Here is a 90,966-nt window from a genome sequence, read left to right on the forward strand (position 1 = left end):
TGATTCGTTGATCCATGGGGGACTCTTGGTTCCAGGGCATGATCAGATACCTCCTGATCATGCGTATTAGCCTGTAAACCATGTCCCCGGTTTGGAATGTAAACGATGTCTCCGGTTTGTACCCGGGCAAGCCCGCTCCCACAGGGATATCACAAGGCCCGAAGGCAATGATTTCCGTTGTAGGAGCGGGCTTGCCCCGCGAAGAGGCCAGCACAGGACTCAGCCGGCGGCCAACGCCGGCCGCAGCCGCCCCTGCTGGCGCACCTCCATCTGCATGCAGCGCTCCAGGAACAGGAACATGCAGTCGTAGCTCTTGCAAATGGCCTTGCGCAGCTCGTTGCGCAGCCCCTGGGTAGGGTTCTCGCCCGCCAGCGTGCAGATGATCTCCAGCGCCTCCCACGGGTGCGCATCGTCATACTGGGCATGCATCTTCAGCCACTTCATCGCCCGCTTGCGCTGCTCTTCGGGGAAGCCCATGGCATAGGTGTCCTCGGCGCACACCACCGCCGACCACTCCCCGGTCGCCCCCTCGATGGCATAGTTGGTGGCCGCCATGGCAATGGCCAGCGACTCGGTGGCGCACACCCGCCAGCACCAGTCGTTGAGCCCATTGAGCTCCGGTGGCACTTCCTGGGCCTGCAGCTCGTGCAAGTGCACGCCATGGGCCTGGCACCAGTGCACCCAGTAGTCGGCATGGTTGAGCTCGACGCGGATGTTGCGCATCAGCCAGCGCCGCGCCATGTCTTCACCGGGGTGGCGGCCATAGCGGGTCTTGGTCAGGTTATGGGCCATGTACAGGGAAAACTGCTCCACCACCGGCCAGCCGCCCACCAGGTACTGGCGGATGGTCGCCGGGCGCAGCTGCCCCTCGCGCAGGCGCTGGTAGAACGTATGCTCCACCACCCGGCGCTTGCTCTCGCGGCAATCCTCGATCAATTGCTGGGCCCAGGCGGGGTAACTGGCGGGGTCCATCAAAGGCCCGATACGAACGAATGCGTCAATCACTTTCTACTCCTTGATCCCTGTGATTTCACGAACGTATTTCAGCGAAAGGTGCCCGGCGCCCGGTGCAGCAAGGGCCGCGCAGCGATTCGCTGGCGCTGCAGGCTATCGCAGGTGAACACCTGCGGCCGCTCGATGAGGTAGCCCTGGGCGTAGTCCACGCCAATTTCCTGCAGGGCCTGCTCGATCAACGGTGTTTCGACGAACTCGGCAATGGTGCGCTTACCCATGACGTGGCCGATGTGGTTGATTACCTCGACCATGGCACGGTTGATGGGGTCGTCGAGCATATCTTTGACAAAACTTCCGTCGATCTTCAAGAAGTCTACGGGTAAATGTTTCAAATAGGCGAATGACGACATTCCGGCACAGAAGTCGTCCAGCGAGAACTTGCAACCCAGCCCTTTCAATTCATTGATGAAACGAATGGCACTCCCGAGGTTGGCGATGGCACTGGTTTCGGTAATTTCAAAACAAATCATCCGCGGCGGGATGGAAAATTCGACGAACAGCCGTTGCAGGTACTCCAGGAACTTGTCGTCACCGATGCTGGAACCGGACAGGTTGATCGCGCACATTGCCAGCGGCCCCTCCCTGCCCTCGTCCAGGCACTGGCGCACCACCTGGAACACATTGCGCACCACCCAGCGGTCCAGCGCGGTCATCAGGCCGTAGCGCTCGGCGGCGGGTATGAAACTGTCGGGCAGAATGGTGCGGCCACTTTCGTCATGCAGGCGCAGCAGAATTTCGATGTGGCCAGGGCCTTCGATGGCCTTGAGCGGGGCGATTTCCTGGCAATACAGGCAGAAACGGTTTTCTTCCAGGGCCACATGCAGGCGCTGGATCCAGGCCATTTCGCCAAAGCGCATGGACAGCTCGCTGTCGTCGGCGTGGTACACCTGAACCCGGTTGCGGCCCTTTTCCTTGGCCATGTAGCAGGCCATGTCGGCGGCCCGCAACGAGGCCTCCAGCGTGCCCGGGGCCTGGGCGATATGCACCAGGCCAATGCTCACGGTGGTGACGAACGGCCGCCCCTTCCACACGAAGTGCAGGCTTTGCACCGCCTGGCGCAGGGTTTCGGCGATGCGTTCGGCCTGGTCGCCCGGGCAGTTTTCCAGCAGCACGCCGAACTCGTCGCCGCCCAGCCGGGCCAGGGTGTCGCCTTCGCGCAGGCCCGACTGCAGCACCGCACAAATGTGCCGCAGCAGTTCATCACCGGCGGCATGCCCGCAGGTGTCGTTCACCAGCTTGAACTGGTCAAGGTCAAGGAACATCAGCGAATGGCGCCCCGGCTGGCGCACCAGGCCATTGAGCGCCTGCTCCAGGCGGTACTCGAACTCGCGGCGGTTGGCCAGGCCCGTCAAGGCGTCGTGGGTCGCCTGCCAGGACAGGTTGGCGATGTACTGGCGCTCCTGGGTCATGTCGTGCAGCACCAGCACGATGCCGGCCACCTGGCCATCGTTGATGATGGTCGAGCCGACCAGGTTGATCGACACGGTACTGCCGTCCAGGCGCTGGATCAGCCGGGCATGCTCGGCACCGCCCTTGAGGCTGCCGCTTTGCACTTGCTCCACCAGCGAGCGGCTGTCGTGCTCGGCCTGCTCGTCCACCAGGCTGAACAGCGCCCCCACCGGCAAGCCCTGGGCTTCACAGGCCTGCCAATGGGTAAGCTGTTCGGCGGCAGGGTTCATATAGCCGATGTTGCCCTCCACATCGGCGGTGATCACCGCATCACCAATGGACTCCAGGGTGATTTGCGCGCGCTCTTTCTCTTCCTGCAGGGCGCTGGCGAAGGCTTGGCGCTGGGCCAGCAGCTTGCTCGACCGGCGCCAGGCAATGGTGATGAGGATGAACGCGGTGAGCAGGTTGGTAATCAGCAGCACCCGCAGCAGCATGCGCGAGCCTTCGCCCAGGGCATCGCTGAAGGCCTTGGCCGCAGGCGTCACCCCTTCATTGATGGCAACGATGCGGGCCTTCCAGTCAGCCAGTTGCACCTCGTCGAACTGGCCGGAGGCGAAGCCGTCGCGCATTTCGCCGGCCAGCACATCGAGCTTGGCCAGGTAGGCATCGCCGACGTTCCAGTAGTCGATGGCGGCCTGCATGTAGCTGACCTGGTGGAAGTTGCGGTAGAACCAGATGATCCGGTCGACATCGTCCGGGTGGTTGCCGCCCTGCAGCACGGCCAGGCGTGCGCCGTCCAGGTCGGGGCTTGGCTGGTCGAGCAGCTCGCGCAGTTTTTGGTCGCCCTGGGGAATGGCCATGACCTGGTGGTAACGGCGCAGCGTGCGCTCGTCGTGGTCGTCGGCGTAGAGGTTGAGGTAGTAGATGGCGTCTTTCTGGGCCTTGGACCACAGGCTTTCGCCGGCCACGTAGGCACGCACGGCCGACAGCGCATACAGGCTGAGGCTACCCAGCAAGACCTGGAAGACTACGACGGCGACGAAAGGCCAGATAATCCCCAGCAGCCTTGGCGCCTCTAGCGTGCGATGTCCCTTCATGTAGTCCCTGTCACAGAGCAGATAAGGCTCGGATCAACCCAGACAAGCACAGCGTAGGCCATTTGCCATCTATGTGGAGGGGAATTTTATGGGCGCGATTGGGCGTCGCGTTTGCGACGCCATCGCGAGCTGCGCTCCTACATTGTGTTGCGCAGGTAGGCCGCGATGAGGCCTTCAGGTCTGTTGCAGATGCCCGTAGAGCTTGGCATACAACCCACCTTCGGCAATCAGCTGCTGGTGGTCGCCATCCTCGGCGACGTGCCCGCCGTCGAACACCAGCACCCGGTCGGCCTGCTTCACCGCCGACAGGCGGTGGGCGATGATCAGGGTGGTGCGGCCGCTGAGAAAGCGCGCCAGGGCCTGGTGCAGGTTGTACTCGGTGGCGGCGTCCAGCGCCGAGGTGGCCTCGTCGAGAATCACCACCTTGGGCTCGGCCAGCACCATACGGGCAATGGCCAGGCGCTGGCGCTGGCCGCCAGACAAGCGCACGCCGGAACGCCCGACCACGCTGTCCAGCCCCTGGGGCAAGGCGGCGATGGTGGCATCGAGCTGGGCGATGCGCAGCGCCTGCCAGCAGGCGTCGTCGCTGCACTCACGGCCCATGGTCAGGTTGGCGCGCACGCTGTCGTTGAACAGCGAGGGGTGCTGCAGCACCACCGCAACGTTTTCGCGCAGGGTTTCCAGGCCGATTTCCTGCAGGCTCGCGCCACCAAAGCGGATAGTCCCGGCCTGGGCGCTGTACAACCCCAGCAGCAACTGCACCAAGGTGCTCTTGCCACCGCCACTGGCGCCGACGATGGCCACCTTCTCGCCCGGGGCGATGGCCAGGTTCAGCTGGTCGAGCACCGGCTCGTCGGCGTAGGCAAAGCGCAGGTCGCGCACCTCGATGCCCACCGTCTGGCGGCCGGCGAACGGGTCGCTGGCAGCCGGGTACTGGGGCTCGTCAGCCCTTGAGAGCAGTTCGTTGAGCCGGCTCAGGGCGCCGCCGGCGGCATAGTAGGCGTACTGCAGGTTAAGCAGCTGTTCCACCGGGCCGATCATGAACCACAGGTAGCTGAACACCGCCAGCATCTGGCCGATCGACAGGTCGGAGAACAGCACGGTCAGCATGGCCGCAGCGCGGAAGATATCGATGCCGAACTGGAACAACAGGCCACTGGCGCGGCCACTGGCATCGCTTTTCCACTGCGAATCCACGGCGTAGTCGCGCACTTCCCGCGCGCGCAGGCCAAGGCGGCCGAGGAAATAGCCCTGGCGGTTTCCGGCGCGGATTTCCTGGATGGCGTCGAGGGTTTCCGACAGCGCCTGGGTGAACCGCGCGGTGCTGTCGTTCTCCAGCTTCTTCAGGTGCTTGACGCGCTTGCCCAGTTGCACGGTGAAGTAGATCACCAGCGGATTGAACAGCAGGATCAGCAGCGCCAGCTTCCAGTGCATGAAGATCAGGATTGCCGCGGTGCCGGTCAGGGTAAGCATGGCCACCAGGAAGCGGCTGAGGGTTTCGCCGACGAATTTGTCCAGGGTGTCCAGGTCAGTGACCAGGTGGGTGGTCACCGTGCCACTGCCCAGGCTTTCGTATTCCTTGAGCGAAATGCGCTTGAGGCGTTCGATCAGGCGAATGCGCAAGCGGTAGACGATGTCCTTGGCCAGCCCGGCGAACAGCTTGGCCTGCACCACGTTGCAGGCCAGCGCGGCCAGGCGCAGGCACAGCGTGGCCGCCAGCATCAGGCCGATGTAACCGGCGGCCACCTGCCAGCCACTGGGCAGCAGGTGGTTCATCCATTTGAGCGCGGCATCGCCATGGCCGAGCAGCACTTCGTCCACCAGCAACGGCAGCAGCAATGGAATCGGCACGCTGCAACAGGCCGCCAGCACGGCGACCAGGTTGGCGGTCCAGAGGCTTTTCTTGTGGTGCAAGGCCAGGCGGCGGATTTCCGCCCAGCTCAGGCGATCGGGCGCAGCGGCAGGCTTCCCTGGCACAGGGTCTGGCGACCCTGGCAGGTCAAGCACAGACGGCCTGCTGCAGCCAGCGGCCCAGCAGCGGTTGCAGGCTGTCCAGCGGCTGGTAGCCGTTGGTCAGCAGCGCCAGTTGGCCATTGCGTTCGGCCAGCAGCGTCGGGAACCCGGCGATGCCCAGGTCTTGCACCCAGCTGAAGTCGGCCGCCGTGGCGGCGCGCATGTCGTGCTGGCCGAAGTGCTGGGCGAACGGCTCACGGGCATAACCGGCCTGCACGGCCAGTTCGACCAGCTGCGGTGCGCGGGTAACGTCCACGCCCTGCTCGTAGAATGCTTGCTGGATCAGCGCCAGCAAGGCCCACACGCGCTCGCCGTCCAGGGCCCGGGCGGTAACCAGGGCGCGGCAGGCAGGCTCGGTGTCGTAGACGAAGCCATCGGGCATCGCGCCTTCGAAGCGAAACGCCTGCCCGGTGGCGTCGTGCACGGCCTGCCAGTGCTCAAGGATGTACTTGCGGGTGGAGGCGTCCAGCGCACTGCCGCCGCTGCGCAAGCCGCCCGGCACCAGGCGCGTCGGCACGCCGGCTTCAGCGGCCTGGGCGATCAGGGCTTGGGCCACGGGCGCGAACCCCCAGCACCAGGAGCACATCGGGTCCATCACGTAGAGCAGGCGGGCAGTCATGGATCAAGCCTCGGCTTTGTAGTTGTAACCGATCGGGTGTGGCTGGTTGCGCGCCTTGGCCAGTTCGATCTGCTTCTGCCGGTCGATGGCGCTGCGCCGGGTTTTCTCGCTCAGGGTGTCCCAGCAATGCGGGCAGCTCACGCCTGGCGAATAGTGCTCGGACTCGCGGTCCTTCGCATCGACGGGGTGGCGGCAGGCATGGCACTGGTCGTATTCGCCTTCGCTCAGGTCGTGACGCACCGTCACGCGGTTGTCGAAGACGAAGCAGTCACCGTCCCACAGGCTTTGCTCCTGAGGCACTTCCTCGAAGTACTTCAGGATGCCCCCCTTAAGATGATAGACCGCCTCGAAGCCTTCACCGAGCATGTAGCTGGAGGCTTTTTCGCAACGGATGCCGCCGGTGCAGAACATGGCGACCTTCTTGTGCTTGCTGGGGTCGAAGTTGGCCTTGATGTACTCGGGGAACTCGCGGAAGGTTTCGGTCTTCGGGTCGATGGCGCCCTTGAAGGTGCCGATGGCCACTTCGTAGTCGTTGCGAGTGTCGATCAGCAGCACTTCCGGGTCGCTGATCAGGGCGTTCCAGTCCTTGGGGTCGACATAGGTGCCCACCGCCTGGTTCGGGTCTACCCCTGGCACGCCGAGGGTGACGATCTCTTTCTTGAGCTTGACCTTGGTGCGGTAGAACGGCTGTTCGTCGCAGTACGATTCCTTGTGGTCGACATCCACCAGGCGCGGGTCGTTGCGCAGCCAGGCCAGCAGGCCGTCGATGCCTTCGCGGGTGGCCGAGACGGTGCCGTTGATGCCTTCCTGGGCCAGCAGCAGGGTACCTTTGACGCCGTTGTCGAGCATGGCCTTGAGCAGCGGCTCACGCAGTTCGACGTAGTCTTGCAGGGTGACGAACTTGTACAGCGCCGCCACGACGATCGGTTGGGACATTTGCGGTGAATCTCCAGGTGGGTGCCCTCGTAAGGGGCGAACCGGGGTTTGACATGAAACAGGGGGCTGCTGCGCAGCCCATCGCAGGCAAGCCAGCTCCTACAGGTGCCGCGCAACCGCTGATGGATGCGTTGTACCTGTAGGAGCTGGCTTGCCTGCGATGGGCCGCGTAGCGGCCCCCTTGGGATACTGCAGATTGTACCAGAAGGACGGAAAGGATTCAGTGCCCGCCGCCAGCACACACCGGCGAAGCCGGCGCCACGCCTACCTTGGCCCATTCCTCGGCGGTGTAGGTGTGGATCGCCAGGGCGTGGATTTCGCCCATCAGTTCGCCCATGGTGGCGTACACCTTCTGGTGACGCTTGACGCTGTTCAGCCCGGCGAACTGCTCGCTGACGATCACCGCCTTGTAGTGGGTTTCCTGGCCACGGCTGTGCATGTGGCTTTCGTTATGCACTTCAAGGTGCTGCGGCGCCAGCGCGGCCAGCTGCTGCTCGATGCGTTGCTGCATGCTCATCGGGCGTTACTCACTTCTTAGCCGGTGCGGCGGCCTTGCCGGCGTTCGGGTCCAGTTCCTTGGTCATGTCGTCGAGCAGCTTGTTGACCACCGGCACGGCCGGTTCCAGGCTGTTCTGGGTCAGCTGGGCCGATTGCTGGGTGACCTTGGGCATTTCACGCAGCACTTTCATGCCCAGCGGCGACTCGTAGAACTTGACCAGGTCCTTGAGTTCCTGCTCGGTGAAGGTGGCGGTGTACAGGTCGACCATCTTCGGCTTGAGTTTCTTCCAGCCGATGGCGTTGTCCAGGGCGGCGTTGGCCTTGGCCTGGTAGCTGTCGAGTACCCCTTTCTTGGCGTCCGGCGCCTTGGTTTGGGCGAAACGCTGGGCGAACATCTGCTGGACCTGCATGTACACCGGGGTGCCCAGCTTGTCGGCGTGGGCCAACTCCAGGAATTTCTCGGCTGCAGCGTTGTGGCTGGCCGTGGCGGCGAGTACCTGGCCGCTGGCACACACCAGGGCGACGGCGGCAAAGAGGACACGAAGACGGGTCATTGCAATTCCTTCAGGAAGGGGGAGGCGGTACCTCAGGGTAGAGCATTCTGCGCCCGCAATGGGGCAGCACTCAAGTGGCACGACGAGCGAATGAACCGCCGCATCGCATGAGGGCCTAAACTGCTGATTCTGACTGACAAAGGAGTGAACGCAGCATGAGCCGTATCGAGACAGACAGCCTGGGCCCGGTCGAAGTTCCTGAGGACGCCTATTGGGGCGCCCAGACCCAGCGCTCGCTGATCAACTTTGCCATTGGCAAGGAACGCATGCCGCTCGCGGTGCTGCACGCCCTGGCACTGATTAAGAAGGCCGCGGCGCGGGTCAACGACCGCAACGGCGACCTGCCCGCCGACATCGCCCGGCTGATCGAACAGGCCGCCGACGAAGTGCTGGGTGGCGAGCACGATGGCCAGTTCCCGCTGGTGGTGTGGCAAACCGGCAGCGGCACCCAGAGCAACATGAACGTCAACGAGGTGATTGCCGGGCGCGCCAACGAGCTGGCCGGCAAGGGCCGCGGCGGCAAGGTGCCGGTGCACCCCAACGACCACGTGAACCGCTCGCAGAGCTCCAACGACTGCTTCCCCACCGCCATGCACATCGCCGCCGCCCAGGCCGTGCACAGCCAGTTGCTGCCGGCCATCGCCGAGCTGTCGGCGGGGCTGGCCGAGCTGTCGGCACGCCACCAGCACCTGGTGAAAACCGGCCGCACGCACATGATGGACGCCACGCCGATCACCTTCGGCCAGGAGGTTTCGGCGTTCGTTGCCCAGCTCGACTATGCCCAGCGCGCCATTCGCGCAACCTTGCCTGCGGTATGCGAGCTGGCCCAGGGCGGCACCGCCGTGGGCACGGGGTTGAACGCCCCGCACGGCTTTGCCGAAGCCATTGCCGCCGAGCTTGCGGCGCTGTCCGGCCTGCCCTTCGTCACCGCACCGAACAAGTTCGCCGCCCTCGCCGGCCATGAGCCGCTGACCAGCCTGGCCGGGGCCTTGAAGACCCTGGCGGTGGCCTTGATGAAAATCGCCAACGACCTGCGCCTGCTGGGCTCCGGCCCGCGTGCGGGGCTGGCCGAGGTGCGTTTGCCGGCCAACGAGCCGGGCAGTTCGATCATGCCCGGCAAGGTCAACCCCACCCAGTGCGAGGCGCTGTCGATGCTGGCCTGCCAGGTGCTGGGCAACGACGCGGCGATTGGTTTTGCCGCCAGCCAAGGGCACTTGCAGCTGAACGTGTTCAAGCCGGTGATCATCCATAATCTGTTGCAGTCGATTACCTTGCTGGCCGACGGCTGCCGCAACTTCCAGCAGCACTGCGTGGCCGGTATCGAGCCGGATGCCGCGCAGATGGCGGCGCACCTGGAGCGCGGGCTGATGCTGGTAACGGCGCTGAACCCGCACATTGGCTATGACAAGGCGGCAGAAATTGCCAAGAAGGCCTATGGCGAGGGCAAGACCCTGCGCGAGGCAGCGTTGGAATTGAAGTACCTGACCAACGAGCAGTTCGACCAGTGGGTAAGGCCGGAAAACATGCTCGCGCCCGGTGGCAAGGGTTGATGGCTAGTTCCTGGTAGGAGCGAGCGCAGCTCGCGATGCGGCGCGCAGCGGCGCTCGATTTTGAGGCCCCATCGCGAGCTATGCTCGCTCCTACCAGGCGGGCCAGGCGGGCGCAGGCGGGCCCGCGTTGGCTGCTATTTCTTGTCCTTGGCGAACGCCGCTTCCAGGGCCTCGTTGATGGTGCGCAGTACCTTCACCCGCGCCCAGCGCTTGTCATTGGCCTCCACCAGGGTCCAGGGCGCGATCTCGCTGCTGGTGCGGTCGACCATGTCGCCCACCGCCTCGGCATACAGGTCCCACTTGTCGCGGTTGCGCCAGTCGTCCTCGGTGATCTTGTAGCGCTTGAACGGAATCTGCTCGCGTTCCTCGAAGCGTTCCAGCTGGGTTTGCTGGTCGATCGCCAGCCAGAACTTGACCACCACCACCCCGGCGTTGACCAGTTGCTCCTCGAAGTCGTTGATCTCGCCATAGGCGCGCATCCAGTCGCTCGGCGTGCAGAAGCCCTCCACCCGCTCCACCAGCACCCGGCCATACCAGGAGCGGTCGAAGATGGTGAACTTGCCACGCGCCGGAATGTGCCGCCAGAAGCGCCACAGGTACGGTTGCGCGCGCTCCTCCTCGGTGGGTGCGGCAATCGGCACGATGCGGTACTGGCGCGGGTCCAGCGCCGCCGCCACACGGCGGATCGCACCGCCCTTGCCCGCCGCGTCATTGCCCTCGAACACCGCCACCAGCGAATGCCGGCGCATGTGCTTGTGGCGCAGCAGGCCGGCCAGGCGCGCCTGTTCGGTCACCAGCTGCTCCTGATAATCCTGTTTGTCCAGGCGCAGGCTCAGGTCCAGGGCGCCCAGCAGGCTGCGCTGGTCGATGCTACGGCCCAGCGGCGCGATGTTGCCCTGGTGCTTGCCCTTGGGGTTGTTGGCCAGGGCCGCCTGCAGGCTTTCCAGCAGAATGCGCCCAACCGCCAGGCTGCGGTAATGCGGGTCGACGCCTTCCACCACATGCCAGGGCGCGTAGTCGCGGCTGGTGCGGCGCAGCACGCGCTCGCCGAAGCGCACGAAACGGTCGTAGGTTTGCGACTGCTGCCAGTCCAGCGGGCTGATCTTCCAGCTGTGCAGCGGGTCGTCCTTGAGCGCTTTGAGGCGGGTTTTCATCTGCTTCTTCGACAGGTGGAACCAGAACTTGATCACCAGCGCGCCTTCGTCGCACAGCATCTGTTCCAGGCGCTCGGCGCCGGTGATGGCCTGGTCGAGCACGGCGTCCTTGATAACCCCATGCACCCGGGCCTGCAGCATCTGGCTGTACCAGTTGCCGAAGAACACCCCCATGCGCCCCTTCGGCGGCAGGGCCCGCCAGTAGCGCCAGGCGGGTGGCCGGGCCAGTTCCTCGTCGGTTTGCTGGTCGAAGGTGAGCACGTCGATCATGCGCGGGTCCATCCACTCGTTCAGCAGCTTGACCGTCTCGCCCTTGCCCGCGCCTTCCACGCCGTTGATCAGCACGATCACCGGGAAACGCCCCTGCTGCTTGAGGTCGAACTGGGCGTCGAGCAACGCCTCGCGCAGGGCAGGCACTTCGGCCTCGTAGGTGTCCTTGTCGATGCTGTGACCGATTTCCGCAGATTCGAACATGCACTGGCTCCTTGGTCTGGATTAGCAAGACTAGCGGAATTGTGCGGGGTCTGTGTGGGGCTCTTCGCGGGGCAAGCCCGCTCCTACAGGCGCATTACCCAGTACGGCCTGCGCAAATGCGCCCGGATAACATAAAATCCGCTATCCGCTGCAACCGAGCCAACCATGTCCACCCTCCTCCAGCACGCCCAGATCGACTGGGACGACCAGGGCCGCCCCCACTCGCGGCAATACGACGACGTGTACTTCTCGAAAAACGAAGGCACCGACGAAACCCGCTACGTCTTCCTGGAACAAACCCGCCTGCGCGAGCGCTTCGCCGCGCTGGCGCCCGATGCCTGCCTGGTGATCGGCGAAACCGGCTTTGGCACCGGCATGAATTTCTTCTGCGCCTGGCAGCTGTTCGCCGAACTGGCCCACGCCCAGGCGCGCCTGCACTTCGTCAGCGTCGAGAAGTTCCCCCTCAGTTACGACGACATGGCCCGCGCCATGCGCCTGTGGCCGGAACTGGCGGCCTTCACCGAGCCGTTCCTGCAGCAGTACGTGGCCGTGCACCCGGGCTTCCAGCAGTTCAGCTTCGACAACGGCCGGGTCACCCTGACCTTGCTGGTGGGCGATGTGCTGGAACAGCTGCCACAGCTCGACGCCCGCATCGACGTGTGGTTCCTCGACGGTTTCGCCCCGGCGAAGAACCCCGACATGTGGACGCCCGAGCTGTTCGCGCAACTGGCGCGGCTGGCCCACGCCGACACCACCCTGGGCACCTTCACCACCACCGGCTGGGTACGCCGTGGCTTGATCGACGCGGGTTTTCGCATGAAGAAAATCCCAGGCATCGGCAAGAAATGGGAGGTGATGAGCGGCCACTACATCGGCGCGGTGAATGCCAGCGGGCCAGCGCCCTGGTATGCCCGCCCGGCCCTGGGCGACGGCCCACGCCAGGCGCTGGTGGTGGGCGCGGGGCTGGCCGGCAGCGCCACGGCGGCCAGCCTTGCCCGGCGTGGTTGGCAGGTGACGGTGCTGGAGCGCCACGAGGCCCCTGCCCAGGAAGCCTCGGGCAACCCGCAAGGGGTGCTGTACCTGAAGCTTTCCGCCCACGGCACGGCGCTGTCGCAGATGATTCTTTGCGGGTTCGGCTACACCCGGCGCCAGCTTGAACGCCTGCAGAAAGGCCAGGACTGGGATGCCTGCGGCGTGCTGCAACTGGCCTTCGACAGCAAGGAAGGCGAACGCCAGGCCAAGCTCGCCCAGGCCTTCGACAGTGGCCTGCTGCGCACGCTGGCGCAAACCGAGGCCCAGGCGCTTGCCGGGGTGGCGCTGCCGTCCGGTGGCCTGTTCTACCCTGAAGGCGGCTGGGTTCACCCGCCGGCCCTGTGCCGCCTGCAACTGCAGCACCCCAATATCCGCGTGCTGGTGCATCAGGACGTGGTGGAACTGCGCCAGGCCGATGGCCTCTGGCAAGCCTGGAGCGGCGAACAGCTGTTGGCCAGCGCGCCCGTGGCGGTGCTGGCCGGGGCCGCCGACGTGCGCCGTTTCGCGCCGTGCGCGGCATTGCCGCTCAAGCGCATTCGCGGGCAGATCACCCGCCTACCGGCCACCGAGGCCAGCCGTGCACTGCGCACGGTGGTGTGCGCCGAGGGTTACGTGGCGCCACCGCGCGACGGTGAACACACCCTGGGCGCCAGCTTCGACTTCCACAGCGACGACCTTGCCCCGACGGTGGCCGAGCATCAGGGCAACCTGGCGCTGCTCGATGAAATATCCCCCGACCTGGCCCAGCGCCTAGGCGCAGCGGCGCTGGATGCTGGGCAATTGCAGGGGCGCGCGGCGTTTCGCTGCACCAGCCCGGACTACTTGCCGATTGTTGGGCCGCTGGCCGAGCCGGCGGCGTTCGCCGAGGCCTTTGCGGTGCTGGGCAAGGATGCACGGCAAGTGCCGGAGGTGGCGTGCCCGTGGCTGGATGGGCTGTATGTGAACAGCGGGCATGGGTCGCGGGGGTTGATCACCGCGCCGCTCAGTGGCGAGTTGATTGCGGCTTGGGTATGCGGGGAGCCGCTGCCATTGCCCAGGGCAGTGGCCGAGGCCTGCCACCCGAACCGGTTTGCGTTGCGCAAATTGATTCGCGGCAAATAACAGCTCACTGCTTCCGCGTTCGGTAGGAGCGAGCGTAGCTCGCGATGCGCCGCCTGCGGCGCGCGGTTCCCCAGCTAATGGCTATTACAGTGTTGCCTGTGCCATGGAGCGCCGCAGGCGGCGCATCGCGAGCTGCGCTCGCTCCTACGCCATGGGCAGGAGATGCCTTCAGGCTTATAACAGATCAATCTAAAACTCCCACAAACCACACAGGTCAGTTCCTTACAGGGTGCCCTAATCCGGGGCACTCATTCCCCAACGGAAAAACCGGTAAGGACTTATGTGCGGATTAGCAGGAGAGTTGCGTTTCACCCCCATCGACCAAGCCCCTCGCCCAGCCGACCTGGCTGCGGTAGAGCGCATCACCCATCACCTGGCGCCTCGCGGCCCGGATGCCTGGGGCTTCCATAGCCAGGGCCCGATTGCCCTCGGCCACCGCCGGCTGAAGATCATGGACTTGTCCGACGGCTCGGCGCAGCCAATGGTCGACAACACCCTGGGCCTGTCGCTGGCGTTCAACGGCGCCATCTACAACTTCCCCGAACTGCGCCAGGAACTGCAAGACCTAGGCTATACCTTCTGGTCCGACGGCGACACCGAGGTGTTGCTCAAGGGCTACCACGCCTGGGGCGCGGCGTTGCTGCCCAAGCTCAACGGCATGTTCGCCCTGGCCATCTGGGAGCGCGACAACCAGCGCCTGTTCCTGGCCCGCGACCGCCTCGGGGTCAAGCCGCTGTACCTGTCGCGCAACGGCGAGCGCCTGCGTTTCGCCTCCACCCTGCCAGCGTTGCTCAAGGGCGGTGACATCGACCCGATGATCGACCCGGTGGCGCTCAACCACTACCTCAACTTCCACGCCGTGGTGCCGGCCCCGCGTACCCTGCTGGCCAATGTGCAGAAGCTTGAGCCCGGCACCTGGATGCGCATCGACCGCCACGGCGAGGTGGAACGCCAGACCTGGTGGCAGTTGCACTACGGCCCCAACCCCGACGAACGTGACCTGGACCTGGAAGGCTGGACCACCCGCGTGCTCGACGCCACCCGCGACGCCGTGGCCATCCGCCAACGGGCGGCGGTGGACGTTGGCGTGCTGTTGTCCGGCGGCGTCGACTCAAGCCTGTTGGTCGGCCTGCTGCGTGAAGTGGGCGTGGACGACCTGTCGACCTTCTCCATCGGTTTCGAAGATGCCGGCGGCGAACGCGGCGACGAATTCCAGTACTCCGACCTGATCGCCAGGCACTACGGCACCCGTCACCATCAACTGCGCATCGCCGAGCACGAGATCATCGAGCAACTGCCGGCCGCCTTCCGCGCCATGAGCGAGCCGATGGTCAGCCACGACTGCATCGCCTTCTACCTGCTGTCGCGGGAAGTGGCCAAGCACTGCAAGGGCGTGCAAAGCGGCCAGGGCGCCGATGAGCTGTTCGCCGGCTACCACTGGTACCCGAAAGTGGACGGCGCCGCCGATGCCTTCGGCGCCTACCGCGAGGCCTTCTTCGACCGCAGCCACGAGGAGTACCGCGACACGGTGCAAGCGCCCTGGCTGCTGGAAACCGACGCCGCCGGCGATTTCGTGCGCGAGCACTTCGCCCGCCCCGGCGCGGCCGATGCGGTAGACAAGGCCCTGCGCCTGGACAGCACGGTGATGCTGGTCGACGACCCGGTCAAACGGGTGGACAACATGACCATGGCCTGGGGCCTGGAGGCGCGCACGCCATTCCTGGACTACCGCCTGGTCGAGCTGTCGGCGCGCATTCCGGCGCGCTTCAAGCTGCCGGACGGCGGCAAGCAGGTGCTCAAGCAAGCAGCGCGGCGGGTGATCCCCCATGAGGTGATCGACCGCAAGAAGGGCTACTTCCCGGTCCCGGGCCTCAAGCACCTGGAAGGCGCCACCCTGGGCTGGGTGCGCGACCTGCTGACCGACCCGAGCCAGGACCGCGGCCTGTTCAACCCGGCCATGCTCGACCGCCTGCTGAGCAACCCACACGGCCAGCTCACCCCACTGCGCGGCTCCAAGCTGTGGCAGCTGGCGGCCCTGAACCTGTGGCTCAGCGAACAAGGAATCTGACCGATGAAAGCCCACGAGATCGCCTACGGTCAGCGCCTGCTGCGCGGCCAGGCGCCGTCCTACGAGCGCCTGCAGGCGCGCCTGGCCGGCGATGGCAGCGACCCCCACGACCAGCCCCGCGCCCTGCACTGCGGCTGGGGCCGGCTGCTGATCGGCCACACCTACCCCGACCCAGCCAGCCTGGCCCAGGCGCTGCAGGACGAGCGCCCAGGCGAGCGCGACATCGCCCTGTACGTGGCCGCGCCCCAGCAGTTGCTGGCCCAGGCCCCGCAACAGCTGTTCCTCGACCCCTCCGACACCCTGCGCCTGTGGTTCACCGACTACCGCCCGGCGCAGCGGGTGTTCCGCGGCTTTCGCGTGCGCCGGGCGCAGAACGAGGCGGACTGGCACGCCATCAATACCCTCTACCAGGCGCGTGGCATGCTGCCGGTGGACCCCGACCGAGTCACCCCGCGCCACCTCGGCGGCCCGGTGTACTGGCTGGCCGAGGACGAAGACAGCGGCGCGGTGATCGGCAGCGTGATGGGCCTGAACCACAGCAAGGCCTTCGACGACCCCGAGCACGGCAGCAGCCTGTGGTGCCTGGCGGTGGACCCGCAGTGCACCCGCCCGGGCGTGGGCGAGGTGCTGGTGCGCCACCTGATCGAGCACTTCATGAGCCGTGGCCTGGCCTACCTCGACCTGTCGGTGCTGCACGACAACCGCCAGGCCAAGCGGCTGTATGAAAAGCTCGGTTTTCGTAACCTGCCGACCTTTGCGGTGAAGCGCCGTAATGGCATCAACCAGCAGCTGTTCCTGGGCCCCGGCCCGGCCGCCGGCCTGAACCCCTATGCCCGCATCATCGTCGACGAGGCCCTGCGCCGGGGCATCGAGGTGCAGGTGGACGACGCCGCCGCTGGCCTGTTCACGCTCAGCCTGGGCGGGCGCCGCGTTCGCTGCCGCGAGTCGCTGAGCGACCTTACCAGCGCCGTGACCATGACCCTGTGCCAGGACAAGCGCCTGACCCGCCAGGCCCTGCACAACGCAGGGCTACAGGTGCCGGCGCAGCAGCTGGCGGGCAATGCCGACGATAACCTGGCGTTTCTCGACGAGCACGGCGCGGTGGTGGTCAAGCCGGTGGATGGCGAGCAAGGCCAGGGCGTGGCGGTGAACCTGAACACTGTTGACGACGTGACCCGGGCCGTGGAGAACGCCCGCCAGTTCGACAGCCGGGTGCTGCTGGAAAGCTTCCACCCTGGCAGCGACCTGCGCATCCTGGTGATCGGCTTCGAGGTGGTGGCCGCGGCCATTCGCCACCCGGCCCAGGTGATTGGCGATGGCAAGCACAGCATTCGCCAATTGATTGAGGCGCAGAGCCGTCGGCGCCAGGCAGCCACCGGCGGCGAAAGCCGTATTCCGCTGGATGACGAAACCGAGCGCACCCTGCACGGCGCGGGGCTGGGCTACGACGACGTGCTGCCGGCCGGCCAGCGCCTGGCCGTGCGCCGCACAGCCAACCTGCACACCGGCGGCACCCTGGAGGACGTGACCCAGCGCCTGCACCCGGTGCTGGCCGATGCCGCCGTGCGCGCGGCGCGGGCGCTGGAAATTCCGGTGGTGGGCCTGGACTTCATGGTGCGCGATGCCGAATGCCCGGAGTACGTGATCATCGAAGCCAACGAGCGTGCCGGGCTGGCCAACCATGAGCCACAGCCCACGGCCGAGCGCTTTGTCGACCTGCTGTTTCCGCATAGCCGAGCGTTGGCGTAACACAGTGATGGCCTTTTCGCGGGGCAAGCCCGCTCCTACAGGGGATGCGCGGTACCTGTAGGAGCGGGCTTGCCCCGCGAAGAGGCCGGCACAAAAAAAGAGGAACCCCCATGACCGAACGACACCCCGAACCCGACCTCGACTACCTCAAGCGCGTGCTGCTGGAAATGCTCGCCATCCCCAGCCCCACCGGTTTCACCGACACCATCGTGCGCTATGTGGCCGAACGCCTGGACGAGCTGGGCATCCCCTTCGAACTGACCCGCCGCGGCACCATCCGTGCCACCCTCAAGGGCCGGCAAAGCTCCCCCGACCGCGCCGTCTCGGCCCACCTGGACACCATCGGCGCCAGCGTGCGCCAATTGCAGGACAACGGCCGCCTGGCGCTGGCGCCGGTGGGCTGCTGGTCGAGCCGCTTCGCCGAAGGCAGCCGGGTCAGCGTGTTCACCGACACCGGCGTGTTCCGTGGCAGCGTGCTGCCGCTGATGGCCAGCGGGCACGCCTTCAATACCGCCATCGACCAGATGCCGATCAGCTGGGAGCACGTGGAAGTGCGCCTGGACGCCTACTGCACCACCCGCGCCGATTGCGAGGCGCTGGGCATCGCCATCGGTGACTTCGTGGCCTTCGACCCGTTGCCAGAGTTCACCGAAAGCGGCCATATCAGCGCCCGCCACCTGGACGACAAGGCCGGGGTGGCGGCATTGCTGGCGGCGCTCAAGGCCGTGGTGGAAAGCGGCCGGCAACCGTTGATCGACTGCCACCCGCTGTTCACCATCACCGAGGAAACCGGCTCCGGCGCCGCTGCCGCCCTGCCCTGGGACGTCAGCGAGTTCGTCGGCATCGACATCGCCCCGGTGGCGCCCGGCCAGGCCTCCAGCGAACACGCGGTAAGCGTGGCCATGCAGGATTCCTCCGGGCCCTATGACTACCACCTGTCGCGCCACTTGCTGAAGCTTGCCGGCGACCACGACCTGCCGGTGCGCCGCGACCTGTTCCGCTACTACTTCAGCGACGCCCATTCGGCGGTAACGGCAGGCCACGACATCCGCACCGCGTTGGTGGCCTTCGGCTGCGACGCCACCCATGGCTACGAGCGCACCCATATCGACAGCCTGGCCGCGCTCAGCCGCCTGCTGTCGGCCTACCTGTTGAGCCCGCCGGTGTTCGCCAGCGACTCGCAACCGGCCAACGCTTCACTGGAGCGCTTCAGCCACCAGCTGGAGCACGATGCGCAAATGGAGAGCGATACCCGGGTGCCGGCGGTGGACAGCCTGGTAGGAAACAAAAGCTGATGCAGGCGGATTCGCGTAGCATGCAGGTATTCGCCAACAGAACCGTGCCCTGCCCATGCTGATCCCATACGACCAACTGCAAGCTGAAACCCTGACCCGCCTGATCGAGGACTTCGTGACCCGTGACGGCACCGACAACGGCGATGACACGCCGCTGGAAACCCGCGTGCTGCGGGTGCGTCAGGCATTGGCCAAGGGGCAGGCGTTCATCCTGTTCGACCTGGAAAGCCAACAGTGCCAGTTGCTGGCGCGGCATGATGTGCCGCGCGAGTTGCTGGAGTGACCAGCAAGGCCATTCAACACCGTTTGGCCTTGCGCACCTCCCCTTCCTTGATCCGCCGATACACTTCGGCCCGGTGCACCGCCACCTCGCGCGGCGCGGTGACGCCGAAGCGCACCTGATTGTCGCGGGTTTCCACGACCTTGATGTGAATGTTGTCGCCAATGATGATGACTTCACCGACTTCACGTCCGATTACCAACATGCTGGGGTTCTCCTACCTATGGGAAAACCCCAGCCTGCATGCGGATATTCAGCTACACAACGGTTCTCCGGAAATTCAGAATCACCCTACAAGGGGCGGTAAAACTTCCTACAGACAGATCCCACATTCAGCGTGAATTGGCCTTTGCCCGCATCTTCACCGCCATCTCCGCCATTTCGTCATACAGCTTTTCCGGCGCCTGGCGCTTGAGTGCCCAGGCCTGCTGCCCGGCCTCGTGAGGCAGGATCAGGAACTGGCCAGCCGCAACCTGCTGGTGAATGTGCTCGGCAATGTCGGCGGCACTGATCGGCGAGCCCTCCAGCAGCTTGCCAACCTGGGCCTTCATGGCCGGGTTGGGCCCGCGGAACGAGTCCAGCAGGTTGGTCTGGAAGAACGAGGGGCACACACAGTGCACCGCCACCTCAAGCTGGCGCAGCTCCACCAGCAGGCTTTCCGACAACGCCAGCACGCCGGCCTTGGCCACGTTGTAGTTGCTCATGCCCGGGCCCTGCATCAGGGCGGCCATGGAGGCGACGTTGATGATCCGCCCCTTGCTGCGTTCGAGCAGCGGCAGGAAGGCCTTGCAGCCCTTGACCACGCCCATCAGGTTGATTGCGATCTGCCAGTCCCAGTCTTCCAGCGACAGCTCGGCGAAAAAGCCGCCCGAGGCGACGCCGGCGTTGTTGACGACCACGTCGATACCGCCGAACTTGTCTTCGCAGGCCTGGGCCAGGGCGGTCAGCTGGCTGTAGTCGCGCACGTCGCAGCGCTGGATGAAGCCCTCGCCGCCTGCGGCGCGCACCTGCTCCAGGGTGTCGCGCAGGCCTGCCTCGTTGACATCGGCAAGCGACAGGCGCCAGCCGTCGCGCGCCCAGCGCAGGGCGATCTCGCGGCCGAGGCCGGAACCGGCGCCGGTGATCATGATGCGGTTTTGCATGGTGGCTCGCCTTGTTCTGACAGGTTGTGCGAGGAGTCTAATCAAGGCCTTGGGCAGAGGCAGGATTCATCAGGATAGTGAATGGCCGGGCATGACTGCATAGTCTGTCCCGGCAGCACACAAATGGAATCTTTCCCAAGCGGCAAGAGTCGGAATTATCAAGAGGCCAGCATTACGAGGCCCTTGACCTTCAACCACGCAAGGATTCCCTCATGACCACGATTCTCATCATCATCCTGATCCTTCTGCTGATTGGTGGCTTACCGGTCTTCCCGCATTCACGCAGTTGGGGCTATGGCCCATCCGGCATCGTCGGCGTGGTGCTGGTCATTCTGCTGGTGCTGTTGTTACTGGGCATGATCTAGCGCCCTTGAACGAAAAAACCGCGCCGAGGCGCGGTTTTTTCTTGGCTGCAGGGATCAGTGCGATACCGCGCCGGAAGCCCCCAGGCCGGTTTGCGAACGCACGAACTGCGGGAAGAACTTGGCACGCTCGTCGTCGGCCGCCTTGGACTTGTCGGTGACCGAGAAGAACCAGATACCCACGAAGGCAATGATCATCGAGAACAGCGCCGGGTACTCGTACGGGTAGATCGGTTTCTCGTGGCCAAGGATCTGCACCCAGATGGTCGGGCCGAGGATCATCAGCGTCACCGCACTGATCAGGCCCAGCCAACCGCCGATCATCGCGCCGCGGGTGGTCAGCTTCTTCCAGTACATCGAAAGCAGCAGCACCGGGAAGTTGCAGCTGGCAGCAATGGAGAACGCCAGGCCCACCATGAAGGCGATGTTCTGCTTCTCGAACAGGATACCCAGGCCGATCGCCAGTACGCCCAGGGCGACAGTGGTGATCTTCGACACGCGGATTTCATCCTTGTCGTTGGCCTTGCCCTTGCGCCATACGCTGGCGTACAGGTCGTGGGACACCGCCGAGGCACCGGCCAGGGTCAGGCCCGCCACCACCGCCAGGATGGTGGCGAAGGCCACCGCCGAGATGAAGCCGAGGAACACGCTACCGCCCACGGCATTGGCCAGGTGCACCGCCGCCATGTTGTTGCCGCCGAGCAGGGCGCCGGTGGCGTCCTTGAATTCGGGGTTGGTGCTGACCAGCAGAATGGCGCCGAAGCCGATGATGAAGGTCAGGATGTAGAAGTAGCCGATGAAGCCGGTGGCATACAGCACGCTCTTGCGCGCTTCCTTGGCGTCGCTGACGGTGAAGAAGCGCATCAGGATGTGCGGCAGGCCGGCGGTGCCGAACATCAGCGCCAGGCCCAGGGAGAACGCCGAGATCGGGTCCTTGACCAGGCCGCCGGGGCTCATGATCGCCTCGCCCTTGGCGTGCACCTTGATCGCCTCGGAGAACAGGGTGTTGAAATCGAAGCCCACGTGTTTCATCACCATCAGCGCCATGAAGCTGGCACCGGACAGCAGCAGCACGGCCTTGATGATCTGCACCCAGGTGGTGGCCAGCATGCCGCCGAACAGCACGTACAGGCACATCAGGATGCCCACCAGGATGACCGCCACGTGGTAGTCCAGGCCGAACAGCAGCTCGATCAGCTTGCCGGCGCCGACCATCTGCGCAATCAGGTAGAACGCCACCACCACCAGCGAACCGGAGGCCGACAGGGTGCGGATTTCCTTCTGCCCCAGGCGGTACGAGGCAACGTCGGCAAAGGTGTACTTGCCCAGGTTGCGCAGGCGCTCGGCGATCAGGAAGAGGATGATCGGCCAGCCGACCAGGAAGCCGATGGAGTAGATCAGGCCATCGTAGCCGGAGGTGAACACCAGCGCGGAAATGCCCAGGAACGAGGCGGCCGACATGTAGTCACCGGCAATCGCCAGGCCGTTCTGAAAGCCGGTGATCTTGCCGCCGGCGGCGTAGTAGTCGGAGGCCGACTTGTTGCGCTTTGACGCCCAATAGGTGATGCCCAGGGTAAAGGCGACGAAGGCCACGAACATGGCGATGGCGGAAACGTTGAGCGGTTGTTTCTGCACCTCGCCGGTCAGGGCATCGGCGGCCCATACGGCGGGTGCGAAGGCTCCGCAGGCCAGTACGGCCAAGGTTTTGGCGTGGCGGATCATTGTTGCGCCTCCTTCAGGATGGCCTTGTTCAGCTCATCGAATTCGCCGTTGGCGCGGCGAACGTAGATGGCGGTGAGCACAAAGGCCGAGACGATCAGGCCGACGCCCAGGGGAATGCCCCAGGTAATCGACGACCCAGGGCTGAGCTTGGCGCCGAGCACTTGGGGACCGTAGGCAATGAGGAGGATGAAGGCGCAGTAGAGGCCGAGCATGATCGCCGAGAGGATCCAGGCGAAACGTTCACGTTTGCTGACCAGCTCCTTGAAGCGCGGGCTGTTTTGTATCGAGAGGTAAATGCTGTCGTTCATTGTTTTTGTCCTAGCAGCACAGGTAGGGGATGTACCCACACCCTTACTTTATGCTGCCGCCGGACGCCAACCAGACGACCTTAGTCTTAGATGCAACGGTGTTTTACCGATTGTGTAACAAAGGGGGGCCCTTTCGCGGGGCAAGCCCGCTCCTACAAGGAGCCGCGTGTAGGAGCGGGCTTGCCCCGCGAAGCCGCAAAACTGGCCCTAACGACCGATCACTTGCCCGTCCACTCGCTGACACGGTCCGGGTGCTTGCTCACCCAATCCTTGGCCGCCACTTCAGGCTTGGTCCCATTTTGGATCGCCAGCATCACCTCGCCAATCTCGTCCTTGGACTGCCACTGGAACTTCTTGAGGAATTCCACGACTTCCGGCGCTTTGGCCGCCAGTTCCTTGCTGCCGATGTTGTTGACGGTTTCCGCCGCGCCATACACCCCTTTCGGGTCATCGAGGAATTTCAGTTTCCACTTGGCGAACATCCAGTGCGGCACCCAGCCAGTCACTACAATCGGCTCCTGCTTGGCGTAGGCCTTGCCCAGCTCGGTGGTCATCCCGGCGCCGGAGCTGGCGCGCAGTTTGTAGCCGGTCAGGTCGTAGTCCTTGATCGCCTGGTCGGTCTTTATCATTACCCCGGAGCCTGCGTCGATGCCAACGATCTGCTGCTTGTAGCCATTGTCGGTCTTGAGGTCGGCGATGCTTTGGGTCTTCACGTAGTCTGGCACGATCAGGCCGATTTTCGCGTCCTTGAAGTTCGGCCCGTAGTCGACCACTTTGTCCTTGTTCTTGGCCCAGTATTCGCCATGGGTGACGGGCAGCCACGCCGAGAGAATCGCATCGAGCTTGCCGGTCGCCACGCCCTGCCACATGATGCCTGCGGCAACGGCCTGCAGCTTCACGTCATAGCCGAGTTTCTGCTTGATAACCTCGGCGGCGACGTTGGAGGTGGCCACGCTGTCGGCCCAACCGTCCACGTAACCGATGCTGACTTCCTTGGCCATGGCCTGTGCAGCGCCCATGGCCAGTACCAGGGCGGTGCCCACCCCCAGGAAACGGCGCATTCTTGTAAAAGTAGCCATCAAAGCATCCCCTCGTCAGGTCTAGGAGATTGCATCATCTTCCTGCAACAAACCCCGACCTGCTCCAGCTGCGACCTATACCCGCGCCATATGCGACAGCACTGTGCCATTAGCGGCATCGGCCCACACGGGCCTGCGCGATCCTTGCATGCCAAAGGTTTGGCGCCGGGCTACTATCTAACGCTTTGTGCCTGACGATGGACCGCCCGATGCCCGAAACCACCCGCTTGCTGCTGCCGCTGTACCTGCTCGCCTGCCTGCTGGCCCTGCTGGGGCTGGGGGCGCTCTGGTACGGGCTTGGCAAGCCGGTGACCTTGCCGGATGCGGCCAGCCCCACGCACAAGTTGCAGTGCGCGTCCTACACGCCCTTCGACAAGGACCAGTCGCCCTACGACCAGCCGTTTCGCCTGCGCCCGGCGCGCATGGACGCCGACCTTGCCCTGCTGGCTGAGCGATTTCAGTGCATCCGCACCTATTCCATGACCGGGCTTGAGGCCATTCCGGCCCTGGCACGCAAGCGTGGGCTGAAGGTGATGCTCGGTGCCTGGGTCAATGCCAACCCCGCCGACACCGACAAGGAAGTGAAGGCGCTGATTGCCTCTGCCAATGCCAACCCCGACGTGGTCAGCGCGGTGATCGTGGGCAACGAGACGCTGCTGCGCAAGGAAGTCACCGGCGAGCGCCTGGCCGGGTTGATCGAACAGGTGAAAGGCCAGGTCAAGGTGCCGGTGACCTACGCCGATGTCTGGGAGTTCTGGCTGCAGCACCCACAAATTGCACCGGCGGTGGACTTTCTGACCATCCACCTGCTGCCCTATTGGGAAGACGACCCGCGCGGCATCGACGATGCCCTGGCCCATGTAGCCGAGGTGCGCCGGGTGTTCGGCACGCGCTTCGCACCCAAGGACATCTTCATTGGCGAAACCGGCTGGCCCAGTGAAGGCCGCCAGCGCGAAACCGCCATTCCCAGCCGGGCCAACGAGGCGCGTTTCATTCGCGGGTTCGTGGCCCTGGCGGAGGCCAACGGCTGGCACTACAACCTGATCGAGGCATTCGACCAACCCTGGAAGCGGGCCAACGAGGGCGCGGTGGGCGGCTACTGGGGGCTGTACGATGCCAACCGGCAGGACAAGGGCGTGCTCGAAGGCCCGGTCAGCAACTTGCCATTGTGGCCACAGTGGCTGCTGGCTTGCGTGGCACTGCTGGCGGCCCTGCTGCTGGCCGTCGGGCGCCCCGCCACGCCGCTGGCGGCGCTGCTGTTGCCGTTGCTGGTGGCGTTCGGCGCGGGGTGCCTGGGGTTGTGGGGCGAGCTGATGCGTACTCACGCACGGTTTGCCGGGGAGTGGCTGTGGGCGCTGGTGCTGGCTGGGTTGAACGTGTTGGTGTTGATGCACGTCGCCTTGGGGCTGGTGCACCGCGAGGGCTGGCGCAAGCGGCTGTTCGCCTGGTTGCAGGCACGGGCGGGGTGGTGGCTGCTGGCCGCTGGGTTCGCGGCGGCGGTGAGCATGCTGGCGATGGTGTTCGACCCGCGTTATCGCAGTTTCCCAACCGCAGCGCTGGCCCTGCCGGCCGTGGTTTACCTGTTGTGGCCGGTCGCGGCGCGGCGGGCGGAGGTGGCGTTGCTGGCATTTATCGTCGGCGCCGGGGTGTTGCCGCAGTTGTATCGGGAAGGGCTGGAAAACCAGCAGGCCTGGGGGTGGGCGTTGGTCAGTGTGCTGATGACCGCGGCTTTGTGGCGCAGCCTGAGGTCGCGTAAGGCTTGAGGGCCTATCGCGAGCTGCGCTCGCTCCTACCAGGGATGTGCAGGCGCCGGTTGGGGCTGCGCGGGTCACCGGACCAAACGCAAGCCCGCCAATACCACCGCAAACACCGCGATGCTGGCGGTATACAGCACCAGGGCGGGAATGCCGAACAGCAGCCCCAGAACCGCCAACCACCACCCTGCCCGGCCAGCCACGAGTTGCGCCAGCAGCGAAAGCCCAAGCCCGGCCCAGGGCAGCACCTGCCAATGAATCCCCAGCCCCAGCCACGCCCGCGCCTGGCACTGCCAGTGGTCGGCTGGCACCATGCACAGGCCAACCCACTGGCCATCCTCCATCAGCCCATAGCGCACGCCATAACTGGCCGCGAGCCACAACGCCAGAAACATCAGCAACAGAGCGGCTGGCAGCGATCGAGACATCCCGTTCTCCAATAGCGGTAATCGAAATCATCCATGATCGCCCAAGCCCTGTTCTAAGGCAAAATCACAACCCTGCAGCTATGTTGCAGATAACAAGCACACCAAAGGCCACTGCACCGGGCAACTTTGCCGGTAGAACGATGGTCCTAGCCTGCGTACCGCACGACCTTGATCCTTCTGGGGGAATACATGCTTCGATCCTGGCGCCTAGTCGCCCTTCTTGGCGGCCTGCTCATGGCTGCCGCCGCTTCGGCGCGGGATATCGACGCCGCAAGCTATGGCTACCCCTTGACCAACCCGTTCGAGGCCACCATTGCCACCACGCCGCCGGACCAGCGCCCGACCCTGCCCAGCGACGATGACATCAACCAGTCCGACTACAGCCTGAACCTGCGCCCGGAGCGGGCCTTCACCCTGCCCGACAATTTCTGGGCGGTGAAGAAGCTCAAGTACCGCCTGGCCCGCCAGGACCACGCGGCGCCGCTGATCTTCATCATTGCCGGCACCGGTGCGCCCTATTCCAGCAGCATCAACGAATACCTGAAGAAGCTGTTCTACCAGGCCGGCTTCCATGTGGTGCAGTTGTCCTCGCCCACCAGCTACGACTTCATGAGCGCCGCTTCGCGCTTCGCTACCCCCGGCATCAGCCAGGACGACGCCGAGGACATGTACCGGGTGATGCAGGCCGTGCGAGCCCAGCACCCGCGCCTGCCGGTCAGTGAGTATTACCTCACCGGCTACAGCCTTGGCGCGCTGGATGCAGCCTTCGTCAGCCACCTGGACGAAACCCGCCGCAGCTTCAACTTCAAGCGCGTGCTGCTGCTGAACCCGCCGGTGAACCTGTACACCTCGATCAACAACCTCGACAAGTTGGTGCAAACCCAGGTCAAGGGCATCGACCGCAGCACCACCTTCTACGAACTGATGCTGCAGAAGCTCACCCGCTACTTCCAGGACAAGGGCTACATCGACCTCAACGACGCCCTGCTGTATGACTTCCAGCAGTCCAAGCAGCACCTGTCCAACGAACAGATGGCCATGCTGATCGGCACCTCGTTCCGTTTCTCGGCGGCCGACATCGCCTTTACCTCCGACCTGATCAACCGCCGCGGCCTGATCATTCCGCCGAAGTTCCCGATCACCGAGGGCAGCAGCCTCACGCCGTTCTTCAAGCGCGCCCTGCAGTGCGACTTCGACTGCTACATGACCGAGCAGGTGATTCCGATGTGGCGGGCCCGCACCGACGGCAACAGCATCCTGCAACTGGTCAACCAGGTAAGCCTGTACGCCCTGGCCGACTACCTGCACGGCAGCGACAAGATCGCCGTGATGCACAACGCCGACGACGTGATCCTCGGCCCCGGCGACATCGGGTTCCTGCGCAAGGTGTTTGGCGATCGCCTGACCCTCTACCCCCATGGCGGCCATTGCGGCAACCTCAATTACCGCGTCAACAGCGACGCCATGCTGGAGTTCTTCCGTGGTTAACAAATGCCTCTTCGCCGCGGCCCTGCTGCTGGCCGGCCATGCCATGGCCGCTGAAACCGCGCCACGGGCCAGCGTGGTCGAAGCCGACCCACAGGTGGCCGGCTCTGCAACCCTGGCCCCGGAAAGCGACGGTTTCCTCGACCCACTGCGTGAACTGAAATTCAACCCGGGGCTGGACCAGCGCGAGTTCGAACGCTCGACCCTGGAAGCGCTGAACGTGTACGACCCGCTGGAGTCGATGAACCGGCGTATCTACCACTTCAACTACCGGCTCGACCAATGGGTGCTGCTGCCGCTGGTGAGCGGCTACCAGTACGTGACGCCACGCTTCGTGCGCACCGGAGTAAGCAACTTCTTCAACAACCTGGGCGATGTGCCGAACCTGTTCAACAGTGTGCTGCAGCTCAAGGCCAAGCGTTCGGCGGAAATCACCGCACGCCTGATGTTCAACACCATCATCGGCGTGGGCGGGCTGTGGGACCCCGCGACCAAGATGGGCCTGCCACGCCAGAGCGAGGACTTCGGCCAGACCCTGGGCTTCTACGGGGTGCCCGAGGGGCCTTACCTGATGCTGCCGGTGCTGGGCCCTTCGAACCTGCGCGACACCACCGGGTTGGTGGTGGACTATGCCGGGGAACAGGCGATCAACTACCTGGACGTGGCACAAACCAGCACCGACCACCCGGAAATCTTCGCCCTGCGCGTGGTGGACAAACGCTATACCACCAAATTCCGCTATGGCGAGCTGAACTCACCGTTCGAGTACGAGAAGGTGCGGTACGTGTATACCCAGGCGCGCAAGTTGCAGATAGCAGAGTAAGCAGGGCCGGCCCTTTCGCGTTGTAGGAGCGGGCTTGCCCCGCGAAGAGGCCGGCACAGGAAACCTCAAATCCCCAGGAACTGGCACAACTCGCGCTTCTTGGCCAAGGCATCACGCCGCCCCAGCTCGATCAGCTCGCTGCAATAGCTGGCCTCGAACAACAGGTAGCTCAACACCCCCGCGCCACTGGTGCGGGTCGCCCCCGGCCCGCGCAGGAACAAGCGCAACGCCGCCGGCAACTCACGCCGGTGCCGCGCCGCAATTTCATCCAGCGGCTGGCTCGGCGCCACCACCAGCACATCCACCGGCGCCAGCCCCAGGCGCCGCGCGTCCAGGTGCCCCGGCAGCAAACGGCTGAGGTGGTTGAGCCGCTGCAACAGTTCGATATCGTCTTCCAGGCTGTCGATGAAGGTGCTGTTGAGCATGTGCGCGCCAATCTGCGCCAGGCTCGGCTGCTGGCCGCTGAACACCCGCTGGGTGGGCAGCGGCGGTGCCGGGCGCTGCGGGTTGCCGCTCACCCCCACCACCAGCACGCGACTGGCGCCCAGGTGCAGCGCCGGGCTGATCGGCGCCGACTGGCGCACCGCGCCGTCACCATAGAATTCATCGCCCAGGCGCACCGGTGCGAACAGCAGCGGGATCGCCGCGCTGGCCAGCAGGTGGTCGATGGTCAACGGCGTGGGCACGCCGATGCGCCGGTGGCGCAGCCAGGCGTCGATGGTGCCGCGGCCCTGGTAGAAGGTCACCGCCTGGCCGGTTTCGTAGCCAAAGGCGGTGACCGCCACCGCGCGCAGCTGTTCGGCGGCGATGGCCTGGCCGATGCCGTCGAGGTTCAGGTGCGCTTCCAACAGGCCGCGCAGCGGGCTGCTGTCGAGCAGGGCCACCGGCACCTGGCCGCCCAGGCCCAGCAGGCTGTGGCTGACGAATCGGCTGGCCTGGCGCATCACCCCGGGCCAGTCGCTGCGAATCACCAGGTGGCTGCGAAAGTTCTGCCAGAAGGTGGTGAGGCGCTGCACGGCGTCGTTGAAGCGGGTGGCACCGCTGGCCAGGGTGACGGCGTTGATGGCGCCGGCCGAGGTGCCGACGATGACCGGGAAGGGGTTGGCGGAAGCGGCCGGGAGCAGTTCGGCGATGCCGGCCAGAACGCCCACCTGATAGGCGGCGCGGGCGCCGCCGCCAGAAAGGATAAGACCGGTTACCGGGGGTGGGGCCATGGCGTCCTTCCTGGGGTTGTGGTGTTTTCAGGCCGGGCCCTTTCGCGGGGCAAGCCCGCTCCATGCGAAGGGGCCGGTACAGGCACTACAACAATCAGCGTTTTTTCTTGTCATACAACCGCGGCGCACCCTCCGGCCGCGACTTGAAGCGCCGGTGCGCCCACAGGTACTGCTCCGGGCACTCGCGCAACACCCCTTCGACCCACTGGTTGATGCGCAGGCAATCGGCCTCTTCGCTCTCACCCGGGAAGCCCTGGAGCGGCGGGTGAATCACCAGACGATAGCCGCTGCCATCTTCAAGGCGCTTCTGGGTGAACGGAATCACCTGCGCCTTGCCCAGGCGGGCAAACTTGGTGGTGGCCGTGACCGTTGCCGCCGGAATGCCGAACAGCGGCACGAAGATACTCTGCTTGGCGCCGTAATCCTGGTCGGGTGCGTACCAGATCGCCCGGCCCGAACGCAGCAGCTTGAGCATGCCGCGCACATCATCACGCTCCACCGCCAGCGAATCGAGGTTGTGCCGCTCGCGGCCACTGCGCTGGATGAAGTCGAACAGCGGGTTGCCGTGCTCGCGGTACATGCCATCGATGGTGTGCGCCTGGCCCAGCAAGGCGGCGCCAATTTCCAGGGTGGTGAAGTGCACCGCCATCAAGATGGCGCCCTGCCCGGCCTGCTGCGCCGCCTGCAGGTGCTCCAGGCCTTCGATGTGCGCCAGGCGCGCCAGGCGGGCCTTTGGCCACCACCAGCTCATGGCCATTTCGAAGAAGGCGATGCCGGTGGAGGCGAAGTTGGCCTTGAGCAAACGGCGCCGTTCGTCGTCGGACAGCTCCGGGAAACACAGCTCCAGGTTGCGCGCGGCAATGCGCCGACGCTCGCCAGCCACCCGGTACATCAGCGCGCCCAGGGCGCTGCCGAGCCACAGCAAGGCGCGGTAGGGCAGCTGTACCACCAGCCACAGCAGGCCCAGGCCCAGCCACAGGCCCCAGAATCGCGGGTGAAGGAAATAGGGTCGAAAACGCGGGCGTTCCATTGAAGCTTCCGGCAAGACAAAGACCGCGCATTCTACATCGGTTCGTCGCCGGTTGCGGCCAACCGGTCTTATCGTTATAAGTCAGGGCACTTTTTTCGCAACAAGCCGTCTATGCAGACCATGAGCCCAAACCACACTCCCGACACCGCCTCCGTGTTCCAGCTCAAGGGCAGCATGCTCGCCATCACCGTGCTGGAACTGGGGCGTAACGACCTGGAAGCCCTCGACCGCCAGCTGGCGGCGAAAGTGGCCCAGGCCCCCAATTTCTTCAGCAATACGCCGCTGGTGCTGGCGCTGGACAAGCTGCCGGCCGACGAAGGGGCGATCGACCTGCCCGGGCTGATGCGTATCTGCCGCCACCATGGCCTGCGTACCCTGGCGATTCGTGCCAGCCGCATCGAGGACATCGCCGCGGCGATCGCCATCGACCTGCCGGTGCTGCCGCCGTCCGGCGCCCGCGAGCGGCCGCTGGAGCCAGAGCCTGAAGCGAAAAAACCCGAGCCCACCCCTGCCCCAGCGCCTGCCGCCGAGCCAGAGGTGCGGCCAACGCGCATCATTACCTCGCCCGTGCGTGGCGGCCAGCAGATCTACGCCCAAGGGGGCGACCTGGTGGTCACCGGCTCCGTCAGCCCGGGTGCGGAACTTCTCGCCGATGGCAACATCCATGTGTACGGCGCCATGCGCGGCCGCGCGCTGGCGGGCATCAAGGGCAATACCCGGGCGCGTATCTTCTGCCAGCAGATGACCGCCGAAATGGTCTCCATCGCCGGCCAGTACAAGGTATGCGAAGACCTGCGCCGCGACCCGCTGTGGGGCGCGGGCGTGCAAGTCAGCCTGTCCGGTGACGTGTTGAACATCACCCGTCTTTAACGGATACTTGCCGTCATTTTTAGAGCAACTTTTTTACCTGTTGCCGTTTTTTTTGCTTATTGCAGGGACACCTGTCCCATCTTATTTAGGGGTGAAACACCTTGGCCAAGATTCTCGTCGTTACTTCCGGCAAGGGGGGTGTGGGCAAGACCACCACCAGCGCCGCCATCGGCACCGGCCTCGCGCTGCGCGGCCACAAGACTGTCATCGTCGACTTCGACGTGGGCCTGCGTAACCTCGACCTGATCATGGGCTGCGAGCGCCGCGTGGTGTACGACTTCGTCAACGTGGTCAACGGCGAAGCCAACCTGCAGCAAGCCCTGATCAAGGACAAGCGCCTGGAAAACCTGTTCGTGCTGGCCGCCAGCCAGACCCGCGACAAGGACGCGCTGACCCAGGAAGGCGTGGAAAAGGTGCTGATGGAGCTCAAGGAGCAGTTCGACTACGTGATCTGCGACTCCCCGGCCGGTATCGAGAAGGGCGCGCACCTGGCGATGTACTTCGCCGACGAAGCCATCGTGGTGACCAACCCGGAAGTGTCGTCGGTACGTGACTCGGACCGCATGCTGGGCATCCTGTCGAGCAAGTCGCGCCGCTCGGAAAACGGCGAGGAGCCGATCAAGGAACACCTGCTGATCACCCGCTACCACCCCGAGCGCGTGGAAAAGGGCGAAATGCTGAGCATTGCCGACGTCGAAGAAATCCTGGCAATCAAGCTCAAGGGCGTGATCCCCGAGTCCCAGGCCGTGCTCAAGGCGTCCAACCAGGGTATCCCGGTGATCCTCGACGACCAGAGCGATGCCGGCCAGGCGTACAGCGACACGGTCGACCGCCTCCTGGGCAAAGAGAAACCCCTGCGTTTCATCGAAGTGCCGAAGCAAGGATTCTTCGCGCGCCTGTTTGGAGGCAAGTAAACCATGAACCTTTTTGACTTCTTTCGTGGCAGGCAGAAACAGACCAGTGCGTCGGTAGCGAAAGAGCGTCTACAGATCATCGTGGCGCACGAGCGCGGCCAGCGCAGCGAACCGGACTACTTGCCGGAACTGCAGAAAGAACTGCTGGAAGTGATCCGCAAGTATGTGAACATCGGCAACGATGACGTGCATATCGAGCTGGAAAACCAAGGCAGCTGCTCGATTCTGGAATTGAACATCACCTTGCCTGATCGCTGATCCAGCGACCTGGCTCGATCATTGGGGCTGCCTTGCAGCCCTTCGCGGGTCAAGCCCGCTCCTACAGGCCCGGTGAGGATCCTGTAGGAGCGGGCTTGACCCGCGAAGGGCCGCAAGGCGGCCCCAATGGTTTTCCCCGATTTGACCGAGACCAAGCAATGCCGCTGTCGAACATCCAGATCCTCCACGAAGACGCCGCCATCCTGGTGATCAACAAGCCGACCCTGCTGTTGTCGGTGCCCGGCCGCGCCGAGGACAACAAGGACTGCCTGATCACCCGCCTGCAGGAAAACGGCTACCCGGACGCGCTGACCGTGCACCGCCTGGATTGGGAAACCTCCGGCATCATCCTGCTGGCCCGCGATGCCGACAGCCACCGCGAGCTGTCGCGCCAGTTCCACGACCGTGAAACCGAAAAGGCCTACACCGCGCTGTGCTGGGGCCAACCGGCACTGGACAGCGGCAGCATCGACCTGCCCCTGCGCTACGACCCGCCGACCAAGCCGCGCCACGTGGTGGACCACGAGCAAGGCAAGCATGCCCTGACCTTCTGGCGCATCGTCGAGCGTTGCGGGGACTACTGCCGGGTGGAGCTGACGCCGATTACCGGGCGCTCGCACCAGCTGCGCGTGCATATGCTGTCGATTGGCCACCCGTTGCTGGGTGATCGGTTGTATGCCAACCCCGAGGCATTGGCGGCCCATGAACGGCTGTGCCTGCATGCCTCGATGCTGAGCTTTACCCACCCGGTTTCCGGGGAGCGGTTGAAGTTCGAGTGCCCTGCACCGTTCTGATTGGAGCGAGCATGGCCCGCGCCTGCGGGGGCGGTGAGCTGCGACACAAATGTTCGACTTTATACGCTAAACTCGCGCCACTGCTGTCTGGAGCGAGTTATGCGCGAAGTACTGAATACCGGCCTGATCGAATTCCTCAAGGCCTCCCCGACGCCCTTCCACGCCACCGCTAGCCTTGCCCAACGCCTGGAGGCCGCCGGCTACCAGCGCCTGGACGAGCGCGACAGCTGGGCCACGGTGCCCGGCGGGCGCTACTACGTCACCCGCAACGACTCCTCGATCATCGCCATCAAGCTGGGCAAGCAGCCACCGCTGCAGAACGGCATCCGCATGGTCGGCGCCCACACCGACAGCCCGTGCCTGCGGGTCAAGCCGCAGCCCGAGCTGCAGCGCCAGGGCTTCCTGCAACTGGGCGTGGAAGTGTACGGCGGTGCCCTGCTGGCGCCGTGGTTCGACCGCGACCTGTCGCTGGCGGGCCGGGTCACCTTCCGCCGTGATGGCAAGGTGGAAAGCCAGCTGATCGACTTCAAGCTGCCGATCGCGATCATTCCCAACCTGGCGATTCACCTCAACCGCACCGCCAACGAAGGCTGGCAGATCAACCCGCAGAACGAGCTGCCGCCGATTCTGGCCCAGGTGGCCGGCGACGAGCGCATCGATTTTCGCGCCGTGCTCACCGAGCAACTGGCCCGCGAGCACCAGCTCAATGCCGACGTGGTCCTGGATTACGAACTGAGCTTCTACGACACCCAGGACGCCGCATTGATCGGCCTGCACAGCGACTTCATCGCCGGCGCCCGCCTGGACAACCTGCTGTCGTGCTACGCCGGCCTGCAGGCGCTGCTGGCAGCCGACAGCGACGAAACCTGTGTGCTGGTGTGCAACGACCACGAAGAGGTCGGCAGCTGCTCGGCCTGTGGCGCCGACGGCCCGATGCTCGAACAGACCCTGCAGCGCCTGCTGCCGGACGGCGATGCCTATGTGCGCACCATCCAGCGCTCGCTGATGGTGTCGGCCGACAACGCCCACGGCGTACACCCCAACTACGCCGACAAGCACGACGGCAACCACGGGCCCAAGCTCAATGCCGGGCCCGTGATCAAGGTCAACAACAACCAGCGCTACGCCACCAACAGCGAAACCGCCGGGTTCTTCCGCCACCTGTGCATGGCCGAGGAAGTGCCGGTGCAGAGCTTCGTGGTGCGCAGCGACATGGGCTGCGGCTCGACCATCGGCCCGATCACCGCCAGCCACCTGGGGGTGCGCACCGTGGACATCGGCTTGCCAACCTTTGCCATGCACTCGATTCGCGAGCTGTGTGGCAGCCATGACCTGGCGCACCTGGTGAAGGTTTTGACCGCGTTCTACCGCAGCCGCGAGTTGCCTTGAGGTCGGTGTAGGCAGGCCTGGCCCTTTCGCGGGTGTAGGAGCGGGCTTGCCCCGCGAAAGGGCCGGCCCTGCCAACCCCATGCCCAGGATCAATACCCCCTTCTGCCCAACCCGCTATGCTTGTTACATGGCCCCCAAAAAGCAGAAGGACCGCTGCCCATGTCCCCGTTCCTGTCACTCTTCATTCCGGTGTTCGGCTTCCTGATGCTGCTGACCATCGGCTTCAGCCTGCGCGAGCGCAACATCGGCGTGCTGATGATGTGGGTCGGCACCCTGGGCATCTTTGGCCTTACCTGCTGGAAGATCCTGGAGAAACTGCCGACATAAACCTCTACACTCGGTCAATCGTTTGACCTGAGGTAGATTTTCCGGTGCCTGCCCTTCTGCGTTGCCTTGCCCTGCTGCTGTTGCTGTTCATCGCCCCCGTCCAGGCCGCGGGCCTGCCTGGCCTGCTGGGTTCGACCACGCCCGCCCAACCCGAAGCCAGCGAGCCCCTGGGCAAATCGCTGGACGAGGTGATCAAGAACCTTGAGAACGACCAGCAACGCGCCAGGCTGCTGGCCGACCTGAAGAAACTGCGCGACGCCACCAAGCAATCGCAACCCAGCGTCGAGCAAGGCGTGCTCGGCCTGATCGGCGGCGCCCTGCATGACTTCGAAAAGCAGTTCAGCGGCGATGCCAGCCCGTTCTACCGCTGGTCACAGGAAATTGACCAGGCCCAGGCGGAGCTGGCCGAGTTGATCGTGCCGGTGCACCAATGGCCGGCCATTCTGTTCGGTTTCGCGGCAGTGATCGCGGTGTGGAGCCTGCTGGCCTATGCCTTCAACTGGGTGGGCCACCGCGTGCGGGTGCGCTTCGGCCTCACCGAGGAACTGCCCCAGCACCCACGCACCTGGGACCTGTTGCGCTTCGCCCTGCGCAAGCTGGGCCCGTGGCTGGTGGCGCTGATCTTCACCGTGTACCTGAGCTTCGCCCTGCCGCCCTCGCTGGGCAAGTCGCTGGCCATGGTGCTGGCCTATGCCCTGGTGGTGGGCACCTGCTTCTCGGCCATCTGCGTGATCGCCTTCTCGCTGCTCGACGGCCCGCACCGCCACCGCGCCCTGCACATCCTGCGCCACCAGGCGTTTCGCCCGCTGTGGTTGATCGGCAGTTTCGCCGCCTTCGGCGAGGCGATGAGCGACCCGCGCATGCTGGTGGCCCTGGGCACGCACCTGGCCCATGCCCTGGCGACCCTGGCCAACGTGATCGCGGCGCTGTCCTCGGGCTTGTTCATCCTGCGCTTCCGCCGGCCCATCGCCCACCTGATCCGCAACCAGCCGCTGTCGCGGCGCCTGACCCGGCGCACGCTGAGCGACACCATCGAGATTCTTGGCAGCTTCTGGTTCATCCCGGCGCTGATCCTGGTGGCGGTGTCGCTGTTCGCCACCTTCGTCTCCGCCGGCGACACCAGCACCGCCCTGCGCCAATCGCTGATGTGCACCGTGCTGGTGGTGGTGTGCATGGTGCTCAACGGCCTGGTACGTCGCCACGCCGCCAACCCCAAGCGCGCCGGCAAGCGCCAGGCGGTGTATGCCGAGCGCCTGCGCAATTTCGGCTACCTGCTGGTGCACCTGTTCATCTGGCTGGTGTTCATCGAGCTGGGCCTGCGCGTGTGGGGGCTGTCGATGATCGGCTTTGCCGAGGGCGATGGCCATGAAGTGAGCCTGCGCCTGCTGGGCCTGGCCGGCACGCTGATCGTCGCCTGGCTGGTGTGGATCCTGGCCGACACCGCCGTGCACCATGCCTTGGTGCGTTCGCGCCGGGGCCTGGCCAACGCCCGTGCGCAAACCATGATGCCGCTGATCCGCAACGTGATGTTCGTGGTGATCTTCATCATTGCGGTGATCGTCGCCCTGGCCAACATGGGCATGAACGTCACCCCACTGCTGGCCGGTGCCGGTGTGATCGGCCTGGCCATCGGCTTTGGCGCGCAGTCGCTGGTAGCCGACCTGATCACCGGGCTGTTCATCATCATCGAGGACTCGCTGGCCATCGACGACTATGTCGACGTAGGCGGCCACCTGGGCACGGTCGAGGGCCTGACCATTCGCACCGTGCGCCTGCGCGACATCGACGGCATCGTGCACACCATTCCGTTCAGCGAAATCAAGAGCATCAAGAACTACTCGCGCGAGTTCGGCTATGCGATCTTCCGCGTGGCCATCCCCCACAGCATGAACATCGACCAGGCCATCACGCTGGTGCGCGAGGTGGGGCAGAAGCTGCGCAACGACCCGTTGATGCGGCGCAACATCTGGTCGCCGCTGGAGCTGCAGGGGGTGGAGAGCTTCGAGTCGGGGTCGGCGATTCTGCGTGCGCGGTTCAAGACGGCGCCGATCAAGCAGTGGGAAGTGTCGCGGGCATTCAACCTGGCGCTGAAGCGGCAGCTGGACGAGGCCGGGCTGGATTTGGCCACGCCGCGGTTGTCGGTGCAGGTGGTGACCGCCGGTGGTGGTGGCATGGCGGATACGGGGTCTTCCAGCTAGGGCCCTCTCGCATTTTCCCCCACTGACGGTAGGCCTGGTAGGAGCGAGCGCAGCTCGCGATGGGCTGCAAAGCAGCCCCAGCATCCTGTGCCGCGAAGCTGAAAACCAGGGGCCGCTGCGCGCCCCATCGCGAGCTGCGCTCGCTCCTACCAAGCCAATCGCTCAGCCGGCCTGGGCACGGATACGAATGGCATCGTGCCGCCAATACTCAAGATCACAGTCGATCAAGTGCCCATGCTGGTCGCAATTGACCCGGGTGATATGCAGCCCCGCGCTGCCCACCGATACCTTGAGCGCCGCTGCCGCCTCCACCGGCAAGGCGGTCGGCAGGATCTCGAAGCACACCTGCCCATAGGCGATGCCATACACCCGCCCATAGATCTCGGTCAGCGATCGCGCCAAGTCCTGCTCCAGGATATCGGGAAAGAACGCAGGGTTCAGGTAATGCTCGGCGTACAGCACCGCCCGCCCATCGATGCGCCGCAGCCGGCAGATCCGCACCACGCTGGACAACCCCGGCAGCTGCAGGCGCGCGCAGATCGCCGCCGGGGCCGGTTGCAGGCGGGCCGACAGCAATTCGGTGCTCGCCTCCCGCCCCTGGTCGCGCACCATGGCATGGAAATGGCTGCGCTCGATCAGGTCGTAGGTCAGGCGCTGGGGCGCGACGAACCAGCCGCGCCGCTCCTCGCGGTAGATCAACCCCTGGGCCTCCAGCTGCACCAGCGCCTCGCGCAGGGTGATGCGCGTGGTATCGAATACCTCGCTAAGCTTGCGTTCGGCGGGCAACTTGCCACCCGGCGCCAGCAGGCCGTGCTCGATCTGCTCCTGCAGGGCATGGCAGATGGCTGTTACCGCACGCGGGGGCGTCGACTGCATCAAAAGGTTACCTATCTGGACTAGTCCAGCCCCAAAACGGGGCCTGTGGAGAATAGTGCAAGCCTAGGCAGGGCTGATGAACATCCTGTGACAAAGGCCTGGGCAGGCCTTGCCAGAAACGCGCCAAGCCAGCAAAGCCGGGGCAAGCAGGTGGTCTACGCTGTAGTTTCAGGGCCAGCCGTGGCCTTGCCCAACATCAAACTGTCACGCAAGCGGCCTACCTTGGCTCAAGCTTTGCTGACCTAGACCACGGTCACCCCTCACCGGCTTCACCTATAACAACGATCGCTAAAGGCATCCCATTCAAGGAGCTTCGGATGAAAAAGTTGTTCATGGCGTCACTGCTCGGCTCGGCCATCACCCTGTGCACCTCGGCCATGGCCGCCGGCCCCGACCTCAAGGCCCTGGAAGACGCCGCCCGCAAGGAAGGCAACGTCAACAGCGTGGGCATGCCCGATGCCTGGGCCAACTGGAAAGGCACCTGGGACGACCTGGCCAGCAAATACGGCCTCAAGCACAGCGACACCGACATGAGCTCGGCCCAGGAAATCGCCAAGTTCGAAGCCGAGAAGGACAACGCCAGCGCCGACATCGGCGACGTGGGCGCAGCCTTTGGCCCGATTGCCGCGAGCAAGGGCGTGACCCAGCCGTACAAGCCCAGCACCTGGGACCAAGTGCCTGAATGGGCCAAGGACAAGGACGGCCATTGGGCACTGGCCTATACCGGCACCATCGCCTTCATCATCAACAAGGACCTGGTCAAGGAAGGCGACCGCCCGAGCAGCTGGCACGACCTGGAAAAAGGCAAGTACAAGGTCGCCATCGGCGACGTCGGTACTGCCGCCCAGGCGGCCAACGGGGTACTGGCCGCGGCCATCGCCTACAAGGGCAGCGAGAGCAACATAGAGCCTGGCCTGCAGCTGTTCACCAAGCTGGCCCAGCAGAAGCGCCTGTCGCTGGCCAACCCAACCATCCAGACCCTGGAAAAGGGTGAAGTGGAAGTGGGCGTGGTGTGGGACTTCAACGGCCTGAGCTACCGCGAGCAGATCGACCCGAAACGCTTCGAAGTGCTGATTCCGTCCGACGGTTCGGTGATTTCCGGCTATACCACGGTGATCAACAAGTACGCCAAGCACCCGAACGCGGCCAAGCTGACCCGTGAATATATCTTCAGCGATGCCGGGCAGATCAACCTGGCCAAGGGGCATGCGCGGCCGATTCGTGCCGAGCACCTGAAGCTGCCGGAGGACGTGCAGGCCAAGCTGCTGCCCAACGCGCAGTACAAGGCGGCGCAGCCGATCAAGGATGCTGCCGCCTGGGAGGCCACTTCCAAGGCCCTGCCGCAGAAGTGGCAGGAGCAGGTAATCATCGAGATGGAATGATAGCGAGGGCTACGCCCTCGTTCGCGGGGCAAGCCCGCTCCTACAGGTTGCGCGCTGTAGGAGCGGGCTTGCCCCGCGAAAGAGCCAACGCGGTTCAAGACTGGAGCCACCATGCATCACAACGTCATCCTGGTCCTGCTCGACGGCCTCAACTACCAGGTCGCCCACCACGCCATGGGCCACCTGCACGCCTACGTCGAGGCCGACCGCGCCGCACTGTACCGCGTGGAGTGCGAATTGCCGTCGCTGTCGCGCCCACTGTACGAGTGCATCCTCACCGGGGTGCCGCCCATCGACAGCGGCATCGTGCACAACAACGTCAACCGCCTGTCCAACCAGCGCAGCGTGTTCCACTACGCCCGCGAGGCCAACCTGGGCACTGCGGCGGCGGCCTACCACTGGATGAGCGAGCTGTACAACCGCTCGCCCTTCGACCCCCAGCGCGACCGCCATACCCACGCGCCGAAGCTGCCGATTCAGCACGGCCTGTTCTACTGGGACGACCGCTACCCCGACTCGCACCTGCTGGCCGACGGCGAATACCTGCGCCGCCGCCACGCACCGAACTTCCTGCTGGTACACCCGATGAGCATCGACGACATCGGCCACCGCCACGGCCTGGACAGCAGCCAGTACCGCAACGCCGCGCGCAGTGTCGATATCTTGCTGGCCGACTACCTGCCGCGCTGGCTCGAAGAGGGTTACCAGGTGCTGGTAACCGCCGACCACGGCATGAACAACGACCGTTCGCACAATGGCCTGCTGGCCGAGGAACGCGAGGTGCCGTTGTTCGTGTTCGGCGACGCATTCAGCCTGGACCCGGCCGCCAAGCCGCTGCAAACCGAGCTGTGCGGCACCATCTGCGAGCTGCTGGGCGCGGCCCACGACAAGTCGTTCTGCCGGGAGCTGCTCAAGTGACGCCTCCCAACAGCAACCGCCCGCGCGGCCGCTACCTGGCCCTGCTGTGCCTGCTGCCGTTCGCCGTGTTCTTCGTGATCTTCCAGATCGCCCCGCTGGCCTGGGTGGCGGTCAACAGCCTGCAGTCAGGCGGTGCCTGGGGCCTGGACAACTTCAGCAAGGTGTTCGCCTCGAAGTTCTACTTGCAGGCGCTGCAACGCAGCTTGGAAATCAGCTTCTGGTCGAGCCTGTTCGGCATCGTCATCGCCACCCTGGGCGCCTATTCGCTGCGCCAGGTGGACTCGAAACTGCGCGACTTCGTCAGCGCCTTCGCCAACATGACCAGTAACTTTGCCGGGGTGCCGCTGGCCTTCGCCTTCATCATCCTGCTCGGCTTCAACGGCGCCTTGACCCTGCTGCTCAAGGAGGTGGGCCTGCTCGAAGACTTCAGCATCTATTCCAAGAGCGGCCTGATCCTGGTGTACACCTACTTCCAGATCCCCCTTGGCGTGCTGTTGCTGTACCCAGCCTTCGACGCCCTGCGCGAAGACTGGCGCGAGTCGGCCGCACTGCTGGGCGCCAGCCACTGGCAGTTCTGGCGGCACATCGGCCTGCCGGTGCTGGCCCCGGCGCTGCTCGGCACCTTCGTCATCCTGCTGGCCAATGCCCTGGGCGCCTACGCCACCGTGTACGCCCTGACCACCGGCAACTTCAACGTGCTGCCGATCCGCATCGCGGGCCTGGTGGCAGGTGACATCAGCCTCGACCCAAACCTGGCCAGCGCTCTGGCGATGGTGCTGGTGGGCCTGATGACGCTGGTGACGGTGATTCATCAATGGCTGCTCAAGAGGAGCTACCATGCGCGTTGAAACGTCCTCTGCCGGGCTCTACCACCGGCTGGTGGTGTACCTGCTGTTCCTGATCCTGCTGCTGCCGCTGGCCGGCACCCTGCTCTACTCGCTGGCCACCAGCTGGTCGGCCAGCCTGCTGCCCAGCGGCCTGACCTTCAAGTGGTACATCGCGCTGTGGAGCGAGCCGCGCTTCCTGGCGGCGTTCGGCCAGTCGCTGTTGGTGTGCGTGGGTGCGCTGGTGCTGTCGGTGGTGCTGATCCTGCCACTCTTGTTCGTGGTGCACTACCACTTCCCCAAGCTCGATGCGCTTATGAACATCCTGATCCTGCTGCCGTTCGCGGTGCCGCCGGTGGTGTCGTCGGTGGGCCTGCTGCAGCTCTACGGCAGCGGCCCGATGGCCATGGTCGGCACGCCGTGGATCCTGATCGGCTGCTACTTCACCATCGCCCTGCCGTTCATGTACCGGGCGATCACCAACAACCTGCAGGCGATCAACCTGCGCGACCTGATGGACGCCGCCCAGCTGCTGGGCGCCAGTACCTGGCAGGCAGCGCTGCTGGTGGTGTTGCCGAACCTGCGCAAGGGGCTGATGGTGGCGTTGCTGCTGTCGTTCTCGTTCCTGTTCGGCGAGTTCGTGTTCGCCAACCTGCTGGTGGGCACCCGCTACGAAACCCTGCAGGTGTACCTGAACAACATGCGCAACAGCAGCGGCCACTTCAACAGCGCCCTGGTGATCTCCTATTTCGCCTTCGTGCTGGTGCTGACCTGGGTCGCCAACCGCCTGAACAAGGACACCCCCTGAGATGAGCTTCGTCAGCGTCCAGAACCTGCAGAAAAGCTACGCCGGCAGCCCGGTGTTCGAAAACATCGACTGCCACATCGAACGCGGCGAGTTCGTTACCCTGCTCGGCCCTTCCGGCTGCGGCAAGTCCACCCTGCTGCGCTGCATTGCCGGGCTGACCCCGGTCGATGGCGGCAAGATTTTGCTCGATGGCCAGGACATCGTGCCGCTCAGCCCGCAAAAGCGCGGCATTGGCATGGTGTTCCAGAGCTACGCCCTGTTCCCCAACATGACCGTGGAGCAGAACGTTGCCTTTGGCCTGCGCATGCAGAAGGTCAAGGCCCAGGAGAGCCAGGCGCGCGTGCGCGAGGCGTTGGAGCTGGTGGAACTGGGCAGTTTCGCCGGGCGCTACCCGCACCAGTTGTCCGGTGGCCAGTGCCAGCGCGTGGCCTTGGCCCGCTCGCTGGTGACCCGCCCGCGCCTGCTGTTGCTCGACGAGCCGCTGTCGGCACTGGATGCGCGCATTCGCAAGCACCTGCGCGAGCAGATTCGCGCCATCCAGCGTGAGCTGGGGCTGACCACCATTTTCGTCACCCACGACCAGGAAGAGGCGCTGACCATGTCTGACCGTATCTTCTTGATGAACCAGGGGCGCATCGTTCAGAGTGGCGATGCCGAAACCCTCTACACGGCGCCCGTCGACCTGTTCGCGGCGGGCTTTATCGGTAACTACAACCTGCTCGACGCCGACGCGGCCAGCCGCCTGCTGCAGCGCCCGGTCAGCAGCCGCCTGGCGATCCGCCCGGAATCGATCACCCTGGGCATCAACGGCGACCTGGATGCCGAGGTGCGCAGCCACAGCCTGCTCGGCAACGTGATCCGTTACCGGGTGCACGTGCGTGAAGTGGAACTGGTGGTCGACGTGCTCAACCGCTCGGCACAAGACCTGCACGCCGATGGCCAGCGGGTATCCTTGTCGATCGACCCCACGGCGCTGCGGGAAGTAGCCTAAGGAGCTTACACACGATGGCACTGGCAATTTTCGATCTGGACGAAACCTTGATCCACGGCGACTGCGCGTCGCTGTGGAGCGAGCAGATGGCCCGCCTGGGCTGGGTCGACGGCAAGGACTTCCTGCGCCGCGACCATGAGCTGATGGAGGCCTACGGCAGGGGCCACCTGCAGATGGAGGAGTACATGGCCTTCAGCCTGGAACCGATTGCCGGGCGCACCCTGGAAGAAGTCGAGCACCTGGTGGAGCCGTGGGTGGAAGATGTGATCGAGCCGATCATCTACGGCGACGCCTGCCGCTGCATCGCCGAGCATCGCCAGCGGGGTGACCGGGTCTTGGTCATTTCGGCCAGCGGCACCCACCTGGTAGGGCCGATTGCGGCGCGCCTGGGGGTGGATGAATACCTGGCGATCGAGCTGGAGGCGGTGAACGGGGTGTACACCGGCAGGACCCATGGGGTGCTGACCTACCGCGAAGGCAAGATCACCCGCTTGCTGGAATGGCTGGACCAGGAGCAGGAGAACCTGGAGGGTGCGAGTTTCTATTCCGATTCGCGCAATGATTTGCCGCTGTTGCTGAAGGTGGATCACCCTTATGCGGTGAACCCTGATGCGGTGCTGCGCGAGCATGCCCAGACCAATGGCTGGCCGATTCTGAGCTGGGCTTAAAGCTTTGCGTGGGCTGTACCGGCCTCTTCGCGGGCAAGCCCGCTCCTACAGGATAGCGGCAAGCCCGAGCAATCCCTTTACCTGTAGGAGCGGCGGTGCGGCGACCCGACTTGCCCCGCGAAGAGGCCAGCCCTGCTTACACCAGGCTAGGGTCGATCACCATCACCAACTTACCCGACACCTGGTTGCTCTCAAGCTCGGCATACGCCGCCTGGGCGAACTCCACCGGGTAGGTGTCGACCAGCTGCGGCGACAGCCGCCCTTCGCCGAACAGCGGCCACACCTGCTGTAGCAGCTCACGCAGCAGCTCGGCCTTGAAGCCATCGTCACGGTTACGCAGGGTGGAACCTGTGATCTCCAGGCGCTTGCCCAGCACCTGCGCCAGGTCCAGCTCGAACTTGCGCCCACCCATCAAGCCGATGATCACCCAACGCCCGTCACGGGCCAGCAGCTTCAGGTTCAGCTCGCCGTAGCTGGCACCGACCGGATCGAGGATCACGTCGAACGGCCCGAAGCCTTCCAGCGCTTCGAGGTTGTGGTTACGCACCACGCCACCGGCAGCACCCAGTGCCTCGCAGTAGTCCAGGCGGTCCTGGGAACCGACACTGACCCATACCGGGCTGCCAAATGCCTTGCACAGCTGGATCGCTGCCGAGCCCACGCCACTGGCGCCGGCATGCACCAGCACCTTCTCACCGGCCTTCAGGCCACCGAGCTGGAAGATGTTCAGCCAGGCCGTGGCATACACCTCGGGCAGGCCCGCCGCTTCATGCAGGCTCAGGCCTTCGGGCACCGGCAGCACATGGCGGGCATCGACCACCACTTCTTCGGCCATGGCGCCGCTGGCCAGCAGCGCACACACCCGGTCGCCCACACGCCAGTCGGCGCCGGCACCCACTTCCTCGACCACGCCGGCGCACTCCAGGCCCATGTACGGGCTGGCCCCTGGCGGCGGAGGATACAGCCCCTTCATTTGCAACAAATCGGCCCGGTTCAAGCCAGCGGCAGCCACCCGAATGCGTACTTGGCCCGCGTCACAGGCCGGGCGTTCGGCCTCGACCCAGGCCACATGTCCGTCAACGCCTTGCAATGCCTTCACAGTGCCTCCATAGTTGAATCACATGACTGAGCCTGGGGAGCCCGCTCCCCAGGCTTTTTGCAGTATTTGCCCGGCTCCTGTGGAACCGGCGAACGGAAAAGACGGCCTACTATGCGTGATCAATTGCCTCCACGTCGAATCAGCATGAAGCATTTCCTTCCAAGCACCGCCCTGGCCCTGATGGTTGGCCTGGGTAGCCTTACGCTCGGCGGCAATGCGGCGGCCGCCAACAAGTGGGACAGCCTGCAGCCGGACCGCGACGAAATCGTCGCCAGCCTCAACGTGGTGGAACTGCTCAAGCGCCATCACTACAGCAAGCCTCCGCTCGATGACGCCCGCTCGGTGATCATCTACGACAGCTACATCAAGCTGCTGGACCCTGCGCGCAGCTACTTCACCGCGGCCGACATCGCCGAGTTCGACAAGTGGAAGACGCAGTTCGACGACTTCCTCAAAAGCGGCAACCTCGACCCTGGCTTCACCATCTACAAGCGCTACCTGGACCGGGTGAAACAGCGCCTGGACTTCGCCCTGGCCGAGCTTGCCAAGGGTGTCGACAAGATGGACTTCACCACCCACGAAACCTTGCTGATCGACCGCAAGGACGCCCCGTGGATGAAAGACCAGGCCGAGCTCGACGACCTGTGGCGCAAGCGCGTGATGGACGAAGTGCTGCGCCAGAAAATCGCCGGCAAAGAGCCCAAGCAGATCCAGGATACCCTGACCAAGCGCTACAAGAACCAACTGGCGCGCCTGGACCAGACCCGTGCCGAGGACATCTTCCAGGCCTACATCAACACCTTCGCCCAGTCCTACGACCCGCACACCAACTACCTGTCGCCTGACAGCGCGGAAAACTTCGACATCAACATGAGCCTGTCGCTCGAAGGCATCGGTGCGGTGCTGCAAAGCGACAATGACCAGGTCAAGATCGTGCGCCTGGTGCCGGCAGGCCCGGCGGCCAAGACCAAGCAAGTGGCCACCGCCGACAAGATCATCGGCGTTGCCCAGGGCAACAAGGAAATGGTCGACGTGGTCGGCTGGCGCCTGGACGAAGTGGTCAAGCTGATCCGTGGCCCGAAAGGCTCGGTGGTGCGCCTGGAGATCATCCCGGCGAGCAACGCGCCAAGCGACCAGACCACCAAGATCGTCTCGATCACCCGGGAAGCGGTGAAGCTCGAAGAGCAAGCGGCGAAGAAATCGATCCTCAACCTCAAGCAGGACGGGCGTGACTACAAGCTCGGCGTGATCGAGATCCCGGCCTTCTACCTGGACTTCAAGGCCTACCGCGCAGGCGACCCGGACTACAAGAGCACCACGCGCGACGTGAAGAAACTGCTCACCGAGCTGCAGAAGGAAAAAGTCGACGGCGTGGTCATCGACCTGCGCAACAACGGCGGCGGCTCCCTGCAGGAAGCCACCGAGCTGACCAGCCTGTTCATCGAGAAAGGCCCGACCGTGCTGGTACGCAACAGCGACGGCCGCGTCGACGTGCTCGAAGACGAAAACCCCGGCGCCTTCTACAAAGGCCCGCTGGCGCTGCTGGTCAACCGCCTGTCCGCCTCGGCTTCGGAGATTTTCGCCGGCGCCATGCAGGACTACCACCGCGCGCTGATCATCGGCGGCCAGACCTTCGGCAAAGGCACCGTGCAGACCATCCAGCCGCTCAACCATGGCGAGCTGAAGCTGACCCTGGCCAAGTTCTACCGGGTATCCGGGCAGAGCACCCAGCACCAGGGCGTGTTGCCGGACATCGACTACCCGTCGATCATCGACACCAAGGAAATCGGCGAGAGCGCCCTGCCTGAAGCCATGCCATGGGACACCATCCGCCCTGTGGTGAAGGCCGCGGCCGACCCGTTCAAGCCATTCCTGGCCGACCTCAAGGCCAAGCACGATGCGCGCAGTGGCAAGGATGCAGAGTTCATCTACATCCGTGACCGCCTGGCCCTGACCAAGAAGCTGATGGACGAGAAGACCGTGAGCCTCAACGAGCAGGAACGCCGTGCCCGCCACGACGACATCGAGGCCAAGCAGCTGGCGCTGGAAAACACCCGCCGCAAGGCCAAGGGTGAAGAGCCGCTGAAGGAGCTGAAGAAGGTCGACGAGGACGCCTTGCCGGAAGATGACGACAAGACCAAACCTGAGGACGACGCCTACCTCGCCGAAACCGGTCGCATCCTGATCGACTACCTGCGCGAAAGCAGCACGGTGGCGAAAAAGTAATCCCGGCAGTGATGGCAGATTAATGTGACCTGTCATCAAACAGTCATCGCACTGTCGTGAAATAGCGGGGCCGGACATGCAAATGCCCGGCCCTTTCATTTTCAGGAATCCGTCATGACCGTTGCCGAACAGCTCAGTGCCTTGGGCGCCATCCTGGCTCAAAGCAGCATCCATAGCCTGTTCCAGCCGATCATTTGCCTCAGCGAGCAGCGCATCCACGGCCATGAAGCGCTGAGCCGCGGGCCGTCCAACAGCCCGCTGCATTCGCCCCTGAACCTGTTCGCCATCGCCCGCCAGGCTGGCCGCCTGACCGACCTGGAAGCCGCTTGCCGGGAAAGCGCATGCCGGCGTTTCAGCGAGCAGCAGTTGGGCGGCAAGCTGTTCCTGAACATTTCACCGGAATCGTTGCTGGAGCCGAACTACCCTTCCGGGCGCACCCTCAAGCTGCTCGAACAGGTCGGGCTTGAGCCCAGCCGCGTGGTGATCGAGCTGACCGAGCAAACGCCGACCGACGATTTCCAGTTGCTGTCCAATGCCTTGCACCACTACCGCGACATGGGCTTTTCCATCGCCCTGGACGACCTCGGCGCGGGCTATTCGAGCCTGCGCCTGTGGTCGGAGCTGCGCCCGGAGTACGTGAAGATCGACCGGCATTTCATCGACGGCATCCACTGCGACCCGCTCAAGCGCGAGTTCGTGGGTTCGATTCTGCAGATTGCCCGGGCGTCGAGGGCCCAGGTGATTGCCGAAGGCATCGAGCTTGCCGAAGAGCTGGCGGTGTTGACCGAGATGGGGGTGGACCTGGTGCAGGGGTACTTGCTGGGGCGGCCACAGGAATTGGGGGTGCGGGAGGTGGTGGCGCCGGTGATGCCGGTGGCTTCTGGCGGGCAGCCCACCGTGGGCTTGAATGCCACCCTTGGCCAAGTCATCGAGTTGTTCGGGCGCCATCAGCACCTGGAGTCCCTGGAAGTGCTGGGCGTGGATGGCAGGCCTTGTGGCCTGGTTCATCGAAGTGCATTGCCGGTCATGGCCTCTTCGCGGGGCAGGCCCGCGCCTACAGAGGCATGGCAAGCCCGGTAGGAGCGAGCGTAGCTCGCGATGGGGCGCTCAGCGCCCCCAGGGTTTCAGCTTCGCGGCTCATAACGCCAGGGCTGCTTTGCAGCCCATCGCGAGCTGCGCTCGCTCCTACCGGGGCGGCCGCTCAGGCAGGCTCGGGGTAGCTGTACTCGAACACCCTGACCACCTCGGAAGCATGCCAGGACGCCGCCTCCATGCCATCCACAGGCCCGGTAAAGCGCCCCAGGCGCTCCACACACTCGAAAAAGCCAGTCCGTGGCAAGCGGCTTGCCCCCTGGCTGATCACCAGCGAGCTGCGCAGCGGCTGCTCGGCGCGGGCGTCCAGAACAGCCAGGTATTCCAGCGCGGCAGTCAGCGTCTGCATGGCCGGGCTGGGCAGTTGCAAGCGCTCGATCAGCGCACGGTAGGTGAGCAGGTGGCGTTGTCGTCGGGCCAGGTCAAGCTCGTCCAGCAGGTTTTGCCAATGCTGACGGCTGATCCTGACCTGGCTCATGACGGCTCGCTCCAGCCGGCCACCCCCAAGTGCCAGGCCAGGGCTCGGCGAATTGCCGCATCCGGCTGGCGCTCGCCCGACTCGATCATGGCCAGGTAGGCCGGGCTGACCCCCACATTGCGCGCCAGCTGCTCTGGCGCGATGCCTTTGGCCTGGCGCAGCTGCGCCACTTCACTGAATGCCGGCAGGCTGGCAGGCGCTGGGCCCTGCTCCTCTGCCCCGGCAGCCACCTCGGCAGGTGCCTGCCCAGCTGCCTTGAGCAGCGCCTGGTATTGCTCCCAGGGCACGACGGCGTACTCGGGCTGACCGTCCCGGCTAATAACCTGAATACCCATTACAACCCCCTTACGTAGGATTACGGCATGTAATCCGTAGGCATAACCCTTATGCCAATTATATTACCAAGCGCGGGAGTGTGTGGGCGACTGGCTCTTTTTCAGTGCGGGTTGCGCTCCAGGCGCAGGGCTTCAGGGGAATCGGGCAGGCGTTCGACCACGCGCAGGCGCTCTGGCGCCTGGCTGTCGCGCCAGGCCTTGAAACGCGCCAGCTCATCGGCCACGGTCTTGAGCACCCAGCCAAGCACGGCGATGTCGTCAAGAAAGCCCACGCCGACGATCCAGTCGGGTATGGCATCCAGGGGGCTGACGAAATACAGCAGGCCGGCAACGATGGTCACCAGTGCCTTGGGGCTGATGGCGCGGTACTCGCCACGCCACCAGGCCAGGCACAGCGACTGCAGCAACTTGACGTCTTCACGCAATTGGCCGAGCCGCGGGCCTTTGCGGGCCACGGCGAACAACAGCGCCGGCAACCGGCCACGGCTGAGCAGGCGCTCGGCCAGGGGCAGGAAGCGGGCGAAATTCCAGGGTGCGCTCATGGGGCCTCCAGCAGGCTCAGGTTATCCACATTTATTGTGGATAACCTTGTGAACAGGGCGACGTTTCTGACGGCAGGTGCCCACTCGGCAAGGGCCCCGGTCAGATCGGGCGTTTTTTACACAGTCGTTTCAACTGCGCAAACGATTTGCGTCAGCAGCGTGGCGTTGCTTCACAGTGCCCTAGGTGGGACAAGCTGTGCAACAGCAGGTTCGGTGAAGGATGGTTCATAAACGACAACGCCCCGTCGAAACGGGGCGTTGGGGGCAACTGCACGCATCAGCTAGAAGCGCGCGCAGCGGCGTTAGGCTCAAGCACTTACTTGGCCGGTGCCTCAGCCGGTGCATCGGCCTCTGGCGCCTCGCCACCCTGCAGCTGGGCCGGGTCCTTGATGGCGATCAGTTCCAAGTCGAACACCAGTACCGAGTTGGCCGGAATCAGCGGGCTCGGGCTCTGGGCGCCGTAGGCCAGTTCAGCCGGGATGAACAGCTTGTACTTCTCGCCGACGTGCATCAGTTGCAGGCCTTCGACCCAACCTGGGATCACACCGCTGACTGGCAGGTCGATCGGGCTGCCGCGCTCGACCGAGCTGTCGAACACCTTGCCATCGATCAGCTTGCCTTCGTAGTGGACGGTTACCACGTCGGTAGGCTTGGGCTGCGGGCCGTCGGCCTTCTTGACCACTTCATACTGCAGGCCCGAGGCGGTGGTGACCACGCCTGGCTTCTTGGCGTTCTCTTCAAGGAATTTCTTGCCGGCGCTGGCAGCTTCTTCGCTGGCCTTGGCCAGGCGCTCTTCGGCGCGCTTCTGCAGCGCGGTGAAGGCTTCTACCAGCTCTTCGTCCTTGAGGCGTTGCTCCTTCTTGCCAACGGCGTCTTCGATGCCGAGGGCGACCGCTTTCGAATCAAGGTCTTCCATGCCTTCCTGAGCCAGGCTCTTGCCCATGTTCAGGCCGATACCGTAGGAGGCTTTCTGTGCCGGAGTCTTCAGCTCGGGGCTGCTGGTCTGTTGATCACAGCCAGCCAGTACCAGGCCTACCAGGGCAACCGCAGCCGCCAAACGATGCTGTTTCATGCTATTTCCTTGTTCATGCGCCATAAGGGCAATCAGGGTAAAGCCGCGAGCTTAGCAGGCGGCCATGACCAATGGCTACCGGCATAGGAGCGGGTTTTCGTAAGGAAGTTCAGTAGGTAAACGCTTCTTCATGCAAGGTTTACAGCCATTGGCCAGTATTGACCCTTTGTGCCGGGTTTGCCTGGAAATTGTGAGGTTTTATTGCTGGGGGTTCTGAAGGCTTGCGCAGGCCTGGTTCATCGTATCGCGAGTTCTGCTCGCGCCTACCGGATTGGTATGCGCCTTCGGCTACGGGTAGCGCCCTTCCCGGTATTGCTCGGCCACTTCGCGCAGCACCTCGCACACCCACTGCCCTGGCAGGCTCAGCGGCAAGGCGGCGTTGCGGCTGATGCCCACCGAGCCGCCCGGCTCACGCACGCCAAGGTCCAGCTCGGCCAGCTCGCCGCGGCGCAAATCCAGCAGCACCGCATCGCGCGGCGCCACCCACAGCGCATCGCTGCCCAGCAGGTAGCGCCGGCTCAGCGCCAGTGACAAGGTTTCCAGCCGCTGCGCGGGCATCTGGATGCCACACTGCACGAACAGGCTGTCGGCGTGCTGGCGGATGGTGGTGCCCGGCGGCGGCAACACCAACGGATAGCGCCCGACCCGCTGGCGCTCCACCGGCGCGCTCGCCAGCAACGGGTGGCCAGGGCGCACCACCAGGGCCATCGATTCACTGTATAGGTGCTCGAACGACAGGCCCTGGATCTGCGGGCTGTCGGTCATGCGCCCGACCACCAGCTCCAGCTCGCCCAGGCGCAACTGGCCAAGCAACTGCGCACTGACCCCGGTCACCACGCTGATCACCAGCGCTTCGTGACGCTGGTGCAGGCGGCACAGCACCTCGGGCATCAACAACCCTTCGACCGTCGACAGCACGCCGATACGCACCTGCGACGGCGCCCGCGCCTCACCCCGCAGGCTGCTCACGCCATCGCGCAGGGCCTGCACGCTGGGCCCGGCGTAGCGCATGAAGCGGGTGCCGGCCGGGGTCAGCTCGACACCCTGGCGGCTGCGCTCGAACAGGCGCGCCTCCAGCAGGTCTTCGAGTTCCTTGAGGGTCTTGGAAATGGCCGGCTGGCTGATCGCCAGGATGTCGGCCGCCCTGGCCAGGCTGCCCTGCCGGGCAATCTCCAGGAAGCACAGCAGGTGGCGGTACTTGATGCGGGTGTCGAGGTTCATGCCGGCAAGCTTACCGCATCGCCACCTGCGGCGTATCCGGGTCGCGCTGCTGGCGGCGGAACTGCCCCGGCGGCAGGCCATGGATCTGCCGGAAGCGCCGGGAGAAATAGGCTTCATCGGCAAAGCCGCAGAGCCGTGCCACCTCCCCTACCGGGCGGCTGCCATTGAGCAGGTAGTTGCGCGCGGCATGCATGCGCCGCTCCAGCACCAGCTCGCTGAAGGTCTTGCCGATTTCCTTGCGCAGCCAGTGGGTCAGGTAGGTGGGCGACAGGTAGGTGGCCGCGGCGACCTTGTGCAGGTTGAGGTCGGGGTCGTCGATGTGCCGGCGCAGGTACTCGCTCATGCGGTTCAACGCGGCGCGCCGGCTGAGCTGCGCGGCGTTGTTCTCGGCGAGCTCGCGCAGGGGCTCGGCGTAGAGGCCACAGACCTGGCCGATCAGTTGCAGCAACAGCCCCTTGAGCACCTCGCGGGTGCCGAAGCGGCGGTTGGCGTCGAGGGCGCGCATGCGATCGAGCAGTTGCTGCACGCCGGCGAACTCGGCGTCGTCGAGGCAGAAGTCCAGGTGTTCCTGAAAGCGAAACGGCGACAGTTCCGGCGCCTGCAGAATCGACACTTCCTCCAGGTCCATCGGGTCGCAGGCCAGGTGCGGCAGCAGGAAAGTCTGGGAGAAGTTGATCACCACGAAATCGCTGTCGGCCGGGTGCGGGATCACGTGCACCCGGTGCGGCAGGATGAAGGCCAGGGTGTTGCGCCGAAAGGGGCGCTGCACGTTGCCGATGTGCTGCACCGTGTCGCCACCGAGGTTGACCTGGATCTGGAAGTATTCGTGACGGTGCGGCGCGGTCTCGGCCGGGCGGCCGCGCTGGTCGCGGATGTAGAAATCCATCAGCTCGCTGCGCTGCTGCATGACGTAGGTCGGGACCTCGCGCTTGGGGGGCATCAGGTGGCTCCTGTGAGAGGGGTGCTGGGTGTTCCGGCCCTTTCGCGGGGCAAGCCCGCTCCTACAGGGGCAGCGCATTGGCCGATTTTGTTGTGTAGGAGCGGGCTTGCCCCGCGAAAGGGCCGGCACAGGTAACACAAGTCATACGATGTCTAAACTCATCAAATTAAACCCCTCTGCAAAAAAACACGCAACCCCACCGCCCCGCAGCAGCCTTAAATCAAGACTTCCAGCAAAAAAACCGCGCAAAACCCCGCCCCCGAATTTTCTTGGACAGCACAGCCCTCCCCCGCCCGTCGTGCAAAAAACGGTCTAAAACCCCCGTTGCGTTCACGCCGTTGTACGACCACCTTAGAAAAAGGCCTGCAGCCCAACCTCTACCAACAACAACAAACGAGGTCGACTCATGTCGAGCACCCCTACCCCCCGCGCCGCGTCGTCGTACGCGCTGGACGCGGCCCCTGCCCAGCGCCTGCCCACCCGCCGCCGCTGGTTCATGCTGTCGCTGCTGCTGGTGGCGACCATCATCAACTACGTCGACCGGGTGAACATCTCCATCGCCGCGCCGTTCATGGCCAAGGACCTGGGCCTGGACAAGGTCGAGATGGGCTTGATCTTCTCTGCCTTCGCCTGGACCTACGCCCTGGCACTGGTGCCCGCCGGCTTCATTGCCGACCGCTTCGGCTCGCGCCTGACCTATGGCGTGTCGCTGATCAGCTGGTCGGCGGTCACCGTCGCCCAGGGCCTGGCCAGCGGCTTCGCCTCGCTGTTCGGCCTGCGCCTGGCGGTGGGCGCCATGGAAGCCCCGGCGTTCCCGGCCAACAGCCGTGCAGTGACGGTGTGGTTCCCGGCCCGCGAGCGCGGCATGGCCAGCAGCATCTACGTGTGTGGCCAGTACCTGGGCACCGCCTTGTTCACCGGCGCGCTGCTGTGGCTGGCAACCACCTACGACTGGCGCCATGTGTTCTACAGCACCGGCCTGGTCGGCATTCTGTTCGGCGTGGTGTGGCTGTTCCTGTACCGCGACCCGCTGAGCTGCAAGAAGGTCAGCAAGGAGGAACTGGCCTACATCGAAAACGGCGGCGGGCTGGTGAAAAGCAGCCAGGAACGTACCCGCTTCGACTGGCGCCAAGTCGCCGAGTTGTTCCGCTACCGCCAGGTCTGGGCCATCTGCCTGGGCAAGTTCGCCAGCACCTCGGCGCTGTATTTCTTCCTGACCTGGTTCCCCACCTACCTGATCGAAGAACGCCAGCTGACGCTGATCAAGGTCGGCATCTTCGCGGTGATGCCGTTCATTGGCGCCACGGTGGGCATTCTGTTGGCCGGCATCGTTTCCGACCTGCTGATCCGCAAGGGCTACTCGCTGTCGTTCGCACGCAAGCTGCCGCTGGTGGTGGGCTCGATGCTCGGCATGTCGATCGTGCTGGTGAACTTCACCGACTCCAATGTGCTGTGCATCGCCATCCTGACCCTGGCGTTCTTTGCCCAGGGCATTGCCTCGGCGTCGTGGGCAGCGGTGTCGGAAGTGGCGCCCAAGGAGCTGATCGGCCTCACCGGCGGCATCACCAGCCTGGCGGCCAACATTGGCGGCATCGTCACGCCGATCGTGATTGGCGCAATCGTGCATGCCAGCGGGTCGTTCGCGATGGCGTTCTGGTTTATCGGTGGGGTGGCGCTGATGGGCACCCTGTCGTACTCGCTGCTGCTTGGGAAGTTGTATCGCATCGAGTTGAAAGGTAGCGCCTGATTTGAGGGCCTCTTCGCGGGGCAAGCCCGCTCCTACAAAGGTTTCGTGCGGTGCTGAAATCGGTGTAGGAGCGGGCTTGCCCCGCGAAGAGGCCGGCACAGATTACCGGGATAGTCCAACCCAACCCCGCTTTCGTCCAACTTTCAACGCCAGCCGCTGGCTACGCTGGCCACTCCAGCACGGAGGATTCACCCCATGACCTACCTGTTCAACCCACCGGCCATCGTCAGCCTGCCGATCCGCGGCAGCACGGCGCGCTTTCCGGTCGGCCGGGTGTTCTGCCTGGGCCGCAACTACCCCTGGCCGGCCACCTACGGCCCGGCGCCGCAGGAGCCGGTGTTCTTCATGAAACCGGCCAGCAACGTGGTCGAGGCGCACGGCGAGCTGCCGTTCCCGCCGCAAACCGATGAGTTCTGCCATGAGATCGAGCTGGTGGCGGCCATCGCCAAGGGCGGTGCCGACATTGCCCCGGAGCAGGCCCTGGCGCACGTGTTCGGCTTCGCCGCAGGCCTGGACATGACCCGCCGCGACCACCAGCGCAAGGCCAAGGCCGAAGGCCTGCCGTGGGAAACGGCCAAGGTGTTCGAAGCCTCGGCGCCGATGACCGCCATTGTTCCGGCCACTGAATGCAGCTGGCCACTGGCAGGCGCACTGTGGCTGCAGGTCAATGGCCAGGAGCGCCAGCACGCCCACCTGAACCAGCAGACCTGGGCCCTGGCCGAGGTGATCAGCCGCCTGTCCCGGCAACTGCCGCTGCGCCCCGGTGACCTCATCATGACCGGCAGCCCGCCCGGCGTTGCGCCCCTGCAACCGGGCGATGCGATTCACGCCGGCATCGACGGCATCGGCGAACTGCACCTGCGCGTCGGCCCCCGCCCTGCCGGGCAAGCGGCCAACGCGGCCTGAACCTACTGGAGCTAACCCATGACCCAAACCAAGAAAATCGCCCTGGTCACCGGTGCTGGCAGCGGCATTGGCCGCGCCGTGGCCCTCGCCCTGCTGGAAGATGGTTTCAGCCTGGTGCTCGCCGGGCGCCGCCCCGAGCCCTTGCAGGCCCTGGCCGAACAGGCCCGCGCCGCAGGCGGCGAAGCCCTGGCCGTGCCTACCGATGTGCGCGACGAACACAGCGTGGCGCAGCTGTTCGCCACCATCGAGGAGGTGCACGGCCGCCTCGATGTGATCTTCAACAACGCCGGCATCAACGCCCCTGCCGTGCCCATCGACGAGCTGGCGCTTGAACACTGGCGCAACGTCATCGCCACCAATGTCGATGGCGTGTTCCTGTGTGCCCGCGCCGCGTTCGGCCTGATGCGCCGCCAGCAACCCCAAGGCGGGCGAATCATCAACAACGGCTCGATCTCGGCCCACACCCCGCGCCCGTTCACCGGCCCCTACACCGCCAGCAAACACGCGGTGCTGGGGCTGACCAAGGCGCTGGCGCTCGATGGCCGCCCCTACGGCATCGTCTGCAGCCAGGTGGACATCGGCAATGCCCTGACCGAGTTGTCCGAACGCATGACCCGTGGCGTGCGCCAGGCCAATGGCGAAATCGCTGCCGAACCGATGCTCGACGTGCGCCACGTGGCCGATGCGGTGCGCTACATCGCCGCCCTGCCGCTGAGTGCCAACGTGCTGAACATGACCGTGATGGCCAGCAACATGCCCTTCGTCGGCCGTGGCTAACCGGTTTTTCAAGGAGTGAGTGATGAAACCTGAAGTTCTGCAACTGAGCCCGATCCTGATTCCGCAGATTCGCGAGCGCCTGGAGGCGCTGTTCACCGTACACCGCTATTACGAGCAGGCCGACAAGGACGCCTATGTCAGCCAGCATGGCGACAACATTCGTGGCGTGATCACCGGGGGCCATACGGGCATCAGCCAAGCGCTGATGGCGCGCTTGCCAAAGCTTGAAGTGGTGGCGGTCAATGGCGTGGGCACCGATGCGGTGGACCTGGCCTATGCCCGTGACCGCGGCATCCAGGTCACTGCCACCCTCGGCGCGCTCACCGACGATGTGGCGGACCTGGCCATCGGCCTGTTGATCGGCCTGTGCCGTGGTATCTGCACCGGGGATCGCTTCGTGCGCGCCGGGCACTGGGCCACCAGCGCCACGCCCCTGGCGCCCCTGCCGCTGGCCCGGCAGGTGTCGGGCATGCGCGTGGGTATCGTTGGCATGGGCCGGGTTGGCCGCGCCGTGGCGCAGCGGGCGGCGGCGTTTGGCTGCCCGATTCGCTATACCGACCTGCAGGCGCAGGAGGTGCCCTATGGGTTCGAGGCGAACTTGCTGCAGTTGGCCAGGGACAGTGATGCGCTGATCCTGGCGGCGGCCGCCGACAAGGGTGAGGCACTGGTGAACCGCGAGGTGCTGCAGGCGCTGGGGGCCGAGGGGTACCTGGTCAATATTGCCCGCGGCAAGCTGGTGGATGAGCCGGCGTTGATTGCAGCGCTGGAGGCTGGCGAAATCGCTGGGGCGGCGCTGGATGTGTTTGCCGATGAACCTCGTGCGCCTGAAGCGCTGTTCGGGCGTGAGGATGTGGTGCTGCAGCCGCACCGGGCCAGCGCCACGGTGCAAACCCGCACGCGCATGGGTGAGATGGTGGTGGCCAGCCTGGTGGACGTGTTTGCTGGGCGCAGGCCGCAGGGGTTGGTGATCTAGGTAGCCTGTGCCGGCCTCTTCGCGGGGCAAGCCCGCTCCTACAAGGACCGCGTTGTGGGAGTGGGCGTGCCCGCGAAGGGGCAGGCATGGGAGGATCAGGTTATTGCCAGTTCCACCGTTTCTCCGTTCAACCGCACCGGCCACACCCGCAACTGCTGCCCGGCGTCTTCAAGGCATTGGCCGCTGTGCAAACTGAAATGCTGTTTATACAACGGCGCCGCCACCACCAATTCGCCCTGCAGGCTGCCCAGCAACCCGCGCCCGATGATATTGGCCCCCGAGCGCGGGTCGCGATTGTCCAGTGCATACACCCCCTGCCCCGGCAGGTAGAACAACGCCACCTGCACCCCGTCCAGCCACACCACCACACCGGAATCGGCCACCAGGTCATCGGTGCGGCACACCGCTTGCCAGATCGCCTGGGGGTTCACAACCGCATTGCTCAGGTTCATCACACAGCCTCCTCGATGGCGGGAATCAGGTGCAGCGGCGCTGCTGGCCGGCGTTGTTCACGCTCGCGCACGAAGTGCACGTCTGGGTCGGCGCGGCGGTCGTTGACGAAGGTGCGGAAGCGCTTGAGCTTCTCGGGGTCCTTCAGGGCGTTGGCCCATTCGCATTCATACTGGTCGACCACATGCTGCATCTGCGCTTCGAGTTCGCTGGCCAGGCCCAGGCTGTCGTCGAGGATCACCTGCTTGAGGTAACCCAGGCCACCCTCAAGGCCCTCGCGCCACACCGAGGTGCGCTGCAGCTTGTCGGCGGTGCGGATGTAGAACATCAGCACGCGGTCGATCAGGCGCACCAGGGTTTCGTCGTCCAGGTCGGTGGCGAACAACTCGGCGTGGCGCGGGCGCATGCCGCCGTTGCCGCAGATGTACAGGTTCCAGCCTTTGTCGGTGGCGATCACGCCGATGTCCTTGCTCTGCGCCTCGGCGCACTCGCGGGTGCAGCCCGACACCGCGAACTTGAGCTTGTGCGGGCTGCGCAGGCCCTTGTAGCGGTCTTCCAGGCGCAGGGCCATGGCCACGCTGTCCTGCACCCCGTAACGGCACCAGGTGCTGCCCACGCACGACTTCACCGTGCGCGTCGACTTGCCATAGGCATGCCCGGTTTCGAACCCGGCCTCGATCAGTTCCCCCCAGATCAGCGGCAACTCATGCAACTGGGCGCCGAACAGGTCGATGCGCTGGCCGCCGGTGATCTTGGTGTAGAGGTCGTATTTTTTCGCCACCTGGCCAATCACGATCAGCTTGTCGGGGGTGATCTCGCCACCGGGAATGCGCGGCACCACCGAGTAGGTGCCGTTCTTCTGCATGTTGGCCATGAAGGTGTCGTTGGTGTCCTGCAGCGGCACCAGTGCGGGGTCCATGATCGGCTGGTTCCAGCACGAGGCCAGGATGTTGCCCACCGCTGGCTTGCAGATGTCGCAGCCAACGTGGCCTGTGCCATGGCGGGCGAGCAGGTCGTGGAAGGTGCGGATGCCCTCGACGCGCACCAGGCCATAAAGCTCCTGGCGGGTGTAGGCGAAGTGTTCGCACAAGCGCTTGTCCACCGCCACCCCGCGGGCAGTGAGTTCGTGTTCGAACACCTGCTTGAGCAGCGCCGCGCAGCCGCCGCAACCGGTGGCGGCCTTGGTGCAGCTTTTCACGGCCGCGAGGTCGCCACAGCCGCTGTCGATGGCCGCACACACCGCCCCCTTGCTGACGTTGTGGCACGAGCACACGGTTGCGCTGTCGGGCAAGGCGTCGGCGCCCAGGGCCGGCGCGCCACCGCCTTGCGGCAGGATCAGCGACGCCGGGTCGGCCGGCAGGGCGATGCCGTTCTGGGCGTATTGCAGCAGGGTGTCGTAGTAGCTGTTGTCGCCAACCAGCACGGCGCCGAGCACCTGCTTGCCGCTGGCATCCACCACCAGCCGGCGGTAGGCGTTGTTGGCCTCGTCGATGAAGCGGTAGCTGCGTGCTCCAGGGGTGGCGCCGTGGGCATCGCCGATGGAGCCCACGTCCACGCCCAGCAGCTTGAGCTTGGTCGACATGTCGGCACCGGTGAAGCTGCCGGCCGCCTCGCCCATCAGCAACGCCGCCAGGTTGCGCGCCATGCTGTAGCCCGGGGCCACCAGGCCGAACACGCTGCCATTCCAGGATGCGCACTCACCGATGGCGAACACGCGCGGGTCGCTGCTGCGGCAGTGGTTGTCGATCACCACGCCGCCGCGTGCGGCGATGGCAAGGCCGCAGGCGCGGCCCAGGGCGTCCTGGGGGCGGATGCCGGCGGAAAACACGATCAGGTCGGTTTCCAGGTGCTCGCCGCCGTCGAAGTTCATGCGGTAGCGGTACACCTCGCCGTCACTGATCGACTGGGTAGCCCGCGACAGGTGCACGCCCACGCCCAGGGCTTCGATCTGCGCCTTGAGCGCGGCGCCGCCCTCGCCGTCCAGTTGCACCGGCATCAGCCGTGGGGCGAACTCCACCACATGCGCCTCAAGGCCCAGGGACTTGAGTGCATTGGCCGCCTCCAGGCCGAGCAGGCCACCCCCCACCACCACGCCACGCCGGGCGTTGGCTGCAGCGTCGCGGATGGCATCGAGGTCGTCGAGGGTGCGGTACACCAGGCGGGCGTTGCCGCTGGAGCCTTCGATCGGCGGCACGAAGGGGTAGGAACCGGTGGCGAGGATCAACTGGTCATAGCCGTAGCGGCCCTTGGCAGTCACCACTTCGCGGCGCTCGCGGTCAATGTCCAGCACGGCCTCGCCCAGGTGCAGGTGCACGCCGCTGCCGGCGTAGAAACCTTGCTCGCAGAGGGCCAGGGTTTCGGCGCAACTGCCAGCGAAATACTCGGACAGGTGCACACGGTCGTAGGCGCGCTGGCGCTCCTCGCCGAACACGTGCAGCTCGAAACGCGCCAAAGCGCCGCGCTCGACCAGTTGCTCGACGCAGTGGTGGCCGACCATGCCGTTGCCGACGATGACCAGTCGCTCTCGTTGCCCGTTCGCTGTTGCCTTCATAAGCCGATCCTCGATCAAAAAAAAAGCGCCTGGAGCCGAAGCTCCAGGCGCCTTTGCCTGTATTCATCACGGTGGGGGGCCCGGGTTGATCGCCGTTGACCAGGGGGCTTTGTTGTAGAAGAGGTTAAGCAGGGAATGTGCCAACGGGTTTTCCTTTGCTGGCCCTATCGCAGGCAAGCCTGCTCCTACAGGCGCATGGGGCACGGTAGGAGCAGGCTTGCCTGCGATAGGGCCGGCCCCGCCCACGCACACTCAAGGTGCAGGCCTCCCCATTCTGGCGCACATCAATACACATCGCGCCGATACCGCCCGGCCTTGCTCAACCCTTCGACATAGGCATCCCCATCCACCTGCCCATGCACCGCAATCACCTCGCGCAACGCCGCGTCCACATCCTTGGCCATGCGCTGCGCATCACCACACACGTAGAAATACGCCCCCGCCTCCAGCCACTGCCACACCTGCGCGCCTTGCTCCAGCATGCGCTGCTGCACATACACCTTCTCGGCCTGGTCCCGCGAGAACGCCGTGTCCAGGCGCAAGTGCCCCGCTGCCTGCCAGGCCTGCAACTGCTGCTGGTAGTAAAAGTCGGTGGCCGCGTACTGCTCGCCGAAGAACAACCAGTTGCCGCCCGCGGCCCCGCGTGCCTCGCGCTCCTGCAGAAAGGCCCGGAATGGCGCGATACCGGTGCCGGGGCCGACCATGATCACCGGCACGCTGTCGTCGTCGGGCAAGCGGAAGTGCTTCGACACCTGGGGGAAAATCGCCACTTTCAGTGACTGCGCCCGGTCCGCCAGAAACGCCGAGCACACGCCTTTGCGCGCGCCGTAGCGCACCGTCGACACCGTCAAGTGCACCTGCTGCGGGTGCACCAATGGGCTGGAGCTGATCGAGTACAGCCGCGGCTGCAGGGGCTTGAGCAGGCCTAGCCAGGTGGCCAGCGGCAGTTGCTGGGGAAATGCCCGCAACACATCGACCAGCTGGCGCCCCCACAGCCACTCCTGCAGCTCGCCCTTGCACGGCGGTTGCAGCAGGCGCTGCAGCGCTGGCGCCTGGGCAGCGAAGGCTTGCAACTGCTGCGGGGTGACCTTGGCGATTTCCAAATGGTGTTCGAGGGCTGTCGCCAGGGGCATGGCCGGCTGGTCCTTGAGCGTTACCGGGGCTTGGCCATCGAGCTGCATCAAGGCCAACAGCTCCTCGACCAGTGCCGGGCAGTTGCGCGGCCATACCCCCAGTGCATCGCCCGCGGCGTAGGTGAAGCCGCTGCCTGCCAGGTCGAACACCAGCTGGCGGGTTTCCTTGCTGGCACCCGGGCCGTTGAGCAGGTGATTTTCCAGCAAGGTGGCGAACCAGGGTTGCTGCTTGCTGAACACACTTGCCGCTGCCGGCTTGGCGGGTAACTCGGGCGGTGCGGCGCTGCCCAGCTCGGGCAACAGGGCTTCGAGCCAGGTGGTGAAGGCGGCGTCGAAGTCCGGCTCGCAATCGACCCTGGGCAGCAGGCGACGGCCGCCCAGCTCGGCCAGGCGCTGGTCGAGCTTGCGGCCGAACCCGCAGAACTGGCCATAGCTGGAATCGCCCAGGGCCAGCACGGCATAGGGCAACTCGGCGCAGGGCGTGCCCTGCTCGCCCTGCAGCGCCTGCCAGAAGGCCGCGCCGCTGTCTGGCGCATCGCCGTCGCCAAAGGTGCTGGCGATCAGCATCACGCTGGCAGCGCCGCGCAATTGCTGCGGGGTGACCGCCTCCATGCAGGCCAACTGCACCTGCAGCCCCGCCCCTCGCAGGTGCTCGGCACAGCGCTCGGCCAGGGTTTCACCGTTGCCGGTTTGGGATGCCCATAGCACGTGGTGGCGCGGCCGTTGCTCGGCCGCTGCGGGCACCGCCGCTGGCTGGGCGAACACGCCGGCCAGCAAGCCGTCGACGAACAGCCGCCGCTCGGCCACCAGTGGCGCACTGGCGGGCAGGCTGGGCACGCCTTCGGCCCGGGCCTGTTCCAGGCCAAGCAGAAAGCCTTGCAGGTAATGGCGTTCAGCATCGGCCAGGACTGGCGCAGGCAAGGTGTCCAAGCCCAGCAGGCGAGACAGGGTGGCGGTTGGCATGCGCGCAGGCTCCGGTGTGGCGAGGTTGAGGTCGAGGGCATCGATGCGTTCGCCGGCCACCCGCTCCAGGGCGACGGCGCAGTGCTTGAAGGCCGGCTGCAGCGACAGCGGGTCCACTGCATCGCAGGTCACGGCGTTGATTGCCAGCTGTTCACCGATCACATCGTTCCAGTGAAACGGCGCAAAGCAATTGCCTGGCATCACCCGGTCGCTGATGCGCGCAGGCAGCACGGCCTGGCCCCGCCGCGAGCGGATGGCCACCTGGTCGTTGGCGGTGATGCCCAGGCGCGCGGCATCGCCTGGGTGGATTTCGACGAAGGGGCCTGGCTCCAGCTTGTTCAGCGCCGGCACCTTGCCGGTCTTGGTCAGGGTGTGCCACTGGTGCTGCACACGGCCGGTGTTGAGCACCAGCGGGAAGTCGGCATCCGGCAGCTCTGGCGCGGGCAGCCAGGGCCGGGCGAAGAAGCGCGCCTTGCCGCTGGGGGTGGGGAATGCCAGTGCGGGGCGGTTGCCTTCGGCATCGCGCAGCAGCTGTTGGCTGGCGCCGTCGTTGATATAGCGCAGGGGGCTGCGGTCATCCTCGCGGCCGGGTGCGCAGGGCCACTGGCGGGGGCGCTGGCGCAGCTCGGGGTAGCCGATGCCGCGCAGGTCGTAGCCGCTGGCAGGGTTCCAGAAACGGCGGATCTCGTTGTAGACGGCTTCGGCATCGGGGTAGTCGAAGGCCTCGGCGTAGCCCATGGCACAGGCGATGCGGGCGATCAGCTGCCAGTCCGGCAGGCTCTGGGCGGGGGCGGCGACGGCGCGCGGCATCAGCGTCAGGTTGCGCTCGCTGTTGATCATCACGCCCTCGCCCTCGGCCCACAGGGCGGCGGGCAGGAGGATATCGGCGTAGCGGTTGGTTTCGGTGTCGAGGAAGGCGTCCTGGGTAATCACCAGCTCGGCCTGGCCCAAGCCCTCGATCACCTGCTGGCGGTTGGCGACGCTGGCCACCGGGTTGCTGCAGATGATCCAGCAGGCCTTCACCTCGCCGGCCTTCATTTGCTCGAACAGCGCGATGGTGCCCTCGCCGCCTTCTGCGCGCAGGCTGCCGGGGGCCAGGCCCCACTGCGCCTCGACGAAGGCACGGTCGGCGTCCACCAGCGCCGAGCGCTGGCCCGGCAGGCCAGGGCCCATGTAGCCCATCTCGCGGCCACCCATGGCATTGGGCTGGCCGGTGAGCGAGAACGGGCCGCTGCCCGGCCGGCACAGGGCGCCGGTGGCCAGGTGCAGGTTGCAAATTGCGTTGCTGTGCCAGGTGCCGTGGACGCTCTGGTTCAAGCCCATGGTCCAGCAGCTCATCCATTGGCCGGCGCTGCCGATCCACTCGGCGGCCTTGAGCAGGTCGGCCTCGGCCAGGCCGGTGATGGCCGCCACGCGCTCGGGGGTGTAGTCGTCGAGAAACGCCGGCAGCGCGTCCCAGCCTTCGGTATGGCGGGCGATGAACTCGGGGTCGGTGTGGCCGTTGCGGTGCAGCAGGTATAGCAGGCCATTGAGCAGCGCCATGTCGCTTCCCGGGCGCACCTGCAGGAACAGATCGGCCTTGTCGGCGGTGGCCGTGCGCCGGGGGTCGACGACGATCAGCCGGGCGCCGGCCTTGACTCGGTCGAGCAGGCGCAGGAAGAGGATCGGGTGGCAGTCGGCCATGTTTGCACCGATCACCAGGAACAGGTCGGCGTGCTCGAAGTCCTGATAGCTGCCGGGCGGGCCGTCGGCGCCAAGCGAGAGCTTGTAGCCGCTGCCGGCGCTGGCCATGCACAGGCGCGAGTTGGACTCGATATGGCGGGTGCGGATAAAGCCCTTGGCCAGCTTGTTGGCCAGGTACTGGGCCTCCAGCGACATCTGCCCGGACACGTACAGGGCCACGGCGTCGGGGCCGTGCTGGTCGATGATGCCGCGCAGGCGCGCGGCGGCCTCGGCGATGGCCTGGTCAAGGCTGCTACGCACCGGTTGCTGGCTGCGCTGCTGGCGCAGGTAGGCGTGTTCCATGCGCCCGGGGGCGGTCAGCGGCACGTGGGCGGTCAGGCCCTTGGTGCACAGCCGGCCGAAATTGCTCGGGTGCTGCTTGTCGCCGCTGATCTTGGCCACCTTGCCGTCCTGGATGCTCATGACGATGCCGCAACCAACGCCGCAGTAGGGGCAGACGCTGCGTACTTCGTGGGTGGTCATGGGCGGTTCCCCTTGTTCAGGCATGCAAAAAGGCGCCGGCTGCTCCGGCTTGCTGGGTAAGCAAGCCGGGCAACACGGCGCCTTTGTCGTGGGTGGTGGGCTGTCGACGTTGATAGCCCTGGTTGGGTGGAGGACAGCAATTAATGGGCCAGCCGTACCGGCCTCTTCGCGGGGCAAGCCCGCTCCTACAGCCCTGTAGGAGCGGGCTTGCCCCGCGAAGAGGCCAGCACAAGCAATGCACCATAGGGTGGCAAGCCGGCAATCCATGGCGCTATGCTGGAGCGAATTCCCGCACGAGCGACGCCCCCACCCCCATGTCCCAAGTGATTCTCAAGACCCCCGCCCAACTCGACCTGATGCGCCACGCCGGCCAGTTGCTGGCCCAGGTGTTCGCCGACCTCGACACCTTCATCCGCCCCGGCGTCACCACGATGCAGATCAACGACCGCGCCGAGACCTTCATCGTCAACACCCTCAAGGCGCGCCCGGCGAGCAAGGGCCAGTATGGCTTTCCCTACGCCCTGAATACCTCGGTGGACCATGTGGTGTGCCACGGCATGCCCAAGGCCGACGAAGTGCTCAAGGAGGGGTCGATCATCAACGTCGACATCACCCTGGAGCAAGGCGGCTACATTGCCGACTCGTCGAAGATGTACAGCCTCGGCATCATCGACGACGAGGCCCGGCGCCTGGTGGAAACCACCTACGACGCGCTGTGGAAAGGCATTGGCGAAGTCCGCCCGGGGGCCACGCTGGGCGATATCGGCCATGCCATCCAGGCCCATGCCGAAGCCGCCGGCTACAGCGTGGTACGGGAATATTGCGGCCATGGCATTGGCCAGCAAATGCACGAAGGGCCCGAGGTGCTGCACTACGGCGTGCGCGGCATGGGCATGAAGCTCAAGCCTGGGATGGTGTTCACCATCGAGCCGATGCTCAACCAAGGCGGGCGTGGCACACGCACATTGAAAGATGGCTGGACAGTGATTACCCGTGACCACTGCCTGTCGGCGCAGTGGGAGCATACGGTGGCGGTGACTGAAGATGGGGTCGAGGTGCTGACCTTGCGGGAAGAGGAACGCGGCAGCTAAAGCCGCAAACAAAAAAAGCGACCCTAAGGTCGCTTTCTTTGTGGCTTCCGGGTGTTCAGTGGGCCCTGGAAGCGGAATATGGCGCAGCGGACGGGACTCGAACCCGCGACCCCCGGCGTGACAGGCCGGTATTCTAACCGACTGAACTACCGCTGCGCTATTCAACGAGTGGTGGGTGATGACGGGATCGAACCGCCGACCCTCTGCTTGTAAGGCAGATGCTCTCCCGGCTGAGCTAATCACCCATTCGTCTCGGTGAGGCGCGCATTCTACGGAGCAGGTGAATGTTTGGCAAGCCCCTGATGCAGATTTTTTTCAATGGGTTGGAGTTGAGGGGGGTGGCGCCGCTGTTGCGGCGCTTCGCGAGCTGCGCTCGCTCCTACCAAGGCCTACGCAAAGGCCACGATCGTTCTGGTAGGAGCGAGCAAAGCTCGCGATGCGGTTTCAGGCCGTAACGCACTGCCGCGCCAAACGACGGGCACAAAAAAAGCGACCCTAAGGTCGCTTTCTTTGTTACTTCCGGGTGTTCAGTGGGCCCTGGAAGTTGAATATGGCGCAGCGGACGGGACTCGAACCCGCGACCCCCGGCGTGACAGGCCGGTATTCTAACCGACTGAACTACCGCTGCGCTATACATCGAGTGGTGGGTGATGACGGGATCGAACCGCCGACCCTCTGCTTGTAAGGCAGATGCTCTCCCGGCTGAGCTAATCACCCTTCGTCTCGGTGTGGCGCGCATTCTACGGAGGGGCTGGCACCCTGGCAAGCACTTTTTCAAATTTTTTTAAAAAAAATTCCAGGCCTTTCAAAGACCTAGCGCAACCCGTGGTTTTCTTTCCTTCTATAAGGCTGCTGGCCCTCTGACAGGGTTGGCCTGAGGGCACTGCTCGGAGAATAATGCCCGCCTTATGCATTAAGGAGAGATTCCCCCCCATGTGGTTCAAGAACCTGCTGTCCTACCGCCTGACCCAGGAAGTACCGTTCGAGGCTGAAGCGCTGGAAGCCGCACTGGCCAGCAAGCCGGCCCGCCCCTGCGCCAGCCAGGAGCTGACCACCTACGGCTTCATCGCGCCGTTCGGCAAGGGCGAAGACGCTCCCCTGGTGCACGTCAGCGGCGAGTTCCTGCTGATTGCCGCGCGCAAGGAAGAACGCATTCTGCCCAGCAGCGTGGTCAACGATGCAGTGAAGGAAAAGGTCGAAGAGATCGAGACCGAGCAAATGCGCAAGGTCTACAAGAAAGAGCGCGACCAGATCAAGGACGAGATCATCCAGGCCTTCCTGCCACGTGCGTTCATTCGCCGCTCGATGATCTTCGCCGCCATCGCCCCGCGCCTGGGCATGATCCTGGTCAACTCGGCCAGCGCCAAGCGCGCCGAAGACCTGCTGTCGACCCTGCGCGAAGTGATGGGCTCGCTGCCGGTGCGCCCGGCCACGGTCAAAATTGCCCCAACCGCGACCATGACCGACTGGGTGAAGTCGCAACAGGCGGCCGAAGGCTTCTATGTTCTGGACGAATGCGAGCTGCGCGACACCGCCGAAGACGGTGGCATCGTGCGCTGCAAGCGCCAGGACCTGACCAGCGAGGAAATCCAGCTGCACCTGAGCACCGGCAAGGTGGTCACCCAGCTGGCCCTGGCCTGGCAGGACAAGCTGTCGTTCGTGCTCGATGACAAGATGGTGATCAAGCGCCTGAAGTTCGAGGAACTGCTGCAGGAGCAGGCCGAACAGGATGGTGGCGACGAGGCTGCGCAGCAGTTCGATGCCAGCTTCCAGCTGATGATGATGACCTTTGCCGAATTCCTGCCGGTGCTGTTCGAGGCGCTGGGTGGCGAAGAGATTCCGCAAGGGGTCTGATTCGGTGTGAAATGCCGGGGCTGGCCTGACGTTCAGTTGTCGCCGGCACCGGCCCTTTCGCGGGCAAGCCCGCTCCCACAGGGATATCACAGCATTCGAAGGCGGTGATATCCCTGTGGGAGCGGGCTTGCCCGCGAAGAGGCCAGTGAAATTCATAAAGCTATAAATAGAAAAGGAATCTGCCCATGCGTGCCCTCGCCGCCCTAAGCCGCTTCGTCGGCAACACCTTCGCCCTGTGGGTACTGGTGTTCGCCGTGCTGGCCTTCCTGCAACCCCAGTGGTTCATCGCCCTGAAGGTGGCCATCGTGCCGCTGCTGGGCCTGGTGATGTTCGGCATGGGGCTGACGCTCAAGCTCGACGACTTCACCGCCCTGGCCCGTCAGCCCTGGCGTGTGGCCCTGGGGGTGGTGGCGCACTTCGTCATCATGCCGGGCATGGCCTGGCTGTTGTGCCAGTTGTTCCACCTGCCGGCGGAAATTGCCGTGGGCGTGATCCTGGTGGGCTGCTGCCCGAGCGGTACCGCGTCGAACGTGATGGTGTGGCTGTCCAAGGGCGACCTGGCGCTGGCCGTGGCGATTGCTGCCGTCACCACCCTGCTCGCCCCGCTGCTGACCCCGGCGCTGATCTGGTTCCTCGCTTCGGCCTGGTTGCCGGTGTCCTTCATGGACATGTTCTGGTCGATTCTGCAGCTGGTGATGCTGCCCATCGTGCTCGGTGTGCTGGCCCAGCGGCTGCTGGGGGCGCGGGTGCAGGTGGCAGTGCAGGTATTGCCGCTGGTGTCGGTGGTGAGCATCGTGATGATCGTCTGCGCGGTGGTGGCGGCCAGCCAGGCCAAGATTGCCGAATCCGGGCTGTTGATCATGGCGGTGGTGGTGCTGCACAACAGCTTTGGTTTCCTGCTGGGTTACCTCACCGGCAAGTGCTGCAAGCTGCCGCTGGCCCAGCGCAAGTCGCTGGCGCTGGAGGTGGGCATGCAGAATTCGGGGCTGGGGGCGGCACTGGCGGCGGCGCATTTCTCGCCGCTGGCGGCGGTGCCGAGTGCGTTGTTCAGCGTTTGGCACAATATTTCCGGGGCGCTGCTGTCGACCTGGTTCCGGCGGATGGAAGCGCCTGCGGGTGAGGCTGAACAGGTTGAACCGGTCAGGCATTGAGGGTTGCTGTGCCGGCCTCTTCGCGGGGCAAGCCCGCTCCTACAGGGGCAGCATGAGGCTGGCAGGCTTGCCCGGAAGGCTGCAGGTGTGCACCATGGTGGCCACGGTGAGGACGGCCTCACGACGCGCCGCGTGACCACCCCGGGGACGGCCCCATCATCAAGCACGATGGAGACGCACCATGTCCTGGATCATCCTGTTCTTCGCCGGCCTGTTCGAGGTCGGCTGGGCGGTCGGCCTGAAATACACCGACGGCTTCAGCAAACCCCTGCCCACCGCCCTCACCGTGGCCGCCATGGCCATCAGCCTGGGCCTGCTGGGCCTGGCCATGAAAGAGCTGCCGCTGGGCACCGCCTATGCCATCTGGACCGGCGTGGGTGCGGTCGGCACGGTGATCGCCGGCATCATCCTGTTCGGCGAGTCCATGGCGCTGGTACGGCTGGTTAGCGTGGCGCTGATCGTCACCGGCCTGATCGGCCTGAAAGTCAGCGCCAGCTGACCCCTGCCCTAGCGCAGGCTGCCGCGCAAACGGCTGACCTGCTCGCGCAACGCCTCAGGCTGCGCCGCCTCCACTGGGATGGCGGCGCCAGCCACCACGGTTACCCGCGACCACAGGCGCTTGAAAAAGCCCTTGGCCGGGTCACGGCTGAAGAAGCTCCCCCACAAACCCTGCAACGCCAACGGAATCACCGGCACCGGGGTTTCTTCGAGGATGCGGCTCACACCGCCCTTGAACACATCGATCTCGCCGTCGCCGGTCAGCTTGCCTTCCGGGAAGATGCACACCAGCTCACCGTCCGCCAGGTAAGCGGCAATGCGGGCAAAGGCGCGTTCGTAGATGGCCGGGTCTTCGTTGCGCCCGGCAATCGGGATGGCACCGGCTGTGCGAAACACGAAGTTGAGCACCGGCAGGTTGTAGATCTTGTAGTACATGACGAAGCGGATCGGCCGGCGGATGGCGCCGCCCAGCAGCAGCGCATCGACGAACGACACATGGTTGCACACCAGTAGCGCTGCGCCCTCGTCGGGGATGCGCTCCAGGTCGCGGTGCTCCACGCGGTACATCGAATGGCTGAGCAGCCAGATCAAGAAGCGCATGGTGAACTCGGGCACAATCTTGAAGATATAGGCATTGACCAGGATGTTGAGCAGCGACACCACCAGGAACAGTTGAGGAATGCTCAGCTTGGCCACGCTCAACAACACGATGGTGATGATGGCCGACACCACCATGAACAGCGCATTGAGGATATTGTTGGCGGCAATCACCCGGGCCCGCTCGTGCTCGGCGGTGCGCGCCTGGATCAGCGCATACAGCGGTACGATGTAGAACCCACCAAACACGCCCAGGCCAACGATCGACAGCAGCACCCACCAGGCCTGGTGCATGCCCAGCAGCGCCAGCCAGTCATGCGGCGCGGCGGCCACCGGCACATCGCCGGAATGCCACCACCAGAGCAGGCCGAACAAGGTCAGGCCGAACGAGCCGAACGGCACCAGGCCGATTTCCACCTTGCGCCCGCTCAAGCGCTCGCACAGCAGCGAGCCCAGGGCGATGCCCACCGAGAACAGGGTCAATACCAGGGTGACCACGGTTTCGTCGCCGTGCAACCAGTCCTTGGCGTAGGTCGGGATCTGCGTCAGGTAGATGGCGCCGACGAACCAGAACCACGAGTTGCCGACGATCGACCGCGACACGGCCGGGGTCTGCCCCAGGCCCATGCGCAGGATCACCCACGACTGCTTGAAGATGTTCCAGTCCAGCGCCATGTGCGGCGACGCCGCTGCCGCACGCGGAATCCAACGGCTGGCTAGGTAGCCCAGCACCGCGGTGCCCACCACGCCACCTGCTACCACCGTGGCGTAGTTGTCGGTAGCCATCATAACGCCGGCGCCAATGGTGCCGACCAGAATGGCAAGGAAGGTGCCCATTTCCACCAGGCCGTTGCCCCCTACCAATTCCTCTTCACGCAGGGCCTGGGGCAGGATCGAATACTTCACCGGGCCAAACAGCGCCGAGTGGGTGCCCATGCCGAACAGCGCCAGCAGCATCAGCGCCAGGTGGTTGGTGGCGAAGCCGAGGGCGCCAACCGCCATGATGCCGATTTCGGCCACCTTGATCGCACGGATCAGCGCGTCCTTGGCGAACTTTTCGCCAAACTGCCCACCCAGCGCCGAAAACAGGAAGAACGGCAGGATGAACAGCAGCGCGCACAGGTTGACCCAGATCGAACGGTCGCCATCGCCCAGGCTGAGCTTGAACAGAATGGCCAGGATCAGCGACTGCTTGAACAGGTTGTCGTTGAAGGCACCCAGCAACTGGGTGATGAAGAACGGCAGGAAACGCCGCTTGCCGAGCAAGGTGAATTGCGAGGGGTGACTCATCGTCCTTGTTCCTGAGGGGCTTTTGTCATTAGAGCGACGCAGGCGCCGCCGAGCCACAAATCTGCCTGCGAAAGCCGCCCCCTGGCAAGCCGTTCGGAACTGGGTCACAACTTGATAGCACAGTGACATTAATTTTACCGCCAGGGCTGTTCAGATTTTGTTACACATGCCGATAATTCATATAGATGACTATATCTGACAGAAGGAACAGACCTCAGGTCTCCTCCAAACGCATAAGAAAAGGAGCTCGGCAGTAATGTTTACCTGGTTCGGCGACCTCAAGATCGCCCACAAACTCTTCCTCGGTTTCGGCCTGGTGCTGTGCCTCACCCTGATCCAGTCGCTGATCGGCTGGGACGGGCTGGGCAGCCTGGTGCGGCGCAGCGAGGTGGTCAGCAATGTGTCGCGCCTGAACGACGCCCTCGGCGATTTGCGCGAAGCACGCCTGCGCCATGCCATGGCCAATGGCGCAGACAACGAAACCCAGGCCCTGCAAAGCGCCCTGCAGGCGTTTCAGGCGCCCCTGGCGACCCTGCGCGGTTCGCTGGTCAAGCCCCAGAGCCTGGCCTTGGTTGGCCAGGCCGAGCAGAGCCTGCAGGCCTTTGCCAACAACCAGGCGCTGAGCTTGCAGTCGTACCAGAACATGCGTGCGGCGCAGAAGGAAATGGGCGTGCTGGCCACCCAGTCGTTCGCCAGCATCGACAACATCCGCAAGCAGGTGCGCGCCCTGCCCGATGCCGAGCAGCGCTTCGTGCGCATCGAGGCGATCAACCAGATCCGCGAAAACCTGATTCTGCTGCGCTACCACGTGCGCGGCTACACCGGTAACACCAACGCCGAAACCGAAAAGCTGATGAACACGCAGATCGCCACCACGGTGAACGACCTGCCAGGCCTGGTGGCCAGGTTCAACGGCAGCTCCGCCGACGCCTTCACCCAGTTGCAGCAGCAGGTGCGGGCCTATGCCAGCGCGGTGGAAGCCTTCCGTGGCGAAGTCAGCAAGCTGGTGGATTACCGCAGCGCCATGGCCCGGGACATCGACACCCTCAATGGCCTGATCGGCCAACTGCTCGATGCCCAGGCGGTGCTGGTGGTCAACGACAGCCAGTTCGCCAAGAACCTGCAGATTGCTACCACCCTGCTCGCCTTGTTGATCGGCAGCCTCGCCGCCGTGCTGATCGCACGCCAGGTCAGCGGCCCGCTGCAACAGGCCCTGCAGGCCATGGAACGGGTGGCTGGCGGCGACCTCGGCGAACAGCCGAGCAGCCGCCGCCGCGATGAAGTCGGCCAGTTGCAGAACGCCCTGCAAGGCATGACCGGCAACCTGCGCGAGCTGATCGCCCAGGTGCGCGACGGCATTTCGCAGATCGCCAGCGCCACCGAGGAGCTGTCGGCGATCACCGAGCAAACCAGCGCCGGGGCCAACAACCAGAAGGTGGAAACCGACCAGGTGGCCACTGCCATGCAGGAAATGGCTGCCACCGTGCATGAAGTGGCGCGCAATGCTGGCGAAGCCTCCCAGGCGGCCAGTGCCACCGACGAAGAAGCCCGCGAAGGCGACAGCGTGGTCAACCGCGCGGTCACCCAGATCAGCCGCCTGGCCAGCCAGGTGGATGCCACCGGCGAAGCCATGGATGCCCTGCGCAGCGAAAGCCAGCGCATCGGCAAGGTAATGGATGTGATCAAGGCGGTGGCCGAGCAAACCAACCTGCTGGCGCTCAACGCCGCCATCGAAGCCGCCCGGGCCGGCGAGGCGGGCCGTGGTTTTGCCGTGGTGGCCGATGAGGTACGCAGCCTGGCGCAGCGCACCCAGGCCTCGACCCTGGAGATCGAGTCGGCAATTGGCAGCCTGGAAGAAGGCACCCGCTCGGTGAGCGAGCTGATGGAGCAGAGCCAGAGCCTGACCCAGAGCAGCGTGGCGCTGGTGCGTGAGGCGGGCGTGGCGCTGGAGGGGATTACCCAGCGGGTGTCGGGAATTCAGCTGATGAACCAGCAGATTGCCGCGGCGTCGGAGCAGCAGAGCGCGGTGGCCGAGGAGATCAGCCGCAGCGTGGTGACGGTGCGGGATATTTCCGAACAGACTGCAGAGGCCAGCCAGCAGACCTCGGCGTCCAGCGTGGAACTGGCGCGGTTGGGTGGGCAGTTGCAGCAGATGATCAGCCGGTTCCGGTTCTGATAGAAGGCAGCAGGGGCATCTGGTAGGAGCGAGCGCAGCTCGCGATGGGCTGCAAGGCAGCCCCGGCATCATGAGCTGCAAAGCTGAACACCCGGGGCCGCTGCGCGCCCCAATCGCGAGCTACGCTCGCTCCTACCCGGTCAGCGTAACCCTGTAGGCCTCGTCATTCGAAACCGAACAAAGCCTGGGCGGTGTTCACCAGCAATGCCTGGCGCAATTCGGCCGAGCAGCCCAGCGCTTCGAACTGCTCGACCACCGAGGCAAAGCTCACCTGCGCCTCATGCTGGGTGTGCGGCCAGTCACTGCCCCACATCAGCCGCTCGGCGCCATAGTGCGCCTCCAGCGCCCCCAGCGCCTGGCGGGCGAACGCCAGGTTCTGCGCAGGCGTACCCTCCAGCCGGTAGATGCCAGACACCTTCACCCACACCCTGCCCTTGCCGCCCAACGTCAGCAGCTCGGCAAAGCCCGGCTGCCCCAGCCCCAGGCGCGCATCGGGCCGGCCAAAATGGTCGACCACGATGTCCAGCCCATAGGGCTCCAGTGCCTGCACCAGCGCCGGAATGTCCGCCACATGGCGGTGCAGTTCCAGGTGCCAGCCCTGCTCGCCAATACGCTCGAACAGCGGCCGCCACTCGGCGCCGGTGAGGTCGGGCAGCGCCTGCCCCATCAGGTTCAGGCGCACGCCGCGCACGCCCAGGCGGGCCATTTCATCCAAGGTGGCAGGCTCGACGTCGCGGTCGAGCATGACCACCCCGCGCAGCTGCCCTGGCACCGTCTGCAGGGCGCTCAACAGGTAGCGGTTGTCCGTGCCGAGGAAACTGGGCTGAACCAGCACGCCATGGCTGAAACCATGGGCCAGCAGCTGGCCCAGGTAGTCGCCCAGCGGCGCATCGTAACTGGGCGCATAACGCCGCCCGCTGGCCAGGTTCAGCCCACGGCTGAAGACGTGGGCATGGCTGTCGATGGCGGTCAGGTGTGGAGCGGAAACGTCGGGCATGGTTCTCATACGGACAAGGTCAGGTTACTTGGCGACTGCGCCAGCCATGTGCGGCGCAGGGGTGGACTCAAGGTTGCGGCCACGGGTTTCCGGCAGGCACAGGGCGGCGACCATGGCCACGCCATAGGCGATGCCGGCGTCGATGCCGATGGCACTGCCCAGCGACATGCTTTCGCTCATGTGGCCAACCAGGAACGGGAACACCGCCGACAGCACGCGGCCGAAGTTGTAGCAGAAGCCTACCCCGGCACCGCGCACGTCGGCCGGGTACAGTTCGTTGAAGAACGAACCCAGGCTGGCCGGAATACCGGCGGCGAAGAAGCCCAGCGGGAAGCCGAGGAACAGCATCTGGGTGTTGGTCAGCGGGAAGAACACATACGCCTGTACGGTCAGCACGCAGCACAGGGCGAACAACAGGATGTTCTTGCGCCGGCCAATGCGGTCGATCAGCAGGCCACTGGCCACGCAGCCGCACCAGAAGGCGAAGATGATCACCGCCAGGTAGCCACCGGAGTTCAGCACCGACAGGTTGCGCTCGGTCTTGAGGAAGGTCGGCAGCCAGGTCATCACCGCGTGGTAGCCGCCGTGGGCACCCAGGCCCAGCAGGCCGCCCAGCAGGGTCACGCGCAGCAGTTCGGGGCGGAAGATACCGGCCATGGAGCTGAAGAAGCTGCCGGGGATGGCCTTGTCTTTCTGCAGGCGCTGGAAGCTGTCGGGCTCCGGCACGTTACGGCGCACCCAGATGATCAGCAGCGACGGCAGCAGGCCGACGAAGAACATCACGCGCCAGGCGTACTCGGCCGGCACCAGCGAATAGATCAGGGTGAACAGGCCCACGGCCAGGCCCCAACCCACCGCCCAGGCGCTTTGCACGGTGCCCATGACCTTGCCGCGGTATTTCGGGTTGATGGTTTCGGCCATCAGCACCGCGCCGGCGGCCCACTCGCCACCGATGCCGAAGCCCTGCATGGCCTTGACGAACAGCAGTGGGTAGAAGCCGGTGACGAACGCGGAAAGGAAGGTGAAGAAGGAGAACCAGAGGATCATCCACTGCAGGGTGCGCACGCGCCCGTAGCGGTCCGACAGGGTACCGCCGAGCCAGCCACCGATGGCCGAGGTGACCAGGGTCAGGCCACTGATCAGGCCGGCATCGGCCTTGGTCAGGGAGAACGCGGCGATCAGTGCGGGGATGGCCAGGCCGAACATCTGCACTTCCAGCGCATCGAGCGACCAGCCCCCGAAACAGGCCCAGAACGTCTTGCGTTCCCGTGAGGTGATCTGGCGGTACCAGCTGAACATGGTTGTTATCCTTCTAGTCGTGTGTGTTACGGCCGGGCGCGCCGAAGCTCTTGGCACGCTGGCGACCGGGCAGGCGAAGCCACTGCGCCGTGGCAGAACGGCGCAGACGGGTAAAAGGGTGAAGCGGCCGGCTATGTACTCAGCGAATGTCGACGCGGTAGCGGAAGTGCTGCGCGTGGCCGCGCGAGCGGCGCCATTCCAGAGGTTTGCCGGCGTAGTCGCGGGCCAGGCGCTCGATCACCACCACCGGGCTGTTGGCCGGCAGTTGCAACAGGCGCCCGTGCACCGCATCGACCGCTTCGGCGGTCAGGGTCTCTTCGGCGGAGGCGACGACCTGGCCGCACAGCTCCTCGTAGATCGGGTACAGCAACGGGCCCTTGTCGTGCAGGGCGACGTCCAGCAGCGGCTGGAAGGTCTGGCGCGGCAGCCAAATTTCCTCGGCCAGCACCGGCTGGGCGCCCAGCAGACGGGTACGCACGATACGAATCACTTCAGCCTCGGCCGCCAGGCCCAGGGCCTCGGCCACCGCTGACGGGGCAGGCACCGGCTCGATGGAGAGGATGCGGCTTTGCGGCATCACCCGTTCGCCGTTGACGGTTTCGAAACGGAAGAAGCGGAACAGCGAAGACTGGAACTGCGGGCGGCGAATGAAGGTGCCGCGGCCCTGCTGGCGTTCCAGCACGCCTTCGGCGACCAGGACGTCGACAGCCTTGCGCACGGTGCCCACAGACATGTCGAACTCGCTGGCCAAGGCGGCTTCGGTCGGAATCGCTTCGCCCGGGCGCCAGCGGTTGTTGGCGATCTGCTCGACCAAGTGGTCGCGCAGTTGTTGGTAGCGGGGTAGTCGAGCATCACCGGAGAGTAGGTGCATGGGTCGGCTCTCGTCTTGTTATATAAACATATATATGAATTTTCCGAGAGTATTCCCCGTGGGTGGCGGGCTGTCAATCCTCCGCTGGTCGTTGGGGTTGCGGTGGCTGGCACCGGCTTTGCCGGTGTTCGCGGGGCAAGCCCGCTCCTACAGGGGCCTTGCGTGGCTTATGCTTGGGTTAACCAACGACAAGGACGTGGCAATGCTCGCCGTAATCAGGGGTTACCCCGCCAGTATTCGCCTACTGTTGGCTACTACTTTTACCCTGACGGTTGCCCGCGCCCTTACCCTGCCCTACCTGGTGGTGTACCTGAGCGACAACTTTCAACTCGGCGTTGGGCAGATCGGCCTGTTGATCGGCGGTGCCCTGATCGTCGCCTCGTTGCTGAGCCTGTATGGCGGGCACCTGGTCGATACCGTGCGCAACCACACCCTGGTCAGCGCCAGCACGCTGGTGTTCGCCCTGGCCTTCATCGTGGCCATGGCCAGCGGCGCGGCGCTGCTGTTCTTCCTGTGCCTGGTGCTGATCAACCTGGCCCTGGCAGTGGTGGACATTGCCGCCAAGGCGGGCTTCTGCGCCTTGTTGCCGGTCGAGCAGCGCGCCGAGGTGTTCGCCATCAAGTACACCCTGAGCAATGTCGGCTACGCCGTGGGGCCGATGCTTGGCGTGGCCCTGCTGGAACTGGACGATCACCTGCCGTTCATGGCCTCCGCCTTCATCGGCCTTGGCATGTGCCTGGCCTACTGGCGCCTGGGCGACCGAGCCTTGCACACCCGCGCTGCCGCGCAACCGGGCGCCAGCTTCGCCCAGGTGGCGCTGGGCCTGGCGCGCGACCGGCGGCTGGTGTGCTTCACCTTGGGCGGGGTACTCAGCGCCGTGGTGTTCGGCCAGTTCACCGCCTACCTGTCGCAGTACCTGGTGGTGACCAGCAGCGCCAGCGAGGCGGCGCGGCTGGTGGGCTACCTGGTGACCACCAACGCGGTGACGGTGATCGCCCTGCAGTACCTGATCGGCCGGCGCATTGGCCGGCAACAGCTGATGCCGTGGCTGCTGGCCGGGATGGCGCTGTTCATCGCCGGGTTGCTGGGGTTCGCCATGGCCGGCTCGGTATTGGCCTGGTGCCTGGCGATGCTGGTGTTCACCCTGGGGGAAATCATCGTCATCCCGGCGGAATACATGTTCATCGACCTGATCGCACCGGAGCATCTGCGCGGGGTGTATTACGGGGCGCAGAACCTGTCCAACCTGGGCGCGGCGCTGGGGCCGGTGCTGGTGGGGTTTGCCCTGGGGCGGTGGTGGCCGGGGGTGGTCTTCTACCTGCTGGTGATGTCGGTGATACTGGCGGGGGTGTTTTATGGGTTGGGCACCCGTCGTGGGTGATGGCGCCTTGGGGGGCCTCTTCGCGGGGCAAGCCCGCTCCTACAGGGATTGCATAAACCGGGGGCTGCGACAACACGCCCCTGCGACCATCGTCGGCGCTGACGAACCCCTGCCTGCGTGCCAGACTGATTGATCGGGACCGCGTTATCTTTTTTGCTCCGGAGTCTTCATGTCGTTGTCCAGCGGGCTGATCGCCGTGGTCGCCCTGGCCTATATGGCCGTCATGTTCGCCATCGCCTTCTACGGCGACCGCCGCAGCACACCGTTGCCGCCGCGCCTGCGTGCCTGGGTGTACAGCCTGTCGCTGGCGGTGTACTGCACCAGCTGGACCTTCTTCGGCGCGGTCGGCCAGGCCGCCGAGCAGTTGTGGGCGTTTCTGCCCATCTACCTGGGGCCGATCCTGCTGCTGATCTTCGCGCCCTGGGTGCTGCAGAAGATGGTGCTGATCAGCAAGCAGCAGAACATCACCTCGATTGCCGACTTCATCGCCGCACGCTACGGCAAGTCGCAAACCCTGGCGGTGGTGGTGGCGTTGATCTGCCTGGTCGGCGTGCTGCCCTACATCGCCCTGCAGCTCAAGGGCATCGTGCTGGGCGTGAACCTGCTGATCGGCGCCAATGCCGACGCCACCGGCACCCGCGTGCAGGACACCGCGCTGGTGGTGTCGCTGGTGCTGGCGCTGTTCGCCATCGTGTTCGGCACGCGCAGCCTGGACGTGACCGAGCACCACCGCGGCATGGTGCTGGCGATTGCCTTCGAGTCGATGATCAAGCTGTTGGCCTTCCTGGCGGTGGGCGTGTTCATCGTGTTCAACCTCTACGATGGCTTCGACGACCTGTTCACCCAGGCGCGCCAGTCGGTGCACCTGGAAAGCTATTGGCAGGAAACCATCAACTGGCCGTCTATGGTGGTGCAAACCGCCGTGGCGATGATGGCGATCATCTGCCTGCCGCGCCAGTTCCACGTCACGGTGGTGGAGAACATCGAACCCCAGGACATGCGCCTGGCGCGCTGGGTGTTCCCGCTGTACCTGGCGCTGGCCGCGCTGTTCGTGGTGCCGATTGCCCTGGCCGGGCAGATGCTGCTGCCCGGCACGGTAATTTCCGACTCCTTCGTCATCAGCCTGCCGCTGGCCGAGGCCCACCCGAGCCTGGCGCTGCTGGCCTTCATCGGCGGCGCCTCGGCGGCCACCGGCATGGTCATCGTCGAGGCGGTGGCCTTGTCGACCATGGTGTCCAACGACATGCTGCTGCCTTGGCTGCTGCGCCGCACCAACGCCGAGCGGCCGTTCGAGGCGTTTCGCCACTGGATGCTGTCGGTGCGCCGGGTCACCATCGTGGTCATCCTGCTGCTGGCCTACGTCAGCTACCGCCTGCTCGGCTCCACCGCAAGCCTGGCGACCATCGGCCAGATTGCCTTCGCCGCCGTAACCCAACTGACCCCGGCCATGCTCGGTGCGCTGTACTGGAAACAGGCCAACCGGCGCGGCGTGTTCGCAGGCCTTGCGGCAGGCATCTTCCTGTGGTTCTACACCTTGGTGCTGCCGATCATCGCCCATAGCCTGGGTGTGCCGCTGGGCCTGTTCCCGGGCCTGGCCTGGTTGCACGGCAACCCGCTGGACCTGCCGATCACCCCGCTGACCCAGGGCGTGGTGCTGTCGCTGGCGGGCAACTTCACCCTGTTCGTGTGGGTGTCGATGCTGTCGCGCACGCGGGTTTCGGAACACTGGCAGGCTGGCCGTTTCATCGGCCAGCAAACCAGCGCCCGGCCCAGCAGCAAGCCGCTGCTGGCGGTGCAGATCGACGACCTGCTGAACCTGGCCTCGCGCTTCGTCGGTGAAGAGCGTGCGCGGCAGAGTTTCATCCGCTTCGCCTACCGCCAGGGCAAGGGCTTCAACCCCAACCAGAACGCCGATGGCGACTGGATCGAGCACACCGAACGCCTGCTGGCCGGTGTGCTGGGCAGCTCTTCGACCCGCGCCGTGGTCAAGGCCGCCATCGAAGGCCGCGACATGCAGCTCGAAGACGTGGTGCGCATTGCCGACGAAGCCAGCGAGGTGCTGCAGTTCAACCGCGCCCTGCTGCAGGGCGCCATCGAGAACATCAACCAGGGCATCAGCGTGGTCGACCAGAACCTGCACCTGGTGGCCTGGAACCGCCGTTACCTGGAGCTGTTCAACTACCCCGAGGGGTTGATCAGCGTTGGCCGGCCGATCGCCGACATCATCCGCTACAACGCCGAGCGCGGCCTGTGCGGCCCCGGCGAGGCGCAGGTGCACGTGGCCCGGCGCCTGCACTGGATGCGCCAGGGCCGGGCGCACTCCTCCGAGCGGCTGTTCCCCAATGGCCGGGTGATCGAGCTGATCGGCAACCCGATGCCCGGTGGCGGCTTCGTCATGAGCTTCACCGACATCACCCCGTTCCGCGAGGCCGAGCAGGCCCTGCGCGACTCGAACGAGGGGCTGGAACAGCGCGTGGCCGAGCGTACCCAGGAGTTGTCGCAGCTCAACCAGGCGCTGTCGGAGGCCAAGAGCCAGGCAGAAGCGGTGAGCAAGTCCAAGACCCGCTTCCTGGCTGCGGTCAGCCACGACTTGATGCAGCCGTTGAACGCCGCGCGGCTGTTCTCCGCCGCCCTGTCGCAACAGGCCGAGGGCATGAACGAAGAGGCCCAGCAGTTGGTGCAGCACATGGACAGCTCGCTGCGTTCAGCCGAGGAACTGATCAGCGACCTGCTGGACATCTCGCGCCTGGAAAACGGCAAGATCACCCCCGACGCCAAGCCGTTCGCGCTCAATGAGCTGTTCGACACCCTGGGCGCCGAGTTCAAGGTGCTGGCCGCCGAGAAGGGCCTGGAGTTCCGCCTGCGCGGCAGCCGCCTGCGGGTCGACAGCGACATGAAGCTGCTGCGCCGGGTGCTGCAGAACTTCCTCACCAACGCCCTGCGCTACGGCAAGAGCCCGATTCTGCTGGGCGTGCGCCGCCAGGGCGAACGCCTGTGGCTGGAGGTATGGGACCGCGGCCCGGGCATTGCCGACGACAAGCTGCAGGTGATCTTCCAGGAGTTCAAGCGCCTGGACAGCCACCAGACCCGCGCCGAGAAAGGCTTGGGCCTGGGCCTGGCGATTGCCGATGGCCTGTGCCGGGTACTCGGCCACCGCCTGGAGGTGCGTTCCTGGCCCGGCAAGGGCACGGTGTTCCGCGTCAATGTGCCCATCGCCCGGCAGGCCGTGGCGGCGCCGAGCGCCCCGGTGGAGCAAGCCAGCCAGCCGCTGGCCGGGCTGCAGGTGCTGTGCGTGGACAACGAAGACAGCATCCTGGTGGGCATGAACAGCCTGCTCAGCCGCTGGGGCTGCCAGGTGTACACCGCGCGCAACCGCGCCGAATGCGAAACGCTGCTGGCCCAGGGCATGCGCCCGCACCTGGCGCTGGTGGACTACCACCTGGACGACGGCGAAACCGGCACCGGGCTGATGGGCTGGCTACGCACGCGCCTGGGCGAGCCGGTGCCGGGGGTGGTGATCAGCGCCGATGGCAGCAAGGAAACCCTGGCCACGGTGCACGCCGCTGGCCTTGACTACCTGGCCAAGCCGGTCAAGCCGGCGGCCTTGCGCGCCCTGCTCAATCGCCATCTGAGCCTGGTTCAGTAAGCGCCTGCGCCGCCAGCGCTTCGTCGCTGAGCGCACGTTCGAGCAAGTCGGCCGGCAAGCTCTTGCTGGCGCGCGCGCCCAGCAACTTGAGCTGTTCGCTGCGGCTGACCAGGTTGCCGCGCCCTTCGCACAGCTTGTTGCGCGCCGCCGCGTAGGCCTTGTCGACCTGCTGCAGGCGGTTGCCCAGCTCGTCCAGGTCCTGGATGAACAGCACGAACTTGTCGTACAGCCAGCCGGCGCGCTCGGCGATCTCACGGGCGTTCTGGCCTTGGCGTTCCTGTTTCCACAGGCTGTCGATCACGCGCAAGGTGGCCAGCAAGGTGGTGGGGCTGACGATCACGATCTGCCGGTCGAAGGCCTCCTGGAACAGGTTTGGCTCGGCCTGCAGGGCCGCCGAAAAGGCCGCTTCGATGGGCACGAACAGCAGCACGAAGTCCAGGCTGTGCAGGCCTTCGAGGCGGTTGTAGTCCTTGCTCGAAAGGCCTTTGACGTGGCTGCGCAGCGACTGCACATGCTGCTTGAGCGCCGCCTCATCGTTGTTGCTGACGAACTGCTGGTAGGCGGTGAGGCTGACCTTGGCGTCCACCACCACCTGTTTGTCGCCAGGCAGCATGATCAGCACATCGGGCTGGAAACGCTCGCCATCGGCGCTCTTGAGGCTGACCTGGGTCTGGTATTCGCGGCCCTTCTCCAGGCCTGCGTGCTCCAGCACCCGCTCCAGAATCAGCTCGCCCCAGTTGCCTTGGGTTTTCTGGCCCTTGAGCGCCTGGGTGAGGTTGGTGGCTTCGTCGGACAGGCGCAAGTTGAGCTGCTGCAGGCGCTCCAGCTCCTTGCCCAGGGAGAAACGCTCGCGGGCTTCCTGCTGGTAGCTTTCCTCGACACGCTTTTCGAAGGCCTGGATGCGCTCCTTGAGCGGGTCGAGCAACTGGCCCAGGTGCTGCTGGCTGGTTTGCGCGAAGCGCTGCTCGCGCTCGTCGAAGATTTTGGTGGCCAGGTCGGCGAATTGGGCGCGCAGGGTATCGCGGGCCTCCTGCAGGTCTTCCAGGCGCTGCTGGTGGCTTTCCTGCTGTTCGCGCAGTTCGGCCTCCAGGCGCGCAGTCTGGGCCTCCAGGCGGCGCAGTTCGGCTTCGCGGTTGGCGCGCTCAAGGTGCCAGGCGTGGGCGGCATCGCGGGCGTTGTCGCGGTCGATCTGCAGCAGCTCCAGCTCACGGCCCTGGGCGGCAAGCTGGGTTTGCTTGAGGGTGTTGGCCTCGCCGAGGTCGCTGACCTCGTCGCGGCTGGCATCGAGCTGCGCCTGCAGGCCGGCCTGGGCCAACTGGGCACTGCTCAGGCGCTCTTCGAGCAGGGCCTGCTCGCCCTGCCGGGCGCCGTGGCGGCGCTGCACGTGCATGACCCAACCCAGGCAAGGCACAGCGCCCGCCACCAAGCCCAGCAGAATGCTGGTCAGATCCACTGCCATGCTTACCCCGATCACGCTATTGCAAGTTCAGTGCAGCTTATCAGCCTGCCGAATCGGGCGCCTGCTCTGGCGCATCGGCCTGGAACAGCCGTGCGTATTCCTGCTGCGCGCCTGGGTCGCCGGCGCGGGCCGCCTGGCGCAGCAGTTCATGGCCGATGCGCCGGTCGCGGGCATTGCCGCAGTCGCGGCACAGCATCTGCCCCAGCCGGCTCTGGGCCACCACCACACCCTGGCGCGCCGGCTGTTTGAGCAGGCGCCCGGCGAGGTGCTTGACCTGGGGTTTGTCGCCCAGGCTCGGGCTGTCGAGCAGCCACAGGGCCACTTTCAGGGCGAAGCGCTTGGGGGTGGCGGCTGGGGAGGAGGCAGTGGGGCTGGCGAGGTGTTTACCGCGAAACTTCATGACCAAACGCAGAGGCAACTTGAAAGGCGCGCCACTCTACTCCTTTTTTGCTTTTGGACAAGCACCGGGGCCATGTGCGGGCGTTGCTCGCGCCTACGGGGCCGGCACCACCTGTCCCGCAATCCCCTGTAGGAGCGAGCGCAGCTCGCGATGGGCAGCAAAGCTGCCCCGGCGTTCTATGCCGCGAAGCTGAAACCCTGGGGCCGCTTCGCGCCCCATCGCGAGCTACGCTCGCTCCTACCGAGGTGGCGCCAGCCAGCAGGCCAGTGGCGGGCACTCACCGATTTGCTAAAAATTCTGTTTTTTTCAACGATCTTTTCTTGACGTTTGCAAGTGGATGACCAACGGGTCGAGCGGTGCCTGACAATTGTCGGACAGTTCACCAGTTCGCTGGCACGCCCGTCCTAGAGCAAGCGCTGGGGACAATCCACAGTTCCTGTGGATAACTCAGTGGACAACCGCCTTAATGACCCCGCAAACCCCCATGAAATGGGGCCTACAGTCAAACTGACGATTTTTTCACCAGTGAAAATTAGTGTTTTTTTTCATTGACTTAACTACCCAGTCAAGTCATTGGCGAGCCTCAAGCCGGGTGTTGCCAAGCTGTTACAACTCACGCCTCGAATGTGAACAAGTGCACCGAAAACCTGCATTTGGGTGCACGAAATCGGAACATGCAGGCGTTTGCGGGCCATTGGCCCCCTCTTCCCAAGACGTTAAAGAAGCGCCATACTGCTCGGCTCGCCTGGCAGAGCGTGAAAAGGCTTGCAAAGCCCCAGCGCTTTCTGTAAGGTTCACCCCGTTAGTACCCCAGCTGAAAGTCAATTCTGGCCACCAATGTCCTTGCAGCCCCACCGCCCTCCCAAGCGAGCGCTGCTGAAACCAGGACCGGCCCACTCGATGATTCCCTCGCCAGCCCTACGCTGCCCTGCACGAATCAACCGGAAGATTGATCAGGATTCAACCCCGACGGCCTAGAACCTTGGCCCCGGCGTGCTGCCTGCCTTCTGAAGTACCTACCAGTCAGCCCAAGCGCCCACCTTTGATTGCGCCTCCTCTGGCTGCCCTGTTCCAGTCAGGTTCGTTCGTCCCTTAATAAAGGCGTCACTGGAACGTTTCTATCATGCACGGATCATATCCCCCGTGTTTAAAGCAGGAACCTCCAACAATATGCAAACTCATCATCAAATTCAGGCTGCCATTGGCACCCTCTCCCAGGCCTTCTCGCCGTTGAAGTGCCTTATCGTCGCCCCTCGCAAGGGCAGCTTCAGTTTCACCCTGGTGGACGAGCACGGCATCGCCTGCCACACAGAACGCCTGTACCCTGAACAGTACAGCCGCTCCGAACCGCTGCAGGCGGTCATCGCCCGGACCCGCCAGTCGCTCACCGCGTGACGGGCGAATACCGGGGTATTCAGCCGCTGAATGGCACCTGCGTAACGCTGCCTGATCGTTCTTGGCCTAATTGCCGCACGGCATATAGCGCCGAGCGACCGGCAGCAATCGATTTAAAAACAGCCCTTTACACCACGATTATCACACTACACTTCAACTCGAGCGGTACTTGCCGCTTCCGGCGGGCCTGACCAATCACCAGCTGCCAAGCTCCAGCGCCCGTCGGCCTCTTACTGCTCGAGGGCATCATGGGTATCGCGGCGAATGAATTGTGTCTGTATGTGATTCGACCCACGCTGGTCTACCTGAACCGACACTGCGCCAGTGCCGAGGCCCTGCTACTGGGTATTGCGGCCAGCCAGTCGGCGCTGGGTTCGGCCTTGCACGACCGCCGTGGCCATGGCCTGTACCGCATTGGCGAACACCGCCACCAGGCGGTCTGGGACCACTTTCTCGCCCGTGACCCGGAGCTGGCCAGCCTGGTCCGCGGCCTGGCCAGCCAGCACGCCTTCCTCGGCGGCCCGCACCTGGAACTCACGGTCAACCTGCGCTACTCCACCGCCATTGCCTGGATGCTCATCGAAGAGCAGGCCACGCCCATGCCTGCCGCCGACGACCTGCTCGGCCAGGCGCGTATCTGGCGGCAGATTTTTCACCCGCAAGGTCGCCTGCGCGACTTCACTCAAGCCTGGCATTCGTGCATAGAACAGAAATTGCCGCAAGTGTCTTAAGAAGCGTCCTACACCATTACCGGAAAAAAGGGAATTTTGGTCGGATTGTCCTACAAAACCGCTCTATCTCCTGTGATTGAGGCTATAGCGCGGCGCGTGATTTGTTGGTAGCTTTTCGCCCCGGAGATCCCAAGGAGTTTCTAATAATGAAAAAAGCAATGCTCAAAACCTCCCTCGGCGTAGCCGTTGCTCTGGCATCCAGCCAACTGTTCGCCGCAGGTTTCGCCCTCAACGAACAAAGCATCAGCGGCATGGGGACAGGTTTCGCGGGTCGTTCTTCCGCTGCCGATGATGCCAGCACGGTGTATGGCAACCCGGCGGGCATGTCCCGCCTGAAGCGCCAGCAAGTCACCGTGGGGGGCGCTGCTGTAATTGCCAAGTCCGACGTGTCGGGCCCTGGCAGCAACTATGGGGGGAAAACCGACGGCGACATGGTGCCGTTCGTTGGCGTTCCAATGGGCTACTACGTCAAGCCGATCGATGACCACTGGAGCGTAGGCTTCGGCGTTTACGTGCCCTACGGCCTGATCACCGACTACGGCAGCAGCGATGCCGCCCGCTACTGGGGCAAGAAAAGCAAGGTCGAGGTCGTGACCTTCCAGCCCACCGTCAGCTATGCCTTCAATGACAAGGTGTCCATTGGTTTCGGCCCGACCATCAACCGCATCAAGGGCGAGCTGGGCTCGAACCTGAGCAGCAAGGGGCTGCTGGGTCTGAATGGCCCCGATGGCGAGGTCAAGATCAAGGGTGACGACACCGCAGTCGGTTACAACATCGGTATCCTGGTTCAAGCCACCGACCGTACCCGCCTCGGCCTGACCTATCACTCGATGGTCGACTACAAGCTTGAAGGCAAAACCCGCGTCTCGTATCCGGTTCCGCAACTGGGCCTGAGCGGCAAGTTTGACGCCAGCCTGAACATCAAGACGCCGGAGTCGGTCGACCTGTCGATTACCCACGAGCTGGATGATCACTGGACGCTGTATGCCGGCAGCACCTGGACGCGCTGGAGCCGCCTGGAAAACATCACCGTCAAGAACGATGCGCCTGCAAACTACCCACTGCAGACCATCACCGAAGAGCAGAACTGGCATGACACCTGGGCGCATGCCATCGGTGCGGCCTACAAGGTGAACAAGGAGTGGACCCTGCGCGCAGGCTTCTCCGTCGACCAGTCGCCAACCAACAACACCAACCGCTCGCCACGCATCCCTACGGGTGATCGCAAGGCCGTCAGCTTTGGTGCCGGTTGGAGCCCGAACGACGACATGACCATCGATGTTGCCTATTCCTACCTGTGGGAAGAGGACACCAAGGTCCACAACGTGCCAAGTTCCACCTCTGAAGGGCTGCTCAAGGGTAGCTACCAGGCCAAGTACGAGAACAGCGCGCACGGTCTGGGTGCCTCCCTTACCTACCGCTTCTGATCTGTACCCTGAAAGGGGCCGCGTTGCGGCCCATCGCAGGCAAGCCAGCGCCTACAGTGATCGCGAAATTGCCTGATTTCGCGCATTACCTGTAGGCGCTGGTGCTTACTCGCGCACCTGCCAGCTATCGCCCAGCGCTTCTTTCAGGTAATCCATGAAGGCCCGCACCTTGGCGGTCATGGCGAAGCGGTCGGCCAGGCACAGGTAGATGTCCATCGGTTCGGTCTGGGCGTAGGCCTGGCCACTGTCGCTGTATTCAAATAGCGGGACCAGCGCACCGGAAGTCAGGTGCGGCCTGACAATGAACTCGGCGAGCCGGGTGATGCCGCCGTCGTTCAATGCCATCTGGGTCAGGGCGTCGATATCGTCGCTGATCAATACCGTGCCGAATGCTGCCTCGAAGCGCAGCCCATCGCGCTCGAACCCCCAACGCAGGAAACGTCCGTCAACCGGGTAGCGGAACACCAGGCAGCGGTGCTCGCGCAGCGCTTCGGGCGTGGCCGGCCGGCCCGCGCTGGCGAGGTAGCCGGGCGAGGCGCAGCAGATGAAGGGAATGCGCGCAATGTGCCGGGCCAGCAATTGGTCTTCGAGCTGTGGGGTTATGCGCAGGCTGACGTCGACGTCTTCACGGGCATGGTTGACCTTGCGATCAGTCGTTACCAACTCTATCGACAGCAGGGGATAGCGGGCGCTGAACGCGGGTATCAGGGGTGCCAGCACGTGGCGGCCGAAGGCGGAGGTCGAGGCGATGCAGAGGCGGCCCTGGGGTTCGCTGTCGGGGGTTGTGACGGCCTGCTCGGCCAGCAGCAGGTCGCGCTCGATGTGCCTGACGCGCTCATAGTATTGGCTGCCTGCGGGCGTCAGGGCCATGCTGCGGGTGGTGCGGCTGAGCAGGCGCACTTGCAGGTGGCTTTCCAGGCGCGCCAGGTTCTGGCTGACCGCTGCCGGGCTGATGCCGAGGTTACGCGCACCGGCGGCAATGCTACCGGCCTCGACCACTTTGATGAAACTGCGGATGGTGTTGAGCAGGTCCATGGCGCGCCTTGGGATTCGTAAGTAATTCTTTATAAAGAACTCAGTGCGGGAGGTCTACAGCGAATGCCTGGGGCATTGCTAACCTGCGCCCTCACCCATTTTCCCAGGAGTTCGCATGAGCAACCTGTCTCAGGTACGCAGCCGCCGCAAGTTAAGGCCCGGTGCAACGCCTTATGTGTTTGCGTTCTACATGTCGTCGATCATGGCGCTGTTGATGTGCTTCGTGATTACAGCGGCGAATGCGGGCATCAACCCGGCGTATTTGACCAATGTGCTGAAGGCTTACCAGTTGGCGATGCCGGTGGCGTTCGTCTGCGTATTGATGGTGAGGCCAGTGGTATTGAAACTGGTGGCAATCACAGTCCACCCTCATTAAATCTATTCACCACACCCAAACCACCGCAACACCCCGCCGCACGCTGCTGTTGCTGTTGCTGTTGCTGTTGCTGTTGCTGTTGCTGTTGCTGTTGCTGTTGCTTTGCTGTTGCTGTTGCTTTGCTGTTGCTTTTGCTTCTAAGCGCGCGATAGTTCAGCAAACACAAATTGCGACCTTAGGAGGCCGAGCGGAGGCCTTGCTCCCGGGAGGACCGCGCTGCAGGCCCCATCCTGGGGCCCAGCGCTTGACGGGCATCCATGCCCGTCACCTCCCTCCGCAAGACCTCCGTTCGGCCTCCTGAGGTCGCAATTTGTGTTGCCTGAACTACCGCGCACTTAGAAGCAAGATCAAGATCAAGATCAAGATCAAGATCAAAGGCAAGATCAAAGCCCAGAGCCAGAGCGCGCCGCGCTATGGGTGCGAGGCTATCGCCTTCTCGATCGCAGCCCTGAAAGCCGGATCATCCGGCTTAGTAAGGCTGGAGAAATTACCAATCACCTTGCCCTGCCGATCCACCACATACTTGTAGAAATTCCACTTCGGCGCACTGCTCTGACGCGCCAGCTCAGCGAACAACGGTATCGCATCGTTACCCCGCACCGCCTGCGCCTTGGTCATGGTGAACGTCACACCGTAATTGGCATAACAGACCTTCGCCGTTTTCTCGCTGTCAGCGTCTTCCTGCTTGAAGTCGTTGGACGGCACGCCCAGCATCTCCAGGCCCTGCTCGTGATATTCCTTGTAGGTAGCCTCCAGGCCGTCGAATTGCGGCGCGAAACCGCAATAGCTCGCCGTGTTGACCACCACCAGCGGCTTGCCCGCAAACCGCTGGCACAGGTCGATCTGCTCCTTGCCCTGCAACTTCGGCAAGCTCCCCTGCAACACCGCAGGGCACCCCGCCGCCCAACTCGTGCCCACGGCGAGCACGGTCAGCAACGGCAACATCAGCCATCGAGCACGCATCGTTCCTACCTCCTGCAACACAATCGGTGAACTTGCAGGGTAGCGCTTAACAAATACCCATGCCCAGCGATTGCGGCTGCGCCTGTGAAATCGGGCGCCGCCTGGGCGACGCATCGCGAGCTTTGCTCGCTCCTACCGGGGAGGGGTGAACGCAGGCCTGGTAGGAGCGAGCGCAGCTCGCGATGCGCCGCTCGCGGCGCCCAACCTCAGCAAACCCCCATGCCCAGTTGCATCAACGCCATCCCACCCCGGTGCCAACCCCACCACACCACCGCCAGCAGCAACACCCCGGCCAGGGCCAGCAACCCACGGGCAAGGAAACGGTTCATGCCGGCTTGGCCTGAAGCCGGGCAACAGGGCGTTCGCGCACCGGCCAATTCAACGCCGCCGCCAGCAGGCTGAGCAGGATCGAAATCTGCCATACCAGGTCATAGTTGCCCGTGCGGTCGTACACCACCCCGCCCAACCACCCGCCCAAGAACGCACCCAGCTGGTGGAACAGGAATACGATGCCACCCAGCATCGACAGGTTGCGCACGCCAAACACCGTGGCCACCGTGCCATTGGTCAGCGGTACGGTAGAAAGCCACAGCAGGCCCATCGCAATACCGAACAGATAAGCACTGTACTGGCTCACCGGCGCCCACAGGAACAACACGATCACCACCGCGCGCAGCAGGTACAGCGCCGTCAGCAGGCGCGGCTTGGACATGCGCCCACCCAGCCAACCTGCGGTATAGGTGCCAACGATATTGAACAGCCCAACCAACGCCAGCACCGTGGTGCCCGTGGTCGCAGGCAGGTGCTGGTCGACCAGGTAGGCCGGCAAGTGCACCCCAATGAACACCACTTGGAAACCACAGACGAAAAAGCCCAGCGCCAGCAGCCAGAACCCGGAATGCGAACACGCTTCACGCAGCGCCTGGCCCAGCGTCTGCTCGGCCCCATGGCTTGGCAACGGGCGGTCACGCAGCAGGCCAACGAAGGGCACGATCAACGCCACCATCAGCCCCAGCACCACCAAGGCCGCCGACCAACCCAGCCACTCGATCAACCCCAAGGTGCCCGGCAACATGGCGAACTGGCCGAACGAACCCGCGGCACTGGCGATGCCCATGGCCATGCTGCGCTTTTCGGCGGGAACGGCGCGGCCAACCACGCCGAGGATCACCGAGAACGAGGTGCCAGAAAGGCCAATGCCGATCAACAGGCCAGCGCTCAGCGACAACGACCAGGCCGAATCGGCCGTGCTCATCAGCAATAGCCCGGCGGCGTAGAGAATGCCGCCAAGGATCACCACCCGCGCCGCGCCCAGGCGGTCGGCCAGGGCACCGGCGAAGGGCTGGGCCAGGCCCCAAATCAGGTTCTGCAGGGCGATGGCGAAGGCGAACACCTCGCGGCCCCAACCGAAATCGGCGCTCATCGGCGCCAGGAAAAGGCCGAAGCCATGCCGAACACCCAAGGACAACGCCAGAATCAGCGCAGCCCCCGCCAATACCCACCCGCTGGTCCGCCACACCGAAGTCATTGTCATTCTCTCCAGCACATCGCAAGGTTACGCGGGTATATACCCGCTTCTAATTGTGGTGAATCAAGCCAACCGCTCCAGCAAGTGCACCAACGCATCGCGCTGCGTTTCGCCCAACTGCCCGACCAGCGCCGACTGCGCCTGCTCCCAGGCCGGAAGGGCCGCCTGCACACGGGCAGCGCCCGCAGCGGTCAGCAGCACCACGCGGTTACGCTGGTCGTCACCCTCGGCCAGGGCCACCAGGCCATCGGCCTCCAGCACCCGCAGGTTGCGGCCAAGCGTGCTGCGCTCCAGCCCCATGGCCTCGGCCAGGCTGGTGATGCTGGGGCGGTCGAGCCGCTGCAAGTGGCGTAGCAGGGAAAACTGCGCGACATTGATGCCGAAACCGGCAAGGGCTTCGTCATAGTGCCGGCTCACCCCACGGGCAGCGCGGCGCAGATGGGTGCAGATGCATTCACTGGTCAACATGATTACGTGTATATACCCGCTTCCAGGTTGTTGCAAGAAGTTTCAGGTGGCCACACCGTGCCGGCCTCTTCGCGGGGCAAGCCCGCTCCTACAGGCCGGAATCGTGGCGCCCTTGTAATTAAATGGACTCGCCCCCGCCGAGGCATCACAGTGCCACGGTGGCGTTCTAAGAAGCCAACGGCAGCGAGGGCGAGACCATGAAAAAGCTTACGACGAAACACGATTGTGCGCCTTGT

Annotated in this window: 76 protein-coding genes, 4 tRNA genes and 1 pseudogene; 40 read left to right on the forward strand and 41 right to left on the reverse strand. The window is 64.8% G+C overall.

Annotated features, from left to right (window positions below; translation table 11 throughout):
- Window positions 1-219 precede the first annotated feature (219 nt).
- The 7 genes from F3J45_RS22060 to F3J45_RS22090 form a co-directional block, all read right to left on the reverse strand.
- Complete coding sequence (locus F3J45_RS22060) at window positions 220-1,005, reverse strand: iron-containing redox enzyme family protein (protein ID WP_167067870.1); 786 nt, start codon at window positions 1,003-1,005, stop codon at window positions 220-222.
- A 38-nt stretch (window positions 1,006-1,043) separates the two neighbouring features.
- Window positions 1,044-3,500, reverse strand: a complete 2,457-nt coding sequence (locus tag F3J45_RS22065; RefSeq protein ID WP_167067874.1) for an EAL domain-containing protein — start codon at window positions 3,498-3,500, stop codon at window positions 1,044-1,046.
- A gap of 174 nt (window positions 3,501-3,674) precedes the next feature.
- Window positions 3,675-5,507, reverse strand: coding sequence for an ABC transporter ATP-binding protein (locus tag F3J45_RS22070; protein WP_167067876.1), 1,833 nt, complete (start codon window positions 5,505-5,507; stop codon window positions 3,675-3,677).
- Window positions 5,500-6,132 (reverse strand): DsbA family protein, encoded by a 633-nt coding sequence (locus F3J45_RS22075; protein ID WP_167067879.1) that lies wholly within the window; start codon window positions 6,130-6,132, stop codon window positions 5,500-5,502. Before F3J45_RS22075 ends, F3J45_RS22070 begins: the two co-directional genes overlap by 8 nt.
- A 3-nt stretch (window positions 6,133-6,135) precedes the next feature.
- Complete coding sequence (locus tag F3J45_RS22080; RefSeq protein WP_167067882.1) at window positions 6,136-7,068, reverse strand: rhodanese-related sulfurtransferase; 933 nt, start codon at window positions 7,066-7,068, stop codon at window positions 6,136-6,138.
- A 220-nt stretch (window positions 7,069-7,288) separates the two neighbouring features.
- Complete coding sequence (locus F3J45_RS22085) at window positions 7,289-7,585, reverse strand: BolA family transcriptional regulator (protein WP_167067885.1); 297 nt, start codon at window positions 7,583-7,585, stop codon at window positions 7,289-7,291.
- A 10-nt stretch (window positions 7,586-7,595) separates the two neighbouring features.
- Entirely contained in the window at window positions 7,596-8,120 is a 525-nt protein-coding gene (locus tag F3J45_RS22090; protein WP_167067888.1) for a DUF2059 domain-containing protein, read from the reverse strand.
- Window positions 8,121-8,275: 155 nt separating this feature from the next.
- Here F3J45_RS22090 and F3J45_RS22095 point away from each other — a divergent pair, with 155 nt between their 5' ends.
- A complete protein-coding gene (locus F3J45_RS22095; protein ID WP_167067891.1) occupies window positions 8,276-9,670 on the forward strand; it encodes a class II fumarate hydratase in 1,395 nt (464 codons plus the stop codon).
- Between the two features lie 134 nt (window positions 9,671-9,804).
- Here F3J45_RS22095 and pap read toward each other — a convergent pair whose 3' ends face one another.
- A complete protein-coding gene (gene pap, locus F3J45_RS22100; RefSeq protein ID WP_167067894.1) occupies window positions 9,805-11,298 on the reverse strand; it encodes a polyphosphate:AMP phosphotransferase in 1,494 nt (497 codons plus the stop codon).
- A gap of 165 nt (window positions 11,299-11,463) precedes the next feature.
- On the opposite strand from pap, the gene mnmC reads away from it, so the two are divergent.
- From mnmC to F3J45_RS22125, 5 genes are all read left to right on the forward strand, one after another.
- Window positions 11,464-13,431: a bifunctional tRNA (5-methylaminomethyl-2-thiouridine)(34)-methyltransferase MnmD/FAD-dependent 5-carboxymethylaminomethyl-2-thiouridine(34) oxidoreductase MnmC gene (gene mnmC / locus F3J45_RS22105; protein ID WP_167067897.1), complete on the forward strand. Its 1,968-nt coding sequence runs from the start codon at window positions 11,464-11,466 to the stop codon at window positions 13,429-13,431.
- Window positions 13,432-13,711: 280 nt separating this feature from the next.
- Entirely contained in the window at window positions 13,712-15,499 is a 1,788-nt protein-coding gene (locus tag F3J45_RS22110) for an N-acetylglutaminylglutamine amidotransferase (protein ID WP_167067900.1), read from the forward strand.
- Between the two features lie 3 nt (window positions 15,500-15,502).
- A complete protein-coding gene (gene ngg, locus F3J45_RS22115; protein ID WP_167067903.1) occupies window positions 15,503-17,248 on the forward strand; it encodes an N-acetylglutaminylglutamine synthetase in 1,746 nt (581 codons plus the stop codon).
- Window positions 17,249-17,358: 110 nt separating this feature from the next.
- Window positions 17,359-18,543, forward strand: a complete 1,185-nt coding sequence (locus F3J45_RS22120) for an osmoprotectant NAGGN system M42 family peptidase (RefSeq protein WP_167067907.1) — start codon at window positions 17,359-17,361, stop codon at window positions 18,541-18,543.
- Between the two features lie 55 nt (window positions 18,544-18,598).
- On the forward strand, window positions 18,599-18,826 hold the full coding sequence (locus F3J45_RS22125; protein ID WP_167067910.1) for a YheU family protein: 228 nt from the start codon (window positions 18,599-18,601) through the stop codon (window positions 18,824-18,826).
- Between the two features lie 13 nt (window positions 18,827-18,839).
- Here F3J45_RS22125 and csrA read toward each other — a convergent pair whose 3' ends face one another.
- Both csrA and F3J45_RS22135 read right to left on the reverse strand, forming a co-directional pair.
- A complete protein-coding gene (csrA, locus tag F3J45_RS22130) occupies window positions 18,840-19,028 on the reverse strand; it encodes a carbon storage regulator CsrA (RefSeq protein ID WP_167067913.1) in 189 nt (62 codons plus the stop codon).
- Between the two features lie 127 nt (window positions 19,029-19,155).
- Window positions 19,156-19,965 (reverse strand): SDR family oxidoreductase, encoded by an 810-nt coding sequence (locus F3J45_RS22135; RefSeq protein ID WP_167067916.1) that lies wholly within the window; start codon window positions 19,963-19,965, stop codon window positions 19,156-19,158.
- Between the two features lie 212 nt (window positions 19,966-20,177).
- Between F3J45_RS22135 and F3J45_RS22140 the strand changes: the two genes are divergently transcribed.
- Window positions 20,178-20,330, forward strand: a complete 153-nt coding sequence (locus F3J45_RS22140) for a DUF3309 family protein (RefSeq protein WP_012271016.1) — start codon at window positions 20,178-20,180, stop codon at window positions 20,328-20,330.
- A 54-nt stretch (window positions 20,331-20,384) separates the two neighbouring features.
- On the opposite strand, the gene F3J45_RS22145 is transcribed toward F3J45_RS22140, so the two are convergent.
- The 3 genes from F3J45_RS22145 to F3J45_RS22155 form a co-directional block, all read right to left on the reverse strand.
- Window positions 20,385-22,049: a cation acetate symporter gene (locus tag F3J45_RS22145; protein WP_167067920.1), complete on the reverse strand. Its 1,665-nt coding sequence runs from the start codon at window positions 22,047-22,049 to the stop codon at window positions 20,385-20,387.
- Window positions 22,046-22,357: a DUF485 domain-containing protein gene (locus F3J45_RS22150; RefSeq protein WP_167067923.1), complete on the reverse strand. Its 312-nt coding sequence runs from the start codon at window positions 22,355-22,357 to the stop codon at window positions 22,046-22,048. Before F3J45_RS22150 ends, F3J45_RS22145 begins: the two co-directional genes overlap by 4 nt.
- A gap of 218 nt (window positions 22,358-22,575) precedes the next feature.
- Entirely contained in the window at window positions 22,576-23,436 is an 861-nt protein-coding gene (locus F3J45_RS22155; protein ID WP_167067926.1) for a glycine betaine ABC transporter substrate-binding protein, read from the reverse strand.
- Window positions 23,437-23,645: 209 nt separating this feature from the next.
- On the opposite strand from F3J45_RS22155, the gene F3J45_RS22160 reads away from it, so the two are divergent.
- Complete coding sequence (locus F3J45_RS22160; RefSeq protein ID WP_205300639.1) at window positions 23,646-25,199, forward strand: hypothetical protein; 1,554 nt, start codon at window positions 23,646-23,648, stop codon at window positions 25,197-25,199.
- Between the two features lie 65 nt (window positions 25,200-25,264).
- Here the strand turns inward: F3J45_RS22160 and F3J45_RS22165 are convergent, their stop codons facing one another.
- Window positions 25,265-25,618 (reverse strand): hypothetical protein, encoded by a 354-nt coding sequence (locus F3J45_RS22165; protein WP_167067932.1) that lies wholly within the window; start codon window positions 25,616-25,618, stop codon window positions 25,265-25,267.
- A gap of 234 nt (window positions 25,619-25,852) precedes the next feature.
- Between F3J45_RS22165 and F3J45_RS22170 the strand changes: the two genes are divergently transcribed.
- Entirely contained in the window at window positions 25,853-27,106 is a 1,254-nt protein-coding gene (locus tag F3J45_RS22170; protein WP_205300640.1) for a hypothetical protein, read from the forward strand.
- Between the two features lie 43 nt (window positions 27,107-27,149).
- The gene (locus F3J45_RS22175; protein ID WP_205300642.1) at window positions 27,150-27,926 is read left to right on the forward strand and encodes a VacJ family lipoprotein; all 777 of its coding nucleotides are present in this window, start codon (window positions 27,150-27,152) and stop codon (window positions 27,924-27,926) included.
- 65 nt (window positions 27,927-27,991) lie between these two features.
- On the opposite strand, the gene F3J45_RS22180 is transcribed toward F3J45_RS22175, so the two are convergent.
- Window positions 27,992-29,140 carry a patatin-like phospholipase family protein gene (locus tag F3J45_RS22180; RefSeq protein WP_167067941.1) on the reverse strand — a complete coding sequence of 383 codons (1,149 nt, stop codon included), beginning with the start codon at window positions 29,138-29,140 and terminating at the stop codon, window positions 27,992-27,994.
- 94 nt (window positions 29,141-29,234) lie between these two features.
- Window positions 29,235-30,170: a lipid A biosynthesis lauroyl acyltransferase gene (locus F3J45_RS22185; RefSeq protein WP_167067945.1), complete on the reverse strand. Its 936-nt coding sequence runs from the start codon at window positions 30,168-30,170 to the stop codon at window positions 29,235-29,237.
- A 111-nt stretch (window positions 30,171-30,281) separates the two neighbouring features.
- Here F3J45_RS22185 and minC point away from each other — a divergent pair, with 111 nt between their 5' ends.
- From minC to F3J45_RS30590, 7 genes are all read left to right on the forward strand, one after another.
- Window positions 30,282-31,040 (forward strand): septum site-determining protein MinC, encoded by a 759-nt coding sequence (gene minC, locus F3J45_RS22190; RefSeq protein WP_167067948.1) that lies wholly within the window; start codon window positions 30,282-30,284, stop codon window positions 31,038-31,040.
- 101 nt (window positions 31,041-31,141) lie between these two features.
- Window positions 31,142-31,954 (forward strand): septum site-determining protein MinD, encoded by an 813-nt coding sequence (gene minD / locus F3J45_RS22195; protein WP_054893840.1) that lies wholly within the window; start codon window positions 31,142-31,144, stop codon window positions 31,952-31,954.
- A 3-nt stretch (window positions 31,955-31,957) separates the two neighbouring features.
- The gene (gene minE, locus F3J45_RS22200) at window positions 31,958-32,212 is read left to right on the forward strand and encodes a cell division topological specificity factor MinE (protein WP_009682849.1); all 255 of its coding nucleotides are present in this window, start codon (window positions 31,958-31,960) and stop codon (window positions 32,210-32,212) included.
- Between the two features lie 158 nt (window positions 32,213-32,370).
- Window positions 32,371-33,006: an RluA family pseudouridine synthase gene (locus F3J45_RS22205; protein ID WP_167067951.1), complete on the forward strand. Its 636-nt coding sequence runs from the start codon at window positions 32,371-32,373 to the stop codon at window positions 33,004-33,006.
- Between the two features lie 99 nt (window positions 33,007-33,105).
- Window positions 33,106-34,395 (forward strand): M18 family aminopeptidase, encoded by a 1,290-nt coding sequence (locus F3J45_RS22210; protein ID WP_167067954.1) that lies wholly within the window; start codon window positions 33,106-33,108, stop codon window positions 34,393-34,395.
- 159 nt (window positions 34,396-34,554) lie between these two features.
- Window positions 34,555-34,722 (forward strand): hypothetical protein, encoded by a 168-nt coding sequence (locus F3J45_RS22215; protein WP_167067957.1) that lies wholly within the window; start codon window positions 34,555-34,557, stop codon window positions 34,720-34,722.
- 44 nt (window positions 34,723-34,766) lie between these two features.
- Window positions 34,767-36,920: a mechanosensitive ion channel domain-containing protein gene (locus F3J45_RS30590; RefSeq protein WP_167067960.1), complete on the forward strand. Its 2,154-nt coding sequence runs from the start codon at window positions 34,767-34,769 to the stop codon at window positions 36,918-36,920.
- Between the two features lie 162 nt (window positions 36,921-37,082).
- On the opposite strand, the gene F3J45_RS22225 is transcribed toward F3J45_RS30590, so the two are convergent.
- Complete coding sequence (locus F3J45_RS22225; RefSeq protein ID WP_167067963.1) at window positions 37,083-37,796, reverse strand: UTRA domain-containing protein; 714 nt, start codon at window positions 37,794-37,796, stop codon at window positions 37,083-37,085.
- Between the two features lie 317 nt (window positions 37,797-38,113).
- Here F3J45_RS22225 and F3J45_RS22230 point away from each other — a divergent pair, with 317 nt between their 5' ends.
- From F3J45_RS22230 to F3J45_RS22255, 6 genes are all read left to right on the forward strand, one after another.
- Window positions 38,114-39,178, forward strand: a complete 1,065-nt coding sequence (locus tag F3J45_RS22230) for an ABC transporter substrate-binding protein (RefSeq protein ID WP_167067966.1) — start codon at window positions 38,114-38,116, stop codon at window positions 39,176-39,178.
- Window positions 39,179-39,289: 111 nt separating this feature from the next.
- Window positions 39,290-40,096: an alkaline phosphatase family protein gene (locus tag F3J45_RS22235; protein WP_167067969.1), complete on the forward strand. Its 807-nt coding sequence runs from the start codon at window positions 39,290-39,292 to the stop codon at window positions 40,094-40,096.
- On the forward strand, window positions 40,093-40,944 hold the full coding sequence (locus tag F3J45_RS22240; protein ID WP_167067972.1) for an ABC transporter permease subunit: 852 nt from the start codon (window positions 40,093-40,095) through the stop codon (window positions 40,942-40,944). The genes F3J45_RS22235 and F3J45_RS22240 overlap by 4 nt, the downstream gene beginning before the upstream one ends.
- On the forward strand, window positions 40,934-41,728 hold the full coding sequence (locus F3J45_RS22245) for an ABC transporter permease (RefSeq protein ID WP_167067975.1): 795 nt from the start codon (window positions 40,934-40,936) through the stop codon (window positions 41,726-41,728). Before F3J45_RS22240 ends, F3J45_RS22245 begins: the two co-directional genes overlap by 11 nt.
- 1 nt (window position 41,729) lies before the next feature.
- Entirely contained in the window at window positions 41,730-42,719 is a 990-nt protein-coding gene (locus F3J45_RS22250) for an ABC transporter ATP-binding protein (protein ID WP_167067978.1), read from the forward strand.
- Between the two features lie 14 nt (window positions 42,720-42,733).
- Entirely contained in the window at window positions 42,734-43,387 is a 654-nt protein-coding gene (locus F3J45_RS22255; RefSeq protein WP_167067981.1) for an HAD family phosphatase, read from the forward strand.
- A 136-nt stretch (window positions 43,388-43,523) separates the two neighbouring features.
- Here F3J45_RS22255 and F3J45_RS22260 read toward each other — a convergent pair whose 3' ends face one another.
- A complete protein-coding gene (locus tag F3J45_RS22260) occupies window positions 43,524-44,486 on the reverse strand; it encodes an NAD(P)H-quinone oxidoreductase (RefSeq protein ID WP_167067984.1) in 963 nt (320 codons plus the stop codon).
- Between the two features lie 111 nt (window positions 44,487-44,597).
- Here F3J45_RS22260 and F3J45_RS22265 point away from each other — a divergent pair, with 111 nt between their 5' ends.
- Together F3J45_RS22265 and F3J45_RS22270 are read left to right on the forward strand one after the other, a co-directional pair.
- Window positions 44,598-46,712 carry a carboxy terminal-processing peptidase gene (locus F3J45_RS22265; protein WP_167067987.1) on the forward strand — a complete coding sequence of 705 codons (2,115 nt, stop codon included), beginning with the start codon at window positions 44,598-44,600 and terminating at the stop codon, window positions 46,710-46,712.
- A 114-nt stretch (window positions 46,713-46,826) separates the two neighbouring features.
- A complete protein-coding gene (locus F3J45_RS22270) occupies window positions 46,827-47,792 on the forward strand; it encodes an EAL domain-containing protein (protein ID WP_167067990.1) in 966 nt (321 codons plus the stop codon).
- A 121-nt stretch (window positions 47,793-47,913) separates the two neighbouring features.
- Here F3J45_RS22270 and F3J45_RS22275 read toward each other — a convergent pair whose 3' ends face one another.
- From F3J45_RS22275 to F3J45_RS22300, 6 genes are all read right to left on the reverse strand, one after another.
- Entirely contained in the window at window positions 47,914-48,282 is a 369-nt protein-coding gene (locus F3J45_RS22275) for a hypothetical protein (RefSeq protein WP_167067993.1), read from the reverse strand.
- A complete protein-coding gene (locus F3J45_RS22280; RefSeq protein WP_167067996.1) occupies window positions 48,279-48,617 on the reverse strand; it encodes a helix-turn-helix transcriptional regulator in 339 nt (112 codons plus the stop codon). Before F3J45_RS22280 ends, F3J45_RS22275 begins: the two co-directional genes overlap by 4 nt.
- A 101-nt stretch (window positions 48,618-48,718) precedes the next feature.
- A complete protein-coding gene (locus F3J45_RS22285) occupies window positions 48,719-49,159 on the reverse strand; it encodes a YkvA family protein (protein WP_167067999.1) in 441 nt (146 codons plus the stop codon).
- A 316-nt stretch (window positions 49,160-49,475) separates the two neighbouring features.
- Window positions 49,476-50,231, reverse strand: coding sequence for an FKBP-type peptidyl-prolyl cis-trans isomerase (locus tag F3J45_RS22290; RefSeq protein ID WP_167068002.1), 756 nt, complete (start codon window positions 50,229-50,231; stop codon window positions 49,476-49,478).
- A 288-nt stretch (window positions 50,232-50,519) separates the two neighbouring features.
- Entirely contained in the window at window positions 50,520-51,452 is a 933-nt protein-coding gene (pcaQ, locus tag F3J45_RS22295) for a pca operon transcription factor PcaQ (protein WP_167068005.1), read from the reverse strand.
- A 10-nt stretch (window positions 51,453-51,462) separates the two neighbouring features.
- Window positions 51,463-52,392 carry an AraC family transcriptional regulator gene (locus F3J45_RS22300; RefSeq protein ID WP_167068008.1) on the reverse strand — a complete coding sequence of 310 codons (930 nt, stop codon included), beginning with the start codon at window positions 52,390-52,392 and terminating at the stop codon, window positions 51,463-51,465.
- Between the two features lie 406 nt (window positions 52,393-52,798).
- On the opposite strand from F3J45_RS22300, the gene F3J45_RS22305 reads away from it, so the two are divergent.
- From F3J45_RS22305 to F3J45_RS22320, 4 genes are all read left to right on the forward strand, one after another.
- On the forward strand, window positions 52,799-54,139 hold the full coding sequence (locus tag F3J45_RS22305) for an MFS transporter (RefSeq protein WP_167068011.1): 1,341 nt from the start codon (window positions 52,799-52,801) through the stop codon (window positions 54,137-54,139).
- Between the two features lie 195 nt (window positions 54,140-54,334).
- Window positions 54,335-55,045, forward strand: coding sequence for a fumarylacetoacetate hydrolase family protein (locus tag F3J45_RS22310; RefSeq protein WP_167068014.1), 711 nt, complete (start codon window positions 54,335-54,337; stop codon window positions 55,043-55,045).
- Window positions 55,046-55,063: 18 nt separating this feature from the next.
- Window positions 55,064-55,822, forward strand: coding sequence for an SDR family oxidoreductase (locus F3J45_RS22315; protein WP_167068017.1), 759 nt, complete (start codon window positions 55,064-55,066; stop codon window positions 55,820-55,822).
- A gap of 22 nt (window positions 55,823-55,844) precedes the next feature.
- The gene (locus F3J45_RS22320) at window positions 55,845-56,795 is read left to right on the forward strand and encodes a 2-hydroxyacid dehydrogenase (RefSeq protein WP_167068020.1); all 951 of its coding nucleotides are present in this window, start codon (window positions 55,845-55,847) and stop codon (window positions 56,793-56,795) included.
- Between the two features lie 95 nt (window positions 56,796-56,890).
- Here the strand turns inward: F3J45_RS22320 and nirB are convergent.
- Both nirB and F3J45_RS22335 read right to left on the reverse strand, forming a co-directional pair.
- A pseudogene (gene nirB / locus F3J45_RS22330) lies at window positions 56,891-59,841 on the reverse strand (nitrite reductase large subunit NirB); the annotation flags it as partial.
- A 239-nt stretch (window positions 59,842-60,080) separates the two neighbouring features.
- A complete protein-coding gene (locus F3J45_RS22335; RefSeq protein WP_167068029.1) occupies window positions 60,081-64,097 on the reverse strand; it encodes a bifunctional nitrate reductase/sulfite reductase flavoprotein subunit alpha in 4,017 nt (1,338 codons plus the stop codon).
- A 314-nt stretch (window positions 64,098-64,411) separates the two neighbouring features.
- On the opposite strand from F3J45_RS22335, the gene map reads away from it, so the two are divergent.
- Entirely contained in the window at window positions 64,412-65,188 is a 777-nt protein-coding gene (map, locus tag F3J45_RS22340; protein ID WP_205300641.1) for a type I methionyl aminopeptidase, read from the forward strand.
- 79 nt (window positions 65,189-65,267) lie between these two features.
- On the opposite strand, the gene F3J45_RS22345 is transcribed toward map, so the two are convergent.
- The 4 genes from F3J45_RS22345 to F3J45_RS22360 all read right to left on the reverse strand — a co-directional run bounded on the left by F3J45_RS22345 (window position 65,268) and on the right by F3J45_RS22360 (window position 65,905).
- Window positions 65,268-65,344: transfer RNA gene (locus F3J45_RS22345), tRNA-Asp, on the reverse strand.
- Window positions 65,345-65,357: 13 nt separating this feature from the next.
- A tRNA-Val gene (locus F3J45_RS22350) sits at window positions 65,358-65,433 on the reverse strand.
- 306 nt (window positions 65,434-65,739) lie between these two features.
- A tRNA-Asp gene (locus F3J45_RS22355) sits at window positions 65,740-65,816 on the reverse strand.
- Between the two features lie 13 nt (window positions 65,817-65,829).
- Window positions 65,830-65,905: transfer RNA gene (locus tag F3J45_RS22360), tRNA-Val, on the reverse strand.
- A 216-nt stretch (window positions 65,906-66,121) separates the two neighbouring features.
- Here F3J45_RS22360 and rdgC point away from each other — a divergent pair.
- The 3 genes from rdgC to sugE all read left to right on the forward strand — a co-directional run bounded on the left by rdgC (window position 66,122) and on the right by sugE (window position 68,692).
- Window positions 66,122-67,042, forward strand: coding sequence for a recombination-associated protein RdgC (rdgC, locus tag F3J45_RS22365; protein ID WP_167068032.1), 921 nt, complete (start codon window positions 66,122-66,124; stop codon window positions 67,040-67,042).
- A 185-nt stretch (window positions 67,043-67,227) separates the two neighbouring features.
- Window positions 67,228-68,193 carry a bile acid:sodium symporter family protein gene (locus F3J45_RS22370; RefSeq protein ID WP_167068035.1) on the forward strand — a complete coding sequence of 322 codons (966 nt, stop codon included), beginning with the start codon at window positions 67,228-67,230 and terminating at the stop codon, window positions 68,191-68,193.
- 181 nt (window positions 68,194-68,374) lie between these two features.
- Entirely contained in the window at window positions 68,375-68,692 is a 318-nt protein-coding gene (sugE, locus tag F3J45_RS22375; protein WP_167068038.1) for a quaternary ammonium compound efflux SMR transporter SugE, read from the forward strand.
- Between the two features lie 8 nt (window positions 68,693-68,700).
- On the opposite strand, the gene F3J45_RS22380 is transcribed toward sugE, so the two are convergent.
- Complete coding sequence (locus tag F3J45_RS22380) at window positions 68,701-70,578, reverse strand: 1-acyl-sn-glycerol-3-phosphate acyltransferase (protein WP_167068041.1); 1,878 nt, start codon at window positions 70,576-70,578, stop codon at window positions 68,701-68,703.
- A gap of 256 nt (window positions 70,579-70,834) precedes the next feature.
- Here F3J45_RS22380 and F3J45_RS22385 point away from each other — a divergent pair, with 256 nt between their 5' ends.
- On the forward strand, window positions 70,835-72,754 hold the full coding sequence (locus F3J45_RS22385) for a methyl-accepting chemotaxis protein (RefSeq protein ID WP_167068044.1): 1,920 nt from the start codon (window positions 70,835-70,837) through the stop codon (window positions 72,752-72,754).
- Between the two features lie 163 nt (window positions 72,755-72,917).
- Here the strand turns inward: F3J45_RS22385 and F3J45_RS22390 are convergent, their stop codons facing one another.
- The 3 genes from F3J45_RS22390 to F3J45_RS22400 all read right to left on the reverse strand — a co-directional run bounded on the left by F3J45_RS22390 (window position 72,918) and on the right by F3J45_RS22400 (window position 75,921).
- Window positions 72,918-73,751, reverse strand: a complete 834-nt coding sequence (locus F3J45_RS22390) for an amidohydrolase (RefSeq protein WP_167068047.1) — start codon at window positions 73,749-73,751, stop codon at window positions 72,918-72,920.
- 24 nt (window positions 73,752-73,775) lie between these two features.
- Window positions 73,776-75,050, reverse strand: a complete 1,275-nt coding sequence (locus F3J45_RS22395) for an MFS transporter (RefSeq protein WP_167068050.1) — start codon at window positions 75,048-75,050, stop codon at window positions 73,776-73,778.
- Window positions 75,051-75,189: 139 nt separating this feature from the next.
- On the reverse strand, window positions 75,190-75,921 hold the full coding sequence (locus F3J45_RS22400; protein WP_167068053.1) for a GntR family transcriptional regulator: 732 nt from the start codon (window positions 75,919-75,921) through the stop codon (window positions 75,190-75,192).
- Between the two features lie 202 nt (window positions 75,922-76,123).
- Here F3J45_RS22400 and F3J45_RS22405 point away from each other — a divergent pair, with 202 nt between their 5' ends.
- Both F3J45_RS22405 and F3J45_RS22410 read left to right on the forward strand, forming a co-directional pair.
- The gene (locus tag F3J45_RS22405; protein WP_167068056.1) at window positions 76,124-77,302 is read left to right on the forward strand and encodes an MFS transporter; all 1,179 of its coding nucleotides are present in this window, start codon (window positions 76,124-76,126) and stop codon (window positions 77,300-77,302) included.
- A gap of 169 nt (window positions 77,303-77,471) precedes the next feature.
- A complete protein-coding gene (locus F3J45_RS22410) occupies window positions 77,472-80,948 on the forward strand; it encodes a hybrid sensor histidine kinase/response regulator (protein WP_167068059.1) in 3,477 nt (1,158 codons plus the stop codon).
- Here the strand turns inward: F3J45_RS22410 and rmuC are convergent.
- Window positions 80,920-82,407 (reverse strand): DNA recombination protein RmuC, encoded by a 1,488-nt coding sequence (rmuC, locus tag F3J45_RS22415; protein WP_167068062.1) that lies wholly within the window; start codon window positions 82,405-82,407, stop codon window positions 80,920-80,922. The two genes, F3J45_RS22410 and rmuC, sit on opposite strands and share 29 nt — an antisense overlap.
- Before the next feature lie 40 nt (window positions 82,408-82,447).
- Window positions 82,448-82,807: a sel1 repeat family protein gene (locus F3J45_RS22420; RefSeq protein WP_167068064.1), complete on the reverse strand. Its 360-nt coding sequence runs from the start codon at window positions 82,805-82,807 to the stop codon at window positions 82,448-82,450.
- Between the two features lie 1,170 nt (window positions 82,808-83,977).
- Here F3J45_RS22420 and F3J45_RS22425 point away from each other — a divergent pair.
- From F3J45_RS22425 to F3J45_RS22435, 3 genes are all read left to right on the forward strand, one after another.
- Window positions 83,978-84,202, forward strand: coding sequence for a hypothetical protein (locus F3J45_RS22425; RefSeq protein ID WP_152954144.1), 225 nt, complete (start codon window positions 83,978-83,980; stop codon window positions 84,200-84,202).
- A 281-nt stretch (window positions 84,203-84,483) separates the two neighbouring features.
- On the forward strand, window positions 84,484-84,933 hold the full coding sequence (locus tag F3J45_RS22430; protein WP_205300166.1) for a hypothetical protein: 450 nt from the start codon (window positions 84,484-84,486) through the stop codon (window positions 84,931-84,933).
- A gap of 146 nt (window positions 84,934-85,079) precedes the next feature.
- Window positions 85,080-86,360 (forward strand): OmpP1/FadL family transporter, encoded by a 1,281-nt coding sequence (locus F3J45_RS22435; protein ID WP_167068070.1) that lies wholly within the window; start codon window positions 85,080-85,082, stop codon window positions 86,358-86,360.
- A 105-nt stretch (window positions 86,361-86,465) separates the two neighbouring features.
- Here F3J45_RS22435 and F3J45_RS22440 read toward each other — a convergent pair whose 3' ends face one another.
- Window positions 86,466-87,395 carry a LysR family transcriptional regulator gene (locus F3J45_RS22440; protein WP_167068073.1) on the reverse strand — a complete coding sequence of 310 codons (930 nt, stop codon included), beginning with the start codon at window positions 87,393-87,395 and terminating at the stop codon, window positions 86,466-86,468.
- A gap of 115 nt (window positions 87,396-87,510) precedes the next feature.
- Between F3J45_RS22440 and F3J45_RS22445 the strand changes: the two genes are divergently transcribed.
- On the forward strand, window positions 87,511-87,771 hold the full coding sequence (locus F3J45_RS22445; protein WP_167068076.1) for a DUF2798 domain-containing protein: 261 nt from the start codon (window positions 87,511-87,513) through the stop codon (window positions 87,769-87,771).
- Between the two features lie 411 nt (window positions 87,772-88,182).
- Here the strand turns inward: F3J45_RS22445 and F3J45_RS22450 are convergent, their stop codons facing one another.
- From F3J45_RS22450 to F3J45_RS22460, 4 genes are all read right to left on the reverse strand, one after another.
- The gene (locus F3J45_RS22450) at window positions 88,183-88,734 is read right to left on the reverse strand and encodes a glutathione peroxidase (protein WP_167068079.1); all 552 of its coding nucleotides are present in this window, start codon (window positions 88,732-88,734) and stop codon (window positions 88,183-88,185) included.
- A 206-nt stretch (window positions 88,735-88,940) separates the two neighbouring features.
- Window positions 88,941-89,063 carry a hypothetical protein gene (locus F3J45_RS30335; RefSeq protein ID WP_255432086.1) on the reverse strand — a complete coding sequence of 41 codons (123 nt, stop codon included), beginning with the start codon at window positions 89,061-89,063 and terminating at the stop codon, window positions 88,941-88,943.
- Complete coding sequence (locus F3J45_RS22455; RefSeq protein WP_167068082.1) at window positions 89,060-90,262, reverse strand: MFS transporter; 1,203 nt, start codon at window positions 90,260-90,262, stop codon at window positions 89,060-89,062. The genes F3J45_RS30335 and F3J45_RS22455 overlap by 4 nt, the downstream gene beginning before the upstream one ends.
- Window positions 90,263-90,325: 63 nt before the next feature.
- Entirely contained in the window at window positions 90,326-90,730 is a 405-nt protein-coding gene (locus F3J45_RS22460; RefSeq protein WP_167068085.1) for a MarR family winged helix-turn-helix transcriptional regulator, read from the reverse strand.
- Window positions 90,731-90,966: the final 236 nt, after the last annotated feature.

This window comes from Pantoea sp. Ap-967 (genome assembly GCF_011752565.1).
GTDB lineage: Bacteria > Pseudomonadota > Gammaproteobacteria > Pseudomonadales > Pseudomonadaceae > Aquipseudomonas.

What these genes read in the sequence shown, in the direction of transcription:
- sugE (WP_167068038.1), top strand. Translation starts at nt 68,375, where the DNA reads ATGTCCTGGATCATCCTGTTCTTCGCCGGCCTGTTCGAGGTCGGCTGG.
- F3J45_RS22315 (WP_167068017.1), top strand. Translation starts at nt 55,064, where the DNA reads ATGACCCAAACCAAGAAAATCGCCCTGGTCACCGGTGCTGGCAGCGGC.
- F3J45_RS22405 (WP_167068056.1), top strand. Translation starts at nt 76,124, where the DNA reads ATGCTCGCCGTAATCAGGGGTTACCCCGCCAGTATTCGCCTACTGTTG.
- F3J45_RS22300 (WP_167068008.1), bottom strand. Translation starts at nt 52,392, where the DNA reads ATGCCCCCCAAGCGCGAGGTCCCGACCTACGTCATGCAGCAGCGCAGC.
- F3J45_RS22280 (WP_167067996.1), bottom strand. Translation starts at nt 48,617, where the DNA reads ATGGGTATTCAGGTTATTAGCCGGGACGGTCAGCCCGAGTACGCCGTC.
- F3J45_RS22450 (WP_167068079.1), bottom strand. Translation starts at nt 88,734, where the DNA reads ATGCGTGCTCGATGGCTGATGTTGCCGTTGCTGACCGTGCTCGCCGTG.
- ngg (WP_167067903.1), top strand. Translation starts at nt 15,503, where the DNA reads ATGAAAGCCCACGAGATCGCCTACGGTCAGCGCCTGCTGCGCGGCCAG.
- F3J45_RS22225 (WP_167067963.1), bottom strand. Translation starts at nt 37,796, where the DNA reads ATGCAGTCGACGCCCCCGCGTGCGGTAACAGCCATCTGCCATGCCCTG.
- F3J45_RS22425 (WP_152954144.1), top strand. Translation starts at nt 83,978, where the DNA reads ATGCAAACTCATCATCAAATTCAGGCTGCCATTGGCACCCTCTCCCAG.
- F3J45_RS22095 (WP_167067891.1), top strand. Translation starts at nt 8,276, where the DNA reads ATGAGCCGTATCGAGACAGACAGCCTGGGCCCGGTCGAAGTTCCTGAG.
- F3J45_RS22235 (WP_167067969.1), top strand. Translation starts at nt 39,290, where the DNA reads ATGCATCACAACGTCATCCTGGTCCTGCTCGACGGCCTCAACTACCAG.
- F3J45_RS22075 (WP_167067879.1), bottom strand. Translation starts at nt 6,132, where the DNA reads ATGACTGCCCGCCTGCTCTACGTGATGGACCCGATGTGCTCCTGGTGC.
- mnmC (WP_167067897.1), top strand. Translation starts at nt 11,464, where the DNA reads ATGTCCACCCTCCTCCAGCACGCCCAGATCGACTGGGACGACCAGGGC.
- F3J45_RS22380 (WP_167068041.1), bottom strand. Translation starts at nt 70,578, where the DNA reads ATGAGTCACCCCTCGCAATTCACCTTGCTCGGCAAGCGGCGTTTCCTG.
- F3J45_RS22320 (WP_167068020.1), top strand. Translation starts at nt 55,845, where the DNA reads ATGAAACCTGAAGTTCTGCAACTGAGCCCGATCCTGATTCCGCAGATT.
- F3J45_RS22140 (WP_012271016.1), top strand. Translation starts at nt 20,178, where the DNA reads ATGACCACGATTCTCATCATCATCCTGATCCTTCTGCTGATTGGTGGC.
- F3J45_RS22125 (WP_167067910.1), top strand. Translation starts at nt 18,599, where the DNA reads ATGCTGATCCCATACGACCAACTGCAAGCTGAAACCCTGACCCGCCTG.
- F3J45_RS22440 (WP_167068073.1), bottom strand. Translation starts at nt 87,395, where the DNA reads ATGGACCTGCTCAACACCATCCGCAGTTTCATCAAAGTGGTCGAGGCC.
- F3J45_RS22310 (WP_167068014.1), top strand. Translation starts at nt 54,335, where the DNA reads ATGACCTACCTGTTCAACCCACCGGCCATCGTCAGCCTGCCGATCCGC.
- F3J45_RS22390 (WP_167068047.1), bottom strand. Translation starts at nt 73,751, where the DNA reads ATGCCCGACGTTTCCGCTCCACACCTGACCGCCATCGACAGCCATGCC.
- F3J45_RS22090 (WP_167067888.1), bottom strand. Translation starts at nt 8,120, where the DNA reads ATGACCCGTCTTCGTGTCCTCTTTGCCGCCGTCGCCCTGGTGTGTGCC.
- F3J45_RS22170 (WP_205300640.1), top strand. Translation starts at nt 25,853, where the DNA reads ATGGCTGCCGCCGCTTCGGCGCGGGATATCGACGCCGCAAGCTATGGC.
- minC (WP_167067948.1), top strand. Translation starts at nt 30,282, where the DNA reads ATGCAGACCATGAGCCCAAACCACACTCCCGACACCGCCTCCGTGTTC.
- F3J45_RS22180 (WP_167067941.1), bottom strand. Translation starts at nt 29,140, where the DNA reads ATGGCCCCACCCCCGGTAACCGGTCTTATCCTTTCTGGCGGCGGCGCC.
- F3J45_RS30335 (WP_255432086.1), bottom strand. Translation starts at nt 89,063, where the DNA reads ATGAACCGTTTCCTTGCCCGTGGGTTGCTGGCCCTGGCCGGGGTGTTG.
- F3J45_RS22250 (WP_167067978.1), top strand. Translation starts at nt 41,730, where the DNA reads ATGAGCTTCGTCAGCGTCCAGAACCTGCAGAAAAGCTACGCCGGCAGC.
- F3J45_RS22290 (WP_167068002.1), bottom strand. Translation starts at nt 50,231, where the DNA reads ATGAAACAGCATCGTTTGGCGGCTGCGGTTGCCCTGGTAGGCCTGGTA.
- F3J45_RS22185 (WP_167067945.1), bottom strand. Translation starts at nt 30,170, where the DNA reads ATGGAACGCCCGCGTTTTCGACCCTATTTCCTTCACCCGCGATTCTGG.
- F3J45_RS22275 (WP_167067993.1), bottom strand. Translation starts at nt 48,282, where the DNA reads ATGAGCCAGGTCAGGATCAGCCGTCAGCATTGGCAAAACCTGCTGGAC.
- F3J45_RS22385 (WP_167068044.1), top strand. Translation starts at nt 70,835, where the DNA reads ATGTTTACCTGGTTCGGCGACCTCAAGATCGCCCACAAACTCTTCCTC.
- F3J45_RS22455 (WP_167068082.1), bottom strand. Translation starts at nt 90,262, where the DNA reads ATGACTTCGGTGTGGCGGACCAGCGGGTGGGTATTGGCGGGGGCTGCG.
- F3J45_RS22135 (WP_167067916.1), bottom strand. Translation starts at nt 19,965, where the DNA reads ATGCAAAACCGCATCATGATCACCGGCGCCGGTTCCGGCCTCGGCCGC.
- F3J45_RS22110 (WP_167067900.1), top strand. Translation starts at nt 13,712, where the DNA reads ATGTGCGGATTAGCAGGAGAGTTGCGTTTCACCCCCATCGACCAAGCC.
- F3J45_RS22210 (WP_167067954.1), top strand. Translation starts at nt 33,106, where the DNA reads ATGCGCGAAGTACTGAATACCGGCCTGATCGAATTCCTCAAGGCCTCC.
- F3J45_RS22080 (WP_167067882.1), bottom strand. Translation starts at nt 7,068, where the DNA reads ATGTCCCAACCGATCGTCGTGGCGGCGCTGTACAAGTTCGTCACCCTG.
- F3J45_RS22335 (WP_167068029.1), bottom strand. Translation starts at nt 64,097, where the DNA reads ATGACCACCCACGAAGTACGCAGCGTCTGCCCCTACTGCGGCGTTGGT.
- F3J45_RS22410 (WP_167068059.1), top strand. Translation starts at nt 77,472, where the DNA reads ATGTCGTTGTCCAGCGGGCTGATCGCCGTGGTCGCCCTGGCCTATATG.
- pap (WP_167067894.1), bottom strand. Translation starts at nt 11,298, where the DNA reads ATGTTCGAATCTGCGGAAATCGGTCACAGCATCGACAAGGACACCTAC.
- F3J45_RS22420 (WP_167068064.1), bottom strand. Translation starts at nt 82,807, where the DNA reads ATGAAGTTTCGCGGTAAACACCTCGCCAGCCCCACTGCCTCCTCCCCA.
- F3J45_RS22435 (WP_167068070.1), top strand. Translation starts at nt 85,080, where the DNA reads ATGAAAAAAGCAATGCTCAAAACCTCCCTCGGCGTAGCCGTTGCTCTG.
- F3J45_RS22395 (WP_167068050.1), bottom strand. Translation starts at nt 75,050, where the DNA reads ATGTTCAGCTGGTACCGCCAGATCACCTCACGGGAACGCAAGACGTTC.
- csrA (WP_167067913.1), bottom strand. Translation starts at nt 19,028, where the DNA reads ATGTTGGTAATCGGACGTGAAGTCGGTGAAGTCATCATCATTGGCGAC.
- F3J45_RS22230 (WP_167067966.1), top strand. Translation starts at nt 38,114, where the DNA reads ATGAAAAAGTTGTTCATGGCGTCACTGCTCGGCTCGGCCATCACCCTG.
- F3J45_RS22265 (WP_167067987.1), top strand. Translation starts at nt 44,598, where the DNA reads ATGCGTGATCAATTGCCTCCACGTCGAATCAGCATGAAGCATTTCCTT.
- F3J45_RS22445 (WP_167068076.1), top strand. Translation starts at nt 87,511, where the DNA reads ATGAGCAACCTGTCTCAGGTACGCAGCCGCCGCAAGTTAAGGCCCGGT.
- F3J45_RS22175 (WP_205300642.1), top strand. Translation starts at nt 27,150, where the DNA reads ATGGCCGCTGAAACCGCGCCACGGGCCAGCGTGGTCGAAGCCGACCCA.
- rmuC (WP_167068062.1), bottom strand. Translation starts at nt 82,407, where the DNA reads ATGGCAGTGGATCTGACCAGCATTCTGCTGGGCTTGGTGGCGGGCGCT.
- F3J45_RS22145 (WP_167067920.1), bottom strand. Translation starts at nt 22,049, where the DNA reads ATGATCCGCCACGCCAAAACCTTGGCCGTACTGGCCTGCGGAGCCTTC.
- F3J45_RS22270 (WP_167067990.1), top strand. Translation starts at nt 46,827, where the DNA reads ATGACCGTTGCCGAACAGCTCAGTGCCTTGGGCGCCATCCTGGCTCAA.
- rdgC (WP_167068032.1), top strand. Translation starts at nt 66,122, where the DNA reads ATGTGGTTCAAGAACCTGCTGTCCTACCGCCTGACCCAGGAAGTACCG.
- F3J45_RS22215 (WP_167067957.1), top strand. Translation starts at nt 34,555, where the DNA reads ATGTCCCCGTTCCTGTCACTCTTCATTCCGGTGTTCGGCTTCCTGATG.
- F3J45_RS22305 (WP_167068011.1), top strand. Translation starts at nt 52,799, where the DNA reads ATGTCGAGCACCCCTACCCCCCGCGCCGCGTCGTCGTACGCGCTGGAC.
- F3J45_RS22460 (WP_167068085.1), bottom strand. Translation starts at nt 90,730, where the DNA reads ATGTTGACCAGTGAATGCATCTGCACCCATCTGCGCCGCGCTGCCCGT.
- F3J45_RS22085 (WP_167067885.1), bottom strand. Translation starts at nt 7,585, where the DNA reads ATGAGCATGCAGCAACGCATCGAGCAGCAGCTGGCCGCGCTGGCGCCG.
- F3J45_RS22245 (WP_167067975.1), top strand. Translation starts at nt 40,934, where the DNA reads ATGCGCGTTGAAACGTCCTCTGCCGGGCTCTACCACCGGCTGGTGGTG.
- F3J45_RS22150 (WP_167067923.1), bottom strand. Translation starts at nt 22,357, where the DNA reads ATGAACGACAGCATTTACCTCTCGATACAAAACAGCCCGCGCTTCAAG.
- F3J45_RS22370 (WP_167068035.1), top strand. Translation starts at nt 67,228, where the DNA reads ATGCGTGCCCTCGCCGCCCTAAGCCGCTTCGTCGGCAACACCTTCGCC.
- F3J45_RS22205 (WP_167067951.1), top strand. Translation starts at nt 32,371, where the DNA reads ATGCCGCTGTCGAACATCCAGATCCTCCACGAAGACGCCGCCATCCTG.
- minE (WP_009682849.1), top strand. Translation starts at nt 31,958, where the DNA reads ATGAACCTTTTTGACTTCTTTCGTGGCAGGCAGAAACAGACCAGTGCG.
- F3J45_RS22160 (WP_205300639.1), top strand. Translation starts at nt 23,646, where the DNA reads ATGCCCGAAACCACCCGCTTGCTGCTGCCGCTGTACCTGCTCGCCTGC.
- pcaQ (WP_167068005.1), bottom strand. Translation starts at nt 51,452, where the DNA reads ATGAACCTCGACACCCGCATCAAGTACCGCCACCTGCTGTGCTTCCTG.
- F3J45_RS22120 (WP_167067907.1), top strand. Translation starts at nt 17,359, where the DNA reads ATGACCGAACGACACCCCGAACCCGACCTCGACTACCTCAAGCGCGTG.
- F3J45_RS22155 (WP_167067926.1), bottom strand. Translation starts at nt 23,436, where the DNA reads ATGGCTACTTTTACAAGAATGCGCCGTTTCCTGGGGGTGGGCACCGCC.
- F3J45_RS22165 (WP_167067932.1), bottom strand. Translation starts at nt 25,618, where the DNA reads ATGTCTCGATCGCTGCCAGCCGCTCTGTTGCTGATGTTTCTGGCGTTG.
- F3J45_RS22400 (WP_167068053.1), bottom strand. Translation starts at nt 75,921, where the DNA reads ATGCACCTACTCTCCGGTGATGCTCGACTACCCCGCTACCAACAACTG.
- F3J45_RS22255 (WP_167067981.1), top strand. Translation starts at nt 42,734, where the DNA reads ATGGCACTGGCAATTTTCGATCTGGACGAAACCTTGATCCACGGCGAC.
- map (WP_205300641.1), top strand. Translation starts at nt 64,412, where the DNA reads ATGTCCCAAGTGATTCTCAAGACCCCCGCCCAACTCGACCTGATGCGC.
- F3J45_RS22285 (WP_167067999.1), bottom strand. Translation starts at nt 49,159, where the DNA reads ATGAGCGCACCCTGGAATTTCGCCCGCTTCCTGCCCCTGGCCGAGCGC.
- F3J45_RS22065 (WP_167067874.1), bottom strand. Translation starts at nt 3,500, where the DNA reads ATGAAGGGACATCGCACGCTAGAGGCGCCAAGGCTGCTGGGGATTATC.